This window comes from Larkinella harenae (assembly GCF_054780515.1).
Map to the genome: position 1 here is coordinate 288357 of NZ_BAAGWE010000001.1, position 115343 is coordinate 403699.

Genomic DNA, 115343 nt, shown 5'->3' on the forward strand with positions numbered 1-115343 from the left:
CGCATCAAAAGCTTTCCGTTTCCGCGGCAGTACGCTTTTTTTAGTTATGTGTTCACCTGGTTGTTCATTTTTGTACTGCCTTACGGCTTGCTTTCCGAGATGGCCAAAGTCGGGGGTTGGCACATCTGGCTCACCATTCCGTTTTATACCGTTATTGCCTGGATTTTTAATACCATGGAGATTGTCGGCGATACGAGCGAAAATCCGTTTGAAAACAGCATCAACGACGTGCCGATGACGGCCATTTGCCGCAATATCGAAATCGATCTGCGTGATATGCTGGGCGAAACCGAGCTACCCCAACGGGTTCAGGCTGTCAATAACATTTTGATGTAGCGAGCAGAGGCTGCAACTAAAAAGCCCGCACACGATCGTGTGCGGGCTTTTTAAAACAAACGGTTTTATTATTTCTCCATCGGATGCTCCTTCAGCAACTGATCCGGCGCGTAAAAATCCTTTTTACTGGCCGTTGCCGACCGGACTTTCTTCACCTGCTCTGGGGTAATGGCCGACGCCTGATTACCGAATGAATTCCGAACGTAGGTCAGAACAGCCGCGATTTCGTCGTCTTTCAGCAAACCGCCAAACGGTGTCATCGGAACCTGGCCGGGGTAATTCTTTCCAGCCACTTCGATGGGCCCCAGCAGGCCGTTCAAAGCAATTTTGATCAATCGTTCTTCATTGCCGGTGACCCATTTGGTTCCGTTCAACGGCGGAAAACCGGATGCGGCCAGTCCTTTTCCGTCGGCCTGGTGGCAGGTTACGCAGTAGCCTTCTTTGCCGTAGATTTCTTTCCCGGCGTTAAAGAGTGCCAGTTCGGTCCCTTTCAAACCCGACGAAACTACCTTTTCCTTAACCGGTTTCACATTTTCACCTTTCAGGTGGGCGACGGCGGTCGTATGGGCGTGAATCATCCAGTCATCCAACGGTTTTTTAGCGGCTTCTGCCAGAATGGGCAAGCCTTTTTCCGGACCGATCCAGGACGCAGCCACGATGGCATCCAGCCGCACCCGGCTGTTATCATCTTTCACGGCCTGCATCAGTAAATCAGCCTGGTCTTTCACCTGATGACCGGTGTAGCGCAATACCTGAACGGCAGCCGCCCGGGCGTGGTAATCGTTGGCATTGAGCAGTTGCCGCAGCAGTTTCTGATCGACTTTGTCCATGCCCCAGCTGACCCACAGGGCTTCCAGAACGTGGTGTTCGTAACGCGGATCTTTTTTGTCGAGTTTGTTCACCCAGGTCGTCAGTTTCGACAAGACCTGATTGACATCCCGACCGCGTAGCTCGCGCCGGGTGCGGTAGCGGGTTCGATATTCGGGCAATTTCAGGTTGTCGAGCAGTTCTTCGATGGTGGCACCGTCCACTTTCGCTGGTTTCACCAGTGGGCGCGACGGATACGTAATCCGGTAAACCCGGCCGTGGGAGTGATCGCGCAGCGGGTCGCGGGCGTTGTGCTGCATGTGCCCGATCAGGATGTTGTGCCAGTCGATGACGTACAGCGAGCCGTCTGGGGCAAATTCCATATCGACGGGCCGGAAATTGCGGTCTTCGCTCACCACCAGGTCCATGCGGTGTTTGCTTTTGTAACCGGTTCCGTCGTCCACCAGGGAGTGTTCTTTTGTTCCCAGAAAACCAATGGTGTTGTTGATCAGCAGATCGCCCTGCAACTCGTCGGGGAAATGGCGGCTCGACACAAACTCCAGACCGGAGGTGGGCCGTACACGGTGGGCATCTTCAATCAGTTGAACCGATTTGTGCGTCGCCTGACCGTAGCGTGGCAATACCGAACCGGGCATCATCCAGCGCACGTCGGGGCTGGACGTCTCGGCAAAAAACGGCTGGCCCCAGTCGTCGAAGGCAATCCCCCAGGGGTTCGGAATGGAAAGCTGGGCGGTCCGTTCCAGTTTTTTGAGCTGGGGCGCGTATCGGTAAAAACCGCCGTTGGTGGCCCGCACCGGTCCGTACGAAGTCTCGACGTTCGTGTGCAGAAACACACCTTCGCCCGAGTAAATAGCTCCGGACGGATCGACGGTAAACGCGTGGCTATTGTGGTGGGTATCGTGATCGTCGAAACCGCTCAGCAGAATTTCTACCTTGTCGGCTTTTCCGTCGCCGTTCGTATCCGTAAACAGTTTCAAGTTGGTACCCTGCGAGACATACACGCCTTCTTTGGCAATTTCAAAGCCGAGGGGCAGGTGTAAACCGTCTGCAAAAACCGTTTCCTTATCGGCTTTGTTGTCGCCATCCGTATCTTCCAGAATGATGATTTTATCGTTCGGCTTTGCATCGCCGGGTTTGTAGTGCGGATAGCTCGGCATACAGGCCACCCAGAGCCGCCCTTTGTTGTCGAACGACATCTGCATTGGTTTCGCCAGGTTCGGAAATTCCTGCTCTGAAGCAAACAGTTCGATCTTGTAGCCGGTCGGCGTTTTCAGTTTGGCCAGTGCGTCATTGCCATACAAATAGGTCAGACTGCCGTTTTTCTCCGGGTTAAAGTTGGTTTTGACCGGCGGCAGGGGCGACGTTTTTTTATCGGCTGCGGCCAGGTCCATTTTCTGCCCTTTCGAAGCCGCCAGCCAGACGGCCTGATCGCGGATGTCGGTCATCTCCCGGATTTTCTGAATTTCGGCGGGGTAGTTGTCCGGTCCAAACGGATTGTAGCGCCGACCGTAGACGTGAACGCCGTTCGGAATTTTAAAGTCGTTGTGCCACATCCAGTTTTTCTCCGCAACAGCATCGTGGATCAGTTTCCGATTGGCTTCGGCTTTAGCGGCTGCTTTCCCAAAAACCTGATCGACCAGCAGCAGGCCCAGTTTTTTGTACCCTTCCTCGTTCAGTTGCGAACCGTCGATGGTTAGGTCTTCTTTCGTGCTGGCGTACCACTGCTGCGAAGGCGTGAAGGCATCAACAAAGAGTACCTTATTGCGGTCGGCTACTTCCTTCATGGCTTTGGTATACATCGCCAGGTTTTCGTTCTCTTTTTTGCCGTTGGGCAGATCGAATTTGGCCGACAAATCTTCAAAGGCAATGGGCGAAACGAGGGCCAGTTGCGGAGCCGCCGTGCCGTTGTATTTCTGACTCAGCGTCCACTTGATAAAGGCATCCAGTTCGGCTTTGTAATTTTCCAGCCCGGCTTTGCCCTGAAACGATTCGTTGTAACCGAAGAAGGCCACGATTACGTCGGTTTTCAGGCGGGTCAGCCACTGGTCCGGCGTTTCGAAATGGCCTTCGCTCTGGGACGGATTGGCGTATTCGGTCTGGAATTTTTCGGCGCCCGGAAACGCCCAGGGATCGTTGCGGCTGGCGTGGGGCCGAAAGCCGGGCGTGTCGCCCCCGTCGCACATGTTGCGAATGTAGAGTGAGTTTTCCGGGTAACGGACATGCAGTTCGGTTTCAAAATTATCGTAATTCATCATCCTCGACCCCAGGTTGTTGCCGAGCAGAACGATGCGCGAACCGTTTTGCAGGCGTAGGGTGGGAGGACCGGTTTGGAAGGCGCTGAAGGCAAGCAACACCAAGCCAAACACGACGAGCAATCCAATTAGACTTTTTTTCCGGGGCTTAGACATTTTTATAACGGGTCATGGGTATATCAGGAATTTCAAAGGTGGGTATCCGACCTGGCTCCTTCACGATTTTACGATGCCCCGGTAAGGCACATTAATGGCTATTTTACCTTTCCATCGTTTCGGAACAGGCTTGCCCAGCAACCAATGGATGGCATTGATGGTCAGGCGCTGAAGACTCTCGCCCTGGAAGTCTTCGGGATGGCCCAGTGTAGTAAAGAACACCTTGGCATTGGCCTTATTGGTCCAGGTCCAGGCTACCGGATTATCAATGGCCGGTTTGTCAGGATTGACCGATTTTCCCATCAGCAGCAGCGTCGCATCCTTCGGAGGATACTCGGGCCGGACCCGGTAGAGCCACGAAGCGGCATGGAACGACGGAGCTACCCCCGTCAGAATGGGGTGTTTGGCCGCTTCTGGAATCACTGTGACATCGGTTGTACTCTCGTGCCCGTAGTGGGTATGGCCCGCTTTTCCCCAACCGGGAGGGGTGCCAAAAGCTCGTTCGCCAAAGGCATTCCAGACTTCAGAAGTATCGCCTTTGGGGAAATTAAACGCGTGGGTGGTGGTTCGAAACCCCATCACGGGTTTGCCCGAATTAAGGTATTCGTCAATGTAACGCAGTTGATCGGGGGGCAACTGGCGCCACCGCAGAAAAAAAACCGCCAGATCGGCTTCCCGGAGCGCTTCCAGACCGGGAATGTTTTTTTCGGCGTTCTGGTCTGGTGCCGCTTTGAGCACGCGGGTTCGCATGCCGTAGTTTTTTTCCAACTCGGCGGCAATGAGCGGCAGTGTCAGCTCTCCGCTGTATTCGTGGTCGCCCGTCACAAAAACGATGTACGGTTTATCGGCTTTGGCAGAAATGGATTTCAGGCTGTCGGCAAGGGCTTCGTTTTCGGGCAGACTCAGCAAGCCAGCAAGGCCCAGCAAACCGGAAGTCTGGTGTAAGAAAGCTCTGCGTTTGGTTTTCATGTAATAAATAGTTTGGGGTATCGGAGAAACTCTTTATGATAAGTCGAATCGTTGCCGAATATACCCATAAAAGTGGTGGTAAGTAGTTTTTCAGTTTCTAGTTTTTGGTTTTGAAAGCAACTCCCTCGCGGAACCGTTCCCAAAACCGCCAACCAGAAACTGAAAACTAACACGAACAATCAATACCCCGGATTTTGCACCAGCTTGCTGTTGTTCCGGATTTCGGCTGTCGGAATCGGGAAAAGGAGCTCACGTTCTTTCAGCACTGGCCCATACGAGAATTTATGGCCGACGTAATTGTCGAACGATTTTGTGGTAACGTTGAAAGCTTTCCGCAACCGCGCCATATCAAACCAGGTAATATTTTCGAAGCTCAGTTCGTACCAGCGTTCCTTCCAGACGGCCTCCCGCAGCTGCTCTTTGGTCAGCCCGGAGAGGTTGGGCAGGTTGGCACGCCGACGGATTTTGTTGACGGCTTCGTAAGCTTCCGGTGTGGGACCACTCACTTCGTTCTGCGCTTCGGCATACGTCAGCAACACTTCCGCAAACCGCATCAGGGGCCAGTTCAGGTCGCTGCTGGTGGTGGTGAGGTGGGCGGCTGTGTCGAAATGTTTGTAAATGTAATATCCTCCCAAATCGACGGTGCGGGACCGGTTATCACTCAGGGTGTAGGTGCGGTAATAAAACTGTTTTTCCTCCGCTCGTTTATCCCCTTTGGCGTAGGATTCCACGAATTCCTTATTGGCAAAAACGGCCCCGGTTTCATCCGAATACGCCGAAATACCCTGGTTGTACGGAATGATGGAGGTTTGCCAGCCCGACGGTTGAATGTTGGCGGCAAACTGCACCATAAAGATGTTCTCGCCGGTATTTTTCTTCGATGGGTCGTGTAGATCGTCGTACGACGTAAACAGGCTATATTGATTGGAGGTGATCACCTCGTTAGCTTTGTCGGCGGCTTTTTTGTAATACTCCGCGCCTTTTTGCAGGGGATATCCGGCCATGGTCAGGTATACGCCCGCCAGGAGTGATTTCACTGCGCCGAGCGACACCCGGCCGCTTTTGTCCAGATACGGCAAACCGGCCGCTTCAGCCTCGACCAGATCCGCAACGATTTGGGTGTAAATGGCTTCTACGGTGGCCGCTTCGGGAATCAATTGTTCGGAGGTCAAGCCGATGGGCTCCGTAACCAGGGGCACTTTACCAAAAATTCGCACCAGGTTGTAATAATACCAGGCCCGCAGAAACCGCGCTTCGCCGAGGGCTTTCTTTTTGGCGGTTTCGTCCATCGCAATTTTGGGGATATTGGCAATGGCCAGATTGGCGTTCCCAATGCCTTTGTAACTACTCGCCCAATATATCCGACCATATTCATTGTCGGACGTATTGTTGAGGTTTCGCACAAAAAGGCTGTTGACGGCCTGCCCCAGTTCGGTATTGGCCAGGCCGGTCGCAAATTCCAGCATCATCCACGGAGCGCCGTTGAAACCGCCCCCGGTTGTCGTCTTCAGCGCGTCATAAATGGAGTTGACGGCGCTGGTAGCGTGTTCGGGTTTGGTGAAGTAGTTTTCAACCGTGAAGTTGGAAGGGTCGGTTTCGTCCAGGAAGTCCGAACACCCGGCTCCGCTTAGCAGCAGTACGGAGAAGAGCATCCATTGGCCGACGGTTTTTATGTTGAGTTTCATCGTAAAAAGCGTTTTGAAAGATTAAAGACCAATGTTCAGACCGACCATAAAGACGCGGGGCTTCGGGTAATCGTACAGCGCAACGCCCTGATCGAAGGCGTTTCCGGTCGTCGAAACTTCTGGGTCGTAGCCGGTGTATTTGGTGCTCAGGAAGAAGTTTTGCACCGATGCGTAGGCCCGCAACCGATTCAGTTTCAACTTTTCGACTGTTCTCGACGGGAAGGTGTAGGCCAGCAGCAGGTTGCGGCCCCGCAAGAACGAACCGTCTTTGACGCGGTGGGTATCTTCGTTGGTGTTGTAACCGGCGGATACCGGACGCAGCTGCGCGAGGGGTGTATTCTGGTTTTCGGGCGTCCAGGCATTCAATACGGTTTTGAAACTGTTGGCAATGCCGGTGCGGTCTTCGGCAGAGTGTTCGCTGCGGTACAGCACATCATTGCCGGTCATGAATTGCAGATCAACGGTCAGGTCGAAGTTCTTGTACTTGAACGTGTTCAGGAACGTACCGAAGGCATCAGGAATCCCTTTTCCGATGATCACCCGGTCGTTGTTGTTGATGATACCGTCCTGATTCACGTCCTGGTATTTGACATCACCCGGTTTTTTCAGGTATTTGGCGGCTTCCGATTCCTCGGATGTGCTCCAGGTGCCCTGATGCACGAAGCCGAAAAAGGAGCCTACCGGTTGGCCCTCGCGCACGACCGTCGAGCCGATAAAAATGTCGGAGCCGCCCGTCAGCGCAATCACCTTGTTTTTGTTGAACGACACATTGAAGATCGTATTCCAGGAAAAGTCACCGGCATTGACATTGACGCTGTTCAGGGCAATTTCAATCCCTTTGTTTTCCATGCTGCCGACGTTTTTAGAAACCGTTTCGTAGCCGCTGCTATACGGTACGGGAGCGCTCAGGAGCATGTCGGTGGTCAGTTTTCGGTACAGGTCAACTTCAATGGAAACCCGGTTCTGGAACAGGCCTAGCTCCAGTCCGGCGTCGACCTGGTGGGTTTTTTCCCAGCGTAGATCCGGATTGGCCAACCGGCCCGTTCCGATTCCGGTGGCGCGTGCCCCGCCAAAAATAACCGAGTAATTGCTCATGCCCGCCAGCGCCTGATACGCCGTAATTTCAGAGTTTCCGGTGACGCCGTAGCTGGTCCGGAGTTTTAGGTTGGATATAGCCGGAATGTCTTTCATGAAATCTTCTTCCGTCAGGCGCCAGGCCAGGGCTGCCGACGGGAAGAACGCATAGCGGTTGGATGAGCCGAATTTGGAAGAACCGTCGATCCGGCCCGTCAGCGTCAGCAGGTATTTGTCTTTTAACCCGTAGTTAAACCGGCCAAAATACGAGTTCAGACCGTAGGCGACGGCCGATGATGTAGGCGCCTGGGGGTTGGAGCCGGCTCCGAGGTTGTTGAACAGGAAGTAATCGTCCTGGAAGTTCTGCGTAGAAGCTGCTGCCGTAAACCGGTCGACGTGCTGCCACGCCAACCCGAGCAATCCCGTGAACGAATGAATGTTTTTGAATTGGCGGTTGTACGTCAGGTAGTTTTCAAATTGCCAGGAATTATGACGTTCGTTGGTGACCGTGGCAATTCCGTTCTGGTTGCGGGAAATGTAATTCAACGTCCGGCCGCTGTACAGATCAATGCGTTGGTTGATGATGTTGGCCCCGACGGTGGTGCGCAATTCCAACCCTTTTGCCAAATTGATGTTGGCGTAAACATTGCCCAGCATGGTTTGGGTTTTGATGTAGTTCAGCCGTTCTTTCAGGATGTTGATTGGGTTGCCGCCCCCTTCCATGCCCGGATAATCTTCGTTGCCGCCCCAGCGACCGTCGGGGTATTTTACCGGAATGATGGGCAGCGCTTCCAGCACCTGACGCATGGCAATGATACCGCCCCCGCCCAGCGGATCAATCTGGTTTTCGTTTTGATCATTATAACTCAGGCTACCGCCCACTTTGAGCCAGCTTTTGATCTGGCTGTCGAACACAAACCGGGCGGCATAGCGTTTCAGCCACGATTCTTTCACCAGACCGTTTTCGTTCCGGTAGCCCAGGTACACGCCGTAGCTATCTTTGCCATTGCCACCCGCAAAGGAAAGCTGGTGGTTTTGCGTCAAGGCTTTCTGAAAGGCTTCGTCCTGCCAGTCGGTATCGTACAGCGGATTCCCGCTCGAATCGAACAGCAGCGGATTGGTGCGTTTGGTTTTGGGGTCGCGGTATTTGCCCCCGGCCCAGCCTACCGGGTCGTATTTCTGCGCGTTCTGGTAGGCAATGTCTTCCACCTGCAAAAACTCCCGCGCGTTCAGCAACTCCAGCTTGCGGGGCAACACACCGATACTAAAGTCAGTATCGTACGTAACCCGTCCACCGGTTTGACTGCCGCGTTTGGTCGTCACCAGAATGACACCGTTGGCACCCCGTGCGCCGTAAATGGCCGTAGCCGAGGCATCTTTCAGGACCTCAATACTCGCAATGTCGTTCGGGTTGATGTAATCGATGGGTGTACTGCCGTTGGTCAGACCGCTGGCGTTCAGAATGACGCCGTCGATCACGTACAGCGGGTTGTTGGCTACGCTGACCGAGGTGTTTCCGCGAATACGGATATTGGCCCGCCCACCCGGACGCCCGGAGTTGACCGAAACGTTGACCCCGGTAATCCGGCCCGAAAGCCCCTGGTTCAGGGAGGCTGCGGGGCGTTCCTGGAGGGCTTCGGCCTTGACTGTTCCGACGGCACCCGTGAGGTCGGATTTGCGTTGGACTCCGTAACCGACCACCACCACTTCGTTGAGCGTTTTCTGGTCGGGCTGAAGTTGTACATCCATAGTGGTGCGGTTGCCGATGGCGACTTCCTGATTCAAATAACCGACAAAGGAGAAAACCAGCGTTGTGGCATTGTCCGGCGCGTTGATTCGGAATTTCCCCTCCCCATCCGTTGACGTTCCCCGCGTTGTATTCTTCACCACCACACTGACTCCGGGTAGAGCTTCGCCGGTTTCGCTTCGGACCGTGCCGCTGATGGTTTTGTCTACGGCCACAGGCTCCGTTTGGGCGCTGGCAAAAGCTTCCGGGATTTTATCGGTGGCTAGAGCGGGCGTTTGCAAACCGGTCTCGGGTTCCCGCAAAATGGCATCGATGCCGACCATCTTCTTTGTTTTGCGGTCGCTGATGATGAGGTAGGAGCTGGCATTTACTTTTTTGTAGCGAAACCCCAGCGGACGTAGTAGAGTCGTCAGATTTTTTTCGAGACTCTCACTCGGGTTGACGGTTGTGGTCGCGACCGAAACGCCCTCGACGGCATTCAATTCGAACAGGATATCGACGCGGTAGCGGGATTTCAGGTCGGAGAGCACATCTTTAAGTTGGCGGGTGGCTCCGTTGAAAAGTTTTCGATTTCGTTGCTGCACGTTGCTGGCCAGCAGGCCGGATTGGGCCCAGCCCGGCTCAATGTTCAGCAACAGGAGGGTGAGCAGAAGTCCCGTTCGGGAGACTTTCCGGATAGAGTTGGTCATAGAAGTAAGGAAAAGAATATACGTGTGAGATGGTTAGTTGCTGGTTAATTGCACCCGTTTGCCCTGCCGCACAACGCTGATGTCGAGCAGTTCGGAAATGGATTGCAGCAGTTGATCGACGTTGTCGGCCCGGAATGAACCCATCAGCATCCGGCTTGCGAGCGCCGAATCCTTGATGCTGACCTGCAAACCGTAATTTTCTTCCAGCAGGTAAGCCACTTCCTGAAGCGGGGTTTCTTCGAACACAAACCGCCGTTGGTTCCAGGTTGGATGAAGTTGCTGGGGCCGTACTTTTTTCAGGGCAATCTGGTTTTGCTGGTTGAAGGTTACCAGCTCGCCGGGCTTCATGGTCATCTGTTTTTGCGCGCTGCCCTGCTGGTACTGAAGCCGCACCTGTCCTTTGTTGAGTGCAACGCGGGCGCCCCGTTTACGGGCAAAAACCGTGAACTCCGTACCCAGCACCACCACCTCAAAATTCTTTTGGGTCTTGACCACAAATTTTTGGTGGCCGGGCAGGTGTTTCACCGAAAAGTTGGCTTCCCCGGTCAGTAAGACTTCGCGGGTTCGATTGCCAAACCCCCAGCGGGGAATCTGAAGGCTCGAATTGGCGTTCAACAAAACCGTACTGCCGTCGGATAAGTGCAGGGAACGGGTTTCGCCAAAAGCGGTTTCGTGAGTAGTATACAATAATTGTTTTTGGAAAAGTAATACGCTCAGAGCCAGCAGGAAAAGAATCGAAGCGGCAACTAACCACCGATTGCGGTTCCAGCGATTCGGTTGAAAAGGTGCCTGATCGTACTCGGGTTCTGCCTCCGTATGCGGATGCTGGGTCAGGAAAGCGGAATACTGCTGATAAGCTGCGTCGGTCCGGGCGTGGTATTGCGGATGGTTCGTTTCCCATTCTTCCAGCCATTCGTAGTATTGCTCTTCGTTTTTTTCGTCCCGCAGCCACTGGGCAATCAATTCCCGTTGCAGGGGCGAAGCGGTTCGGGCGAAGTAGCTAAAAATCAAGTTTTTGTTGACTTCAGATTCCATATTTCATCATATCAATTAAGGCAAGGGGACAAATTGAAAAGCGGCACGGCTGACCGGAGGGGCACCGAAGCAACTAGAGCAGCAATACATTTCCGAGAGCGGGCAGGAGCATGAGCCAGTGATCTTTGAGGCCTTTTCGGACAATGCTCAGGGCTTTGACGATGTGGACTTCGACGGTTTTGATGGAAAGGCCCAGCTCGGTAGCAATATCCTGGTACTTCTTGCCCTCGAATCGACTCAATAAGAATACTTTGCGGCATTGCGGGGGCAATGACTCCACCAGGCTTTCCAACTGATGCGCCACTTCCTCAAATTGGAGAATCTGGTCAGGGCGCTGGCTCAGGGCACCTTCCCGAACCTCGGCGGTTTCAAGGTCGTCCAGTTTCTGAAATTCCAGGCGCAGGTAATTGTAGGCTTCGTTACGAACGCTCCGGAAGAGGTAATACCGGTACGATGAGGTGATAGTGGCGTAGGCCCGGTTTTTCCAGAATTTACAGAACACTTCGCTCACCAGATCTTCGGCGGTTTCCCGGGAATAAACATAGCGCACGGCATGGCTACAAAGGGCCTGGTGATACCGACGGAACAGCAGTTCGCAACCCTTCTGCGGGCTTTCCTCGAACGTTCGCCGGATGAACAACTCTGAATCGTTATGCAACGGCTTTTCGTCCGACGGCTCATTTTCCGGGTTGGGTTGACCCGATTGCGAAGACGGTACCGGAAGTGGCTGACTTGGGAAATCGATTCGTGGGCGAGCGTGCATAGTCTTGGCTTAAATCTAAATTATCCCTTTAAAAGTCAATACTCTATTTTGAAAGACAACTTTTAGCCAAAACCACCTTAGTTGTTTTTAAAAAAATCTGAAAAAAGTTAAAAATAATTTTCTGTTGGTAGCGTACTGGAGGACGCCGGTCAGGAAAAAGAGTTGGGAAAAGGAAGGAGTGTATGTAGCTTGGTGGTTTTTCAGCTAAGATTTGTGGAATAGCCCGAGTTTAAAACAAAATAATGAACATCCTTTTCGTTTGCAGCAGAAATCAATGGCGAAGCCCAACGGATGAGAGAATCTACAAAAATTCTCAAAACCATACGGCTAAGTCGGCCGGTACGGCACCATCCGCCAGGATTAAAGTAACCGCGAAATTGATTCTGTGGGCTGATTTGATTTAATGGAAAAACATCACAAACAGCGTTTGCTTGAAAAATTTCCGGATGAGACATTGGGCAAATCAATAGTGGTGCTGAATATCACGGATGACTATGCGTATATGGACGAAGAACTAATCAATGCGATAAAAAATACGGTGTCAATTTATCTTCACGATGAGCCAATGGATTAGTGGGCTTTGGCAAGTCATTGAAAATAGAGCAATAACGATGAAATCATACTTTGTCCCTCTGACTTCTGCCGACTATCCCGCCGTGGTTGACGTTTGGGAAGCTTCCGTCCGACCAACGCATCATTTTCTGACAGAAGAGGATATTCAATATTACAAACCGTTGATCCTGAATCAGTACCTGGACGCTGTCGAGCTGGTGGGTATTCGGGATGAAGCGGGAGCATTGACAGCCTTTCTGGGAACCGCCGACCACAAGATCGAGATGTTATTTATCCATCCGAAGGCGATGGGCCAGGGACTGGGCAAGCAGCTGATCCACTACGCCATTGAGCAGAAGCAGGCCACAAAGGTGGATGTAAACGAAGACAATGGGCAGGCCGTCGGTTTTTACAAACACCTGGGTTTTCAGACTGTTAGCCGCTCGGAGCTGGACCCGGCTGGCAAACCGTTCCCGATACTGCACCTGGAATTAAAGCCGGAAAATCCTTGATCAAGGACGAGTGCGGGAGCTGCCTGCGTGTTCCATGGCAAAGCGTAAAAGCCCATTTTTACCCGTCAGATTCAGCTTTCGGGCGATGTTCATGCGGTGGTTGTTGACGGTTCGCTCGCTGATGAAAAGCTGATCGCCAATTTCCTTGCTGGATTTGAACTCGGCCACCAGTTCGAGAATCTGCCGCTCGGCAGGGGTCAGCTGCGCCAGCGCGTCAGCCGGTTTTCGCTGAACGGTTTTGGCGGTTTTTCGCAGCAGCAGGGCCGACATATCGGGGCTGATGTAGGCCTGGCCTTCGCTGACCTTTCGGATGGCCTGGATCACGTCGATCACGGCGTTTTCCTTTAGCACGTAGCCCAGAATACCCACTTCCAGCGCCCGAAAAAAATGCGCCGAATCCTTGTGCATTGTCAGCAGAATGATGGGCAAATCGGGTTGCTGGGCGAGAATTTGTTCGGCCACTTCCAACCCGCTCAACCCCGGCATATCGAGGTCCAGCACGGCCACATCAACGGCTTGCTGCTGCAACTCGCGCAGCGCTTCCAATCCATCGCGGGCCTGTGCGCAAACCGTCCAGGTTTCGATCGTTTCCAGTACCTCACGAAGCCCTTTAAGAAAAATGGGGTGATCGTCGGCAATCAGGAGCTTAAGCGTGTTCATAACTCGAGTGGAATGGTCATAGTCAGAATGGTTCCGTGCGGATGGGCCGTGCGGATTTCCAGCGAACCTTTCAGTAAATGTAACCGCTCCCGGATGCCGCGCAAACCCAATCCTGCTGATTGAGAGGCCGTGGGGGCCATTCCTCGCCCGTCGTCTTCGATCCAGAGGGTGAGTTGGTTGTCGTGCTGTTTGATCTGAACGATAGCCTGAGTGGCTCCGGCGTGTTTGACGAGATTGTTGACGCCTTCCTGCACAATCCGGTACAGGTTAATTTCTGCTTCTTGCGAAAACAGCCGGTCGATGTTGTCAATGTCTTCGTAAAAGTGAATTTGGCTGGCTTCGGCGGTTTCGTTGATCAGGCTTTTGAGGGCTTCGGTCAGGCCGAGCAGGTTGAGTTGTACGGGGCGCAATCCGTAGGAAATGGTCCGCACTTCCTGAATAGTCTGGGCTACGGTTTGGGTCAGCTCGTCCAGTTTGGCGGGGGTGATTTGGCCGGTGGAATGTTGCAGCAACAGCAGTTTGTTTTTGACTAGTCCCAGGCTTTGCCCCACGCTGTCGTGAAGTTCGGAGGCAATTCGTTTTCGTTCGTGTTCCTGCGTCTGAATCAGTTGCTGCGAAAAAGTGCTGGCCTGTTCGAGCGCCTGTAATTGCAACTGTTCTTTTTCCAGCCTGAACGTGTTCAGCTTATTGACGAGTGCGTACGACAGAATGACGGATTCGATGAATGATCCAACCTGCATACCGCTCCCGGTACTGTCGTTCAGCATAAACACAACCACGCCCGCTACCAGCGAGCCAAAGCCCAGCAAATAGTACAGAGCCGGGCGGAATCCTTTTCGGTAAACCGCTATTCCGAGAATAAACACGTAAACCGTCAGCATGGTACTGGTAAACAGCTGCACCCGAAAGGCAAGCGAATGGCTTCCCAGCATGGACAGCAAGATCGTAACCAGTGCCGGAACAACAATCAGAACATCCAGCCGCCGAAGCCAGGGCACATACTGGCGGGTGTTGAGAAAGGCGTTGGTGAACAAAACCGACGCAATACAGCCAATAGCTGCCAGCAAACCGATGCTGTTCCAGAACGGGGTTTCGGGCCAGAGCAGTTGAAACGCATACCCACGCTGGTAGGCAATGTTCAGGCCGATCAAAAGAAGACAGAATACGTAATAAAGGTAAGTGCGGTCGCGGAGGCTGAGGAAAACAAAACCGTTGTAAAGCAGCAAGGCCAGCAACACTCCAAAATACAAACCGTTGATCAGGTCCTGTTGCTGACGAGCCTCGTACAAAACGGGCAGGGTGGCGATCTGAACCTGAAATCGCAGGGTTGTATCCGTCCAGAAACGCAGGTAATACAGGCTGGTTGTACCGGGCGGAACCCGTAACGGAACGATCAGCTGGCTGGTTTGCAGCGGACGGTTTTGGTACACTTGACGCACACCCAGCCGTTGAACGGCGAATGAACCGTTCGCCTGTTGCTGGTAGACGTCAATCTCCGGAATATAATGCGGGTCAATTTCCAGGTACCACTCCCGTTGCGACTCATTCTGCACCCGAAACGCGCACCAGACAGCCCGGGGATTAAGGCCTTTGGCCGTTTTTTCGGCTGGGTCCATCCGGAACCGGTGACCGAGCTGGCGCACTTCTTCCAGCGTCAGCTGCCCGGTTTCATCGGTAAGAAAAGCCACCGTTGGCGTCGGTAGCACGCCGTTTCCATTGCGCAGGACTAGTTGGGGAATGGGATCCGCAGCCCGCACCAGATTCGCGCTTCCGAATGTCAGAAAAAGCAGCGACAGGCAGAACCAGAAGCGGGTCGTGATAGGCATGGATGCAAGTTCGGCATTTTGGGTGGTTTGTTGCAATAGCATCAAAACTCATTTTCCTAAGCTCTATTACTCAGAAAAATGAGTTTGGGACGCTATTTCGGACCGTTTGCGGTTGCGGTAGTTTTGTGCCGGAGCAGTAACAACAACTACTTTTTTATGAAACGAATCCTGATGGCATCGGTCCCGTTGGATGGCCATTTCAATCCGCTGACGGGACTGGCCGTTCACCTGAAAAACCAGGGCTACCAGGTTCGCTGGTATACGGGTGACAGCTTTGCGGAAAGGCTCCAACGACTGCAGATTCCGCACGAGCGTTTTCGGAAAGCAACGGAGGTAACCCAGGAAAATATGGACGAGGTATTTCCGCAGCGGAGTCGGCACAAAAGCCAGTTGGCAAAGTTGAAATTTGACCTGATCCATTGCTTTATTCAGAAAGCCCCGGACTTTTTTGAAGACATTGAAGCCTTGTACCGAACGTTTCCGTTCGATCTGCTGATTTGCGATGTGTTGTTCATGGCATCGCCGATTGTACAGCAGCGGATGGGCGTACCCGTGGTGTGCATGGGTATCTCTCCGCTGGCCAGCACGTCGGTGAATCTGCCTCCGCCGGGTTTGGGCCTACCACCCGCCAGCGGTTTATGGGCTGAAATGAAGCAGGCGCTTCTGCGGTTTGCAACCAAATACCTCATTTTTAAGAATGTAACCGCAACCTACAACCGGATGTTGGCGAGCTACGGAATTCCGGCCAGTGATGCGGTTTTTATTGATACGCAGATTCAGCGCGCAGACCTGTATCTGCAAAGTGGAACGCCCGGGTTTGAGTATTTCCGGAGCGATCTGCCCGACAATGTTCGTTTTGTAGGGCCGTTGCTGCCGCATCGTTTCGGGCGGCAGCGGGATTCCTGGCCGGAGCCGAAACTGGATTATTATAAAAAGGTCGTTCTGGTGACGCAGGGCACCATCGAGCGCGACGTGGAGAAGATCATTGTACCCACGCTGGAAGCACTTAAGGACGAACCGTACCTGATTATTGCCACCACTGGCGGCAGCCCGCAAACGAACCGGCTACGGGCACGGTTTCGTCAGAAAAACATCATCATTGAGCCCTTTCTGGATTTCAACCATATCATGCCGCAGGTCGACGTATTTATCACCAACGGCGGCTACGGGGGCGTTTTACTGAGCATAACACATCAGGTACCGATGGTCACGGCGGGGCTGCACGAAGCAAAAAACGAGATTACGGCCCGGGTTGGTTATTTTAAGCTGGGAATTGACCTGAAAACCGAAACGCCCACGCCCGCACAAATTCGGGAAAGTGTTACGCGGGTTATTGCCCAGCCGCAGTACAAGCAGCACGTGGTTCGGCTGTCGAACGAATTTCGGCGGTACGATACCCTGGCCCTGTGCAGCCGGTACATAAATGAAGTGTTGAGCAGAAAGGAATAAAATGGCGTAAATTGATGCAGCAAAAAAGCAAAACAAACCTCAGCGGTCGTGCTATTCAAACAGAAACAGCTGGATGGAATTAAATCCGGAGCCATTTCGCTTGCTTTTCGTAAATGGAAAAAACAGTCGGTCAAGCCCGGAAGTCTGATCAAAACCGCCGTTGGCCGGATCGAAGTAGAGCGGGTTTCGGCAATCGATCTATCCGAAATTACCGCCGATGACGCCCGCCGGGCCGGTTTTGACCGGTTCGATGACCTCCTGGAAATACTTAATTCCGTTGCGGAAGGCACAGTTTACAAAATTGCCATTCGTTATCATTCCGCCGATCCCCGGATTCAGCTGCGGGAACAAAAGGAACTGAGCGAGGCTGAATTTGAAATACTGAAAACGAAACTGGCCCGGTTGGATCAACACAGTAAACACGGTTTCTGGACGAACGAAGTTTTGACAATCATTCGAGAAAACCCCGGGCGAAGAGCCGCCGATCTGGCGACTCTGACCGGGAAGGAAAAAGAATGGCTCAAACTCCATATTCGCAAGCTGAAAAATCTGGGATTGACGATCAGTCACGAAACCGGTTATTCAATTGCTCCTCTGGGAGAAGCGTTTCTTTTGCGGTTATAAAACCGTTACTTGCCGGTGCCCGACGATTTAGCGGGCTGCCCGAATTTGGTTCCAAAAAAGTCGCCGGGATTCCAGGTTGGGCGTTGTGGATTCTGAGCCGTCAGGTAACCGATCAAAAATTGGATCTGTGCGTGTTTGGCGGCAGCGTTAAAATCGAACGGCTGGTCGATTTCGTCCTGCGGAGAATGGTAAATGGTGGCCCGCCAGTCCAGATTCAATTTCAGGCCGTCGATCTGCGGATTGCCGGAGTCGGTGCCACTTTTGACGTAAATGGCCGGAATGCCCTGCCGAACAAAGCTGAAATGATCGCTGCGCATGAACACCACCTGCTCCGGAATAGGGTCTTTGGCCACTTTAACGCCCAGGTAGCTGGCTGCCGTATTGACTTCCTTCGCCAGGCTGGAATGTTCGAAACCGTAGGGAACGATGTCGATCAGCGGATGGAAGAAAAACGGCATGTCCAGACACAAATTGGCCACCATGCTTTCCTTCGGAACCGTCGGGTTGCTGGCGAAATAATCGGAGCCCAGCAAGCCCATTTCTTCCGCCGTTACGCCCACAAACAGAATGGAGCGTTTGGGTTTGGTGGGCAGTGAGGCATACATTCGGGCCGCTTCCAGATTGATCGCCACGCCCGAGGCATTATCGTGCGCACCGTTGTAAATGGAATCGCCTTTGACAGGACGACCAATACCGAGGTGATCGAGGTGAGAGACATAAACAACGTACTCGTTTTTCAGCACCGGATCTGTTCCGGGCAGAACGCCCACCACATTATAACCGGTAATGTCGCCCCCGGAGCGGGTTTCGGTTTCCATCCGAACAGACAAGTTGAGCGGAAAGGATTGTGGAATGCTTTTATTGGCAGCTGCGATTACCTGCGCCAGCGCCCGGCCGGATTGCGCAAAAACCGCCCGGGCCGTTGAATCGCCCAGCGCAGCAATGCCTTTGAGTTCGGGAAAAACGCGCTGCGGGTTGCCGTCTTTGCCGAGCCAGCGGTACGTTCCCTGGCGGTTTCGGGGCGACGACGCTTCCATGCGGTTCCGAACGTCGGTGGGCAGGCTGAAGGAAATAACCCCAACCGCGCCGTGGGCCGCTGCGTTTTCCTGTTTGGATGAATTATGGTAAGCCCGCTGGTTGGAGGGAAAAGCCGCCGGGGCACCGTTAAAATACGCCACAATTTTACCTTTCACGTCCACATTCTTGTAGTCGTCGTAATGGAGGTCAGGAGCAGTTATGCCGAAGCCAACAAACACGACCGGGGCCGTCACGGTACTTTTTTCGTTGCCGTACACCGGACTAAGGGTGTAATTTTTTCCGAAGATTAACGGTTTTTCCTGGCCCTTTTTGTCGATCAATGTCAGGGAGCAGCCGTCTTCGTGAACGCGCCACTGCCGAAGGGGTACTTTCTGCAAATAGCTTTTGTCTTCACCCGCGGGTTGCAATCCCAGGGCTTCGAACTGCGAAATTACGTAATTGGCGGCCAGGCGATAACCGCGGGTGCCCGGTTTGCGGCCTTCCATCGCATCGTCGGCCAGGAAACGCATATGGGCTTTAATGGCTTCTGGCCTAACAGACTGGGCCGCAGTTTGCGCGTCGGCCGGAATATCGGTTGGTTTTTGGGAAAACCCAACGAAAAAACGGAGAAGAAGAAAGTTTAGGATGAAGACGGTTTTCATGTCCGGTCAAGCTGATTCAAACCGGCAAGGTAGCGAAAGGTGGGAAGAAAAGCAGCCCAGGGACTTACATAATTAACAAGTTTGCTTTTGTAGTTACAACGTGATTGCCTGGGCCAACAGCTTAAAAGGCTGGATTTTACTTCATGAGTTACTTACTGCCTGTGTGTCGCTTTTTTTCAATACAGGCTCCTAAGCCCGCTTATTTTTGCAGAACGTAAATGAATCAACAACAGCCGCCGGGCAAAAAGGACTGGCAATTGCCGAAATGAAAGCCAGCGCCGATAGACAACAACTACGATGCATGTAAAAACCAGGCCAGAACAACGATATGGCGTGTTTAATCAGATTCGTAAAGGGTTACGGGGTATGTTGTACGAAACGGCGCTGCGCTTGCGGGCCTGAAGCAAGGTGCCTCTGCGGAGGTGTTTCACCATTACCTGCACCTGGTCGACGAGGAGTTGCCGTCTGATCGGCGGGCCCGGGTGCGGGCTGCGCTGGAGCTTGAGTAACCGGTTGCGAAAATGTCGCTTTTTTTCAATACCCACTCCGGTTGTCCTTTTACTTTTACGGCATCATTCGCAACAACACTACGCATCATACCTAATGAACACGAGTTATCAGGAATTTAAACCGTCGGTTGCCCTTCAGCCGTTTGTTGAATGCTACTGGCTGCATTGTTTTGAAACCAGCGGTAGGGAGGAGTCACCGGTTCAGCGTTGCCTCCCTTTCGGAACCCTGGAGCTCATTCTGCACCTCGATGATAATCGTGCGTATGCCTTCTTTAATGATTGCTGGCAGGAGCTGCCACAGGCCTTTTTTGCGGGGCTTTACCAGGATGCCGTCCATTGGAAATCCATCGGCACAACGCGCAAATTCGGAATTCAACTGAAACCGGAGAGTTTGCCACAGCTATTCAATGTGCCGATTGCTTCGCTGTTCAACAACTTTACGGATCTGGAAACCTTCTTCGGCAAAAGTATCAATCGACTGGTGGAAAGCGTCTACGGTTTGACGGATATCAAGGCCGTTGTGAGGGCATCCGAAACGTTTCTGCTGACCCAGCTTCAGCATTTACGGACCGAACGCAATTACGTTTTTGAAGCAACTCGCCTGATTCGGCAGTCCAGAGGCACTCTGTCAATTGAGTCCCTGAGCGAGCATTTATACGTAAGCAAACGCCAGCTGGAACGTAGTTTCAAAGACAATTACGGCACCACGCCCAAGATGTATCAGCGAATCATCCGGTTCCGGAACGCTTATGAATCGTTTCAGCAAACGCCGACCACCCCGAATTGGCTGGATGCGTCTCACACGTTTGGATATTCAGATCAGGCCCATTTTATCCGGGAGTTCAAGGAGTTTACCAGCGATGCTCCAACGACGGTGTTCAACAACCAGGGAAACTATTACCGAACACCCGGTCGGCAACTGATCCGAATGCACGCGTAAGAGTCTATTCTGCAAAAACCTTCGCAATTGGGGTGTACTAGTTACACCATTTTACGGTTCATACGGTTTGCCTGACGCCGACCAGCCTCACCACGAGCCTCTATGTCTATTTAGTCAATTACAAACACAATGGAAAAATTAGTTTATCTGGCGGCTTGGGCCGTCATCGGGCTTTCTTGTGCCTTTACTACGTTAAAAGAAGAACCGAAGGGATCACCCAAGGCGGTTTTGTCAAGACAAAATCCAGCTCAGAATCAGCTCGTTAAACGGGGCGAATACCTGGTTGCTATCATGGGGTGTGCCGATTGCCACGCACCCAAAAAAATGACAGCCCGGGGTCCCGTACCCGACATGGATCGCTTTTTATCGGGTTACAACAGCGCCGAACCGCTGGGCTCGTACGACAAAAACCTGGTCAGAAACGGCCAATGGGTGTTGTTCAACGGACAGAATACCGCTTTTATCGGTCCCTGGGGCGTTTCGTTTGCGGCCAATCTGACACCGGATGCAACCGGAATTGGTACCTGGTCGCCGGAACAGTTCAACAAAGCAATGCGTCAGGGGAAATTCAAAGGACTTGACAATAGCCGCCCGCTGCTGCCTCCAATGCCCTGGCCCAACTACAAAGACATGACCGATGCTGACATGCAGGCCGTCTTTGCGTACCTGAAATCACTCAAACCCGTTGCCAATGCCGTGCCAGCCGCGATTCCGCCAGCGCCCTGATCACGGGCGAATTGGGTGAAAAACTGCTGACTTGTTGCACCATCTTACCAAACATTCACAAAAACAACCTATTGATGAAAAAAGCACTTTTTGGGAGCCTTATTGCCGTGGCCTTTTCGGTCTGGAATTGTACCATGAACGACCATTTACCGCCCAACAGCATTGCGTACCAATTGGATGACACCAAATCGGTAGCGGTTTGGAAAGGCAGCCTGCGCACGGGGTATTTTGAAGAAGGAACCATTGGCGTAACGAGTGACTGGCTGGCTGCCAAAGATGGCCGTATCGTGGGTGGGTCGTTTACCATTCCGGTTTCTTCCATTGTTAGCACCAGTTTGCCCGATTCGCTCAAACCCGTACTGGTTCACCACCTGCAAACGGCGGATTTTTTCGATATGGCAACTCATCCCAACGTTACCTACGCAATTACCAGCCTCGAACCGTACAGCGGAAGCGACGGAATAGCGGGGGCAAATTTCCGCGTGAACGGTTCCCTAACCCTGTTGGGTAAAAGCCATCCGGTAAGTTTTCCGGCCAATATTCAACTGACTGGCAATCAGGTTACGGTAGAAGCCACGCTGCAAATTGACCGAACAAAGTGGGGCATGTTGTACAGTTCCGATCCTGCGCTGCCCGACGAGCGGTATATTAAGCCCGCTATTGATATCCACCTGAAGCTGGCCGGCCATAAAAAGTAAACCTGGATCCACCAGTTGTTTACCGGATGACAACGGCGTTCAGGAAGCACCGTTTAGGGGGTGATTGATCAAAGAAGCTGCGCCAACGTGATTGAGCGCGGCTTTTTGCGGTTGAACATAGTAAGGAAGCATAAGCTACTACCAGGAGTTAGCCGTTGAGGTTGATGAGTTCCTGATCCAGCCGGGCCAGAAAAGCCTGTCCGTACACCGACAGTTCGTGGTGCTGCATCTCCTGATACAGAATACGGATCACCGAAAGTGGTACGGGCAATGAATACCGTTGCCCGTTGTTCCGTTTTTTCCAAACCGGTATTTTATCCATCAGGCTGGCAACCTGCCAGTATTCAATCAGAAGCTGGTCGTAGATGCTGCGCTGCAACCAGTTCAACTGCCGGGCCGCTGCAACCCGAAGCCGTAAGTACTCCAGCATTCCGAAAAACTCATTGGGATAAAGTCGTATTTTCATAAATTCCTGAAAGGGCCGCGCGCTGAGCAGGTTTGTTGCCAGTTTGGGCCAAAACTAGATAAAAATTGCTTCGCTAAGCGCTTTACCCTTCTGGTCATTTCATCTCCACAATGCCTGCATTTTTCGGACTTTCGCGCTGATAAATTATAAACCTATTTAATTATTATAATAATTTCATGGAATTTTATAGTATTGACTTCCTTACTTTTAACACACCTCGTCATGAAAACAGCTAAATTGACTCTATTCCTGATGTTGGCAATCCTTTCGGGCGCAGTGGCCCAAACTGAAAAAGGACGCTGGCTGGTTGGTGCTCAGGTTGGTAACGTTTCCTACCAAAAAATCAAAGATAATAGAGGACATATTGTCAATGTGAATGTGAATCCAACGGGGGGATATTTTCTGATGGATAACTTTTTGGTTGGTGTTACGGTCCCTTTTTCAAGCAACACAATTTCATTCGATAGTCCGGCGAGTTTCTCAGGACCCAATACCCGATCAATCGGTATAGGTCCCTTTGTCCGGTATTATGTGGGGAAATCCGCCGTAAAACCGTACCTCGGGGTTGATTATACCTACAATCGAAAGGTCGGCATCTATAACAATATTAATTCAACCGATTACAGGCTGAAAGGGTCTTCCAACAGCCTGGCACCAACGCTGGGTGTCGCCTATTTTATCAATCGCCACATTCTGTTATCGGCCGGACTGAATTATACGTTTACGCACAGTCGGGACCAGGTGTTGGTTTTAGCCGGAACACCGAGCATCACCGAAATCACGGCCAACGGTCGCAAACTAGCGCTCGATATTGGTTTTGCGTTGCTGTTGGGTCAGTAATTTCAACCGGCAGCAACAGCTATTTTTACACGGTTAGCGGGTTAAATCCAAATCAAAGAAGAATGGCCCGTTAATTGACGCACAGGTAGGATATGCTTTTTTTACTAAATTTGGGTATAACTTGCTGAAAAAGTTATGTTTTCTGGCGGATCAATCAGTGCCTAACGAAAGGCAATGCTGAAGGGGTCGCCATTATTTAAAGATGAGCGAAAAGCAAAGACGGGGCCGCCCGTTTGGTTGGAAGTGGCGTTGGATACAAACCAGCATCCCGTATGTACTTCCTGACCTTTGCCTGGATGCTCCTAACCGAGCGGGCGGCCCCGCCTAAACGATAAATAGTGTAATGGGATGCAAATCATGCACGACTGGCGGCTGCGGAACCAAAAATGCAGCCGGTGCCGTGAAAGGATGTAAAAATAACGGAGCTTGTGGCACCGGTGGTTGCAATAAAATGAACGTGTTCGACTGGCTGAGCAACATGGACACACCCACGGCCCGCCGGTACGATGCCGCCGTCGAAGTTAAATTTAAGGGCGGTCGTAAGGAGTATTTCCGAAATCCGCACCAGATCGAACTGAATACCGGCGATTTCGTGGTTTGCGAAATGCAGACGGGGTATCACATCGGTGCGGTTTCACTCCAGGGCGAGTTGGTTCGGTTACAGATGCTGAAGAAAAACATTCAGTTTTCCGACGACCTGAAGGTGATTCATCGGATTGCCTCGCAGAAAGACATGGAAAAACACGAGCAGGCCATCGCCCGCGACCTGACCACCATGTACCGCACCCGCGAGGTGGTGAAGGAACTGAAACTGAATATGAAGTTGTCGGATGTGGAATACCAGTCGGACAACACGAAAGCGACGTTCTACTATTCGTCTGATGAACGGGTTGATTTTCGGGAGTTGATCAAAATTCTGGCGGCTGAATTTAAAATCCGGGTCGAAATGCGGCAGATCAGCCTGCGGCAGGAAGCCGGGCGGCTGGGTGGCATCGGCTCGTGTGGTCGTGAGCTTTGTTGCTCAACCTGGCTAACGGATTTCAAGAACATCACTACATCGGCGGCCCGCTACCAGAATTTGTCCCTGAATCCCAGCAAGTTGTCGGGCCAGTGCGGACGGTTGAAATGCTGTCTGAACTACGAGCTGGAAACTTACGTGGATGCCCTGCGCGATATTCCACAGGTAGAAAAACCGCTGGAAACCCAGAAAGGCCGGGCGTCGCTTCAAAAAACCGATATTTTCCGGCGGATCATGTGGTTTGGATACAGTACGGAGAGCACCTGGTATCCGTTGTCCGTCGAGCGCGTTGTCGAGATTCAGGAGCTGAACAAAAAAGGCATTATTCCGGAGTCATTTGACCTGCTGGAGCCGGTAGCGGAGAAAAAAGAAGGTGCGAAAGGTCCGACCTCGCTTAACAGCGATCTGGAAAAACTGGACAAAAAATTCAGCGACCGCAGCGATCGGAAGAAAAAACGGAAGAAGAAAAAACCGTCGGGTCCGGGCAATGGCCCTGGGCCAGCGGTCCCCGCCAGCCCGGCTGCCTCAAACGGCCGGCCGGAAAAAGGGAAAGCTTCTTAACAAAAAACCGGCTGCAAGGCCGGTTTTTTGTTTTAAACCACGGTTTTTATTCCACCGCATCATATACCTGGACGCGCTGCCAGTACCGGGCGCAGGTTTCCACAAATTTCTCGTGGATGGGATCTTCCTGGTAGGCGTCGTGGGCGGCTTTGTCGCGGAAAATGTACGTCAGCGACCAATCGTACGAATGATCAATCACCGGACGACGGGTTTCGGCGGGTTTGCCAATGTACAGAGCCTCAAAATGCTGGATGCCTTTGAGCGTTTCGAGACCGTCGCGCAGTGCCTGACGATCTTCGTCGCTGCCGGGATTGTTGAGCCAGAAATAAACGGTATGAACAAACATATTTGTCTTCGTGACCGGTTCGCCGGTACGGTTTTAGTTAACGGGTTTCCGCCTGAAAACTAACTATTTTTCTCCAACTGCTTCACCAATACGTCGAAATCTTTCGGATAGGGCGCTTCAAAAACCGTTCGTTCGCCGTTCAGCAGGTCAAACGTCAGAGAGCGGGCGTGCAGGGCCACACGCTGGATCAGCGATTGTTCTTCGGTGTCTTTCTTGAGGTTGAATTTCCGTTTCAGCTCCGACAGAAAAACCGGTTTGCCGCCGTAGGTTGGGTCGTTGGCGATGGGCGCTTTCAGACACATCAAATGCACCCGAATCTGGTGCATCCGTCCTGTAATTGGAATGCATTCCACCAGTGTATGCATCCGGAAAACGTTCAGCGTATTAAAAATGGTCTCGGCGTCTTTTCCCTTCTGCCGGTCAATTTTCACGGCGGTACCATCTTTGACGGGTGCAATGGGCAAGTACACCGAAATACCGTCGAAATCGTGCACGCCATCCACCACGGCATGATACCGCTTGGTCACTTCGCGGTGTTCAAACTGCATGGCCAGGTGCCGGTAAGCTGCCGGGTTTTTAGCAATAGCCAGGGCACCAGACGTGCCTTTGTCGAGCCGGTGACCGAGCTGAGCATCCGGATGATAGGCTTTCGCCATTCGTAAAATACTCTGGCCTTTATCGGCGCTCCGTTCATCGAGCGAGGCAATGTTGGGCGGCTTATTAATTAGGATATAATCGTCGTCCTCAAAAATGATCAGGTCTTCAAAATTCAGCTTCATACTACAAATGTCCTGAACAACAGAATGCTATCCAAGCCGAAAAAATTCCATTGGTCAAAACCGTTCCGCGAGCTGCCTGATTTTCACCGGATCGTGTCAGAACTTAACGCAAAGATTGAAGGTTTCCAACGAAACGTACTTCCTCTAATTTTCCCATTAACGATGTCCTACTGCCGCGCCATTGAAACCATGTCCGACGAGCGAAAAGCGCTCCACAAAGCCTACCACGACCACCACTACGGTTTTCCGATTCACGACGACAACGAGTTGTTTGCGCGGCTGGTGCTGGAAATCAACCAGGCGGGTTTGAGCTGGGAAACCATTCTGAAAAAGGAAGCCGGTTTTCGGAAGGCGTACGACAATTTCGATCTCCCAACGGTAGCAGCTTACACCGAAGCCGACCGTCAGCGGCTGCTGTCTGACCCGGGCATCATCCGGAACCGGCTGAAAATCAATGCGGCCATTGAGAACGCAAAAACCATCCTTGAGTTACAGAACGCGCACGGTTCGTTCAAGAAATGGCTGGAGCTGCATCACCCCAAAACCAGGGAAGAATGGGTAAAGCTGTTTAAAAAGACGTTCCGTTTTACCGGGGGCGAAATCGTGAATGAGTTTCTGATGAGCATTGGTTTTCTGCCCGGTGCCCATTCCGCTGAGTGCGCAGTTTATGCGAATGTGTTGGAGGCCAAACCGTTGTGGGCCAACTAAGACTAACGATCAATCAGCTTTGTCGAGCTTGAAGCTGAACGTAGTGCCCTTATCCAGTTTGCTCATCACCGTAATTTTTGACTTGTGGGCGTTCAAAATGTGTTTCACGATCGCCAGCCCCAGGCCCGTTCCGCCCCGCTCTTTCGAGCGGCTTTTGTCGACGCGGTAAAACCGCTCGAAGATGCGGTTGAGGTGGTCCGGCGGAATTCCGGGGCCATTATCGCGCACCTGAATGATGTATTGCTTTTTTTCTTCCTCAAAACTGACGTGAACCTTACCGCCCTCGTTGCCGTATTTAATACCGTTTTCGATGAGGTTGGTCATGACCTGAGTGATGCGCTGGGCATCAGCCTTTACGAGTACGGCACCGGGTGGGTCGGCTTTTATTTTGAGGGACGTTCCCCGGGTATTGGCCCTGGTTTCCAGTTGCTCGAAAACTTCCAGCGTCACCTGATAGAGATCGACGGGCTCGAAATTCATCTTGACCTCACCGGTTTCCAGTTGCGATAGCGCAACCAGGTCTTTCACCAGCGCGTCCAGACCGTCCAGGCTTTTAGCGGCTTTAGCCAGAAACTTATCCCGTACTTTTTCGTCGTCGATTGCGCCGTCGATCAGTGTGTGAATAAAGCCCTGGGCGGCAAAAACCGGTGTTTTTAGCTCGTGCGAAACATCGGCCAGAAATTCGCGCCGGAATTGTTCGAGCCGTCGGAGCTCTTCGATTTCCTTCTGCTTACGGGCAACGTAAACAAAAATCTCGTCATTCAGCTTCTTGAACGGATTATTGCTTTTGACGATGGTACTGCGCGACAGCGAAAAATCCCGCATTCGCAGCTTGTGGATAGTTTTGTAGAGCTTGTTAACTTCCCGAAAGACCAGAATCTCAATCGCGAACAGAATCAGGAAAAACGACGTGATCAGCGACGAAATCGCCACCACAAACAACATGCTGGTTGTGACGCCTTCAACAAACGTCAGAAACGCAACCGTAAGGGCCGAAATCAGACCAGCCAGCAAAAACGCAATAACACGGGGACTGAATGCCATGAAGTAAAGGTAAACGCTTATCCTTCATTAGTAAACATGTACCCGACGCCCTTCAGTGTTTTGATGTAGTTCTCGCCGATTTTTTCCCGCAGTTTTCGGATGTGTACGTCCACCGTTCGTTCCAGAACGTAGATATCAACACCCCAAATTTTCTGGAGTAGCTCCTCGCGACCAAAGACTTTGTTGGGCGATAAGGCCAGAAAAAACAGCAGTTCAAATTCTTTCTTGGGTAGTACGACGCTTTTATCACCGATGGTAACGGTATAGTTCTGCCGGTTGATGGTCAGGCCACCGATCTCTATTTTTTCGCCCGGATCGGCTTTCTGGGCTTCGCGCCGGAAGAGAGCGTTAATGCGGCTCATCAACGCCCGCGGTTTGATGGGCTTGGTGATGTAGTCGTCGGCACCAATTTCAAAAGCCGCCACCTCTGAGTATTCCTCCGAGCGGGCGGTCAGGTATAAAATGTACGTTTGCCGCAGATCGGGCATGGTCCGAAGCTGGCGACCGGTTTCGATACCGTCAAGTTGCGGCATCATGATGTCGAGCAGTACCAGCTCGGGGATAAAAGTGCGGGCTGTATCGAGGGCTTTCCGGCCATCGGGCGCGGTGCGAACGTCATACCCTTCTTTTTCCAGATTGTATTGCAGCATCTCCACAATGTCCGGATCGTCGTCGACGACCAGTACCCGGTGAAGTTGTTGCGAAGTTTTGGCGGCACTCATCGTAGGTTTGTTGGTGTAATTCCGACCCGAAGGTACGTGCTGTGTCAGCAATTTTACGAACGTAACTCCATTGTTAACAAAAACTTAATACGTCAGAACGGTATTGAATTTAACCTACAACCTTAGGGTGTCGGGCAAAAATGGAGCCAAGTCATTCTATAGGCCGGAAAAGTTGACGGTTAACTCATTGGCAACGTTATGCATGGCTGAATCCGAATCAATTGTTACGGCGAGGAATCAGGTTGCCTGAGAAAAAAGAAAACCTCCCGGTGCGCGGCTGATCGTACCACGTTCGGAAGGTTTTCCGGTTGAAAACAGCGCCTTCAATTGCTGGAATGACGCCGGCATAGACGCTTATGTGCTGGCCGGATTCAGGATAGCCATCAGGCAAACTCAGATCGGGCTTTGGCCACCAGATCCCGCATGTCCATGCTGCCGCTGGCTCCGTTATTGCTACTGCTTTGCCAGGATTGCACGGCTACCGCACGCGGGCCTACATCACCTTCCCAGAAACCAAAAACCGGTCCGCCCGACTGACCGGGAAAGACATCGGCCTGGTGTAGAATGGATTGCGCATCGGCGTCGGTGCCATCAACCCGAAAACCGCCCTGCCAGGTTGGACGCTGGCCGCTGTTGAGGTCACCAGGATAGCCCATGTGCGACCAAACGGCCAGGCTATCCCAGTCGTCGTTGTACCCCCGGGCCCCCATCCAGCCGGTGGTATCGCCCAACCGCCGGTCCAGCACCACGACGGCATAATCGTAATTGCCTTCATTTCCGGAGATAAAACCGTCGCCATCTTCTTTGACGTACCAGTATATATGGCTACCGTAAGCTTCACCAAACGGTGCCCCACCATCATAATAAGACGGTGTAAACCGTACCCAATCCGCGGCAAATCCCGCCGGGGCATCCCAGTCGATGACGTGGCTAACGGTTAACAAATGGCGCGGGCCAATCATTACGCCCGAACCTGCTCCCCGGTTGGTTTCTACCAGGCCCACCGTCGACCAGGGATAGGTAGTATCGCGAAAAGCCCGGCGGTTGTCGGTGCCAAAAATGGTGGTTGCCACCCGCCGTTCGCCCACTACATCACGAATGCTTTTAATGCTTTTCTGTAAATCCAGCGGTGTTACATTGAACCCAAGGTGATCGGGAACAAAACTGGTGAGTTGTCTGGCGAGTTGTTCCTCACTGACTTTACGACGTTCTACTTTTACGGCTTCCCCTTTCAAGGCGGGCGGCATAGCCCGGTTTTCAATCCGAACGCCGTCAACCTCAACTATTACTTCCCAGTGATTCCCCCGGTCGCCCCGATCCACGCGCTCAAGCCGGGTTGTTACTTTGGGTTCCTTATCGGCTTGGATGTGGAACCGCCGTTCGATCTGAACAGGTGTGTCTTTGAGGGCTTTACGCGTCTTAAAATACCGTTCGAGTTCCTTGAACTGAATGGGTTTTTCATTACCGTTTGGCATGGTTGTTTGTTAGGTTACTGGTTAATTTTACCGATGCAATAATGGGCAAACCGAAGGAACAATTACGAAAAGACGCTATTAAACGGTAGGTGGCTTTTATTCAGCGGTTTAGGGATATATTAATGAAAGCTGTCAATTCTGCCGAAACCGATCACGGCGGCTTACTGCTCGACTTTCGGGGCAAATATTCTTAAATTATCTTCTGCTTTATTTGAAAAAACAGGGTTGTTTGATCGTTTTCTTGGACAAAGCGAATAATGTTTTTGATTTATTGGGTGAATTCCATAACCCGTTTTGTTTTTGTTTTTCAGATCGCATTTCTTTGTTACTCCACTAAGTTGCTGGAATAAGAAGAATTGTTCCGTAGCCATCTGGAGCCTGCACTATGAAAAATTCTACAAGCAGTACGTTTCAACGGGCTTGCCCGCTGGCTGTAACAGCTCCTGTCTTTCCCTCCGCAGCGGTAATCTCAACCTGCTGTTGTTGTTTCATTTAAGTTTTCCTCACACACTGGATTGATGTTCTGTGCCTTCTCACGGCAAGAATAGTCATTCTGTTTTTCTCTTCTTAATCTCTGGATTTAATCAATAAGTAACCTTAAACCATTTTTATGAACTATTTATACGCCTTTGACGCGAGCAAAGTCAGCGTAAGGTGGTGGCCAGTAGCTTTTCTGCTCCTGGTTTCGCTGGCGGGCCACGCGCAACAAACCATCAGAGGGAAAGTAACTTCCGAAGACGATCGAAACGGTATTCCGGGCATCAATGTGTTGATTAAGAACACGACGCAGGGTACCATTACCGATGCGGAAGGTAACTACCAGATTCAGGCGACCCCGAATGCCGTGCTGGTGTTTTCGGGTGTAGGTTTCATCCGCCAGGAAGTGGCGGTCAACAGCAAAAGCCAGCTCGATGTGAAGCTCATCGTCGACACGCGGCAACTGAACGAAGTGGTGGTGGTGGGGTACGGTACCCAGAAGAAAAGTGACCTGACTGGCGCGGTAAGTTCACTGGATTCAAAGGAGTTTAATAAAGGTGTTCAAACGTCGGTGGATCAACTGATTGCTGGCCGGGCCGCCGGGGTTCAGATTACGCAGGCCAGCGCCGAACCCGGCGGGGGAGTGAGCATTCGCATCCGGGGGGCCAACTCCATCAACGCCAACAATGAGCCGCTGTACGTCATCGACGGTTTGCCCATCGACAATTCACCGGTAGTGCCCAACTCGCCAGTCACCACCGACGGCGCGGTTCGTAACCCGCTGAACGCACTGAACCCGGCGGATATTGAATCCATTGAAGTACTCAAAGATGCATCGGCCACGGCCATTTACGGCTCGCGGGGCGCCAACGGGGTTATTCTCGTCACGACTAAAAAAGGGACGAAAGGCAAGCTGAAAGTCAATTACAACGCCTACACGGCCTTTCAGAATGTGACTAAAACCATTCCGATGCTGAATACGCAGCAGTACATCAGCCTGCTGAACGATCTGAAAAAAGATCAGGGACTGGCCCCGGAATTTACCCAGCAGCAGATTCAACAAATCGGAGCCGGAACCAACTGGCAGAAAGAAATTTACCGCTCCGGCTACACGCGGAATCACCAGCTGGCGTTCTCGGGCGGTCAGGATAAATTCAACTATTACGCATCGGCTAATTTTTACGATCAGAAGGGCGTCATCATCAGTTCGGGTATCAAAAAATACATCGGTCGGGCCAACCTGACCTACAACGACGACAGATTCAAGTTTGGCCTGAACCTGAACACGAGTTTAGTCAAAGATGATTTTGTGCCCAACGGCGTCAGCATCAACGAAGGGGCCGGGGTAGTTAATACCGCCATTTTTCAGGACCCGACGCTGCCGATCCGGGATGCCAACGGCAATTATGCCCAGACGCTCATCGTGAACCTTGAAAATCCGTTGGCACTGGCGAACGAAGTGAAAGACGTGGCCGAAACCAACCGAACCTTTGGCAATCTCTTTGCGGAGTACTTCATCTTGCCTGAACTCTCGGTGAAACTCAACGCCGGAACCGACCGCCAGAGCGCCCGGCGCGACAGCTACATTTCACGGCAGACCCGGCGCGGGCAGGCTACCAACGGAATTGCCGACGTGCAGGTCAGCAACGCCAGCAACTACCTGATCGAACTGACGGCCCGTTACAGCAAAATTTTCAACCAGATTCACACCGTGGAAGTGCTGGGCGGTTATACCTATCAGCAGTTCCAGAACGATTACGTCGGGGCGGGGTCGCAGAACTTCTCGTCGGACGCGCTGCTGTCCAACAACCTCGCGGCTGGCGCCCGCACGACGTTTGACGTGGGTTCGGGCCGGAATCAAAACCAGTTGCAGTCGTATCTGGGCCGGGTGAACTACAATTTGCTAGACAAATACCTGCTCACGGCTTCGTTCCGGGCCGACGGTTCGTCGCGGTTTGGGCAGAACAACAAATTCGGGTTTTTTCCGTCGGTGGCGCTCGGCTGGCGGATCAAGGAAGAAGAGTTCCTGAAAAGCGTCACGGTATTGTCGGACCTGAAACTGCGCGGCAGCTACGGGTTGACGGGGAATCAGGACATTGGTAGCTATAAATCGCTGGTGTTGTTGGGGCCGCAAGGCAACGCCATTTTCGACGGCGTGTCGTACGTGGGGGTTTCGACTACGCAGCTCCCCAACCCCGACCTCAAGTGGGAAACCACCGCCCAGCTTGACCTGGGTCTCGACTTCGGTTTGTTTGGCAACCGACTGACGGGCTCGATTGACTATTTCCACAAAAACACGCGGGACCTGCTGCTCCAACTGCCCGTTCCGCGCACAACCGGTTTTTCGACCACCTTCAAAAACGTGGGCGCAATGAAAAACAACGGGCTGGAAATCACCCTGAATACCATCAACATCCAGAAACCGTTCACCTGGCGGTCGTCGGTCAACTTCTCGATTATCCGCAACGAAGTAACTGATCTGGCGGGACTGCCGTACATTCTTCAGGGTGAAGCCGGTTTCTCGAAAGATTTCAGCATCATTCAGAAGGGTTACCCGCTCAACTCGTTTTTTGGGTATGTGATCGACGGCGTGTATCAGTTGGGCGATAACATCAAATCATCCCCGCAGCCGCTGGCTAACCCCGGCGACTACCGGTATCGCGACGTAAACGGCGACGGCCAGATCACCACCGCCGACCGGACCATCCTGGGTTCGCCGTTTCCGGATTACACCTTCGGCTTCAACAACGATTTTTCGTACGGTCCGCTGACGTTGTCGTTCTTTTTGCAGGGCGTACAGGGCAGCAGCGTTTTCAACCTGAACCGCACCGAATCCGAAAATCCGATCTCGTTCCGGCGCAACCGGCTGGCGGAGTCTTACACCGACCGCTGGACTCCCACCAACCCGACAAACGCCAACTCATCCGGTATTCCGCCAAAAGTGGCCTATGCGACCAACATCAACAGCCGGGCCGTGGAAGATGCTTCCTTTATTCGGCTGAGAAACGTTCAACTCGGATACAACATCCCGGTTACGAGGCTGAAAGCCATCCGGAGCGCCCAGCTTTACGTGACGGGTCAGAATCTGTTTACCATCACGAATTATACGGGTTCTGATCCGGAAGTGAGCGCGTTCGGCACCTCGAACGTCCGGGCGGATTACAACGCCTATCCGCTGACGAGAACCTATACGCTGGGCCTAAACCTTAATTTTTAATCACGAATTTCGATGAAAAAGATACTCTACTTAGTCCTGATTGGCCTGTTGACGGGTTGCGCCAACCCGCTGGAAGAGGAAGTGTATTCGGCTTTCGGCCCCAACAATTTTTTCCAGAAAGCCGACGATGCCGAAGGTTTGCTGAACTCGGCGTATGCGGTGGAGCAGCGCCGGGGTTTTCGAAATTACCTGCTGATGGCCGAGGTCAACACTGACCTGCTGATCGACCGGGAAGGCGGTTTGCGGAGTCTGGCCCAGCCGCTGGAAGATTTTACGTGGAATGCCGCCCACGAGTTTTTCGAAACCGCCTGGTCGTTGCATTACCGCACCATTTACCGTACCAATCTGATTCTGGATCAGGTACCCGCCATTGCGATGAATGAAACCCGCAAGGCACAAATCCTGGCCGAAGCGCGGTTTCTGCGAGCCAGCGCTTACCAGACCTTATACGAATTGTTCGGGCCGGTTCCGCTGATTACGAGCAGCACCACCAGCAGCGACGACCGGCCCAGCCGCGCGGCCAAAGAAGAGTTTGTTAGTTTCGTCGAAAAAGAGTTCGAAGCCGTCGCCGACATTTTACCGACCGTCGCTAGCCAGTACGGCCGGGCAACCAAGGGGGCGGCTTTATCGCTTCTCACCCGGTTTCACCTGAACAATAAGAAATGGCAGGCAACCGCCGAAACCGCCAAAAAGGTTATCGATTTGAATGTTTATCAGTTGTTCACCGGCCAGAACCGCACGAACCTGTTCGACATTGCCAACGAGAAAAACAGCGAGTTTATCTACATCCGGCCTAGTCTGGCGCAACCGGGTCTGGGCGACAATTACCTGCCCCACGCGGCCCCGCCGAACTACAAATTCAGGACGGCACCCAAGACCAACTACGCGACGCAGCTCAAAACGCTGTCGGGTTTTTACAATACCTTTGATCCCGCGGACCAACGGCGGCAGGCCATTATTACGGAATATGAGGACGTTAACGGAAAAATTATTAAGCTTGGAACCGATGATGTTCGTAGCTTTAAATTCAAAGAGGACTTGAGCGCGACCGGCGAGGTGATGGGCAACGATTTTCCGGTGTACCGCTACGCCGATATTTTGCTGACCCGGGCCGAAGCGCTCAACGAACTGAACGGCCCCACGCAGGAAGCCCTCGACCTGATCAACCAGGTGCGGACCCGGGCGGGGGTAGCTGCGCTCAATCTCGGCGATTTCACCACGAAAGACGCCTTGCGGGCGCACTTGCTGAAAGAGCGTGGCTGGGAGTTTTTCTCGGAAGAACTTCGTCGGCAGGATCTGATCCGGCACGGTAAGTTTATCGAATACGCCAAAGCGCGTGGTAAAGTCGCGTTTGATCACCAGATTCTGTTCCCGTTGCCGCAAAGCGAAATCGACCGAAATCCGAACCTAAAGCAGAACAACGGCTATAAATAAGAGCAAAGAATGCGTAAACTTTCATTAATAATTCGGCTGTTCATCGGTTTGCTACTCGTTGCCGCAAACGGTCTTTGGGCGCAGAAACCGGCTCGGCCCAACATCGTCGTTTTTCTGGTCGATGACATGGGCTGGCAGGATACATCCGTGCCGTTCTGGAAGCAGGCTACTGACCTGAACCGCCGGTATCGAACGCCGAACATGGAACGGCTGGCGAAAGAGGGGCTGAAATTTACGAATGCCTACGCCCAGCCGGTTTGTACGCCCACCCGCACAAGCTTGCTGAGTGGCGTGAACGCGGCCCACAGCCGGATTACGCACTGGACCTCGCCGAATAAGAATAAAAATACCGACTTTGCCGATCCGACGCTGAATTCGGTGGACTGGAACATCAACGGTCTAAGTCCGGTGGCTGGTATCGAGCATACCTTCCACGCAACCCCATTGCCCGCGCTGCTGGGCCAGAACGGTTATTACACCATTCACACGGGAAAGGCGCACTTCGGCTCGGCAGGAACACCGGGTTCGGACCCAAAAAATCTGGGGTTTCGGGTGAACATTGCCGGGAATGAAATCGGGCATCCGGCCAGCTATCTGGGCACGGACAATTACGACCGTCCGGCCAACGGCAAGCCCAGTCGCAACGCCGTTCCGGGGCTGGAAGCCTACCACGGCAAGGACGTTTTTCTGAGTGAGGCCCTGACGCTGGAAGCTATCAAAGCGCTGGAAAAGCCGATTCAGGACAAGCAGCCGTTCTTTCTGTATTTCGGGCACTACGCCGTCCATACGCCCATCATGGCCGACGACCGGTTTGTCGATAACTATTTAAAAGCGGGCCTGGACAGCATTGAAGCAAAGTATGCCTCGCTGGTGGAAGGGATGGACAAAAGCCTGGGTGACCTGCTAAATTTCCTGGATGAGCGCCAGCTTGCCGACAACACCGTGGTTATTTTTATGTCGGACAACGGCGGACTGAGCACAAAACCCCAGCGGGGTGGCACCGAACACACGCACAACCTGCCGCTGCGGGCGGGCAAAGGATCGGTGTACGAAGGCGGTATTCGGGAGCCGATGCTGGTGCGCTGGCCGGGGGTGGTCAAACCGGGGGGCGTGGCCGAGCAGTACGTGATTGTGGAAGACTTTTTTCCGACGATTCTGGAGATGGCGGGGGTTCAGAAACCGTTAACCGTTCAAACAATTGATGGAAAGTCCTTTTTACCATTATTGAAAAATCCGAAGCGCAAAGACGACACCCGCGCCCTGGTCTGGCACCACCCAAACCGCTGGATTGCGGCCGAAGGGCCCATGCTGCACTGGGCGAGCGCCATTCGGCAGGGTCATTGGAAGCTGGTCTACGACCACCGGACCGCGGGTCTGGAACTGTACAACCTGAATGACGATATTGGCGAACTAAAAAACCGGGCGACGCAGCACCCCGACAAAGTAAAACAACTGGCTTTGCTGCTTACTAAGCAGTTAAAGACCTGGAACGCCCAAATGCCCACATTCAAAAAGACTGGAAAACCGGTGTTGTGGCCGGAAGAGGCAGTAACGCAATTAAACAGTAACCTGAAATGAATCGACGAATTGGCATAAGTGTAATGGGGGCCGCAGCGGTGTTGGCGGCTGTACTCGTAACGGTTTCGGGGTACACCCCGAAGGAGCCTGAAACGCAGCAAGCCACCCGGCCCAATGTGATTTTTATCTTTTCCGATGACCACGCGTATCAGGCCATCAGTGCCTACGGCAGCAAACTGGCCAAAACCCCGAACATCGATCGGATTGCCCGGGAAGGCGCGATTCTGTACAACAATGTAGTAACCAATTCCATCTGCGGACCCAGCCGGGCGACCCTGCTGACTGGGAAATACAGCCACCTGAACGGTTATAAGGTCAATGAACGAAAGTTTGAGATCAACCAGCCGGTGTTTCCCGAAGAGTTGCAGAAAAACGGCTACCAGACCGCCTGGATCGGGAAAATGCACCTGGGGAGCCTGCCGCACGGTTTCGATTACCTGAACGTGCTGCCCGGTCAAGGGCATTATTACAGCCCGGATTTTGTGAACGGCAAGGGCGATACTACCCGGTATCCGGGATATGTCACCAACGTCACGACCAAGCTATCGCTCGACTGGCTGAACGGGCGGGACAAATCAAAACCGTTCTTTCTGGTAGTGGGACACAAAGCTACGCACCGCGAGTGGCTGCCCGACATCCGGGATTTGGGCGCGTACGATAAGGTGAATTTTCCGCTGCCCGCATCGTTCTACGATGAATACGAAAACCGCGATGCCGCCAAAAATCAGGACATGACCATCGACAAAACGATGCGCCTGAAAGAAGACCTGAAAGTACACGCCGACTACCAGAAAGGCGGTACTTACAACCGGTTCTCGCCCGAAGAGAAGAAAGCATTTTACGACTATTACGAGAACAAAATCAGCAAGGAATTTGATGAGAAGAAGCTCAGTGGTAAGGCGCTGGTGGAGTGGAAGTACCAACGGTATCTGAAAGATTACCTGGCAACGGCCAACTCGCTGGACCGCAACATCGGCGAACTGCTCGATTACCTGGATAAATCCGGACTGGCGAAGAATACTGTGATCGTTTACGCGTCGGATCAGGGCTTTTACCTGGGCGAACACGGCTGGTTCGACAAACGGTTTATTTACGAAGAGTCGCTGAAAACACCGTTTGTGATTCGGTATCCGGGTGTCATCAAACCCGGTACGAAGGTGCCTGAACTGGTTTCCAACATTGACTGGGCACCGACGATGCTCGGCCTGACCGGAACGGCCATCCCAAAGGAGATTCAGGGCGAGTCGTTTGTACCGCTGCTGAAAGGCCAGAAAACCAACTGGCGGCAGGAAGCGTATTACCACTATTACGAATACCCGCAGCCCCACCGTGTTTCACCGCACATCGGTCTGCGTTCCAGCCAGTACAAGCTGGTGCGGTTCTACGGTCCGAAAGACTATTGGGAGCTGTATGACCTGAAAAAAGACCCGCAGGAACTCCGGAATGTATACGGTGTTAAAGGATATGAAGCGGTTACTGCCGATTTGAAGAATAAACTGAAAGACCAGATTCGGAAGTACAAAGATGACGAAGCGCTTAAGATTGTGGAAAGCGGGAAATAAGATGGCTTGCAAATACTTGATGAAATTGCTGTTTAGCAGCCTGGTTGTAGCGGGGTTGGTGGCCTGTAATTCAGAAACGAAATCGACCGCTGATCAAACCGCCGAAACCGACAGCGGAGCGCACTGCGTCGCCAAGGGAATGCCATCCCGTTCGTCGGCCATCCGGCAGGCGGCTTCAGTAACGGCTTCTGGTGAAGGTAGCACCGACGGGATGGTCTGGATTCCCGGTGGCACGTTTCAGATGGGTTCCGACGAATTTCCGGATGCGCGCCCGCTGCATACCGTAACGGTCAACGGTTTCTGGATGGACAAACACGAAGTGACCAACGCCGAGTTTGCCCGGTTTGTGGAAGCTACAAATTACATTACCGTAGCCGAACGGCCGCTGAACCCGAAGGACTATCCGGGCGTTCCGGCGGATAAGCTGGTGCCGGGCTCGGCGGTGTTTACACCTCCGGTGCAGAAAGTGTCGCTCGATAATCCGCTGCAATGGTGGGAGTATGTTGGCGGGGCCAGCTGGAAACACCCCGAAGGAGCAAACAGCAGCATCAAAGGCCGGGAAAGTCTGCCGGTGGTGCACGTCAGTTACGAAGATGCGGCCGCTTACGCCAAATGGGCCGGGAAGCGCCTGCCGACCGAAGCCGAATGGGAGTTTGCTGCGCAGGGTGGCAAGGGTAACCACACCTATTATTGGGGAGATGAACTAAAACCCGGCGGCAAGTGGATTGCCAATATCTACCAGGGTGATTTTCCGAGCAAAAACACAACCGAAGATGGCTATGCCGCAGCCGCTCCGGTGCAATCGTTCCCGGCCAACCCCTACGGTTTGTACGACATGGACGGCAACGTCTGGGAATGGTGTCAGGATTTGTACCGGCCTGATTACTATCGCAATAGTCCAAAAGATAATCCATCAGGGCCGAAAGATAGTTACGACCCTGATGAACCCGGCGCGGTAAAATACGTGCAGCGGGGCGGCTCGTTTTTGTGCAGCGACGATTATTGTATTCGTTATAAAGCCGGAAGTCGGGGTAAGGGCGAGGCCAGTAGCGGAAGTAATAACCTGGGCTTTCGCTGTGTGCGTGTGAAATAGCGACAGGGTGGTTTTGGATTATTTCGGTCCAATATTGAAATAATGCAGGCAGTTTTTAAAATACAGCTCTATAGAGTTTGTATTTTAAAAAAATAGTCCCACGTTTGTGTAAGCAAGCCAGAGAATCCTCTGGCTCTGTTTTTAAAATAATTATCTATTTAGTATATAGAATAAATAGTTTATGGTGGATACGCAAACACAAACCCGGCCATTGATTACCAATCCGCGTTTGCTTACAGTTGGTGTGATAGTGCTTGTTCTGATTATTGGCGTTGCTGTCTGGCAGCTTCTGACTATTCCCATTCAGCCGGTCGTTGATGAATTGGCGGAACCCACGTTCTGGTTGTTTGTGCTGGCCGGTTTTGTGGCGCAGACCATCGACGGTGCGCTGGGTATGGCATACGGCATCAGCTCGACATCGCTGCTGTTGAGCCTGGGTGTTAGCCCGGCTGCAGCCAGTGCGAGCGTCCATATTGCCGAAGTATTTACGACGGGTGCGTCGGGGTTATCGCACTGGAAATTCGGGAACGTCAATAAAAAGCTGTTCAAACTACTGGTGTTGCCGGGCGTTGTGGGCGCTATCGTTGGCGCTTATTTTTTGAGTTCATTCGATGGTAACCTGATTAAACCATACATCTCGATATACCTCATTTTGATGGGCGTTGTGATCATCAGCAAGGCACTTCGGAAGAAAAAGGCAAAAGAGAAAACCCGGTTTGTCGGTCCACTGGCGCTGCTCGGCGGTTTTGTTGATGCCGTTGGCGGTGGGGGCTGGGGGCCGGTTGTCACCTCATCTCTTATTGGGCAGGGACGTAATCCGCGTTATACGATTGGCTCGGTTAATCTGGCCGAATTTTTTATTGCGGCCGCGGGTGCCGGAACCTTTATTATCATGATTGGCACCGGCAACTGGCCGGTTACACTGGGCCTGCTGCTGGGCGGGGTGTTGGCGTCTCCGTTCGCGGCTTACGTCTGCGGTAAAGTCAATCCCAAAATTCTGATGGTCATTGTGGGCCTGGTCATCATTGGCTTGAGCCTGCGCAATGTCTGGAGTTTGTTTTAAGTACAACATCATCAACAACCTGAATAAAATGAAAAAGATAACCACCTTCGCAACCCTTGGCTTGCTTTTGGCAGGTGCCACTGCGCAGGCCCAGACCAACCCGCAGGACGGTTTCTGGCGGGGAACCTTTGCTGTGTCGGGCGGACAGGAAGCACCATTTAATTTCGAGTTAAAAGGGTCAACCGCCTGGCTGCTAAACGGGTCCGAGCGCTTCGAAATCAAGGGGGTTAAGAAGCAAGGTGATTCCCTGTTCTTTCCGGTTGATATTTACGATGCGGTATTAGCGGCTAAAATTGAGAATGGTAAAACGCTATCGGGTGTGTTCAAGCGGCTGAACACTAATCCTGCCGACGCTGGCATTCCGTTTCGGGCGGAGCACGGCAAACGGTATCGTTTTATTGAAAAACCGGCGGCTGCTTCGGTCAGTTTGCAGGGGAAATGGGATGTAACCATCGGAAACACCAGAACCGTGGGCGTTTTTAGTCAGACAGGTAGTAAAGTAACCGGTACGTTTCTGTCAACGACCGGCGATTACCGGTATTTGGAAGGCGTGGTGCAGGGCAATGAGTTTGCGTTATCGGCTTTCAGCGGTTCCAGTCCGTCACTGATCAAAGGGAAAATCAGTGGCAACGAACTCACCGCTGAATGGATCAACGCTCGGGGTGCCCAGCCGATCAAAGGCACGCGCAACGACCAGGCCGCTTTACCCGACGCTTATACGTTGACGAAGCCCAAAGATGGGGTTCCGCTCGCGTTTACGTTTCCGGATGCGTTTACCGGCAAACCAGTCTCGCTGAATGATCCGAAATACAAGGGTAAAGTGGTGATTGTAACGCTACTGGGAAGCTGGTGCCCCAACTGTCTGGACGAAGCGGCTTTCCTGTCACCGTGGTATCAGGCCAACCGTCGGCGGGGTGTGGAGGTGATCGGGTTGGCGTTTGAGCGCAAGAATGATCCAGCTTTTGCCAAACCGCGTCTGGAAGCGCTGAAAAACCGCATCGGTATTGAGTATGACATTCTGTTTGCGGGTCAGGCCGACAAAAAATATGCTGCATCGGTGCTGCCTGCGCTGAGTGAAGTTGTTGCTTTTCCGACGACCATCTACATCAATCGTCAGGGTAAAATCGCCAAAATACACACCGGTTACAGCGGCCCGGCTACCGGCGCGTATTATGAAGAATTTGTGAAGGAATTCAATGCTGATATCGACCAGTTACTGAAAGAAGGCCCCGCGAAAGCATCGATTAAAGCGTCTGTAAAGTAAAATTTTAGCGTAAAAGGTCCCGTGGCCGAGTGGTTAGGTACCGGTCTGCAAAACCGAAGACGGCAGTTCGAATCTGCTCGGGACCTCATTACCCTTCAGGCGCCATATTCTGCGCCCGAAGGCTTTATTCCTCTTTGACCACACACCGCTGGCCGCGGTCAATCCATGAAAAGTGAACGAGAAAAAAAGGAACTTACTTATTTCCGGGGATTGTCCTTTCAGGATCAGTTGAATACGGTCTGGCAAACGGGTAAGTTGCTGGACACCAAACGCCTGCCCGGTTTTTGGCTGCACCTTTACGCCGTTAATTCTTTTTTCGTTGAAATGTGGATTTGCCAACGACGGCTGGACGTGACGCTGGTGCGCGGGTTTTCGGATACGGATGAACTAAAACCGTACATCGACCGGATTTCACTGGAATCGCTGATCGGGATTTGAGAATTCCGATTCGCGTGTTTAACGGTTACTGATTTCCTGCGGTTGCTCTTCGTTGGCGGCCTTTAAAATTGTGTGCAAAACGCCGGGAAACCGAGCTTCTATTTCCTCAAAACGCAACGATGTCAGGCTTTGGGTGCCTTCCGTCCGAACCCGTACAATACCCGCTTCGCGCAGCACCCGCAAATGGTGCGACAGGGTTGACTTGGCAACCGGCGTTGGAATGGTGCCGCAGGGACGCTCGCAGAGCTCCCGGGCCAGGCATTGCACAAAGCTAAGCCGAACCGGATCACTGAGGGCGTGTAGAATGCCCGTCAGTGTAATCTGGTCAGGAGTTGGGTGCGGGTATTGTTTCATGAAAACTGTTTGTCACTACAACGATTCGGGGCGGCAAAAAAATTCAGTTGGTGCCTCAGGAACCAGCGCAATTTTAGAACGACAGCCTTAATTGACGGATACCGTGGGGCCGTACACCAGGCGTAAATACTGTTTTTGCAAGTTGGCAAAGTAGGTCCAGAGCAGTACGAATCCAGCCAGGACCAGGCCGACCGTCAAAGGGTCATGGAAATACGGCAGGGCAACCAGCACCAGCGTCGTGATTCGGCTTATTTCCAGATGGAACACCCACTGGCGTTGTTCAAGCAGGGCTCCGCAGTTGACCAGTGTGAGCAGAATAAACAGGGCAATCAATACCTGATGATAAAGCGGGATGTGATTTTCGGCCAGGAGAAAAACAAACAGAATGGCCAGAATACCCGCGAGCTGGCCCAACACGTACCCCCGGAATCGCCGACTGGTTGCGTGGACGGAGGAGCGTGATAAAAACTTTCTTTCGAGGTGATCGCGAACTTCCGGATCAATATCATCCGGGCGACCAAAAAGTACCTTGAATTTGGGTATAACACCGGGGGTTTGGCGGACGGTTTCGGCCAGTTCCATCATAAAATGGAATTGCTGCCACAAAAAACTGTGGCTTTCCAGCGGCTTGGTCAACCCGTAAACCAACTCCTGTGCTTCCTCTTTTTCTTCGATAAACGTACCAAATAATTTATCCCAGATGATCAGCACATCGCCGTAATTTTTATCCAGATATTCCGGGTTGCTGGCGTGGTGAACGCGGTGGTGCGAAGGTGTTACCAAAATGTATTCGAGCCAGCCTAATTTGCCAATGGTTCGGGTATGGATAAAGAAAGGATATAAACCATGTAGCAAAAGCAAGGCGGTAATCATATCGGCCGGAAAACCGATCAGCGGCAGGACCGACCAGAAGCCGGTTCGAATGATGGCCTGAAAAACCGTAATGCGGGCCGAAACCGTGTAGTTAAAATCTTCACTTTGGTGGTGAACCACATGAGCGCTCCAGAACAGATTGACTTCGTGGGCCAGCCGGTGGTACCAATACCAGACGAAATCGGTGGCCAGAAACAGCGCGACCCAGCCCAGCAGGCCGGGTTTGAGATCGAAAATAGCGTAGTGCCGGTGAATATAATCGTATACAAAGTAGAAAGCGCCGACCGTAAATGTGTCGAGCAGCCGTTCAGCAATCCCAACGTTCAGGTTGGCAACGGAGTTGTTGAACCGGAAATAGTCTTTTTTCTGCCATTTAGAGACGAGGTACTCCAGACCCATAAAAAATAGAAAGAAAGGAACGGCCAGCGCCATCCAATTCAGCTTCATCGATTCCATACGCGTGGGTGATTAACATATAAAACAAAATACTTACAAACGACGGAGCCTTTCGCCGGCTCGCAGCAGCGTTTCGTCGTCTTTGGCGAAACAGAACCGCAGCATTTTATAGTCGTTTCGCTGGCGGTAAAAAACCGAAACCGGAATGGAGGCAACGCCGATTTCTTTCGTCAGCCGGATGGCCAGATCGTAGTCCGGTTCATCAGTGATCGTCTGGTACGAAACCGTCTGGAAAAAACTGCCTTCGGTGGGCTGAAACTGAAATCGGGAGCCGTGAATGCTGTCGAGGAACAAATCCCGCTTGCGTTCGTAGAAAGCGGGCAGGATTTCGTACGGGGTTGGGTCCTTCAAATAATCGGCCAGCGCGTGCTGAATCGGTGTAACCGTACTGAAGGTCAGGTACTGGTGAATTTTTCGGAACTCGGCTGTCAACTCCTTCGGAGCCAGGCAATAACCGATTTTCCAACCCGTGATGTGAAACGTTTTGCCAAACGATCCGCAGATAAACGTGCGTTCCTGCAAAACCGGGTGCGTGACTAGCGACCGGTGCGGGCGACCATCGAACCGGATGTGCTCGTACACTTCATCGCTGACGATCCAGATGTCACGGTCTTTGACCAGCGCAGCCAGTTGATCCAAGTCGTTGGCGGTCCAGACGCGGCCGGTTGGGTTGTGGGGCGTGTTGACGAGGATCAGCCGTGTTTTTTCCGTGATCTTGCTCCGAACGGTTTCCCAGTTGATGGCGTAGTCAGGTGGGGTCAGGGTGATGAAAACCGGTACACCGCCGTTCAGTTCGATGGCCGGGACGTAGCTGTCGTAAGCCGGTTCGAACACCAGAGCCTCATCACCGGGGCGGATAACGGCCGTAATGGCAGCAAACAGCGCTTCCGTGGCGCCCGACGTGATTGTAATTTCGGTTTCCGGATGGTAGACGACGTGGTAGAGTTGTTCGGTTTTCTGAGCCAGAGTTTCGCGCAGAGCGGGCACACCCGTCATGGGGGCATACTGGTTAAATCCAGTTTTTAAGTATTTTTCAACCAGGGCCGTCAGTTCTGGCGAACAGTCAAATTCGGGAAAACCCTGAGATAAATTTATGGCGCCCGCGTCGGCGGCTAATTTTGACATAACCGTAAAGATTGTTGTTCCAACCCACGGTAGTTTAGACGGCAAAGCACTCGGTCCGGATACAGTCATACTTCAAACGGATTACTCCGATTTATCTATTGAATCAATAGAGTCTATTCGAAAAGTTGGTTTTAAATAGTCAATCGGCTCCGAAAAGTACAAAATAAATGAATAGGTTGCTTGTAAGAATACTTTTTCTATGAATTTTGTAGGCTACTATGGTTGGCTAATTCGAGAAATGAGTCGAAGATTTTTGGAAGCACGTTCGGGAAAGTCAATATAACACCAAAACGGTTCCCCGGTATTCGGGTAGCTGCGGTTGATGGGTTTTGATCAGGTATTGGTAAATGCCCGCTTGTACCTTCTGGTTTTGGTACGTTCCATCCCACGGTTTTTTGTAATCGTTTGAATAAAAAACAACCTCGCCCCAACGGTTATAAACCAGGATTTCACAACCCGGAAACTGGTCAGTATTGCGAATGTCCCATTGATCATTGATGCCATCGTTATTGGGCGAAAAAACATCCGCCATGAACATTTGCTTCAGCACATCGACTTGTACCGTTTTTTCGGTTTGACACCCAGCCGGTGTGCGAACGGTCAGTGTGTAAAGGGTCGGGACGGGTGGGTTGGCGGTTGGACTAGCACTGGCCGGATCGGACAGATAGGCGGGCGGCTCCCAGGTGTAACGGCTAACCTCACCCTGTACGGTAGGCTTCAGCAAAACCGTATTTCCCATCAAGACACTGACCCGTTCCGGCAGATCGACCCGGGCGGGGGATTCTACCCGGATTTGGCGGCTAATGGCGGTCGGGCAGGGCGAAGTGCCACGGTACGTGTACACAATGGTGTGCAAACCCGCTCCGGCTCTGGCCGGATCAAACCGGTTAGCCGTTATACCTGGACCCGAAAAAACGCCCCCGCTCGGGCTAGCTTCCAGCCACAACGGCTCAGTCTGGGTTACACAGATGGGGGCAACGGTATCAAACCGCAGATCCGGCCGGGGAATGATTGCCAGCGTAAGCAGATCTGAAAGACCTTGGCAGCCGTTTCCGTCCGTAACCCGAACCTGATACGTACCCGCTACCCTGGCGGCTGTTGTCGATGCGTTGCCTGTTTCAAAAACCGTGTTGTTCAAATACCATTCGTACCGATAAGCGGTTCCACCCGTTGTTTCCAGCCGGACTTCGCCATCCTGGCAAATCGCCGAAGCCGAACTGGTCAGCGTTGCCTTCGGAGTTGGGTTGACCATCACCGCTAGGCTGTCGCGGTTCGTACAGGTCGACCCTGAAGTTGCCAGAATGCCATACCGACCGCTTTGCGTAACGCGTAAGGAGGCATTGGTTGCACCCGGTACCAAAGCGCCGTTTACCGTCCATTGGTACGTAATGCCCGTTTCCGGCTTAATTGTTAAAACCAATGACTCGCCTTCGCAAATGCGGGGTTCTTTTTCGGGTGTTATTTTGACGGTGGGCAAAGGCAACGACCGGACCTGGGTGATCCGGGAGGTGGTATCATTGCCGCAGGTCGTTGCAAAGCTTTTGACGACGGCATAATCGCCGGGTTCGGTGACGGTAAGCACGGGGGAGGTGGCATCCGCAATATTAAAACCGTTGCGCTGCCATTGATACGACCAGAGCGGATTCGTCTCGGTTGAAAGTGTAACGGTAGTGCCTTCACAAAAAGACAATTCCTGCGTTTCCACGTTATTATAGCTGATTAGTGGCCGGGGCGGAGTTCGGTTGCCGCAATCGACAACCGGCATTTGAAACTCGCGCCGGACAGCTCCAATTCGGATGCCGTTGCGGTATTCTTCGCACAAAACCGCAAAAATGAATAAGCCAACCTGCGTAGCAGTTACGCTCAACTGGCCAGTTTGCGGGTCGATTCGTAAGGGCGGCCTACCGGGAATCGAATTGGTAGCGCTGAAGCCAGGCAGCCAGGCAACTTCCGGATAGGTTATGTGCGAAGAGCCGTCACCCACGGTATTTTGGCCCGAATTGTCAGTATAACCTGCCAGAGGTGTTACCAGTGAATAGCGGAGCTGATCTCCGTCGCGATCGGTAGCCCCGAAATTTAATACGAATGGTTTATTGACGCAGATGTATTCTCCGTTGGGAAAACTAAACTGCGGGCTGGAGTTGGTAAAAGCAGTACCGTTGCGTTGAACGGGCGGAAATTCCATGTAAAACAGCATTCCTTCTTCGCCAGGATTCTGGATGTTACTGATGTCGGCACTGCGGCAGCAGCGGTCCCAAACGATGTAATAACCAGCGGGATCATTGTAGACTGCCGGATCCAGATAAAGATCGGTGCGGTAATTCATGGCCAGCACACTCAGGTTGCGTAAATCGGCGCAAGCCTGGTTATCGTAGCGTACCGGCTGCGAATTGGTTTGCCGAACGATGGGCGAACCGACAGGGGCATGGTCCCTTTTTCGGAATATGAAAAGTTGAATCTCGCGTTCGTAGGAGTCGGGAGTCGCGTTGGCCTGATCTAAATACAGAGTTAGCGTTAAGGTAAAATAGCCCGGCCGGGTTGCCGCCTGAAGGTTCAAATCTCCGCCGTAGATGTGTTTACCAAAACCGGGGAGTTGGGTGGCCCAAAACGTCAGCATCACACAGGCGGCTAGTCGCAGTCCCTGTCGCACCGGACCGGCTTTCGGACGCCAATTCAACAACACATTCATAGTTCAACATCGTAACGAGTTGGTGCATAAAACAAACCAGGGAATTTTGGAAAGCACGCTATTGACTAGAAAAGATACGGACTTGCCATCGGTAACGGATTTGTAAGTTACTAAAACTGACGGAACGGTATATTTGTGGTGGACAAAAAAGCCCCGCAGCGGTTGCGGGACTGAACAAGGTTTTAGGCAGCGGGTTCTAAAAACCGTCAATTCACTACATTTCGGGGCTTCCCGGCAAAAAAAGCGCGAATGTTTTCGACGGTTTCGAGTAGAAGTCGTTGGCGGGCTTCGCGCGACGCCCAAGCTAAATGCGGTGTAATGAGGCAGTTGCGCGCCGAAAACAACGGGTTATCAGCCGCTGGTGGTTCGGTGGTCAGCACGTCCAGACCCGCACCGGCCAATCGGTCATTGTTCAAGGCTTCGGCCAGATCGGCTTCGTTGATCAGCGCTCCCCGGCTGGTGTTGATCAGGTAGGCGGTTGGTTTCATCTGATCCAGCAGACTCTGGTTGACAAAACCACGGTTTTCGTCGGTGGCCGGGCAGTGCAGCGTCACAACGTCACTTTCGGCAAAAAGGGTGGCCTGGTCCACGTAGCGAATGCCTTCTGGCGGTTCTTCATCCGTATGCCGACGATTGACCAGGATATTCATGCCAAAAGCCTGACCGATGGTGGCGACGCGTTTTCCGATGTCGCCGAACCCGACCACGCCCAGCGTTTTTCCGAATAATTCGACCAGCGGGGTTTTCCAGTAGGCAAAATCCGGATTTTGCGCCCAGTCGCCCGCCCGAACGCTATCGGCGTGTAACCCGGCATGATGCGTCAGTTCAAGCATTAACGCAAACGTTAGCTGGGCCACGGATTCGGTACTATATCCCTTGACATTCGTGACCACAATATCGAGTTCACGGGCGGCTTTTACGTCGATAATGTCGTAGCCGGTTGCCGTTACACCGATATACCGCAGTTTGGGCAACTGTTCCAGCGTCTGCCGGTTTAGCTTTACTTTATTGACCAGAATCATGTCGGCATCCTTTACGCGATCCAGCAACTGGTCGGGGGCGGTGCGGTCGTGCAGGGTAACGCTGCCGAGGGAGGTGAGGGGCGTCCAATCCAGGTCACCGGGATTGAGGGTATAGGCGTCAGCAAAAACAAGGTTCATGGGAAAGGCTTAAATGAGGGCGAAAGATACGGTTAAAATCCGGCATCACCCGGGATTTTGGGCAAACTCCAGTGCCCGGCGCTCGACCCAGGTAAACTCATCTCCGCGAACAGCAAAGCCAACATGCCCGCCGGTCCGGGGCGTTTCCAGGTAGATCATCGGGTGTTTTTCGGCCAGCCACGCGGGCGAACATTCGGGCGACAACAGCGGGTCGTTCTGGGCATTGACGAGCAGGGTCGGAACGGTTATTTCGGGCATGTAATTGACAGCTGAGGCTTGTTCATAGAAATCGTCGGCATCGCGGTACCCGTTTACCGGAGCCGAAAAATGCTGGTCAAAATCGCGCCAGCGCCGAACCTGCTGGAGATTTGTCATATTGAGTTTGCCCGGAAATAGGTCGGCTTTTTGTTGCAATTTGATAATCAGCTTCTTCATGAACCGGTTGCGGTAAAACCGGTTTTTGGGTAGGTCGAGCTGTTTAGCGCTGGCTTCCAGGTCCGTCGGCGACGAAACCGCTACAATCTTCCGGAGAACTTCGGGGACGCTTTTTCCGTGAACACCTGCGTATTTCAGCGCGATGTTTCCGCCCATGCTGTAGCCGATCAGCACCATGTCGCGGTACGGTTTGGTTCGCAAAACGTGTTCGATGACTTCGGCAATATCGCCGATTTCGCCGTGATTGTAAAGCCGGAAAGCCCGGTTCATCTCGCCACTGCACGAACGGCAATTCCAGGCCAGAACGTCCCAGCCGTGTTGGGCAAACAGCTTGGCGGTACCTTTGATGTAATGCCGGTTGGAGTCGCCCTCTAAGCCGTGCGTCATGATGACAATTTTATCGCTTTTCCGGTCAAGCCAGTCGAGATCTACAAAATCACCGTCGGCCAGCGTCAGGCGCTCGCGTTCGTACACTACACCGTTTATCTTTCGAAGCAAGCTGGGAAAAATGGTTTGTAGGTGGCCGTTGATTTGATACCGGGGCGATCCGGGAAAAGAAGAGTGACGGAGAACCGGCATGCTGCAACATTTAGTCGTTAATGCTGTTATTTTTAACGAAATTTAGGCTGGTTGGTTCCCCTATGAACATTGCAAAATATTTATCGGTTTTGGTCGCCAGTATGCTGAAGTTCATTGGCGGACCGGTGACAGGCGTAGCGTTGGGGCTAAGCTGGGTTGAAACCTGGCTGGCCACGGCAGCGGGCATGATGGCGAGTGTGATACTGGTTACGTACGCGGGCGTGGCACTGCGAGCGTTGATCAATCGTTTCCGGCGCTCAAAACCCCGGCTGTTTAGTCCCCGGACGCGCCTGGCGGTTCGGATCTGGAAACGAGCCGGTATCGCGGGCATCGCCTTTCTGACTCCTTTGCTGCTGACGCCCATTGGCGGAACGATTCTTGCGGTCTCGTTCAAAGTAAGCCGCCCACTTATTTTTAGTTACATGCTCATCAGCGCTTTATTCTGGGGCATTATCTTTACGTTGGCCGTCTACCAGATTCCTCAACTGATCAATCGTTTTAGCGGAACGGGAATGCTGAAGGAATAGGCCGTCACGTTTTCCTTGTGGTTATAAAAAACGGGCCCATCGCAGCTGAACCCTTGCTCTTATTTTCCGCCAGCCGTGCTCCATTCGTCCCAAACGGCTTGGGCAATTTCCGCAATCACGCTTTCCCGGTCGCCATCGCTGGCTTTCGAATCAGCCACAAAAACCGCAATGGCCAGGTGTTGCCCCGTGGGTAAAGTGATGATGCCGACATCATTAGTAGCCCGGGTAAAACCGTCGAAGGTGCGAGAGCTTCCCGTTTTATGAGCCACCACGGTTCCGGGCGGCAGCGATCCTTTGAGCCGACGTGGCCCGGTGGGGGTTTCGGTCAACAGGCGACGGAGCAGAGCGCTGCTCGTGGCAGAAAGTTTTTTCTCCTGGTGAAAAACCGTTAACAGGCGTACCATTGACTCCGGGGAGGACCAGTTGCGGTATTGTACGGTTTCGCTCGTGCCCATTTCTTTTTCGGTGGTTGCCACCCGTATACCGTTAATGCTCAGCGAACGCAGGTATTCGGTTACCTTCGCCGGTCCGCCGAGAACATTTAGCAACACGTCGCAGGCTGTTCCGTCACTTTCTGACGCCATAAAACGGAGCAGTTCGGCCAGGGTCAGTTCGACACCTTGCGGATTGGCGTCGCGGATGGGGCTGTGTTGTTTAGAACCAACAAAATCGTTTTTTTCAACCCGGATTTTCTGATTAAGATTCAGGTTTCCTTCGTCGACCTGATGCAGCACTGCCATTGCAATCGGAAATTTATACACGCTCTGCATCGGAAAATGGCCCGATGGGTCCAGACTGACCGATTGGCCGGTTTCTATAACGGTGGCCATCACGCCGACCCGTCCCTGGGCTTTCCCGGCAATTTGCTGGATTTTTGCGGCCAAATCATCCGAAGAATGATATACGGTTTTGCCAAGGGCCATGAACGGGAACCATAGAAAGAAAAACAGGTACTTTGATTTTATCATATCAAGAAAAAGAGGAAGGTACTTGGATGCGGTTTATGAATGATCCATCCGCTGCGTCTAGGGTTGTAACGGGGTATTGTTGAATACCGTATAAACTCGATTGTTTTTCGTACCGAAGGCGAAAAAGTTACAAATGGCAGGGAGCCAGTCAGCGATTTTCAGGCAGTTGGAGTCGGTTGATTGGAAGCAGTAAAGAAAAACTATTGGCAGTCTTTTAGCGCGTTTGCATTCGGCCGTATAACCTGGCTGCCAATTTTCCGAGCGCTGTTGAGTCGGTTAGATGTGTTGCCGGCTAACATGATGGACAACCGCACCCGCTGTAACCTTAATGGCAACGCCACCAATATCACAGCATTCTCCACCTGCAATTGAGCCTTCTTTTCGAAAACTTGCCCAGTCAATGTTGTGGACTAATTCCTGCCATTCGCCCGTCGTAACAGATCTTGTGCAAACAAAATCGGGTTGCTGAAAAACCGATAGCATAGACTCAGTGGGCATCACCGACAGGTTGTGTAGTATGCCTGTAAAGCCAACATACCATAACATAGTCTATGCGATTTACTTTTGCAGGAGCGATGATTTCCTTCTCCTGCTTTGTCATTGTACAAAGCAGGGGAAGAATACTGTAGCAAAAAGTCGGGATAAAATAGTCATGCCCGGTCGATTACCGGCTTACGGGCGCGGCTGGTTTGGTTTTCTTCCGGAAATCTCCGCGTGAGAAGTATTTCTCGATCAGGCAGTACATCAGAATAAAGAAGTAACGGCTGCCCATTTCTTTGATCTTCAGTTTCGATTCGCCGTATTTCCGATTGGTCCAGCTGTTGGGCACAACGGCGAAATTATACCCCCGTACCATCGCTTTCAGCGGTAGTTCGACGGTAAGGTTGAAGTGGGGCGACAGAAATGGCTTGAGCCCTTCCATGGTCTCCCGTTTGTAGAGTTTGAACGCGTTGGTGGTGTCGTTGTAACGAATCCCCATCACGATCCGGACAATGAAGTTGGCCAGTCGGTTGATGTATTTTTTGAGCTGCGGATAATCGATCACTTTGCCGCCTTTGCTCCACCGGCTGCCGAAAACGCAGTCGTAGTCGCCTTCCAGCATTTTAAAATAGAACTTCGCCAGGTCTTCCGGATCGTCGGACATATCGGCCATAAACACGGCCACGCAGTCGCCCGTAAACCGTTCGAGGCCGTACCGGACGGCGTACCCAAAACCGTTTGGGCCGGGGTTGGTGTAGTACACCAGCGTCGGAATTTCGTGCGTCAATTCTTCCAGTACCTCCCGGGTATTGTCCTTCGAGTTGTCGTTGGTAACGCAGATTTCGTGCGGAATGCCGTGTTTTGACAACGTCTGGTACAAAGACCGCAACGTTTCCGGAATGGATTCCTGTTCGTTATAAGCGGGAATAACTACACTTAGCTTCATGATCGATCCATTAAACGGTAAGGCATTAACCGAATGGCACTGTATAATTTGAAAACGGGCTTTGGTAAAACATAATTTTGGATAACCTCTTTGAGAACCGTCCCGTCCGGTTTGCCGAGGTAAAGGTATTTCAGCGCGATGCCGGCCCGTCGGAAATAGCTATTTTGGTACTGGTTCGCGTCCAGCATCATCTTGTAATAGCGGGCGATGTTTTTGCGCAGTACCTTGTCGTACTTGAAATCAAGTTCACGGTTGATGTTTGAATACATCAAAATCCGGTTGTTCAGAAAGGCTCGATCCTTCTTGTTGTCCGCGTAGCTGGCACCCGCCCGGTTTTTTCGGTACACGGACATGATCTCGTCAATATAGCCAATCGGGCCCGCTTTTGCAAGCAGGATGTTCCGGGGAATGTCACCGCTTTGGGACAGGTAGTACCAGGCGGGGTACTCCGGAATTGCATTTTTCCGGAACATGATGCTGGATGTCGCCATGAAAAAAATTTCATCCTCCCCGATCAAATCATCGACTGTATACGCGGCTTTTTTTTCACCTACCAACGAAAATGGCTCGTACTGCTCATCTTCGAACACCGTCATGGCGTTGGTGAAGCAGGCCGAATACTCGGGGTGTTCGTCGAGCATGTCTACCTGCTTTTGCAGTTTATGAGGATTGACCCAATAATCATCCCCGTCCATTTGGGCAATGTACTCACCACGCGCGGCTTTGAACGTGGCGAGTGCATTGTGCATCCCGTTGTTACCCAGATTCGTTGGATGCAGCAGCAGCCGGATTTTATCTGGGTAGCGAGCCTGGTATTCGGCCAGAATCTCGCGGGTGTTATCTTTGGACAGATCGTCACCTACAATAATTTCGAAATCAAAATTGGTCTGCTGACATAAGACGCTGTCTAACGTTTGCCGAACAAATTTCGCATGATTGTAAGTAACAATGGAAACGGTTACTTTCATTTTAATTGAAAATTTCATCCATCTGACTAAGCACCGGGAAGTTGGGCGTAATCAGTTCGGCCTGAGGCTTATAGATGTAAGCTAATGGGTAGCCTCGCTCGATGAATGTGTTTTCTAGTAAGTTGTTATACCGAAGTTGCACCGACCAGCGGACCGATTCTGTCGAGTTGATGCCGGAGCGGTGAACCAGGAACGCGGAGAAGAACAACACATCGCCTACTTCAAATTCAAGCTGTTGCCACTCATCCTTTAATAATTCGTCGGGAATAGTGCCAATATAGTCAACGGATGTTGACTCGTAGAGGCCTTGCCGGTGACTGCCGGGAATAACCTGAAGGGCACCCAGGTCGGCCCCAGCTGGTACCAGCGGAAACCATACCACGATGCTATCGAGCGATCCCTGGCCCGTCCGCCAATCCTGGTGGGCTCCTAACCGCCAGTAATCATCCCGTTTGGCGAGGTGACGGCTGTTGAACAGCATAGCGGGCCGAACGCCGATGGACGGATAGTCGAGGCCCAGCTCTTTCAAAGTGTCTGTAATGCGCGAATCCGTACCCAAGCGGTGCAGCGAAACCATGTGCTGCACTTGTTTGCCGGTGTTGGCAAATGCCGTGAAGTCAGCGGCAAAAAACCGGTACATGGCTTGTTCGAACGAAGGCAGATCGTCGATATCGACCGATTCGCCCAACGTCCGCTGAATCTGATAGGCAAAAATCTGGCGACCTTCGCGATGAATAGCCGCTACCAAATCTTTATCCAGAAAATTTTTCAGCAAAACGAAACCGTTTTGCTTATATGAATCGCGCAGTGATGACATAATGGTATGAATTTGTTTAAAATAGTACTAAACTAATTCGGTGAGGTGTGAACATCCCTGGCAAAGGTATCGTACCTCATCGGTAATGTCAATCAAATCAGCGGCATTTTAACGAACGGGTTCAATCGAAAAGCCCGTTTATCAATAAGCCATTATGGAATAAAATTGTTATTGATTTTTTTCCTGAACGGCATAGCCAAAACCGGATGCCCCAAAACCGTTGCCATTATAGAGCATGGTCCATTGACCGTTGTGCTGGAAAAGATGGCAATAATCCATCATGGCCGAATCCCAGCCCTCGGTCGATCGCTCAATGCCCGCCAGTTCGTCTTTCCGATCCCAGGTGATGCCATCTTTTGACTCGGCATACCCGATTCGGTAACTTTTTTCTACGCTGGTCCGGAAATCGGTTGCACTGCGGTACGAATAGTACATTTTGTACAAATCTCCGTCTTTGTACACTGCCGGCCGACCAATGGCATCTGTAAAGTTGTTGTAACCAACGCAGGTGATGCCTGTCCGTTCCCAGGTAATGCCGTCCTTCGATTCGGCGTATTTTACGTCGTAAAACGGTTCCGGGTGGTCATTGATGATCTCAATTTTGGTACACGACAGGTACCACATCCGCCAGCGCTCAACACCATCGGCATCGGTCTCAACCATTACGCAGGGCTGTGCTACCCAAACCTGATCGTAAATCGAGCGGTCGAGGAGCGGTCCGTTGTAAGCGCGCTCAAACGTTAACCCACCGTCGCGACTAATAGCCAGGCCAATACCGAGCCGGTACCAGGCGGTTTCGCTTTTGTTCCAGCCCGTGTAATACAGCCAGATTTCGTCGCCCCGCTTGAGAAACCATGAAGGCATGGCGCCAGTTTCGTCAAACATCCCGACGGCACCTTTGGAGAGGCACGGTTTGTCGTGAACATACAATACGTTCGAGAGATCGTTGGCATCCACTTCTACAAACGATGTAGAAGACGAACGGTTTTCGTCGCGGGTGGCAAAATAAACCCGAAGCCGCCCATTGTCGAGCGGGAAGGCGAAAGGAACCTGAGCGTGGGTGCGGCTGAACGGACGCTGTCCGTCGGTTTTGTAAATGAGTCCTTTTTTAGTCCACATGATTTGGGTGGTTATAGTCGCTGCTGGAAACGATCCGCGCGAACGTAAATCCGGGTGTTATCAACTTCACCGGCAAACCGGTAGTTTGTGGTAATCAAATTGTGTAAGGCTCCGAACGATTCATTCCCGTATTGAGCCCGATCATTCAGCCAGAGGGAGTTGCCCACGGCATCAACGAAAACCGGTGGCATCGACCGCTGAAGGTCTTCTACGTACCTTTTCCGATAGACGTCACGCATCGGGTGATCAAAAACCGATCGGATGGTGTGATTTTCATTGACTCCCTGGGGCATTTTAGCTTCAACGTAGTATTTGCACTGCCACCCCCATACGGCTAGCGTTTCGCCGGGTTTGGCATAGTGCAGAATGCGCTCTGTAACGGCTGAGCGTGGCATTTGCCGGTTACTTTGTACGTAGGCATTCAGGGGCATTCGGTGCACCGCCCAATTGGCGTAGCGAACACCGTATGGAACAAGCGCACCCGCCAGTACAACCGCAGCCAGAAGGGAGGCTTGGCGTCGGTTGTTGTGCGTATAGTTGCGGATCTCGCTCAGAAACCAGCCATTTAGCAGCCCAATCGGGCTGATCAGAAATAGCAGGTAGTGGGTGTACTCGGAACCCGTGCGGGTAATTGCCAGAAACGTAAACCCAATGAGGCTGACCAAAAAGGCCCAGATTTTCCAGGCGGTGTGTAACCGAAACCGGTTACGGGTGGCAAAAAACAAGAAGACAATACCCAGAAGGCCCGAAAGCCACATAAACCAGTTGAACTCCTCAATTCGCTGAAAAAAAGCGGGCAGACGCAGCAGGTGCGCCAGGGCTTGCCCATCGCCACCGTAGTTGAAGTTTGCGACGATATAGAATGTGACCATATCATCGAAAACGCCTGTCGACAACGTCAGAATAACCACAAGCAGCGGAAACGTCAGCCCACCAATTAGTAACCACAGGAGTTTCTTCGTTTTGAGAAGAAACGTCATTTCTGACCGGGTGAGCAGGTCAATGACCACAAAAAGCCCCGCACAGAACATCATGGGAACGGCCTGCAATTTGCCGAAAGGAACCATTCCGGCAACCAGTCCGAAGAGAAAAATGCGGATTCGGGAGGGAACGGATTCCTGGAGGAGTTTGGCGTACCAATAATACAGCAGGCCTAGTAAAAAAATGGGCAGATGTTCGCTGCTGTAATGAACCAGGTCGGCATTTTGGGTGATGGCCAGCAGAATGAGCGAAGGCAATAACGCCCAGCGGGCTGCTTCGTTGCCAAACCAGCGTTCCTGCGTCCGGAATAGCAGCCATAGTGTGGCTAAAACCAGTGCCAGGCCGGTAAGGCGTGCGGTTGTATAGTCGAATGGCAGACCCAGCCACCCCGGAAGTAAAAGCAGGTAGCTGTCCAGCGGCCCCCCGGTGGTGCCGTCGACCGAGCGCCAGAAAACGGGGTCGTAACTGAGGGTGAGCCCCTGAGCAATGATTTGACTTTCGTCGGGATTGAGTTCCTGATTGAAAAGCAGAACAGGCAACCGCATGTAGACCACGGCACCCAGGGCAAGGACCAAAAAGAAAGTCCGGCTTTGCCAGACTGGTTTCGAGTTGAGCCAAGCCGGACTCACTGCCAGGGCGCTGACCAACCAGAGCAGGCCGTAGCCAATTCCGAAAAATACGACAGGATTCGAGTCAAAACTAAGCATACCTTGCCAACTACCTCAGTTGGCGACGGGACCCCGTCGCCAACTGAGGTATGCACTTACGGGGCGAATTATATCTGTACTTGCAAACGCTTCACCATGCTGTCGTGCATTTGCACCAGGGTTTGCTGCAGATCGTATTCCCAGTTCCAGCCGGGGTAATGGTTTTTGAATTTCGACAAGTCAGAAACGTACCAGATGTGGTCACCGATGCGGTTGGTTTCCGAGTAGCTGTAGCTCATTTTGTTGCCCGAAATCTGTTCGCAGATCGTAATGGCTTCCAGCATCGAGCAATTGGCGTGACGGCCACCCCCAGCGTTGTACACTTCGCCCGGGCGTGGGTTCTGATAGAAATGCCAGAACATGTTTACCAAGTCGTGGCTGTGAATGTTATCGCGGACCTGTTTGCCTTTGTAACCAAAGATGGTGTAATGGTTGCCCGTAATGGCGCATTTCATCAGGTACGACAAAAAGCCGTGCAGCTGCGCACCCGAGTGGTTGGGCCCCGTTAGACAACCTCCCCGGAAAATACCGGTTTTCATGCCAAAATACCGACCATATTCCTGAACCAGTACGTCGGCGGCTACTTTAGAAGCACCAAACAGCGAGTGTTTGGTGTGGTCAATCGACATGTGTTCGTCGATACCGTTGGCGAAATAAGGGTGGTTTTCGTCAATTTCCCAGCGGGTTTCGGTTTCAACCAGGGGCAGGTAATTGGGGTTATCACCGTATACCTTGTTGGTTGAGGTAAAAATAAACACGGCTTCGGGGCAATGCAGGCGGTTCATCTCCAACATATTCAGCGTGCCATTGGCGTTAACGCTGAAATCCGTGAAGGGTTCGCGAGCGGCCCAGTCGTGGCTGGGTTGTGCGGCCGTATGAACAATCAGTTTGATATCGGTGCCGTACTCCTTGAAGATGGGTTCGAGTTCTTCTACTTTCCGAATATCGGCGGTATAGTGGCGGTAGTTGGAGAAGGAATCCTTGAGCCGATCCCGGTTCCAGTCGGTTGACCCGTCGGTACCGAAGAAATACTGCCGCAGGTTGTTATCAACGCCGATTACTAAATCAAATTTTTCTGAGAAAAAGGCAACTGACTCGCTTCCGATGAGACCGGCAGAACCTGTAACTAGTGCAATGTTCATATCGCTGCTTGACGAAATAAGGTTGGATATATTGAAAAAATGCTATTCAATAGAACAGAATAAGATGTAAAGTAAATCAAAAAAAGTCTAATTGTCTATACCGCAGGATAAAAGCAATGGATAAGCAAAAAGCGATGCAATGACTTCAAAAAGCCTTTACATCGCTGGTATATCAATGCTATTTTCTTTGATTCTCCGGTTCTGCCACTTACTTAGCAAATAGCTTCTGACGGATCTTGTTGGTCCGATCGGCCAATTCGGGCCGGGAAGCATACTTGTAAGTCGTCTGAACGGCCGGCGAATCCAGGCCGGGACCGTACACATATTTGTCGCCTTGCCGGTAATCCTTCTGGCGAATCGTATTATATTTCTGATAGTCGCAGGAGATCAACGAACCAACCGCCAGCAAAAATACTCCTTTAATCAAAAGCCCTTTCATACAAACGATTTACAAATTCACCACAAAACTATAGAGTACGGGGCAATTCCCCAACTGTCCTTCCATTTTTTATCCGGATGATAAGCATCAGTTTTTAAGTCGCTCAATTTCGTCCCAGACAAAGTTGATGAGTCGACCGATATGTTGCTCCGAAAAATCAAAGGGCACGTTGGCCGCTCGGTAAATCTCACTAATCGGTGCAGTATATCCCAGCCTTAGTGCATCCATGTATCCTTGAAGGCCTTTTTGGTTGTCCTGCCGAAAATTCATCCAGACGCCAATGGCACCCAGCTGCGCAATACCGTACTCAATATAATAGAACGGTACTTCGTACAAATGCAGTTGCTTTTGCCACTGAATAGCTTCAAACTGTTCCAGGCCCTGCCAGTTGGTGACGGTATCGGAAAACTGTTCAAAAATGCGCACCCAGGCATCCTGGCGGTTGGCGGGCGACGGTTTGGGTGCCGGACCGGCGGCCGATTCGTACACCCAATGCTGGAATTTATCAATGGTGGCCACCCACGGCAGGGTTTCAATAATCGACTCCAGGTGCTGAATTTTAGCCCGTTTCAGCTCATCGGGGTTTTCAAAAAAGACATCCCAGTAATCCATCGTCAGCAGCTCCATCGCCATCGACGCCAGTTCGGCCACTTCCATCGGCGGATTGCGGAACGGTTTTAATGGGAGCGTTCGGGTCAGGAACGAATGAACAGCGTGTCCGCCTTCGTGAACCATCGTGACCAGATCGCGCAAACTGGAGGTAGCATTCATAAAAATGAACGGAACTCCAATTTCTTCCAGTGGATAATTGTAACCGCCCGGTGCCTTGCCCTTCCGCGACTCCAGATCGAGGTGACCCATGGCTTTCATGATGCGCAGGCAGTCACTTAAATACGTACCACCAACGGTTGCGTCGAGCTGGTTAAAACAGGAAATGGTCTTATTCAGTAGTTCCTCGCCCGTCTTAAATGGCGTGAGGGCTGGCAAGCCGTCGGGGTCAACCTTGGAATCCCACGGACGCAGGGTATCAAACGACGGATCGACGCTGGCCAGCTTTTGCTGGCGTTCCTCGGCCAGCTTGTTGAGCATGGGAACAACGGCTTTGGCAACCGATTCATGGAAGGCGAAACAGTCCTGCGGGGTGTAATCAAAGCGCCCCATCGCGGCAAACATATAATCCCGGAAGTTTTCAAAACCGGCATTGACAGCCACTTGATGACGCAGTGCAATCAGCCGGTCGTAAAGCTCGTCCAACGAGTCTTTGTCTTCGTACCGACGTTCCTGAATTTTTCGCCAGACGTCCTCACGGACCGCGCGGTCAGGCGATTGCAGCAGGGTGCTGGCTTGGGGCAGCGTAATTTCTTCCAGTTCACCGGCAGTATTTTTTACCTGGATGGTCATGGCACCAATCAGAGCACCGTACTTGCGTTGTTCGGATTGAATGTCAGTCTGGAGCGGAATGTTTTCGTCCCGGAAAATTTCAATTGCTTTCTTCATGCCGCGAACGGTAATGTCGAAGCCCTTCTCCCTGAGTTCGGACAGAAAGGGACTCTCAACCGCCATTTGATCCAGACGGTTTTCGTAAGCCGATAGTTGCGGCTGGATTTCGGTGATGAAGAAATTAAACTGGTTGACAAATTCGGCGTCGGAGGTATCGCAGGTCATCCGGATATACCGCCAGGCAAAGTTTTCGGACAGGTACGACTCCAGCTCGCTGCGGTCGGCAAACCACTGGCGCAGATCGTCGGCATTCTGGATCGGCCGTTCTACCAAATTGTCATACAACGGTTTTACCTCGCCCCAGGATTTCAAGGCAAATTCTTCGCCAATAAATGGCCGGGCTGGACGGCCTGGAATTTCTACGGTCTTTTCCATTTATTCAATTTCAATTACAACATCAGGCGTTAAGGGGTGGGCAACGCAGGTCAGAATGTAACCGGCTTGCAGTTCGGATTCGGCCAACCCGTCTTCTTCGTCAAGCTGTACTTTGCCTGACAAACAACGGCCCATGCAGGCTGTACACATCCCGGCCTGGCATGAATACGGCAAATCGATATCCAGTTCCAGGGCCGCTTCCAGAATCGTCTGGTGCGGTTCGACCGAAAACTTGTATTCGCTGCCTTCGTATAAGATGGTGACTTCCGGTGTCGAAGACTGGGTTGATTCTTCTTCCACTACTTCGCCGTGAGTGTCGCGCGAGCTGGTGGCAAAACTTTCTTTGTGTACCTGTTCCGTGGGCACATCTAGAATCCGGAGTGCTCCGCGGGCTTCGTCCATTAGTCCGTCAGGGCCGCAGATGTAAAAATCGGACCGCCGGACCTCGTCGAGGGGCAATTCTTCCAGCAGTTTCAGCATGTTCGACTGGTTGAGCCGACCCATCAGACCGGTCCAGTTTGCCTCGGGTTGACTTAATATATAGGTAACTCGAAACCGCCCACCCGATGATTGAGCCAGTTCGTTCAGTTCTTTTTCAAAAATGATGGATGAGCGGGTCCGGTTGCCATAGAGCAGCCAGATGCTTGTTCGTGGCTCCACGTGTAAAATGGATTTTGCCATCGAGATCAGGGGGGTAATGCCGCTTCCGGCTCCGATCAGAACGACCCGGCGCTGGTTTTGCGGGTTGAGCTTCGGAACAAACGTTCCCAGGGGTTCGAGGGTTTCGAACACATCACCGGGTTTGGCCGTATCACAGAGGTAATTGGAAACCACACCCCCCGGTAATCGCTTGATCGTTACGGCCAGCGCCACATCGGTATGTGGTGAGCTGGACATGGAATACGACCGGCGAATTTTCTGACCGTCGACGGGTAAAATAAAGGTCAGATACTGACCGGGTTGGTACCGTATAACTTCGTTGAGTGGGTGCCAGAAATGAATGGTAACAGCATCCGGAGTTTGCCGGACTACTTCTTTTACTTTCAGAAAATAACGATTTGCCATAATACTAACGATCGCCGGAGCGATTCCTATTCTTTACCGATCGGCGGTGTGTTGTCCTGCGAAAGCCTGCTTCAAAAGCGGAGCGGCCAATCAGGCCGCAATATACTATTGAATTACCAATCCGTCCGGTTAACAAAATGTTGAGGATTCCGGTTTGGACGTCTTTGGGCAAATTTCGGGTCGGGTTGCCGTTTTGTAGTTATTTCAACGGATATTCGCGGCTGAAGCACTTATTGGATACATGAAAAAAATCCTGTTTTTTACGCCTTACGGATCGTTCACCGGCTCAGAAGTAGTTTTGTGGACCTATCTGCAAAATTTCGATCGGCAACAAATTCAGGCTGCTTTATACAGCGAACACCGTGGGCCGTTGATGCAGCAGCTGCCCGCCGATATTCCCGCGTTTGCGTCGCCCTTCAACCGGGGGCTGGTCCGGAAAATTTACTCCAAGGTGACGCACGCGATGGGCGTGAAAGTGTATGAAAACTTCATAAAGAGTCTTCAACAGGAAGTAAAAGCCGATTATTGGTACTTGAACACCGTGCTGATGTTTCCGCTTTCTAAGATGGCCGAGCAGCTGGGGGTGAAAGTGATTTCGCAGATTCACGAGCTACATTCGCAGTTCGAATCCATTTCGTACGATGAAATGGCCCACGCCATGACGTATTCGGATCTGGTAATCGGGGTGACGCAGCAAATCTGTGATCTGGCAACCGTGATGGGCGCAAAACGAACGGCTTTGCTGTATCCAGTGGTCGATTTAAGCCGAAAGACGGTTTCGGAACAGCGGGTAGCCGAGCTTCGGAAAGAGCTGAACATTGCTCCGGGAGCTTTCGTCTGGACGATGGTAGGAACGCGTATTTACCGGAAAGGAGTTGACCTTTTTCCATTTATTGCCCAGGCGATGGCCGATCAGTCGTGTCACTTCATCTGGATGGGTAATTCCAAACCAACGGGGCTGAATTACCTGGTCGATAGCCAGGTCAGGGCGCTGAACCTGCCCAATGTGAGCTTCGTGGATGTGCAAACCGACGATTATTACAATTATCTGCAACTCTCCGACGGGCTCATCATGACGTCCCGGGAAGAACCATTCGGCAAGATCATGACCGAAGCGGCTTCACTGGGCAAACCGCTGGTAGCTCCCAACGCGGGGGGAGCCAGAGAGTTTATCATTCCGGGCATGGGTGAACTGGTCAGTTATCCAACTCCGGAAGAATTTAGAAGAGCGATGCTGCTGGTGATGAACAATCCCTCTGCGTACAACAAAGCGCTGTTAGTGCAGCAAAGCGGGCAGTTTGATGCGGCCATCCAGGTTAAAAAGTGGGAAAAGGCCATTTTAGCGCTTTAAGCCGCTTACCATTAGGTTATAATTAGTTACCGCTAACTAACATTTGTAAACTTGATATTACCGGTATCTAATACCGTTTAATAAATTCCATTTTCTCCCTTAGGACTTCCTCGGCTGTTCTGGCTAGACAATTTACTATTTTTAGTTAAGTGTATGTAATACAGGGTTTTAATGTTGTAATTTTCATTATTTTACTACGTTTAAATTCTACAATCATTCGTTTCTTTCGACCTTTTACGGTGAAAGAAAGGCAATCTTTATGTCTGTTAATTAAGCTAGAGGTTGGAATGATTTTTGTCTCCACAGTTTCGAATCAAGCAAGAGCAGCCAATTCATGGACCAACTGCAACCCAATCTCGTCATTCGGACCATTCGTGTAGAGAGAGCTCTTCCGCGAAGCCAGTAAACCGAAGTCTGCCTTAGTAGAGTATCGCGCTTAAACGATACGTGGATGGCTATCGCCATTCTCGTAAAGGGGACTTTTTGTGATTAATTTTTTCAAAGAAAATCAACCTGTAATTAGATAAACCCACTGATGATTAGATGTTTAACAAAAGGCTTGATTAGGCTTTTACTGATTTTTGGATTAATTATACCCCATACTGCGGTTATCGCTGCCGAAACGCCATCGGTGGGTTTGGCGACTGCTCCTAAAATTCCGGAGCGGCAGCGCTATCTGACCATTGTTATCTTCGGTTACGAAACTGACCCAAGAATTGACGATGAACGGATTGAGAACGCAGGTCGCATGGGGTGTAACTCGGCCGAAATATCCGTTCACTGGGATCAGGTATACAATACCCGGAACAGCGCCCCCAACTGGCACGTGGTCGATTCGCACGTCAATACGGCCCTACGCATGGGAATGAAAGTAGCGCTTCGTATCCACACGGCCCGTGAACCCCGGTTTGTCAACGGTTTCTGGGGAACGGAAGAATCCATGCAAGCGGGCGATGGAACCCGGATGAATTTTGGCGGGGCCATTCAGTTCAGTTTTGCGCACCAGCCAACGCTTGAACTGGTAAAAGGATTTGTCCGCGAGGTAACTCAGCGTTACCAATACCTCCAGCAACAGGATAATCTGCTGTTTATGTCAACGGTGGCTTCGCCGATTCAGGAAGCCGAATATTCGCCCCGCAACGGCCGGGGCGACACCACCTACCCCATTCCATTCGATTACAGCGAGCCTATGCGGCAGGGATTCCGGCAGTGGTTGCAGGGCCGGTTTTCGCTTGATGCCCTGAACCGGCGCTGGGGCAGTGACTTCAGCCGCTGGGAAGCGGTTTCTCCTCCGCCACACAACCAGCAGGATCCTTATATCTCCTTTAACCGGGGACGCTGGGGGGAAGACTGGTACGTGTTTCGGCACTTGATGCTGAAGCGGTTTATCGATGAAACCAACCGGACCATTAAAGAAGTGAACGGTTCGATTCAGGTGGTGAACCAGCACGGTTGCGTTTGGGATCGCCAGAGCGGTTTGCGTGGTACGTTTGCGTTCCGGAATCTGGCCCAGAACGCAGACGGCGTTAAAATCAATGATGGTCCGGATTACAACCACCGCTTTTCGATGGATATTGTGCGGAGCAACGTCCGGCCCGGTGCCTGGATTTGCAATGAAGTCGATGGAATGTACTACCGAACCGTGTCAGTAGATCGCTTTTACCAGCAGGTTGCGGAAAGTTTTGAGCACGGCGCCCGCATGGTTACGCTGGCCAACTTCGGTGCCTGGGAAGCGCGCGAACCGCTGAATCAGGTGATTCAGAAAGTGGTGAATCAGGGTTTGCTCAACCAGCCGGTTACGCAGGTACAACCCGCCAGTCATACGGATTACAAGCTGTCGTCGATGGTGCGGGATGATGTAACGGATTCGCAGGGGCGCGCCGGAGACCAGTGGTCGCGGTCGTACAACCAGAATGGCCGCCGACCTGTTAATATTGTCATCAACGAAGACTGGCTGGAAGATAATGCAAACCAGGAGCCACGGGTGCGGGAACCCATTCCGAACCAGACTGCCTATGTAGAAAGACCGTTCGAATTCAACATTCCTCCCGCTACATTTGAAGATCCGGATGGCTCGATTACTAAAATTGAAATTACGTCGGGGTTGCCCGCGTTGGGACTTTCGGCGGATGGAATCCGAATTTTCGGAACTCCCAACGCGACGGGTTCAATCACCGTAACGGTTCGGGCGATTGATAACAAAAACTCGCCGGTTACCACACAGTTCCAGATCAACGTACAGGGGCAGAATGCAAATCAGCCGCCCGTTGTTGCAAAACCGATTGAGGATCGTACGGCCCTGGTTGGCCAGGATTATTCGTTTCGTATTCCGGGTGAAACCTTCAAGGATCCGGATGGCCGGATTGTCAGCATCCAGGCGCTCGATTTGCCCGCCGGGTTGGGGTATGATCCCAATACCTATACCATCAGTGGCAAACCCACGGCGGAAGGGGTGGCGGTTATCACGCTCAAGGCAACAGATGATAAGGGAACCAGCGTGACCACTACCTTCAGGCTAACGATGGTCAAGCAGGACGAAGTCAACAAGCCGCCGGTTGTCAACCGGGCTATTCCTGCGCAGACAGCTACGGTTGGCCAGGGTTTTAGCTACACCATTCCGAACGAAACTTTCAGGGACCCGGATGGTGAAATCGTTTCACTGGAAGTATTTGGATTAACGAGGGGGCTATATTACGAAGCCGAAAGCCGGACCATCAAAGGAACTCCCGAAGTTGCCGGAATCATAACGATCAAGGTAAAGGCCACAGATAATAAAGGAGCAAGTATTTCGACCGACGTTCAGTTTACCATCAATGGCCCTTCGTCGGGCGAGCGATTAATCATGCTCGAACCCATCGTTGACTGTACAACCGGAGAGATCACGTTCCGCACGAGTGGGGGCGATGGTACCAAAATTGAATTCCGCTCGATTGGGATCACGGATTGGACTACCAATCCGAACTCTACAATTCAGCCCTGGCTCCGCAATGGTGTTACGTTCGAGCTTCAGGCGCGGCAAAATGGTAAAGAAATTCGCTTTACCTACACAACACCCTGCAGACCCTATGCCGCTCCGGTGGTGGCTCAACCGATGAACGATCAGACGTATGCGGTCGGCCAGTCACTTACGCTCACCATCCCGTTGGAAACGTTCCTGGCTTCAACGGCTTTGGAAATCTCCGTCAGTACCTTGCCAGAGGGGTTGCGCTATGACAAGGGAAACCGTACCATTGCCGGAACACCAACCAAGGCCGGAACCACAACCGTGACGGTAACGGCCACCGATGAACGCGGTGCGAAAGCGGAAGACTCATTCGTTATTACGGTTCAGAAGCCCGCAGAAGCACCGCTGGCCATGCTGTCACCAACATTAAACTGCCAGAACGGACAACTCACCATCCGGACCGAAGGTGGAAATGGGGGCGCGCTGTCCTATTCTATCCGGGGTGTTGCCGACTGGAAAAGCGACCCGACCTTTACCCTGGCTCAGGATAAACTGAAAGGCGCTAATCTTACCCTGCTGGCTCGCCAGGGAGATCGGGAAGTTAGCCTGGCCTATACCACTAATTGCACAACGCCGGGTTCGTCGACCCTGGCTGATCAGACCATCATGGTGGGACAGAGTTACTCGTATCAATTGCCGGATGCCGGTACCGGTGTGTCTTACACGGTCAGCGGTTTGCCGGATGGGTTGCAGTATACGGCGGCAAACCGTACCATTGCGGGAGTTCCTCTTAAGGCGGGTACCACGGTTTTGGCAATCAAAGCCGTTGATGATAAAGGAAATGAAATTGGGCAACTTACGTTTAAGTTAATCGTTGTAGCAGATCCGACCACGCCACCGGTAAAAGGTAATTTTGAAGGATTTCTGGATGTGGTGAGTTGCCATGCTGTTGCGGGCTGGGTGTGGGATCAGGACCGGCCCAATGTTCCGCTGACGGTGGAGTTTCTGGTGGGCACCAGCCTGGCTACTGCTCGGGTGGTGGGGAGTATAGAAGCCAATATTTTCCGGCAGGATCTGAAAAATGCAGGCAAAGGTAACGGGAGCCACGGTTATAACTGGACCACCGCTACGGAGTTGCGAACGGGGCAGACTTACGCTTTCTGGGCCCGTGTTCAAGGATCGACCTTCGCTTTGAGTGGCTCACCCAAAACGCTGACCTGTGAAGGGATCTCCCAGCCGACAACACCCACCACCCCGACGGAGCCCACCACGCCGACCACGCCGACAAATCCGGGCACTACGCCTGTGGCCAATCAGGCCCCGGTAGCTCCGGTGGTGGCTGACCTGACGACAACGGTGAACACCAGGTTTCAGACGGTTTTGCCCGTCTTCACCGACCCGGAAGGGGGCCGGTTGACCTACAGCCTGAGCGGTTTGCCGACAGGCCTAGTGTTTGACGCCCTGACACGGGGAGTGAGCGGCACAGTCACCACGGCGGGTAGTTACAGCCTGACTTACACTGCCACGGATAATCAGGGGGCCAAAACCAGTCTGGAGCTTGCCTTGGTTGTTTCGTCAGGTACGGCAGTAAAACCGCCAGTAACCAATGATCCGACTACGCCACCGGTCAAAGGTAATTTTGAGGGCTTCCTGGATGTGGTGAGTTGCCATGCTGTTGCGGGCTGGGTGTGGGATCAGGACCGGCCCAATGTTCCGCTGACGGTGGAGTTTCTGGTGGGCACCAGCCTGGCTACTGCTCGGGTGGTGGGGAGTATAGAAGCCAATATTTTCCGGCAGGATCTGAAAAATGCAGGCAAAGGTAACGGGAGCCACGGTTATAACTGGACCACCGCTACGGAGTTGCGAACGGGGCAGACTTATGCTTTCTGGGCCCGTGTTCAAGGATCGACCTTCGCTTTGAGTGGCTCACCCAAAACGCTGACCTGTGAAGGGATCTCCCAGCCGACAACACCCACCACCCCGACGGAGCCCACTACGCCGACCACGCCGACAAATCCGGGCACTACGCCTGTGGCCAATCAGGCCCCGGTAGCTCCGGTGGTGGCTGACCTGACGACAACGGTGAACACCAGGTTTCTGACGATTTTGCCGGTATTCACCGACCCGGAAGGGGGCCGATTGACCTACAGCCTGAGCGGTTTGCCCGCCGGACTGACGTTTGATGTGCTCACGCGGGGGGTAAGCGGTACGGCCACTACGGCGGGTAGCTACAGCCTGACTTACACTGCCACGGATAGCCAGGGGGCCAAAACCAGTCTGGAGCTTGCCCTGACAGTCAATTCCGGCTCAACAACAACCCCGAATACGCCTACCGATTCGCCGTTGGTAGTGCTGGCTCCCGAATACGACTGCCAGACCGGGCGAATTACATTCCGGACCAGCGGTGGCGATAATACGCGGATTGAATACAAAGCGGTTGGCATTACTGACTGGACGACGACCTCAACGCATACGTTATACATCACCATGCGGCAAGGCATTACGTTTGATATCGAAGTACGGCAGAGCCAGAAAATCGTAAAATACAGCTACACCACCACTTGCGGAACCGGTAAAAATCCGATCAGCGATCAGGTAATTACCAAAGGCTTGTTTTATACGTTCACCTTACCCGAAACCGCTGCGGGGGTTCAGCTCGACGTGAGCGGTTTGCCGGAAGGAATTGTATACAATCCGTCGAGCCGAACCTCGAGCGGCAAGCCGCAGAACGCGGGGGACTATACCGTTGTCGTGAAAAGTACGACAACGGATCAGAAAGTGTCCAGCACGTCGTTTAAATTGACAGTTCGGGAGCCTCAGCTCACCGTTCAGTTGATGAAAGCCGGTAATGCCGCAGCGCGTCAAAGTATTCAGGAATTGACAAATAACAACACCATTGGGCTGGGTAATTTGCCGGACCGTGTCAATTTCTTCTGTACCTCGAACGTGCCGGTAGGAAGTATCGCTTTTGAGCTGACGGGACCCGCTTCCAACAACTTCGTGGATAATCAGGCTCCTTTTGGTGCCTTTGGCGACGACGAGGGGTTCAAGCCGCTGGCGGGTTCATACGTACTGCGGATATCGGCCTATACCGGTGCCAACGGCAGTGGCGAAACCATCATTACCCAGCGTATTGCCTTCTCATTTGTGCAAAATGGCGGACGGATCGGCGCAGTTGCTGGAAATGCTGAAACCGCTGGCGATGCGTGGGTGGTGTATCCGAATCCGGTAGAAAATGAAATTAACCTGACACTACCGCACAGCGTTTTGGCTGAAACGGAAAGAGTGCCATTCAAGTTTTCGTTGTCGTCGGTAAATGGCGGTCAGTGGGAATTGCGGGAAAAAGCCGTGGAGGCCAATCCGCAAAAAGTAACGCTTGATGTGCAGACGCTACACCTACCAACGGGTATGTATTTTCTTCAAATTCAGAACAGTACCGGTATTTTAAAAGTTATTAAGGTATTGAAACAGTAGGGTTAAGCTATTAACTAAAAAGCACCTGGTCACCAGGTGCTTTTTTTATGCCCAATCAAGGTGTTGGTTTAGGGTTCTGTAGAAGCCGAGGCACGGGCATCCTGGTGGTAAAGGGTCAGGCCGGCAATGGGATTTTCCAGAATTCGCCGGACGGTCAACCCCTTGTCGTTGGCCACCTGCCGCAAAATGTCGCTGTAATAGAATGCCACCGAACCCACAAAATGGATGGGTAGCTGCTCCGCATTCGGAAATTTGCGGATATAGGTGTCAAAAAACAGACTAAAAGCGTCGTAAACGAGTTGGTAAGCGGCCGGATGGCTGCGATTGTCGAACAGGAATTTCGAAAACGAAGCAAAATACCGGTTTGGGAAAGGTTGTTTGTAGGCGTGATCCAACACCGTCAACCGGTCCAGCTTGGGGTGGCGCTTCCGAAATTTTTCCGCCAGTTCTGCCGGTAACTGCCCGTGCAGATACCGCACCACCAAGGTTTTTCCCAAATAGCCGCCACTGCCCTCGTCGCCCAGCCAGAAGCCCAGCGTGCCGCTGAGTTGCGCAATATCCCGCCCATCGTACAGACAGGCATTGGAGCCGGTTCCCAGAATGCAGGCAATGCCCACATCGTGGTGACACAGCGCCCGGGCGGCCCCCAACAAGTCGCTGCTCACCGCAACGGTTTCTGCGGTTGGAAAAACCGTTCGAATGGCCTGTTCCACCACACCACATGATTGGTCACTGTTGCAGCCGGTACCGTAATAAAATACGCTCGTTACCGTTTCCTTAATGGCTGGTAAGAGGCTGGTTTGCAATTCGGCAGCGATGGCGGCACTGTCCTGATAATACGGGTTAAATCCGATAGTTCGGGCCTGGTCGATCTGTCCGTCGGAGGAGAGCATTCGCCAGTCGGTTTTGGTGGAGCCGCTGTCGGCAATAAGAATCATTTCTGAGCTGTAAATTGCGGATTAAGTAATTAGTTTTCCGATGGCTTTGAAGCGGCCAAAAACCCATTCGCCGTGGGGGGCATCCGGGAGTTCGTTGGTCAGGTCCTGCCCGGCCCAGTGTTCGTAATGTTTGCCATTACGCCAGAGCCGACTCGACGACACGTCGTAAATAATGCCTTGGTAGGCGCACCATATTTCGTCGCGGTCAGAACCGTTGCGAAGCGCCAGCTGCGAACGGGTGTATTCTTTCAGGAAAGAATCATTGCGGTCACTGTTCATCCATTTGAAAACCGTTGAGGGGGTAAAAATGCAACGTTTACGAATAAGATTGAATACAGATTTCGTAAAAAAACGTAACTTTAACCGCTTACTAATGAACAAAGTCGAGCTATTAATTATACATTTTATGAAACGAACAACTATTATCGCTTTTATGGCTGTGTTAGGAATTGTTACTATTCTGACCGGTTGTAAGCAAAACAAAGTAAAGCCGATGTCGGAGCGGATTGCCAAAGCTTGGACAGCGCAAAAAGTTGAAGAGAATAATGTTGTTGTGTATACCAAAGGCGGTACAAGTAACGTCAGACCGGGTTATTCACAGTATTCGCTGGATCTGAGCAATCCGCCCGCCGTGGTCATTAAACAGGTAGATGGTTTTACGTCGACGGGCCAGTATGAAGTACAGGGCGATACCAAACTCATTTTGAAAAACCTAAGTCCGGCTCCTACTGACGGAGCAACCATCGAATTCAACATTGGTTCGGCAACGGACAATTCATTGGAAATAACGCGTACAACAGCCGATCGCAAAACCGGCGGTACGACGAATAAGTATACGTTGTCAAATCCGTAAGCAAGGGTATGTTGGTGGGAAGCCACCGAGAACCGTTTCAGTCATTTCGCCGTTTTCGAACCGAAAGCGGCTTTTTCTTTAGTATACGTATGAACACACGAACGGAACTGGAATCGCTGGGCGAAATGGGCCTGATTGAGCGAATTAACCGGACTTTTGGAGCGCCTTCCCGGCCGGAAACCGTCTACGGCATCGGTGATGACGCGGCCGTTATTGACACAGGAGGGCCCGATTATCTGCTCATTTCGACTGATATGTTGCTGGAGGGAGTGCATTTCGATCTGGCGTATTCGCCGTTAAAACACCTCGGCTTTAAATCAGTGGCGGTCAATGTCTCGGATATTGCGGCCATGAATGGCACCCCGTTGCAGGTTACCGTTAGCATAGCACTCAGCAATCGGTTTTCGGTCGAAGCCGTGGAGGAATTGTACGACGGCATCAAAGCAGCCTGCGAAGCGTACAATGTTGATCTGATTGGGGGAGATACCACGTCGTCGCGTTCAGGCTTAGTGGTTTCTGTCACCGTAACGGGCCGGGTCGCCAAAGATAAAATCACGTACCGGCGGACGGCCCAACCCAATGATGTAATTTGTGTAACGGGCGATCTGGGGGCTGCTTTCTGCGGGTTGCAACTGCTGGAACGGGAGAAACAGGTTTTTTTGGCCGACCCCACGATGCAACCCGAAATCGGTGAAGACAAAGCTTACGCACTGGAACGGCAGCTTCGCCCCTCGGCCCGCACCGACATTGTTTATGAACTCCGGGATCTGGGCGTGGTGCCGACGGCTATGATCGACGTGTCGGACGGTTTGGCATCCGAATTGTTACATATTTGTTCCCAATCCAAAACCGGGGCCGTGATTTTCGACGAAAATATTCCCATCGATGATGTTACGTACCTGGTTGCCACGGAGTTGAATCTGAGCCCCATTACGGTTGCACTGAACGGCGGAGAAGATTATGAACTGCTGTTTACGGTTCGTCCGCAGGAGTTTGAGAAGCTGAAAAATCACGCACGTATTACCCCAATTGGTTATTTGACCGATCAACCGGATTCGGTTTTACTGGCGACCAAAGCTGGCCAATACACGCCAATCAAAGCGCAGGGTTGGAAGCACTTTTAATGAGGTATGAATTATGAGTTATGAATGAGCTGACGCGAAACAATTCATAACTCATAATTCATACATAGTTTATCACTACACAAAGTGAGTACCGTGGTTTTTGGCGTCGGCCACGAACTCCTTCACTTTTTGCTCTTCGTCTTTGGGGCAAATGAGCAGAACACCGTCGAATTCGGCTACGATATAACCTTCCAGGCCACTGATAACAACCAGTTTATCTTTCGGAGTTTTGATGATGTTATGGTTGGCGTTATAAAGCAGGTGGGTACCGTCCGTAACATTTTCGTTCTCATCCTTACCCGAAACTTCATACAACGATTTCCACGTTCCCAAATCCGACCAGCCAAAATCACTCAGAACCACATAGACGTTGTCGGCCTTCTCCATGATCCCGTTGTCAATGGATATATTCTTGCAGAGTGAGTAGGCTTTATTGATAAAAGGAGTTTCTTTTTCATTGAAATACAGTGAGTTGCCCTCCGCAAAGGTTTCGGCTAGCTCAGGCATGTAACTCTCAAACGCTTTGCGGATGGCCCGGGCGTTCCAGACAAAAATGCCGGCATTCCAGACAAATTCGCCACTTTCCAGAAACTGCTTTGCCAGCTCCAGGTGCGGTTTTTCGGTAAAGGTTTTCACCTTCTTTGTCCCCATATTATCCGAATCCGGAATGTACTGGATATACCCATAACCCGTATCCGGGCGGCTGGGTTTGATACCAAGCGTCACCAGAATATCCTGGCTGGCAGTAGCTTCCAGGGCTGTCTGGATGGTTTTCCGGAACTCATCTTCTTTTAAAATAATGTGATCGGCCGGAGCAACCACCATGTTGGCTTCCGGATCCTGCTGGGCAATTTTATAGGCAGCGTAGGCAATGCACGGGGCGGTGTTCCGTCGAACGGGTTCGCACAGAATCTGATCGTTGCTCAGGTAAGGAAGCTGTTCTTTTACCAGTTGCTGGTACTCGGCGCTGGTCACAATGTAAATATGTTCTTTGGGGCAAATTCCGTCGAAGCGTTCTGCGGTTTGCTGCAGCAGTGATTTGCCGGTTCCGAGAACATCATGAAATTGTTTGGGATTGTTGGTGCGGCTAAACGGCCAGAAACGGGTTCCTACTCCACCCGCCATAATAATTACATAAGTATGGTTCATAAAAAAATAATTTTCTACTTACTACTATCAACTGATAAAGTCAAAATGAGATTTCTAAACTACAACGAATGCAATGAAAAATTAGCGAAGGCCAATCATTCTTATTAAAAACGCCTGCTTTGAATGGATTCATCCCATTTGTAAGATAACAGAGAAATACTAGCTACGAATGCCAGCATTATCATGATTCTGTTAATTAATCGGGAAGGACAGAGTAAATGATGGATTGATGAAATTTGAGAAGGACAGTATTTTATTGATAATCAGGTTATTGTGCAATATTTTCTTGAATGGTTTAAATTTATTATTAAATTCTGGTATTTGTCGTAATTTGCCGCTACGCGTAACCTTTTAATTATTCTTTCTATTGACAAACAGATACCTGATTATGGGCAAAAGTACAAAATGGATCGCGTTATTCCTTAGCTTCTGTCTGGTTAGTGCAGGGAGTTTTGGGCAAGTAACCCTTTCCGGGACAATTACCGAAAGCACTAGTAAGAACCCATTGATTGGTGTTAGCGTAACGGTGAAGGGGACCGTGGCAGGCACCATCACTGATTCGAAAGGACGGTTTTCACTAACTACAACCACCCCTCCGCCCCTGACACTGGTGGTTTCATCCGTTGGTTTCCGGACCCGGGAAATTGCCGTTGATAACCAGACAGAGTTAAAAATTGAGCTGGAAGAGCAGGTAATGCTCGGGCAGGAAGTGGTCGTTTCGGCATCGCGGGTGGAAGAAAGCGTGATGAAATCGCCAGTTACAGTCGAAAAAATGGATATACGGGCCATTCAATCGACTCCTGCGGCTACGTTCTATGACGGTTTGCTGAATCTGAAAGGGGTTGATATGAACACCCAAAGTTTGATCTTTCGCTCGGTGAATGTGCGCGGATTTGGAGCCAACGGGAATACCCGGGTGGTGCAGTTGGTCGATGGAATGGACAACCAGGCGCCAGGACTCAACTTTTCGGTGGGTAACATTGCCGGCATGTCGGAGCTGGATGTCGAAAGTGTCGAATTGCTGCCCGGTGCGGCTTCGGCCTTATACGGTCCCAATGCAATCAACGGTTTGTTGCTGATGACGAGTAAAAACCCGTTTCAGTATCAGGGATTGAGCGCGTACGCCAAAACTGGCATTATGTCGGCCAGCAATCGGAGCACCGCCACGACACCTTTTTATGACGCCGGTTTTCGGTACGCCAAAGCGTTTAATAATCGCCTGGCCTTCAAGGTGAGCGTCTCGTACATAAATGCAACGGACTGGCAGGCAAGCGATTTTCGCGATCAGGGTTTCGCGAATGGTTTTAACATGGCCAACGGAAACCGTCAGAATAATCCCGGTTATGACGGCGTTAACATTTACGGCGATGCCAGTGCCAATTTAAATGCCTTTCAAAGCACCATTGCGCAACTATTGCCGCTCCCTCCGGCGCAGATCGCCCTGATTTCGCCCGATCTGGCCCGGATCATTGGTGGGGTAAATCAGCTTTCAGCAGCCACCAGAATTCCAGCTACGCAAATTATTAATGATGTTCTGCTTCCTAACGTAACCGTATCGCGGACCGGCTATCAGGAGAATGAACTGGTCAACTACAAAGTCAGTAGCCTGAAACTGAATGGTGCGCTGCATTACCGGCTCAATGATAACCTGGAAGCTATTCTGCAAGCCAACTGGGGGACGGGCACCACGGCGTATACCGGCCAGGATCGTTACTATATCAAAGGATTCAGCATCGGCCAGTATAAAGCCGAACTGCGCGGGACCAACTTCTTTGTCCGGGCTTACACCACGCAGGAGCGTTCCGGCGATTCGTTTGCGATCGGTCTTTTGGGACAAGGGATCAATGAAGCCTGGAAACCGAGCCTTGACCAGAATAATTTGGTGGGCTCCTGGTTTCCGCAATATGCTTTCACGTACGCTGGTGGCGCTTTACAAACCTTTGGAACAGCTTTGCAGCAGGCCCTGGCTACCAACCCGGCAACGGCTTATCAGACCGCCCTGGCTGCCGTCAATGCGGTATCCGGCAATTTGCATACCGCTGCCCGGACCGCTGCTGATCAGGGACGGTTTTTGCCGGGTACTCCGCAGTTTGAACAGGCTTTGGCTACCGTTGCTGGTCGGCCTTTGCCCGGAACGTTACCGAATCTGGGCGCTAAATTTCTGGATCGGACGAACCTGTACCACGGGGAGTTTATGTACAATTTTGGGAAGCTGATCGACCCGTCTACGGTTGAGCTGATTGTCGGAGGAAATGTTCGGCAATATGCGTTGAATTCGGGAGGGACCATTTTTGCACTCGACGAAAATAATAATGAGTTCAGAATCAACGAATTTGGCGGTTACGCCCAGGCTTCCAAAACCGTCGCTAATATTTTGAAGCTGACGGGGTCGGTGCGGTACGATAAAAATAACAATTTCAAGGGGCAATTTAGCCCCCGTTTGTCGGCGGTGTTGACGGTGGCTAAAGTGCACAATATTCGGGCGTCGTTTCAGCGCGGTTTTCGGATTCCGACCACGCAGGCACAATACATTGATCTCAATACACCAAACTCCCGGCTGATTGGCGGGTTACCGCTGTTCCGCGAACGCTATAATTTCGCCGGAAATCCGGTTTACACATTGGCATCGGTGCGGCAATTCGGTGCTGCTTTGCAGGCAGGAACGGCGCTGCCCCAGGCGGCTCAGGCGCTGCAACAATACCAGCCGCAGCAGTGGGATCCGGAGCGGGTTCAAACGTACGAAATTGGTTACAAGGGGTTAATCAAGAATCGCTTGTTCATCGACGCTTATTATTACTACAATCATTTCCTGAATTTTGAGGGTTCCCAAGTCGTTGTACAGGGAGTACAACCCGCTACGGCTGCCAACCCGGCTTCATTGCTGCAATTAATCAGCGGTACAACGCGTTCGATTTACAGCCTGTACGTCAACGCACCGGCACAGGTAAAAAACCACGGCTGGGCGGTTAGCGCCGATTACCTTCTGCCAGGTAACTTTATCATTGGGGGGAACGTATCCTTCAACGATCTGGCCAATCGCGGTTCGTTGCCGGAAGGTTTTGTGACGTTCTTCAATTCGCCTAAATACCGGTATAATCTCTCCTTGGCGAATCGGAATATCCGCAACAGTGGGTTGGGGTTCAGCTTGGTTTTCCGGCATCAGGACGGTTTCCTGTGGGAGTCGGCTTTAGCCAATACAGAAGCCACATTGCGTAAGGAAACCACAATTCCGGCCTTTAACACCCTGGATGCGCAGGTGAGCAAACGGATTCCGGGCATGAAATCCATCCTGAAAGTTGGCGGAACGAATGTGCTGGGCACGTTATATAGGCAGGCCTGGGGCAATCCGAGCGTAGGCGGCATGTACTACGTTTCGCTGACGTTCGATGAATTGATGAATCGCTAAAAACTCCTGTTGGCTGCAACCGGTGGGCCCATATGGGCCCACCGGTTTTTTTAGGTGCTGGCGATCCGGATTAGATCGTCGGTGTTGTTGATGATGGTAACACTATCAGGCGTCTCAATGTCTTGCCCAACCACTTGATACCCCGTCAGCAAAAGTTGCGTGTCTGGAAAACGGGTGGCCAGGTGATTCACGTAGGGCTGAACTTCGTGGTTACTCGGGGACGATGTAATGGTTGTAAACAGGTAATCCGGCTTATGAACCTCACAGGCAAACTCTAGCTCGCTCAGTGGCAGGTTCTGGCCCAGATAAATCACTTTGTTTTGTCGCGCCCGAATGACATAATTGGCAAACAGCAGCCCGATTTCGTGGAGCTCGCCTTCCGGCAAAAACAACAGGTATTTTTTGGCCGTAGAACGCTGTTTACTAACCTGCCCATCAATGGCAACAATGATTTTCTGGCGGATCAGACTCGACATAAAATGCTCCTGAGCGGGCCCGATCGAACCCGTTACCCAGAGCGTACCAATCCGCCCCAGAAAGGGGTAGATGATATGAATCATCGTACTTTCAAAACCGAATTGCAGAATGTTCGTGCTAATTACTTTGTCGAAACGTTCTTCGTCCAGATCAACCATCGCCAGCGTCAGGGCGTGAATCTGATCGGGATAATTGAGCTGGCGGTCGGAAATGGTAATCACTTCCTGAGACATTTCGCCCAGCGACATTTTCGAAATCTCTGAGATTTTAAAACCGTGTTCTTTTAGCAGCGAAATATTCAGAACCAGTTTCAAATCCACGTCATCGTACGTACGAATGTTGGTGTCCGTTCGCTTGGGGGAAATGATGTTATAACGTTGCTCCCAGATTCGAAGCGTGTGCGCTTTGATGCCGGAAAGCTGCTCCAGATCTCTAATCGAGTAATTACTCATGGGAATCGTAAACTACAGGTGTCCCAAGTCAGGTGTATTCAAAAATGAGCGACGTATAAGGTTGCGTGTACAATTTTAGAAAATTAATGCAAAGGGAACAAATGACCCGGTCATGCGGCAGGCAGCAGTGCGCGCGGTATCAGCTTCTAAAATTGTAATAATCAGATGACAGCCTTATTCGTTTTGTAGAATACAACTACGGTCAGCCGGTAATGTTTTAGGATGCGGCAAAAAGGAAAACCAGGTTACTGGCGATAAAAAACAAAAACTGGAGTAGAAGGAGTGGTAATGCCAGACGGTTTTGTTTGCGAAATGGTAAGCCATACCAAATAGCGAGAATAATGAGCGAGACAACCCACCAGCCCAAGTAATTCCGGATTGGAATGGCGGGTTCGAGCCAGGACCAGAAATCCAATCGAATGGCAACCGGCTCGATTAGCAGATCCAGCAGCACCATCAGCGAGGCAGCCGAAATGGTTTTAAGGTAAACTGGTACAGGAAATTGGTCGCAAATAACTCCGCAGCAGTAGGTCAGCATCAACCAGTTGACGCCGATGACTAGCGGAACTTGCCAGAGGGCCCAACCCAGCGTTGGGCCATAAGCGTAATTTCCGAAAACAAAACCGGTGTGTACACCCAGCACTTCGATCAGAAAGCCGAACACGGCTGCCAAAAGGCAGTAGAAAAGAAAAGACGGTTTCCAGTCGGTATGAAACAGTAGCAATAAAGCCAGTGAGGCCAACAGATTAAAGGGAACCAGGCTGCGAAAGAGGGGAGCCACCGCGGGTACCTGCAAGCCAATCACACCGGCAATGTAGGCCAGAATCAAAACCGTTAGCGCGGGGCGGTAAAGTCGATCGAGCATGACAAGCGGTTTTGTGGACTGGGATGACGAACCGTAAAGGCGTAAAAAAGGCCCTGTTTTTTGACAGGGCCACTTGAGAGGGAGAAAGACGGGTCTCGAACCCGCGACCTCCAGAACCACAATCTGGCGCTCTAACCAACTGAGCTACATCCTCCGTTTATAGACTGCAAAAGTAGTAAAAGAATGATGAATTATGAACGATAAACAATGTTTTTTTATTCATCGCTCACAATTCATCGGTTGTGGCTGCTTAAACTGCTTTCTGGTACCGCTCATCGGCGCCTTTCCAGTCGACGAGGTTCCACCAGGCAGCAATATAATCCGGACGTTTATTCTGGTATTTCAGGTAGTAAGCGTGTTCCCACACGTCCAGACCCAGGATTGGCGTACCTTTTTGTTCGGCTACATCCATCAGCGGGTTATCCTGGTTCGGCGTTGAGGTAACCGCCAGTTCGCCATTCGACGTAACAATCAGCCACGCCCAGCCGGAACCGAAACGCGTGGTAGCTGCTTTGGCAAACTCTTCTTTGAAAGCGTCAAATGAACCGAACTTCTGGGTAATGGCTTCAGCCAGTTTGCCGGTTGGTTCGCCACCACCATTGGGTGACAGAATGCCCCAGAAAAAGGTGTGATTCCAGTGCCCACCGCCATTATTCCGAACTGCTACAGGATGTTTGCTGACTTCGGCTACCAATTCTTCCAGCGATTTGCCTTCCAATTCGGTACCGTTTACCGCATTGTTCAGATTAGTCACATACGTGTTGTGGTGTTTGCCGTGGTGAATTTCCATCGTCTGCTGATCGATGTGGGGTTCCAGCGCGTTGCTCGGATAAGGAAGGGGAGCTAATTCGAAAGCCATATTGTGATGTGTTAAGGTTAGACATACAGTAAAGTTGTCAAACGCGATAACAGTGACTTTTGAATTTATGTTCGTAAACGCCGAAAAAAGTTGCTGAGCAGATGAAGACTTTCTGGGGCCAGAACGCCCGTTGTGAGCTGAGTCTTAGGGTGTAAAATGGAAGGTTGAACGGATGAAAAACCGCGTTTGGGATCAGGAGCGCCAATCACAATTCGGCCAATTTGTGCCCAGAACAACGCCCCAGCGCACATGACACAGGGCTCCAGCGTGACATACAGGGTACAGTCGGGCAGGTACTTGGAGCCAAGGTATTGTTCGGCGGCTGTCAGAGCCAGTAATTCGGCATGGGCCGTTACGTCGGTCAGCCGCTCGGTTTGGTTGTACCCCTTGGCAATGATTCGGTTGCGGCACACAATAACCGCACCCACCGGAATTTCTCCCTCTTCGAAGGCGTTCTCGGCCTGGTCAAGGGCAATGCCCATAAAATAGTCGTCGTTCAACATGGAGGAAAGATTTTCCCTTCGCCCAATTGTTGCGGGACGAGGGGAAAACCGTTACTGTTTCATCAGCTTCCGAATGGTTTTTCGATCGCCAATCTGAATTTGCAGGAAATAATAACCGGCCGCTTGCTGGCTCAAATCCAGCTTGGTCTGCCGTTCGCGGGTGGTTAATTTTTTGGCAACGCGGCCACTCTGGTCTGTCAGTTGAAGAAGTGCTGGTTCTTTTTGTAGCGGCAGATCAATATCAACCGTCAATATGCTTTCGGTCGGAACCGGGAACACCTTCACTACCGTCAGCAGCGGATCGGGCTCCATTCCCAGTACCGGAAGTACCCGAATAATGGCTGTTCCCGTTGCCGTTCCGACGCCACAGGTATTGCTGATCGAACTGGCGGTGTACGTGATGGACCGGACCGGGGTTACCGTAACAATATGCGGATTGGTACTGGTTGTTACTTTGGTCGTTTTCAGATCATCCTTATACTCAAACGTCCAGGGGCCATCGCCTGTGAATGCAAACGAAAGCGGAGTGCTTTCATTGTCGTAAATATCTTTCGTGCCCGTCAGCGCTACCGTCGGTAAAGCCCGGATGTTCAGGATCGTCGGACTGTTACTGCCCGGCACCGGTACCTGCGGATTGGTCGCCGTCACCCGAACGCGGTACAATCCCTGGGCCAGCGTGGTTGGAACGGGGGCTGTAATGGGGCTTTGCATCGCTCCGGTTCCAAATTCAGTCTTGTTCACAAACGCTGTGTCCGTCATGGCCGCGAGTTCAATTTTAAACGTGTTTCCCGGCATAAACTCACCCGAGGTCGTAAAAGGAACTTGAAGGGAGGTTCCAACACAAACCGTTGTCATCGACAAGGCATTGGTAGTAACTGTCGGAATTACGGTGTTAACCGTAAATGTGCCGATTGGTGTGCCGGAGCCGCAGGAGTTCGAAACATTCGTGATGGTGTAAATGGTGCTCTTTTTCGTCGGCAGCAGGTTGATTTCTTTCTGCATCGTTTCCGACGTGCCCCGGGTACCGTCTGACAGCGTATAACTGAACGGCGGAACGCTGGTGAAGGCGATGGTAACCGGAACGGTTTTTCCCAGATTAACCGTTGTGGTTCCCTCAATTTTGGCCGTCGGTGGCGCATTCACGATCAACCGAATTTCGGCCCGGCGGCTTTCACAGCCGTTGTTTCCGCGCTGCGTCACGTAATAAGAATCGCCTTCTGGTTTGGTCGAAACATTGGCGGTTGGTGGAACGGGCGCAGTAGACGACTCCTGGCCGTAAGGGTTGATCCACTTCAGATTCTGGCCCGAAGCTTCCAGTGCTTTGGCCGTTGCGTTCTGGCAGTACGTCACCGGACTCACCACGGAGGGTCTGACGGTTACATTAACTTTGTAGCTAAACGTCTGCTTTTCACTTTCGCAACCGTCAACGGTTTGGGTCGTTTTGTAAGTGTATGAGGTTTCCTGATCGACGTTGGTGGCCGGTTTGGGCGCTTCACCGAGCAGTTGGTCGTTTTGCGTAAACCATTTGATTCCCTGACCAGTGGCCGCCAACGCTTCAACCGGAGCGTCCTGACATACTTCCGCTTTGCTGGTTACCTGCGGGGCTGCTGGCAGTGGTTTTACCCGAATTTGGGTTCGGGCCTTCGGGCCTTCGCACGACTTGATTGTCTGACTGACGAAAAACACAAAAGTCCCGGCGTTGTCGGTATTTTGAGTGGTATTGGTTACAACCGCTGTCGAATCACTTCCGTACCACTTCAGATTTTCGCCGTTTGCCGTCAGCGTTACCGGATTCTCCTTCTGGCATACCTCCGGTCGGTTGATGGTGACCGTAGGGGCCGATGGTGTTGGGTTGACGGTTACCTTGATTTCCGTCTTGTCGCTCGTGCAGCCACTAACGGTTTGCGTAACGGCGTAGGTGTAAGTCTGGGCCGTTGCGTTTGGAATGGCCGGAGCCGAAGTAGATGTTGCGCTGGTCGGGCCGGTCCAGAGTTGTGTTGCACCGGTTTCAAACGTGGCCGTTAGCAACGGTGCCTTGGTGTTCTGGCAAAATTCAAGGGCAGGATCTGTTACTCCCGGTTTGCCCGGTTTTCTTTTAACGGTAATCACGATAGAATCTTTGAGACCTTCGCAGCCGTTAACGGTTTGCGTCGCCAGGTAGTACTGCGTTCCGGCTTGATCGGTGGGTGGCGTTGGGGCCGCGCTAACTTTTCCTTTGGAATCGTACCATTGAATGTTTCTACCAGTAGCATCCAAAGCTGTAGCTTTATCACCCTGGCAATAAGGGCCGGCTGATGCAATGGTCGGCTTGGCTGGCAAAGGATTGACAACGACTTTCAAGGCAGCTCGCTCACTTGTACAGCCATTAACCGTTTGCGCAACGTAAAAAGTGGTTGTCGCGGTGGTACTGGTTGATGGCGTTGGGACTCCCGCTAACGGTGATCCACCCGTTGAAGCTGAATACCAGGTTAATGTTGCACTTGAAGCTTTCGTTACGTTTTGTTCCAGATTTGCAACCGGGCCATTGAGGCAGGCTGCAATATCTGTTGTGGCTGGCGCTTGCGGTTTTTCTTTAATCGTAACCGTAATTTTTACTTCATCGCTGACACAGCCATCTACGCGTTGACGGACGGTATAGGTGAACGTGCCCGGAATAGAAGTGCTGGGCCGTGGAGCCGTGCTAGTGTTCGTAACTCCAGGACCACTCCATTCCAAGATACCGCCGGTGCTTGCCGTAGCCTTTAAGGGAGAAATTGTATCGTTCAAGCAGCGAGAGAAGTCATTTTGGGGAACCGTTGGAGCGGCTGGCAGCGGTTTCACCGTGACGACAACGGCGGTTTTAGGACCTTCACAACCGTTGACGGTTTGGCTGACGTAATATGTTTTGCTACCAGCGGTTTTCGTGTCGGGGGTAATGGCGTCTACACTCGTGTTGCTGGTAGCGGTTTCATACCATTTCAAATTCTGGCCCGTTGCGGTCAGTACCTTGGCAGTTTCGTTTTGGCAGTAGGCTACGGCGCTGGTGGCAACAGGAGCCGATGGGATGGCATTGACCGTTACAGCGATAGATGCTTTCGGGCTTTCGCAACTCCCACCAACGGTTTGACTGACTGAGTACGTCGTGACGCCCGTGTTACCCGTAGACGGCGTGGGGGGAGCGGCCAAAACTTTCCCCTGAGGATCATACCAGGTTAGCGTGCCTCCGCTGGCGGCAACCGCCGAAAGGGGCGATGCTGCAGCACCGGCACAATAATTAACGGCAGAAACCGTCGGTGCGGGGGGAGTGGCTTTTACTTCAACGGCAATTTCGGTTCGATCACTTTCGCAGCCATTCACGGTTTGGCTGACATAAAATTTGAAGGTGCCTGCCGTGTTGGTAGTCGGCACGTTGGAAATCTGGTTTCCGGCCGTCGCGGCATCATACCACTTCAGATTTTGGCCGGTGGCGGTTAATGCCGTAGCTGTCTGACCCTGGCAGTAGGCTGAAGTCGTTCCGGATACGGGGGATGAGGGTTTTGCTCTAACGGTTACGGCGAGCGAAGCCCGGGGACTTTCACAACCGTTTAGGGCTTGACTAACGTAGTACGTCGTGGTACCGGTTGCGCTGGTTGGTGGGGTAGGCGCGGTAGCGGAAGCCGTACCGCCGGTTGCATCGGTTCCGTACCAGGTCAGTGTCGCACCGTTAACTGCTGTGGCGATCAATGGCGTTGCCGGAGCGCCCTGGCATACTGTCACGGAACTGGTACCGGGGGCGGGAGTGGAAGTGACGATTACTTTTATTTCGGCCCGTGGGCTTTCACAACCGCCAACAACCTGACTGACGAAGTAGGTGGTTGTTCCCGAAGCATTGGTCGGTGGAGTAGGTGGGCCCGAGAGGGGATTATCGTTCGACGCGAACCATTTTAGCGTAGCTCCACTGGCCGCAGTAGCTGTAAGCGGTGATGATGAGACGCCCTGACAGTACGAAACATCCGATGCACCCGGAGCACTGGGCGAATTGATGGTCAATGGCGTTGTGCTAACGGTTCCGTTTACGGCCGGACTGGAGGAAACAACGCGAATGCGATAGCCTGTTCCGTTCAATCCAGCCGGGATGATTCCACTGAGAGGAGTGGTAGTTCCCGTTCCGATTTCGGTGAAACTGCTCCCGGTTGCCGGAGCAATTTCCACTTTAAAAGTATTGCCAGTTCCAAAAGTCCCTGAGGTGGAGAAAGGAACGGAAATGGATGCGCCCGCACAGAGAGAAGACACAGACAGAGGACCTGTGGTTATTGTCTGGGCCTGAGCTCTCGCCATTCCAATGCATCCTAAAAGCACAACCAGCAAAAGAAAACTCAGACGTATAGATTTATTCATACCCAACCAGTTAAGAAGGAGCGGATTCGTTTAACTTCGTATTAGTCAGAAAGATTACCCAAAAGTACAAATTACATCGACTGATAAATAATCTCGTGGATTTGCCGACGGATTTTTTGGGTGTTGATGAGCGTATTTCCGGCGCTCGGGTGAACCCGGTTGGACAGAAAAATGAAGACAAGATCATAATCAGGATCTACCCAAATGACATTACCGGTAAAACCGGTATGGCCAAATGAACGGGGAGATACCTGCGTCGCGTGGTAAACACTGTTGCCATCCACTTCAGGTTTATCCCAACCCAGAACGCGGTGGCTGCGGTCACTTTGCGTGCGAACAAAAAGTGGCACCGTGCCCGGCATCAGAAACCGTTGCCCTCCATAATTACCCCGTTGCAGGTTCATCTGGAGGATTTTGGCAATATCCGTTGCGTCGCCAAACAGCCCGGCGTGCCCCGATATTCCTCCCTGCAAAGCCGCCAATTGGTCATGAACTGTTCCCTGTAACAGCGAATGGCGGAAATAGGTGTCCTGTTCGGTTGGCGCTATACGATTGCCGGGATGGCCCTGGAGTGGGTTAAAGCAAAGCGTTGAAATACCCAGCGGTTTGAAGAGGTTTTCGGCAATGAAAACATCCAGCGGTTGTTTTGCTACCCGCTCCACGAGTTTCTGGAGAATGACAAAACTCAGGTCGCTATACACGTAATTGTAACGACCTGCTTCATCGACCCGGTTGGTCAACGGAGTACGAACGATCCATTGCCAAATCGAGTCGCGCAGGGCTGGTGCGGCAAACAACGTTGGCCCAACTTGTAACGAATGCAAACTATCCCGAACGGAGCGGAACTCGGCTGTGCTGAGCGCTTTCGACCGCTCGATGGCCCGCGACAGACCGGCCGGTAATCCCGTTTGATGCAACAGTACATCGCTCACGGTCATGTTTCGTTTGCTGCCGTTCTGAAACTCGGGTAAATAATAGGCAACCTTTTGGTTCAGGTCAATCGCTCCACGCTCCTGCAACAACATAATGCCCTGCAACGTGGCCAGGACTTTCGTAAGTGAAGCAAGGTCGTATAAGGTCTCGTCTGTTACACGCTCAAAGCTGTTGTACGACAGGGTGCCAAAACTTTTGTCGAAAACAACTTTACCTTTCCGGGCAACCAGCACCTGGCAGCCAGGGAATGCCCGATCCCGGATGGCTTTTTGAATAACGGTTTCGATGTGTCGTAACTGGCCGGAACGCATACCGACACTTTCGGGAAGGCTGTAGGCCAGGCGTTGATTGGGAGCCGTCAAGATGCCATTGCCAATTTTCCAGTCGCCGACGGTAACGGGCATCACCCCTTTCGCCGGAACGGCACCGAACAGGACTTGAGGCACTACACGCTGCATCTCCTCGCCATCTTCGTAAGCGCACAAAACCGCATCGGCTTCCGTGCCAGCAAACGGGCGCAGGGCGTAAGCCGAACCGAAAGCGCATACCACCACGCGAACGCCCTTCTGCTTCAATCGGCTGATCAGGTTCAGGGATGCATTCGTTACCCCGTAGTTCCAGCGGGAGGAAGGGCTCAGGCGGTGATAGCTAATAACAACCAGATTGGCATCCCCAATTTGATTTACAATTTCATCGACGTTGCGGTCGCTCGACGGTTTTTCGCTGTAAGTAAGCTGTTTGATGGGCGCATACCGTCCCAGCATTTTTTGAAATGGGTTGCCGTAGTCGGTTCCAATCGAAACCGATGCCAGACGCAGTGTGTCCAGCGTACCGATTGGCAAGACATTATTGGTGTTTTTTGCCAGGGTAACGGCTTGTTCACAAAGCTCCTGTTTTAGCAGTTGTGCTTCGGAAGAATTCAGGTCGCGGTTGAGGTTTTCAAGAGCAATGGGCTGGTACTTGTCCAACCCTGTCCAGTACTTGGCCCGCAGGATTTTCTTTACTTTTTCGTCAATTAACGTCTGAGAAATCTTGCCCTGTTCAACCGCGTCAGCAATTTTGTGGACGGCATCCGGAACGTTTTCCGGGTACAGCAGCACGTCGTTGCCGGCCATCAGGGCCCGCAAATTGATTTCTTCCGCCGGAAGTTTTCCCACGCCGTTCATATTCAACGCGTCGGTGAAAACCAGCCCACGGAAACCCAGCTCCTTCTTCAGCAGATCCGTTACGATTTTCTCGGACAAGGTTGCTGCCAGTCGGGGAGTGTTGTCAACCACCGGAACGTGCAGATGCCCGGTTACAACGCCCATTAGACTATCTGCAATGAGTTTGCGGAACGGATACAGTTCAATATCATTGAGCTGAGTAGCGGATCGGCTGATGGTTGGGAGCGTCAGGTGGGAATCGCTACTGGCGTCGCCATGACCGGGAAAATGCTTGGCTGTGGCAATAACGCGCGTGTGCTGCAAGCCCTTCATGTACGCAATGGCTTTCAACGCTACGTTTTCCTTCGATTCGCCGAACGAGCGGTTGCCTATCACCGGATTCGCCGGATTGCTGTTGATGTCGGAAACTGGAGCAAAATTGATGTGAATGCCTAGTCGCTGGCATTGACGGCCGATTTCAGCGCCCATGCGGTAAACAACGGCGGTGTCACGAATGGCACCCAGCGTCATTTGCTTGGGAAAGTCCATGGTGCTGTCGAGCCGCATGCCTAAGCCCCACTCACCGTCGATCCCGATCAGCAGCGGAACATTCGCAGCTGCCTGATAGCGGTTGGTTAAAACTGCCTGGCGGAAGGGGCCGCCCTGAAAGAAAATCAGCCCGCCAATGTTGTAGTGACGAACCAGGGTTTCGATGTATTGATAATGGGCTTCGTCGCGGTTAGAGAACGTGGCCACCATAAAAAACTGCCCGATCTTCTGCTCCTGAGTCATCGTCCGGAAAACGCTGTCTACCCAGCGTTGTTGCTGCGGAGTGGAGCGCAAAACCTCGACCGGATGGGCCAGAACTTTAGGCCGCCAGGCAGTTGGTTGGGCTGCGGATATAACCGGCTTTTCTTTAGAGAAGGACGCTAAGAAATTCGATGAGAAGACGTGACGCCACGTAGGCCGGGTTAGGCCAGAGCGATCCCATCCAAAAGCTGTCAAAAAACCGGCCACCAACAGAGCCACCACCACCCGAGAGACAACTTTAATTCGCATTTTGGTTAAGAAGTACAGTTACGTCTGCGTGTACAGATTAATCCATTTCAACGATAAAATTAATTAAATAAGGAAAATTTGCCTAATAAAAACGCAGGATGTTCCCCAATGTTGTATATAAAATTGGGTTGGTAACCCGATGTTGGCTTTGCAAAACAAAGGGATTTAGACGCTCCCGGCTAGTTTTCGGTCCCCAGAAGCTTGCGGAAAGAAGGGCAATTCTTGTGCCACAAAAAAAGCGATGCTACACATTTAGTTGTAGCATCGCTGATTGAAAACGGGAACGATCCGGCTTTACAAAAACTTTTTGCGCAGCATAACCCACGTCTGGATGAACGACGGAGCTGCCACTTTAACACAGGTTGTGAAGGCAGACTTGTCAGTAACCGTCGTTGTTTTGCAGACCATCGGCTTGTATTGCTTTGCTTTGCGGTGAGCCGAAAATAGATTGTGCGGATGGCCCATAGCCGAAGCGTTCAGGCTGGCACTAAGCAACAAAAAAATGACTACTAACTTCTTCATACTCTTCACGGGTTGACCCCTTGTTAAGTTCTTTACAAAGATATAGGTTTTATATCGTACCTTGCAATACATAGTACCTTGTTTTTGCTCAAAAGTTTTTAAGCGGTACTATAGATTGATGAACGGTATTGACTTCCCTATTTTATATTCTGATAACTCCGTTGTTGAGACGCAGGAAAGAGAAAAAGGTAACGTAAAAATATCCGACCTAATCCTTAAGCGCCTACTAAAAATAGGCGAACTGTCTGAAACCTGCGACCAACCAACGGATAGACGGGATGAAATTCAGGGGCCAGATGCTAACTAGCCGTTTTCACCGGACGAAATTAAGGGATGACGATTCGTTTGACAGCACCATCGTCGTTCTGAGTGACATTTATGAAATAAACGCCCTTCGCTTTCTTATCAATGTCAATCTGACCAGCGTAATTGCCAGAAAAATCCTTCACCGATTTTTTGGCGACTTCTTTTCCATCGGGGGTCGTTACCCGGATCTGGACATCCCCTTTGACCGGGGCGCTGAAACGGACGTTCAACTGACTGGTTTCCGGATTATTGGGGTAAACCTGGAGGTTTCGGATGGTCGAAGCTTTTGATCCTTCTTCCAGTGACCAGCTCCAGTTGCGGAATGAATCTTCCATCCGTTGGCCGAAATTTTCGGGCCAGCTGAATTCGAGCCGTTTAATTCGGTCGGCCAGTGAGTCGGTATCAAACCGGTAGCGGTTTTGCAGCTTGCCATCCTTGTAGTACCGGAATTCATTCGGACCGGACGGACGGTTTGGGCGACGGGCCGTGATATCACCGTTTTTGCGTTTGATAATCCGCTCGGAACTATGGCTGCGGTTCATGGTATGTTCGCTTTCATTATCGTCAATTACAATGGTAATCTGGCCTTTGTCGTGGCCGCGTTTGGTTCGGATTGAATCCACCAGCCGGTTGACCAGCGCGTCCCGCTCGTCGTCCCGCATACCATCCAGCCGATAACTCCGTTCTAATTCACGGACTTCACCACCATTTGTACGTTCGATAATTTTCACGTTGATGCTGTTTTTGTCAGCATCCGTCTTCTTGTCGGATTGGGCCAGCGTGGGGGCCGACCAGCCGCTTGCCAGCGCAACGGCCAGCATCAGGCGATAGCGAATTCCAGATAAGGTGATCATGTTATTTGTCGTTTTTGCAGTTAGAAAACACTGCAAACCTAGGGCAATTCGGATTGTTTCGTTGTTAAAGTATGTTAAATGGGTGTGACGCCTTTAGCCCTTGGGCTGCGCGTTTCGTAATTTTATGAGAGCAACAGTTAATAGATGCAAACGCGAACCCAAAAGTTGCATCAGGAGAAATAAAAAATGACAAAACAACGCATACGCTGGATTGCCGTGCTGATGACAGTAGGGTTGTTGGGGCTGATTTCCCTGCAGCTTTATTGGATCGATAATGCGCTGTCTTTGCAAAAACAGCAGTTTGATTCGCGGGTGACCGACGGTTTGCAGGAGGTTGTCCGGACGTTGGAACGGCAGGAAATTCTGTACCTGGCCCGCCAGCGCATGAATCAGCAGCAACAGCAGAAGCAGTTGATGGCTATCTCCCGGCCTACCAGTACGAAAGCCGCCGAAAAAACCGTCAAAAAAACTCCAGTAGAACCTTCGGGGCCGCTCATTGCCCAGCAGGTTCAGGAAACAAAACCGTTGATTTCAGAACCAGAAAACGCCAACGGCGCAGTTCCAATCCGGATTTGGCAACAAACGCAGGTGTCGCCCTCCGATGCCTTGCATTCGGATTTTCAGAAGCTGTCCGACGTGCAGCAGAAGCATTTCGAAGATCTGGTTCGGCAGCAGGATGCGCTGGGGCCCGACGCGCTCTGGGACTTGCAAATGCAGCAGCAACGACATTTTAACCGCCTGGTTGATCAGGTATTCGAGCGTCAGCTGAGGCTCATGTATGGCCCTCCCGTGGTGGATAGTATACGGATTATCCAAAAACCGATTAAGCGCGAACAACTGGCGCTGAAAATCCGCCCGAAGCGGAAAACAACGACGCCGATGTCCGTATCCGCAGCCACCTCGAAAGCGGGGCGGCAAAAGGTGGAACAACAATCCGAAATGGTGAAGGGCGTTGTTCGGGATTTATTATTTGCCAACCGCCCGATCGAAAGCCGCGTCAACCGAACCGTGCTGGATTCGTTGCTCAAGGAGACCATGGCCGACCGCGGTATCACGATTCCGTTTGAATACGGCGTTCGGACGAGTGCCGCCAGTGGACTGACCAAACCGCAGTTGTTGTTTGCGTCGCATTCGCAGAATCAGCTCTCGGATAAAAAGAAGGTGTACAAAGCCGTGCTGTTTCCCAATAATTTTCTGGAGAAAGGCAATTATGTGTACGTTTATTTCCCGGATCAGCAGCAGTTCATCTGGCGAAAAATGACCGCTATCCTGGCCGGATCGGCGGTATTGGTGCTGGTGATTATGGCGTGTTTCTACGTCGCCATCAACACCATTTTACGGCAGAAAAAACTGGCTGACATTAAGAACGATTTTATCAACAACATGACCCACGAGTTCAAAACGCCTATTTCTACCATCTCGCTGGCGGTTGAAATGGCGCAGGAGCAACTGAGTAACGGGATTGAAAAATCGGAAGAACCTGCCACACGATTGACTCGCTACATGGGAATCATCCGCGACGAAACCCGCCGGTTGGGAACACACGTCGAGAAGGTGCTGCAAATGGCACTGCTCGACCGGGCAACGGCAGGGAAAGGGGCGGTTAAACTTAAACTTTCATCGGTCAATATTCACGACACAATTGGTAATGTATTGAACACCATCGGGTTACAGATTGAGCAGAAACATGGCGAAGTACACCTGGATTTTGAAGCCGCCGACGAAATTGTGGAGGCTGACGAAGTGCATCTGAGCAATATTTTATACAATTTGCTGGACAATGCCATTAAATATTCGCCTGAGCAACCCGACATTACCATCCGGACGCGGAATGTTGATAATGGTCTTAGTGTTACCGTGGCGGATCAGGGAATCGGGATGACCAAAGAGCAGCTTAACCGAATTTTTGAGAAATTTTACCGGGTTCCAACGGGCAATTTACACGATGTTAAGGGGTTCGGCCTGGGGCTGAGTTACGTGAAAAAGATGGTGGAAGAACACCACGGTACGATTCAGGTGACGAGCCAACTGGGAAAAGGTAGTTCGTTTGAGTTAATTTTGCCATACCATCAATCATAACCCTTCTGATTACCCCTGCCATGCGCTGAACAGCTCTGATTTATTTATACAGGGTTGATCAGAGAACAGTAGAGGTGATCGGAGAAAACAGCAATATGCCTAAGCTCTTACTGGTTGAAGATGACCCGAACCTGGGTCTGTTGTTGCAGGAGTACCTGAGTTCGAAAGGATATGATACAGACCTGGCTACCGACGGGAATCAGGGCTGGCAGCGGTTTGTCGACCACGCCTACGATTTATGTCTGTTCGACGTGATGTTGCCAAAGAAAGACGGTTTTTCGCTGGCCAAGGAAGTCCGGATGTCGGGTCGGGATATTCCAATTATTTTCCTGACGGCCAAGTCAATGAAAGAAGATACCATTCAGGGATTCCGGATTGGGGCCGATGATTACATGACCAAACCGTTCAGCATGGAAGAGTTGTTGCTGCGGATTCAGGCCATTCTCCGCCGGTATCACAAAGTGGATGAAGTGCAGCAGCCAACTACGTACCAGATCGGTTCGTTTTCGTTTGACTTTGCCCACCAACTTCTGACCCGCAACGGCACAGACGTGAAGCTGACCAGCAAGGAAGCCGCGCTGCTGAAGTTATTTGCCCAAAACAAAAACCAGCCGCTCAGCCGGAGTTTTGCGCTGAAACTCATCTGGGGCGATGATTCGTATTTCAACGCCCGCAGCATGGATGTTTATATTACCAAGCTCCGCAAATACCTGAAAGAAGACGAATCCGTACAGATCGTTAACCTGCACGGCGAAGGATTTAAACTGATGGCTTGATTTTCTTGCCCATTACCGAACGTAGCGGGGAATCTTTGACGTTCTCAAAAAGAGACGCCGGGTTCTCCGCTGCGTTTTTCTATCAATAAAAGTACGACCTTTGTCATCGAATTTATTCGTATTGCCATGTTAAGACGACCCCGCAGAAATAGAAAATCGCCCGTCATTCGGGACTTAGTGCAGGAAAACTCCCTATCGCTCCATGATCTGATTTACCCCATGTTTGTAATGGAAGGAGAGGGTGTGCGCTCCGAAATTGCGTCCATGCCGGGTGTGGCCCGTTTTTCACTGGATTTGTTGCTGGAAGAAATTCAGGAGTGCGTTGATCTGGGATTGCGGACCTTCGCCCTGTTTCCGAATCTGTCTGAAAGTAAAAAAGATAAATATGCGACGGAAAGCTACAATCCCGAGGGGCTGTACCTGCAAGCCATCAAAGCGATTAAAAGCCGTTTTCCGGACGTTGCCCTAATGACCGATGTGGCCATGGATCCCTACAGCTCCGATGGCCACGACGGTATCGTAAAAGAAGGGCCAAATGGAGTGGAAATCGTGAACGATGACACATTGGTAGTGTTGGGCAAAATGGCCTTGGCGCAGGCCCGCGCGGGAGCGGATATTATCGGCCCGTCGGATATGATGGACGGACGAATCGGTTACATCCGCGAAGTACTGGACGCCGAAGGCTTCACAAATGTTTCGATCATGGCCTACACGGCGAAATACGCGGGTGCTTTTTATGGTCCTTTCCGGGATGCGCTTGATTCGGCTCCGCGGTTTGGTGATAAGAAAACCTATCAGATGAACCCCGCCAACAGCCGTGAAGCCCTCATCGAAGCCGAGCTGGACTACGCCGAAGGGGCCGATTTCCTGATGGTCAAACCGGCGATGGCTTACCTGGACATCATTAAATTGCTGAACGATAATTTTGATTTGCCCATTGCTGCTTACAACGTTAGCGGAGAATATGCGATGGTAAAAGCCGCAGCCGCCAATGGCTGGATCGACGGCGAGCGGGCTATGCTCGAAATCCTGACGGCCATGAAACGGGCCGGTGCCAAAATAATCCTGACGTATTTTGCGAAAGAAGTAGCCCAGCTTCGAAAATCATAAGACTTTAAAAACGGTAGCGGGCGGTTACGGTTTCCCGGTCTACCTTTGTAGCATGAGCAGTATTTTGATCCGCAACGCCCGTCTGGTGAACGAAGGCCGTGTCCGCGAGACCGACGTATTTTGTAAAGACGGTTTTATCGAACAAATCAGTTCCGGACTGAACCAACCGGCTGATACCGTCATCGACGCGAATGGTAATTATTTGTTGCCGGGCGTGATTGATGATCAGGTCCATTTTCGCGAACCCGGTTTGACCCACAAAGCCACTATTCAGTCGGAAGCCCGGGCGGCCGTGGCCGGGGGCGTCACGAGCTTCATGGAAATGCCCAATACCGTTCCGAACGTATTGACGCAGGAATTGCTGGCTCAGAAATACGAGATTGCCGCCCGAACGTCGCTCGCCAACCATTCGTTTTTCATGGGCGGCTCGAACGACAACCTGGACGAAGTGTTGAAAACCGATCCGACAGCGGTTTGTGGCATCAAGATTTTCATGGGTTCGTCGACGGGGAATATGCTCGTCGATAATGTAAAAGTACTGGAAGATGTGTTTCGGGAAAGTCCGATGCTGATTGCCACCCATTGCGAAGATGAAGCCACCATCCGGGCCAACTCGGCGCATTATCGGGAATTGTACGGCGATTCGGCAACGGCGGCCATCCATCCGCTCGTGCGTAATGAAGAAGCCTGTCTGAAATCCTCATCGCTGGCGGTCGAGCTGGCTCGGAAGTATAATACCCGGCTGCACATTCTGCACATTTCGACCGCCGATGAATTACCACTGTTTGACAATACCGTTTCGCTAAAAGAAAAACGGATTACTGCCGAAGTGTGCGTACACCACCTGTGGTTTGATGCTGACGATTACGAACGGCTGGGAAACCTGATCAAGTGCAATCCGGCCATCAAAGCTCCGCATCACAAACCGCAACTGTGGCAGGCGTTGCTCGACAATCGGCTGGACATTATTGCTACTGACCACGCTCCGCATACGTGGGATGAAAAGCAACAGGCTTACTGGCAGGCTCCGTCGGGACTGCCGCTGGTGCAACACCCGCTGCTGCTCATGCTGGAAGCCGTTAATCAGGGAAAATTGCCGATCGAGAAAGTAGTTGAGAAAATGTGCCATGCGCCCGCCGATTGTTTCCAGATCGACCGACGAGGGTATGTTAGGGAGGGATACTGGGCCGATCTGGTACTGGTTGAACCCGGTCAGCAAACGACGGTAGCCAAAGAAAATATTCACTACCAATGCGGTTGGTCGCCGTTGGAAGGAACGGTTTTCAACCATACCGTGACCCACACGATTGTGTCCGGGCATTTGGCGTATGCCAACGGACGATTCAATGATTCGGTACCGGGAAAACGGTTGCTGTTTGTCCGGTAATCAAAAAGGCCGACTTGTAAGTCGGCCTTTCAACTAAAAATGTATGATTAGTTAAGCGATCTTTCGCCTGTAAAAACATCGATTAAGAACAGAAAGATAGAGGGCGCTGAATTTTTCGTAACACCAGGATTTTAATTGTTTTACTTCTTCCGGTACTAGAAGGTCGATGGCTTTTTTTAATTCCTTCTCAAACAATTTCTTGTCAAAGCTAACTTTTTGAAGGATTGTCTTGATGTACTCTAGCATTGTTGCCATACCACATACTACGTTTTTTTTGGTTAGAGTTTTGAGGGTCTACTCCGATTGCAAAAGATAACCAGCGAAAGAACCATTCAGTCGCGAGCCTCTATAAATTGTAACGCGGTGTACCTATTTTTGTTGCTCAAATTTAGAGATGAAATTTTTAAAATTCCAATTATTATTTGTATTATTTTTTTATGGCCCATTGAGCCTGAAACTGTTAGCTCAAGAGCCCTCAGTTACTATTGATTTGGGTGAAACGATAATTTCGATTGAACGGCCATTTACGATTTCGGTTACCATCCAAAACAGCGATTCAAGGCCCGTTATTAATTTCCCCGTCATCAAGGGCTTCATTAAAAAAGGAACAACGACTAGTGTTACTCCGGTTGAAATCGATGGGAAAACCGTTGTTTCACAGGTTATTACCCAATCTTATTCTGCCACACGACCGGGGCAGTACCGCCTGCCGCCGTTTGAACTGGTGGTGGGCGAAACAACCATTCAGTCCGAAGAGGTCATCATCACAGTCAACTCATCCTCCCGCCTGGCTGATACCCTAATGACCCTGAACGCCCCGCCGGAGACCATTGCCAAAAACGACGTTTTTCTCTCGGTTAGTACGTCAAAAGCCGCGGTTTATACGGGCGAAGGATTTTCGTTAAAATTATCTTTTTTCGTGGCCGAATCCTATCCGTTTGAATTAACATTTTATGAACTCGATCAACAGTTGCAACAACTTCTGAAAACACTGCGCCCGGCCAATTGTTGGGAAGAAAACGAAGGCATCACAGATTTGTCGCAACGTCCGGTTTTCTTTAAGGGCAAACGGTACACGGAGTACCGCATTTATCAGGCCACTTTTTTTCCGCTCAACAAACAACCTATCGAAATTCCGTCGGTTAGTTTAAAATTGTTGCAATACCGCCCGGCACTCAAACCGGGTGGGGAACGCAAGAAAGAAATTGTTAGCTACACAACCCGCCCTTTGTCGGTCCGGGTCAATCCGCTGCCGGATCATCCCCTGCGCGATCAGGTGCCTGTCGGACAATACCGTCTGGTTGAAACGGTTTTGCGGAAAAATCCGGCGGTCGGGCAGAGTGTCCAATACAATTTTCGAATAACGGGCGAAGGAAATATTGCTTCACTGCCAGCGCCACTGGTTACTGACTCAACGACGTTCGATATCTTTCCACCCAGTTCCAAAGAAGTCATTAACCGGGCCGGAGGAAGCGTTTCGGGGTATAAAACCTTTTCTTACGCCTTGATTCCCCGGCAGAACGGTCATTTTCCGCTGGCGTCGTATTTTCAGTGGATTTACTTCAACCTGAAGCAGCAACGCTATGACACGCTGCGGTCAGCGATTGCCCTACGGGTGGGCGGAACGGCTTTACCCGAAGGCGATACGGTGCGGGTTAGCCTGCCGGGTTCCATTTATACCGGTATTGAGCAAACCGACAGCTCACTACAGCCCATCAATTTTCAGGAAATGATCCGGTTGGGCGTAAATATCCTGCTGGTAAGCATGATTCTGGGAATGATGTATTTATTTTGGAAAAAATAAGAGAGTAGTTTACAATTTAAAGTTCGACGTGAGTCGTTGGAATGCATAGTTGAACTTTAAGTCATAAACATTAAACCGTAAACGGACAGAATGAGCAGTACATACGGAACGATATTTAAGATATCTACCTTTGGAGAGTCGCACGGGGCCGCTATCGGCGTTGTCATCGATGGTTGTCCGGCGGGTTTGGAAGTGGATACCCAATTTATTCAAGCGGAACTGGATCGCCGGAAGCCCGGGCAGTCGCGTATCACGACGCAACGGCGTGAAAAGGACGAATTTCAGGTGTTGTCCGGAATTTTTGAGGGCAAAACCGAAGGGACGCCCATTAGTCTCCTGATCTGGAACGAAGATCAGCGGAGCAAGGATTACTCCCATATCTCTCAGCAATTTCGGCCATCACACGCAGACTATACGTACCAGGAAAAGTACGGTGTCCGCGATTACCGGGGTGGAGGACGAAGTTCGGCCCGTGAAACAGCCGCCCGGGTGGCTGCCGGAGCGCTGGCCAAGTTGTTGCTGAAACAACGGGGCGTTACGATTCAGGCCTATGTATCGCAGGTCGGGAAGTTAAAACTCGAAAAACCGTACCAGGAACTGGATCTGGCTAAGACCGAAGACAATGCCGTGCGTTGCCCTGACCCGGAGCTGGCCCAACAGATGTTTGATTACATCGATGAAACCCGCAAGCAGGGTGATTCGGTTGGGGGCGTGGTATCGTGTGTCATCACAGGAGCGCCCGCTGGCTGGGGGGAGCCGGTGTTTGATAAGCTTCATGCCGAACTGGGAAAATCCATGCTGAGTATCAACGCGGTAAAAGGCTTTGAGTACGGCAGCGGTTTTGCCGGTACCGAACTCCACGGTTCGGAGCATAATGACAAATTCTACATTGATCCGTCCGACGAAACGGGCCGGGTCCGGACCACAACCAATCATTCGGGCGGCATTCAGGGGGGGATTTCTAACGGCGAAGACATTTACTTTCGGGTTGCGTTTAAACCCGTTGCTACGATCATGCAGGATCAGGATAGCGTGGATGTAAATGGCAATCCGGTGGTCGTGTCAGGCAAGGGACGCCATGACCCCTGCGTAGTTCCGCGGGCCGTTCCCATTGTCGAAGCGATGGCCGCATTGGTACTGGCCGATTTTTACCTGCGAAATCAGGTGGCAAGTTTGCAGCGGATTGGTGGGTAATCCCTGGAAGATGTTATGGGTTTTGCGCCCCGATCACTCTTTCTGGAAGGGGAGAAGGGTGCTTTTGGCACTTTGTTGTGTTCTCACTGGCTGGGCGGCTCAAGCGCAGCCACTTCAACGATACACGTTTGACCGCGGGCTGTTCGGGACTGAATACCGTAAAGTTTTTTATGCTCCCAACGACAGTAGTGCCCGGGCTGTGCAAATAGCCATTGACCGCCGGATGGATTCGCTCAACGTTATCATGAGTGATTACCTGGACGGTAGTGAAATCAATCGACTTTCGGCTACGGCCGGCTCCGGTCACTGGATTCGTGTCTCTCCGGACTTATACAACGTACTCTGGCAGGCTGTTGAACTGGCCCGAAAATCTGGCGGGTTATACGACCCGACGGTTGGTCCGTTGTCACAGCTTTGGCGACGGTCCGTTCGGCGTAAGGTATTTCCTTCCCGGTCCGATCTCCGAAAAGCACATCGGCTGGTAGATTACCGCTACATTGCTTTTGATCCAATAGGGCAGAAAATACGATTGAAAAAAGCGGGCATGCGGCTGGATGTAGGCGGCATTGGTCAGGGGTTTGCTAACGATGAAGGCATGAAAGTGCTTCAGAAAATGGGTATTCATTCAGCGCTGCTGGATATTGGGGGCGATATTCGGATCAGTGAGCCGCCACCGGGCGAACCAGGCTGGCGGATTTTGACGGGCTTTGGGGCTGATACCACAACGCTATTGCTGAAACACGCGGGCATAACGGCTTCGGGGGCTACGTATCGCTACCTCGAACACCAGGGCAAACGGTATTCACACCTAATGAATCCGCGTACGGGGTTGGGGCTGCTCCATCACGTGCAGACCACAGTGCTGGCCCCTACGGGCGCACAGGCGGATGCCTTGACCAAGGTATTCAGTGTGGCCGGAATTCGGAAAAGGAAACGGTTGATCAAACGGTTTCCGGGTGTAACGGTCTGGGTGATCGAAAACCGGAACGGGAGATTACGAAGCTGGTCTTTAAGCAAAGACCCGTAAGGTTTCGATAACCTTACGGGTCTGAAATACTTTGGAGAAAATCGCCGTTTTATTTCGATGTCGCCATGACCATTCTGATATTCAGTTTGGCCCCCGTCTGCAAAACATCGACCAAGTCCTGAACGGCCAGTGTTTTGTCAACCCGTACCACAATGGTGGGTTCGGCCACGTCTTTCATCACGGTTTGCAGGGCCATCTCCAGATTATCGGGCGAAACCGGATTCTTGTCGATAAAATACCGTTTCTCAGCGTCAACCGAGAGCGTCACCTGCTTCTTGCTCAATTGCTGGGAAGAAGAAGCCTTGGGAAGCATCAACTTGATAACGTTCGGGTTGGCTACTGTTGAGATGATCAGAAAGAACAACAGCAGGAAAAACATGATGTCGTTCAGAGACGATGTTGCAACCTCGGCGGCAAACTTATGTTTTCTTCTGAATTTCATTTTTTGACGTTTAACGTCTCCGGTTTCTCTAAGGTTGAAAACCGTCAAACCTTAAAGGAGAAACCTTAAACGAATTTTATCTGACCCGCGCGGCTTCAGTCGGTTTTTGCAACACTTCCATAAACTCGAACGAGTTAATTTCCAGCTTCAGCGTGAACTTCTCAATGAACATGTTCAGCAGGTGATAGCCCGTGTAGGCAATAACCCCGACGATCAGACCGGCTCCGGACGTGATCATTTTTTCGTAGAGACCACCGGCGATGATCCCCACGCTGATGTTATCCGATAGCGAAATGTCGTAGAAAATCCGGATGATCCCCGAGATCGTCCCGATAAAACCCAGCATGGGGGCAATACCGGCGATAATTCCGAGATAGCCCAAGTTACGCTCCAGGCGTGATAACTCGATCTGGCCGACGGTTTCGAGGGTGCCTTCAATGTCTTTAATCGGAGAACCGATGCGCCCAACGGCTTTTTCAAAAATCCGACCGATGGAGTTACGCTGGTTTTTGCAAAATGATTCGGCTGACTTGATATTGCCCTGCAAGACCATGTCTTTGACGTTGTCAATGAAATTATCGTCAACCCGGGTGTTGCTTCGAATGAACAGCCAGCGTTCGATAATCATGTACAAAGCCAGAAAAAACAGGATGGAGATGGGAATCATGACCCAGCCCCCCTTGGCGACCAGATCAAATAGTTGCATGCTTTGGGCCGGAGCTGCGGCTGCCGTAGAGTCAACGGCGGGAGCTTGTAACAGAATCATGTGCGATGTAAATCAGATAATCGGTTTTGTGCTTGCAATGGTACCGGTGTAAAAGGCTTCGTTTTTCAACGCCGTCTTGCCCGGGTTTATTGTAAGTAATGAGTTTTCAAATATAACGAAACAATAAGCAGAAAAGTCGTAAAAGTTACTGATTAGACTTTCACCAGAATTTTTCCCCGACGACCGGCTTGTTCGCTGTGTTCCACGGCTTTTTGAATTTCAGAAAGTGGATACGTGGTTTCGACGGGAAGCTGAATTTTTCCACTAATGAGCAGGGTCATCACATTACGGGCCACGTTCTGCCGCGTCTGACTATCGACCCGGCGCATCCAGTCTGTAAGCCAGAAACCTTTAAGCGTTAATTCACGGAAAATAATCAGACCAACATTGAACGAAGGATTTTGAAGGCTCAGGGCTCCGTACAGAAGCATCGTACCGCCTTTGGCGAGGCATTTCAGGGCATCAGAAGCTGTATTGCCGCCAACCGCTTCCAGTACACACGTAACCCCTTTTCCTTCCGTAAGGGCTTTAACGCGGGTCGTGAGCTTTTCCTTTTCCGTATTAACGATCGCGGTCAGGCCGAGTGCTTCCAGTTCATCATCGAGGTCGTTGTGCCGTACTGTTCCAATGGTGTGAATGCCTTTTAGCTTACAAAGCTGAATCACCAGTTTACTAAACGACGAACCCGCTGCCGTCAGCAATACCCATTGACCCGCCTGAAGCCCTGATTCTTCCAGCATCGCATAGGCCGAAAAAGGATTGACAAACAACTGAGCCGCCACCTCGTCGGACAACGAATCGGGCACCGGAATCAAACTGCGCTGGTTGGCAATTACATACTCCGACCAGGCTCCAAGGGCCGTAAAGCTCACCCGGATTCCGGTGCGCATCATTACGCCTTCGCCCAATTGATCGACCAGGCCAACGCCTTCAAAACCTACGCCAGATGGCAATTCGGGGCGCGTACCGTACAAATCCTGGACATACATCAGGTCCGATGGATTGATCGGACTGGCGATCACCTTAATCCGTACTTCGCCCGGACCCGGTTCGGGCAAAGGCAGGTCGATAACCTGAAGAACATCGGTTGGTTTTCCAATGGATGAGAAATTGACGGCTTGCATAGGAGAGGGAAGGCTGATGAAATGTAAACACTGAATACGTCACAAAAATACAAGGCAATCGGTACTTACCGGCTATAAACTAGCTCTGAATGAACAAACTTTCTATTTTTGCGCCAGAACACATGACATTTTTTACAGATAAGTAATCCCTTACCCTCTACCGCATGAGTGAATTCTGGGCCTACCTTCAATTGGGTTTTTCGCATATTACTGATCCCGGTGGTTATGATCATATCCTGTTTGTTATCGCCCTGTGCGCCATTTACAGCCTCAACCAGTGGAAAGAAGTGCTGATTCTGGTAACGGCTTTTACCGTTGGGCACTCACTGACGCTGGCGCTGGCGACCCTGCAACTCATCAATTACAGTACGGATGTAATCGAGCTGCTGATTCCGGTTACTATTCTAATTACGGCCATCACTAACTTCTTCTTTAAAGTGCCCAAAAGCCGTTTCTACGAGCAACCCAAACAATCGCCGGGCCGGTACGTATTGGCCTTGGTGTTTGGCCTGATTCACGGAATGGGCTTTTCAAATTACCTCCGAAGTTTGCTGGGGCAGCAGTCCAGTATTGTTAAACCGTTGTTTGCGTTTAATCTGGGACTGGAGTTTGGGCAAATTTTTATTGTCCTTATCATACTCACGATTGCCTTCGTGCTGATTGAAATGCTTCGCGTACGTCGGCACGACTGGAATCTGATTGTCTCCGGTATTGTGTCGGGTATGGCCCTTTCCCTGATCATCAATAATGAGTACCTGGCCGAGCTTTGGTAAAATCGGTTTGAGAGTTCGTGGTCAGCTGTTCCGAAATAGCTTGGCATTTTTCTCTTCCAGAAAAGTCAGGATAATATAAAGTATAAATAGAAACTTTGTTAGCTATGACCCTTCCGGCAATACTGTATAGAGAGAGTGTTGCGGCTTTTTAGTAATTTCATCACACATTCATCTACAAATTATATTTTGACACCCAACTATGAAATTGAGATTTTCTCTACTGATGGCGGGGTTGGCCGCAATAGTATTTGGTGCCGATGCGCAAACGCCATCGTCGCCCAACTACAAGGCTAACGATCGTTTTGAGCAACTGGGGCCGATGTTGCCCACTCCAAATACGTTTCGTACGGCTTCCGGATCGCCAGGCCGTGATTTTTTTCAGAACCGGGCCGATTATGACATCAAGGTTGAACTCGATGATATCAACCAGAAGATTACGGGTTCTGAAACGGTAACGTATTTCAACAATTCGCCCGACGAGCTGAAATACATCTGGCTGCAACTGGATCAGAATTTATTCGAAAAAGGCTCGACCGGGGGCATTACCCAGACGGGAGGAGTAAATGCCAATGGCATGTCGGCGGCTTCGCTGGGTAACCTGACGGCTACCGGCGGACGGGCGGGGCGTTCCAGCGGTCCGGATCGTGAATACGGATACAAAATTACGGCAGTGAAAGACAAAGCCGGAAAACCGTTGAAATACATCATTAACCAGACGATGATGCGGATTGATTTGCCCGCTCCCCTGAAGACGGGGCAGACCTTCTCGTTTGGCGTTACCTGGAATTACCTGATTACGGAATATTACGGACGGAGCGGGTACGAGTATTTCGCAAAAGACGGCAACTATAATTACTTTATTGCGCACTGGTTTCCGCGGCTGGCAGCTTATGACGACGTCAACGGCTGGCAGCATAAACAGTTTCTGGGTCAGGGCGAATTCACGCTGATCTTCGGAAATTACAAGGTGGCCATTACAGTTCCGAACGACCATGTTGTGGTGGCAACCGGTGAGTGTCAGAACTATAAACAGGTGCTGACGCCCACCCAGGCGCAACGAATGCAGAAAGCGGCCAACTCCAAAACGCCGGTTATGATTGTGACGCAGGCCGAAGCCGAAGCCGCTGAGAAAGCCAAGCCGACCGGCAAAAAAACCTGGATTTACAAAGCCGATAACGTGCGGGATTTTGCTTTTGCTTCCTCCCGAAAATTCATCTGGGATGCCATGCAAACTGACGTTTACGGCGATGGTCGCAAAATCTGGAGCATGTCGGTTTATCCCAAAGAAGGCAATCCGCTGTGGGAACAGTATTCGACCCGGGCCGTCGAACACACGCTGAAATCGTACGGAAATCGCACCTTCAAATACCCGTATCCGGTGGCTATTTCGTGTCACGGCGTACCCGGCGGTGGGATGGAATACCCCATGATCAGCTTCAACGGTGGTCGGCCTGAACCCGACGGCACGTACACAGAAGCTGTGAAAGCCGGGATGATTGGGGTGATTATTCACGAAGTGGGGCACAATTTCTTTCCGATGATCGTCAACTCCGATGAGCGGCAGTGGACCTGGATGGACGAAGGCTTGAACACGTTCTGTCAATACCTGGCCGAAAAAGAATGGGATTACAAGTTTCCGACTCGGCGCGGGGAGCCCAATCAGATTGTGGATTACATGAAATCCGATAAATCGGTGTTGTCGCCCATCATGACCTCGTCCGACAACGTCATTGGCCTCGGTCCGAATGCCTACGCCAAACCGGCTACGGCGCTGAACATCCTGCGGGAAACCGTCATGGGACGCGAGTTGTTCGACTATGCTTTTAAAGAATACGCCAATCGGTGGATGTTCAAGAACCCCACGCCCGCTGATTTCTTCCGAACGATGGAAGATGCTTCAGGCGTCGATCTGGACTGGTTCTGGAAAGGCTGGTTCTACGGCGTCGAACCCGTCGATCAGGATTTGGTGGAAGTAGACTGGTACACGCTCAATACCCAAAATCCGGAAGTGGAAAAAGCACTGGCCCGTACAGCTGCCGAAGGACGCGCAAAAACCATCAGCAAAATGCGGGATGCGGCCACCAAAGAACAAACCGTCGTTGCCCAGGACTCGACCATGCGGGATTTTTACAACAGTTATGATCCGTACGCCGTGACCGATACCGACCGGAAGAAATACCAGGATTACCTGGCGACGCTGACGGAAGATGAACGGAAAACCCTGGAGTCAAAAAACAACTTCTATACGCTGACGCTGAAAAACAAAGGCGGGTTGCCGATGCCGGTGATTATCCGGATGGAGTTTGAAGACGGTACGGATTCGGTGGCGCGTTTTCCCGCAGAAATCTGGCGGTTCAATGACGTACAGATTCAGAAGGTGATTGCTACCAGCAAAAAAGTAACCCAGTGGACGCTTGACCCCTTCCAGGAAATTGCCGATATCGATACCGAAAATAATTCGTTCCCGCGGGTCTCAAAGCCAACGCGTTTCCAGTTGTTCAAGCAACAGGGGGCGGGCCGTGGTGCGAACCCAATGCAACAACAACGCTCGACTACGCAGCCACCGGCTCGTCAGGGTGGAGCGAATAAAAATGAATAAAGCGTAAATGAACAATGAAAAGTGAATAGTTGGGGATGAATTGATATTCTTTCGGTCTCATTCATTGTTCATTGTTCATTATTCATTAAGTTTGCACCCGATTCGGGATGTAGCACAGCCAGGTAGTGTACTTGCATGGGGTGCAAGGGGTCGTGGGTTCGAATCCCGCCATCCCGACTGGCCTAAGGCGAAACAGAAACTATTCTGTTTCGCCTTTTTTTGTGTGGGTTCAAAACCCGGCCGGGTTTAAAACCCTTACGAGATGGGTAACTGGTGGAGCTGAATCAGGTTGCCGCAAGTATCGTCGAACGTGGCCATAAAGCCCCACTCGGTCATGACAGGCGGTTTGGTGAAAACGACGCCAGCCTGTGTCAATCGCTCGTATTCCTGCTGAATGTCGTGGGTGCTGAAGACAATGGCTGGTAAACCGGCCTGGAAAAGCGCTTGCTGATGGCTTTTGCCAATGGGGTTGTTGCTGGGTTCGAGCAACAGGCCCGTGCCTGCCGGATCTTCGGGCGAAACCACAATGGCTAGCTGGGCTTCGGGAACGTACATCCGTTCGAGGAACCCCAGGGTTTGGGTGTAAAAGGTAAAGGCAGCGTGTGGATCATGAACGAACACACTGGTTAGACCGATTTTCATAAAAAAGGAAGTTATGTAAGCAGGAATGGGCAATTCAGGCGGATTGCACCTGGGGTTTCTTCTTCAACAGAAGAGCGCAAAGCATCGAAATAACCAGTCCGATCGGCACTACTTCGGCATAAGTTAGTAAAATCACCATCAACGGATTTTGATAAAGCTCTTTGTAGCCCTTCATTTCCTGGGCTTTAGCGGTTAACTCGGCTGGCGAAGCACCTTCGCTTTGGGTTTCTCTCAAAACGTGGGCGGTGTATTTATCCATGAAGTCCGGTATAAACAGATAATAATCGACCAGCCAGACCAGTACGTACATCGAAGACGCAATGAGTGTAATGTACAAGCCGATTTGGAACGCCTTGCCGAACGATAATGTGCCGTTACTGAATTTATCCCGGTAATTTTTGACACCCACAAAAATGATCGAAAACGCCAGCACCATCGACGCGTAACCCAGCGCCATGTTGCTTTCAAACTTGTCGTTCGCATAGCATAAGGCTGTCGAGACAACCATCACCGCGGTCAGGATAAAACCGGAAATGAGGCCGCAGATCAAAATGATTTTTTTCATCGGTAGTAGACGGGTTTGGTTCGGGCCAAAATTGGGAATGAGTGTTCGTTTGCCACTCATCCTTTCGGGTGATTTACGATCAGCGAGCCGAAATTCATGCTTTGGTGGGAGCGCTCAGGGAATCAGCAGGAGTCGTCTGGCTTTTTCAACGGCCTGTGTCCGGCGTTTGACATCCATTTTCTCCAGCACATTCGACGAATGTGTTTTGACGGTATTGAGCGAGACAAACAAACGGGATGCGATTTCCTGATTGCTGAGTCCTTCGGCCATCAGTTGCAACACCTCCAGTTCACGTTTGCTTAAGCCGGTTTTCGCCAACGCGTCTTCGTTCAGAATAAAACCGGTAGGTCCGGTTCGGTAAATGGCTTTTTCAACAACAACGGTTTTGATGGTAGGGCTTGTCAATTTTTGAGCGAGCCAGATGCCCAAACCCGTAAAGACAAGCGCAATGGCTCCGATGTATACTTCGAAGGTGTGGTTAATAATCAAAAACCGTAACTCCAGCCATTTTAGCAAAGATAAGAGTAGTGCCAGCGAAATACCGTAGAGGATGGTCGGCTTATTTCGGATCAGGAATTTGACGAACACATGCATTTCTATTGGCAGGGCATCAACTGGAAATAGAAGATTAACGGGTTGAAACCGCTTTTTACAACTTATTTATCCGCAAAAAGTGACTCATAATGGGCCGACGGTTCCAGAATACCGCCACTTTGATCGTAGAACGATTGGTCCGTCAGGTAAACACCTTTCTGCGTTTGGGTCCACGAAGCGCCGGCTTTGGGATGATACGACATCAGCTTAGCCCAATTTTTGTAATACTGATGGCCGTTGGTTTCCTGCAAACCAACCGTCATTCCGGGGAAAGGCGGCAGCCGGGCGGCAACAGCCTTGTTCCAATCAACCAGAATCGGGTTGACGGTCAGGTCGGCGCAAAAACACGGAATCTTCTTTTCGTAGGCCAGCTGCGTGATTTTCATCGTCATGCTGAGTGTTTTCGCAATCGCTTTCACGGCAATAGCCGAGTAGCCCTGCTCAATCCGGCGGGCCGCATCCTCAACGGTATGGGCGCTTTCGTCGGCGGCTACCCGTACGCCCAGATCGCCCACGAATACATCGTTGTTTTCCTCAAACGGTTCTTCGATGACCGCAATCTGGTCGAATGCGCCAATTTTTTTGGCGTGGTCTAAAAACCGCAGCAGGGTTTCCTTTTTCTCGTAGCGGCCGTTGGCGTCGAAGTAATACGGAATTTTTCCGCTTTTCGTGTAAGGCGTTTCGTAATGCCCGATGGCTTTGTGCACTGCCGTCAGAAACGCAATGTCTTTCTCAATCATTTCCGCCTGCGTTCCCGCCGAACCGGTTTTCAGCTTCATGATGAAATAGCCTTCATCAGCTGCGGTTTTGATGCGCTCGGCAGTGGTACCCACGCTAAACGACGGAATGCTGGCTACCTTGTTGTGACGATGTGAGAGGCCTGGTTTGTAAGTTGCCGGAATCATCTCGTCGAAGCGGGTCATTTTATTTTCCTGCGCGTAAAGCAGCCAAGCTGCATTATCGACGCAAACCAGTGCGTTCAGGGCGAAGGTTTTCCGCAAATCGGGATTACCGGTAATTTTTTTGCCATACGCCAGTACGTCTGGTAAAACCGTATCCAGCAGCTCAACGGGTGTAGTAAACGACGTGCCTTTGATAAGTTGCAACGCCCGTTCACTCATGGCGTACATGAGCGCATTGCCGGCACTTTCGGAGTGGGCGGCAAACACGCTGGAGTCTGACCAGAGTACGCCCTGGGTTCCCAATCCGATTTTGCGAAGGCCCGATTCCGATTCCAGCCAGGCGATTGCCTGCCAGCTGTCGGTGATGGCACTCCCCTTGAACCGGTACGGATTCAACGGTTCGCGCTCGAAGTTGGAGCTGACGTTCTTGATCCGGATCTTCGCCAACGGCTTTTCGGGTTGGTTCATCGCCTGCGCTTTCAGCGAAAAACCGTTGAGTCCAGCGGCTGTCAATACGCCTGTGTAACCAATAAATTCCCGGCGGTTCATGGAGGAGCGGTTTACGGTTTTCAATTTACAGTGGCCTAACGTATCCAATTGAGCTGCGTCACCCAACCGAAAACCGTAAACCGGGGACTATTTTGAAATCATTTTCTCAAAAATCTGGCGTTGTTCGATCAGAGCAGCCACCTTGTCGGTTGGGTTGGTACGGCACTCGAGCAAAATCCAGCCTTTGTAATTGTTCTTGACGAACAAATCCATCAACTGCTGGTACGGGTAGCTGGTATCGTTCAGCTCGCGAACATGGCAGATGTCACCAAACCGTTTTTTGACCAGATTGAAATTGTACTCCAGCCCTTTTCCGTGCAGGTCTTCCGGGTTACAGTTCCAGCAAACCGTTGCGTTCTTGTTCGGCGCGTGGTCCATGATGGTTTTGATATTCGGCAGTTCCTGCGTTTCGTTACCGTGTACCTCCAGCCGGATTTGCTGCCCGAAATCAGCCGCGTACTTCGCCAGTTCGTCGAGGGCCTGCCCAATTTGCGCCAGCGTTTTTTCGGTGGGCACTTCTTTGTGAAGCTGATTCGGTTTTACTTTCACCCCCGAACCACCCACGTCGGCGCTCAGCCGAATGAATTCTTTGGTGCGCTCGATGGATTTGCGCAACCGCTCCGGGTCTGGCGAGTCGTATTGCTCGTTCGTTCCCATGCCGACCACCTTAATCGGGCTATCGGCAAATTTCTTTTTAACCTCAGCCCGTTCAGCGGCCGACAAATTTGGCATCACGCCGTGGGCGTGTTCAACCCGCAATTCGACGCCACCAATTCCGGCGGTAGTGCAATTTTTTATCAGCGTCGGAACGTCCCAATCTTTACCCCACAGATAGGTAACCAGACCCAGTTTCATCTGGGGCTTTTTAAAAGTAGGAACCGAAGCGATGGCCGGGCCGGCCAGCAGGGACGCGCCGGTTAGCAGTGATAGTTCTTCAAGGAAGTTTTTTCGGGTTATTTTAGTCATGGAACGGAGCGGTTTTGCTTTGATTTAAAATCCGATAGAGTTGCCCCCATCGACGGGTAGCGATGCGCCGGTGATATAGCGGGCCCCCTCCGACGATAGAAAAACGGCGGCATTTCCAATATCTTCCGGTTTGCCAAAGTGGCCCATCGGGGTTCGGCGCATGGCCCGGTCGCGCCGGTCGGGATCGCTCCCCATGGCAATTTTGCTCATGGCGGTTTCGATGAAGCCCGGGGCAATGGCATTCACCCGAACGTTATGGGGCGAAAATTCTGACGCCAGTACCTTCACCATACCCTCCACCGCCGATTTGGAAGCAGCATAGGCCACCACCCGGTCAATGCCGTAGTAGGCTGCCATCGATGAAATCATCAGAATGGAGCCGCTACGTCGGGGAACCATCCGTCGGGCACAGGCCCGGGTCAGGGCAAAAACGGCGTTCAGGTTCGTCTGAATGATGCGGCTAAATTCTTCGTCGGTGACTTCCAGGGCCGGTTTTTTGAGGTTGATTCCTGCATTGTTCACCAGAATATCAATTGGGCCAAGGGTGTTTTCGATTTGACCTACCAACGCTTCCAGCGCTGTCAAATCAGTAACATCGTTGGTAAAATAATGGGCCGTTTGACCGAGTTGCGCAACGGCCTCGCGGAGCGGTTCTTCCCGGCGGCCAGTAATAACAACGCGGGCACCGGCCTGCACCATGCAGCGGGCAATATCGAGACCGATACCGGTTCCTCCACCTGTAATCAGGGCTATTTTGCCCGTTAATGAGAATACACTGAGTTGGTTTTCGTTGGATTGCACGTCTTTTCGTTTTATGGTTTCGGCGGCTTTACCGCATCTTGTAAATTTCTACCAATTGTTTCACCTCATCGAGACTGCGCTCCGGTTTTTTAAACGGTTTTGGAATGGGTTGCCGGGCAAACTCCTGGAGGTACAGAACCCAGGCATCGCGCCACCAGATGGCTTCTTTCTGTTGCGTCGCTAGCCGTCCGGTTACGTTGGCGAACGTTTCGGGATCAACGTCTTTTTGAACCTGCGCCCACTGCTTTTGCAGCCATCCAACGGAGTCAGCACCCGTGTAAAAGCGGGTGCATAGTTCATCCCAGAGTGTTCGGCCCGAACTCAGTTTTTTCGTCCACGGAACATGGTGGAACCAGAGCAAATAAGGAAGCGGGCAGGTTTCGGGATTACTCCATTGCTTTTGCACATCAGGATGGTACTGAGCGAGTGCGTTGCTCCCTTTGGCGGTTCGGTCGAAGCCCAGACCGATGGAGTCAGCGCGGTGGTAGTAAACGGCCGTCCAGTCGGGGCGGGGACTGCGGTTTTGCCAGGGTTCGGGCGAAAAATGCACCCCTGTCCATGGACGTGAGAGGCCCAGCGGAGTGTTGTAATTGACGTAAATCTCCCGCGACTTCAGCAGCATGTCCGTAATGGTTTTGACGGAAGTGGGTTCGCTAGTCAATGTCATCTTCACCCATTCATTGGCAATGGCGTCCGACGACAAGGAATGATCCCAGGCCAGCCGACCGAATGCATACCAGTTGGCCTGGGCCAACGGATGACCCGTCCAGTTGCGATCCGAGCCGGTGTTGGCCACACCCGCGATGGCCGTCAGTTTGTAATCGTGGAGACTGCCGTCAATAACCCGGGCTACTGTCGAATTTTTGCCTTTGACGTGCGTATCCGAATCCAGGCATTCCTTGAAAATAGGCGCTTCATAAACGAGGTGCGTGGCAAAGCCGAGGTACTCCTGCGTCAGTTGAAATTCCATGCCCAACGGTGTTTTGGGCATCATGCCAAAGATGGGCGAAAACGGCTCCCGCGGCTGAAAGTCAATCGGGCCATTCTTTACTTGTACAATAACGTTCTTTTCAAACTGGCCGTCCAGCGGCTGAAATTCTTCATGAGCAGCCTTGAAACGATCGCCGTTTGGATCGGCTTTGTAAACAAACGCCCGCCAGATGACCAAGCCTTTGTGCGGAGCCAGCGCCTTGGCGAGCATATTGGCTCCGTCGGCATGGGTGCGGTTATAATCCTGCGGTCCGGGTTGGCCTTCCGAATTAGCTTTGACCAGAAAACCACCAAAATCCGGAATGAGTTTATAAATCTCATTGGCTTTATTGGCCCACCATTTATTGACTTCGGGGTCAAGGGGATCGGCGGTTTTTAAGCCACCGATGGTTTTCGGAGCTGGAAAATAGACGGACAGATAGATCTTGATTCCGTAGGGACGAAATACATTCGCCAGCGCAGCCACTTTTTCCAGGTACTCAGCGGTCAGAAACCGGGCACTGGCGTTGACATTATTAACGACCGTACCGTTGATACCGATGGACGCGTTGGCGCGGGCGTAATCCTGGTAGCGCGGGTCGATGCGTTCGGGCAGTTCGTACCATTTCCAGAGCGACGTACCGGCGTACCCCCGTTCAATACTGCCGTCGGTGTTGTCCCAGTGGTTGAGCATCCGAACCTGAATTTTGGGATTGCTGGCCAGCGAAAGGTTGTCAATAGATTGCCCGGTTTGTAGTTGGCGCAGCAACGCAAACACGCCGTATAGCACACCCGCATCGGTTTTGCCGGAAACCGTAATGTTTTGCTTTCCGGCAATTTGATAGCCGTCGTTGTTGAGTTGTGATAAACTGGCGCTGGTTGTAAGCACAATACCGCCGGTTTTGCCGTCTGCGTTCGCAACAATTGGCACGGTTTTACCAAGTAAGCCTTGTAAGCCGCTTTGTAGCTCTGCGGCAGCGGTTTTCAAAACCGGTGTGTTCTTGCTCAAAACAATGAATTGCGTTGAACGGGCGTAGGCAGCTCGTTTAGGGGCTTCTCTGATCAAGTCATACTTCAGCCATAAGCGGTAACCGTCGTCGCGGTCTGGCGCTCCGGCTCGGCAAAGCGTTGCAAGCAGTAGGAAAAATGCTATTTTGTAATTCATAGGTTAAAGCTTGTTTCGTAGACGGGGCGGCCCCATCTACGAAATAATTCAAATTTTACTCTGCCAGTGAACGCGTAATTCCCAACTCCAATCCCCGCAGTTCGGCCAGGCCGCGCAGCCGACCGACGGCCGAATAGCCCGGATACGTTTTCTTGTGCAGGTCGTCGAGCATCTGATGGCCGTGGTCGGGGCGCATGGGAATCGTGGTGACACCCATACCGGTTTTTTCCCGCCGTTGCTGTTCCAGCACAATCTCTTTAATGACCGCGTACATATCTACGTCGCCCGCCAGGTGGTCGGCTTCGTGGAAATTACGTGGATCAGCCTCCCGCTTGGTCGTTCGCAAATGGATAAAATGAATCCGGTTACCAAACCGCCGAACCATGCCCGGCAGGTTGTTGTCTGGGCGGATGCCCAGCGAACCGGTACAGAAGGTGATTCCATTGGCGGTGATGTCGCAGGCAGTCATCAACTCGGCCAGATCAGCTTCGGTGCTGACGATGCGCGGCAGACCCAGCAGCGGCCTCGGCGGATCGTCGGGATGAATGCACAAGTTGATGCCAACTGACTCCGCCACCGGAGCCACTTCCCGGATGAAATAATAAAGATGTTCCCGCAATGCCCGGTCATCAATGGTGGAATAGTCGTCTAGCAACCCCTGAAACGTCGATAGCGTAAAGGCTTCTTCGGAGCCGGGCAACCCGAGTAAAACGATGTTGCTCAGTTCGGTGATCCGCTCCGTGGTCATCTGGGCAAATTTGGTACGGGCCGACTCGATCACTTCTGGTTCGTAGTCAGTTTCGGCCCCCGGACGCTTCAGGATACAAAGGTCAAAAACTGCGAAATCTTCCCAGACAAACCGCAGGGCCAATGAACCGTCCGGCATTTCATAACTCAGGTTGGTCCGCGACCAGTCGAGCACCGGCATGAAGTTGTAACAAACCGTGGTGATGCCGCAAGCGGCCAGATTCCGCAGTGATTCTTTGTAATTTTTAATGTACTGATCACGGGCCGGTCGCCCTTTTTTGATGTCTTCGTGAACCGGCAGGCTTTCGACCACCGCCCAATGCAACGGCGAATACCGTTCATTATCGGCTTCGATCAGTTGTTTTCGTTGTTCAATTTCCGCACTTGTCCAGACCTCACCGACCGGAATCTGGTGCAAAGCCGTCACAATTCCGGTGCAACCCGCCTGGCGTATATCCATCAGCGAAACCGGATCATGCGGCCCGAACCAGCGCATGGTTTGTAGCATTCCCATTAAAAAAACTTTATTTCGTGTTGTTAAAATATTTTTTGGCAAACTCCAGAAAAACCGGCCAGTCGGGCAAATCCGTATGACCGCCCTCGTGATTCCGAAATGCCAGATCACCGTGGATCAGCGACACATCCGGCGCGGGCATCTGCTTCGTTCCGACGCCTTTTTTGCCCAACAATTCGTACACCGGACTCGCAGCCACGCAGGCCAAAAACTCACCGTGCGGGTCGGCCCACTGATCCTGAGTACCGCCGGTAATGAAAATAGGGCGAGGTGATACGAGTGCAATCAGATCGTGGGCATCGACGGGCATGGCTTGCCAATTGCCGCCATACTTCAGAAAGTTCCCGGCCATCCAATGATACTCACCTGAGCCGGCTACATTATCGATTGTTTCGCCAAAATTCCGTTTTTCGAGCGAAGCGCCCAGTGAACCGGAGCAGCTCGAAAAGACAATTGCCCAACGGGAATCCAGTGCTCCGGCCAGCAGCGCGGTTTTGCCCCAGCGCGAATGCCCCTGAATTCCGATTTTTTTCGAATCAATGGCTTTATCGGTTTCAAAATAATCGAGGGCGCGGCTCAGGCCCCAGCACCAGGCCGAGAGCACACCCCATTCATTCGGCTGGCGGTCTTTGCCTTCGTTGACTAACCCGATGATGCCTTCGTGCAAACCGGCTCCACTGTCCATCTGAATGTCGCCGGTATTGACGCGGGCATATGCCCAGCCAGTCGACAAAACCATATCCAGTGCCGTGGGGCCAGCCGGGGTCGGGAAATTAAAATTAGTCGTAGCAACCACCATCAAGGGTACCGGGCCGGATGCGTTGGCTGGCAGGTACAACGTAATGGTAATGCCCGGTTTTGCGGCCGGAAACCTTGAATTGTCGATATGCCCAATAATCGTTTTTTTGATTGCTTTGCCGTTCAATGCGCCGGGGTCGGTCGCCGTGACTTCAAACGTGACTTTGGGCGTGTTCGTAGGAGTTTTGCCGAAAACTTCGGTTTCATATTCCTGCAGAATTTCCGGGCGACGCTGTTTCCACCAGGTGGCGGCATTTTTGACGGTTTTGCCGTTTTTTAGCACCAGCGGATCGGGTAGTTTGTCGTTGTTGGCAACGGTTTCATCGTAGTTGGTCCAGTTGCCCCAACCCGACCGGACGTGCGTATTTCCTTTTTCGTCGTACCAGTTGGTCGAATTAGGGCGCTGTTTCAGGTGCTGCGGCCGTTTCGGATCATCGGCGGGCGCGGGCAGGTTGACGGGCAGTTTCAAGCCAAGCTTGTCCATCATTTTCTGCCAGTCTTCCTGCGCAGCCGCGCGCATCTTGTTCATGTATGCCGTTCGCTCTTCCGGCGTCATTTTCTGAAAATCCGGACTTTGTGCTGATACCGTTTGGGCGGCCAACAGAGCAACCAGCAAAACCGTACCGACACCACGGCAAAAGGTTTCTTTCATCATTTAGACAAAAAACGGTACATCTTTCGGCGCATATTTTTTCATGCCTGCTTCGTTGATTTCAACGCCAATACCCGGTTTCTCGGACAGCGGAATGAAACCGTCTTTTACCATCGGTCCATCAAAGGTGACAATTTCCTTGAACATCGGATCTTCGTGGAAATAAATCTGCCATTCCAGAATCATGAAGTTTGGCACCGACGCACAAACGTGGCTGGAGGCCATCGCACCCAGGTACGAGGCTACCATGTGCGGAGCAAACGGCACATAATAAAGATTAGCGAGATTGGCGATCCGCTGTCCTTCGCCCAGGCCACCCGCTTTCTGCAGGTCTGGCATGATGATGTCAACAGCGCCGATTTCCAGCATCCGGCGGAAACCGTAGGCCAGGTAATGGTTTTCTCCCGCGCAAATGGGTGTGCTGGTCGATTCGGAAATGATCTTGTACGCTTCGACGTTCTCGGCGGGAATCGGTTCTTCCAGAAACATCAGGTTCAGCGGTTCCATCATTTTGGCGACGCGTTTTCCGGTGGTCACATCATACCGCCCGTGCATATCGACGCAAATGTCAATTTTAGGACCAACGGCTTTCCGAACGGCGGCAATCTGGTTGTACATCCGTTCCAGTTCGCCGGGGCTGGCAGTCCAGTTGTAGCGGTCGTATTTATTGGGATCATTCCACTCATCAATGTCGTATTTCACCGCTGTAAAACCCATATTGACGGCTTCTGTAGCGCTTTGCGCAAAATTATTCGTGCTTTTGTCGGTATCTCGATAGGTGCCGGTATCGCAATATACCCGGATTTTGTCGCGGTATTTTCCGCCCAGCAACTGATAAACCGGTAAGCCAAGGGCTTTTCCGACCAGATCCCACAAACCCGTTTCGACGGCGGAAAGAACGGCAATGAACATACCAGCTTGCGCGCCTTCAAAAAAACCGGATTTGCGAATGTCTTCAAACAGTCGGTTGACGTTCAGGGGGCTTTTGCCTTTGATGCGTTGGGCCATCATCTTCACCAGGTGGTACGTTCCGGGTGTGGCATCGACGGCTTCTCCGCAACCCCAGATGCCTTGGTTGGTGTGAATTTTGACGAACAAACTGTGTCCGTTGCGGATGTAACCGCATTTGATATCCGTAATTTTTAGGTCGGATGGCGCAGACGACAGGGGGGCTCGTTCGACGGCGGTTTCTAGTTCGGCTCCGAAGCTGGAAGTGGCAGCAAAAACGCTGGCAATGGCACTTTTGGTAAGAAAAGATCTTCTGGAAGTCATGAGTTTGATAGAGATTGTGAAGAAGTGTTTCGCGGAGTTGATAAGCAGGAGTTCAGC

The 115343-nt window shown here is 51.6% G+C and carries 91 protein-coding genes and 3 tRNA genes (1 of these 94 only partly in view); 35 read left to right on the forward strand and 59 right to left on the reverse strand.

From position 1 onward, the window contains the following. On the forward strand, positions 1 to 336 hold the 3' portion of the coding sequence (locus tag ACYVH9_RS01190; RefSeq protein ID WP_460634458.1) for a bestrophin family protein. The gene continues 678 nt to the left of window position 1, outside the view; only the last 336 of its 1014 coding nucleotides appear in the window; its start codon lies off the left edge, out of view; it ends in the stop codon at positions 334 to 336. Between the two features lie 68 nt (positions 337 to 404). On the opposite strand, the gene ACYVH9_RS01195 is transcribed toward ACYVH9_RS01190, so the two are convergent. The 7 genes from ACYVH9_RS01195 to ACYVH9_RS01225 form a co-directional block, all read right to left on the reverse strand. After that, on the reverse strand, positions 405 to 3572 hold the full coding sequence (locus ACYVH9_RS01195) for a PVC-type heme-binding CxxCH protein (protein ID WP_460634459.1): 3168 nt from the start codon (positions 3570 to 3572) through the stop codon (positions 405 to 407). Positions 3573 to 3632: 60 nt separating this feature from the next. After that, positions 3633 to 4541: a ThuA domain-containing protein gene (locus ACYVH9_RS01200; RefSeq protein WP_460634460.1), complete on the reverse strand. Its 909-nt coding sequence runs from the start codon at positions 4539 to 4541 to the stop codon at positions 3633 to 3635. 179 nt (positions 4542 to 4720) lie between these two features. Continuing rightward, on the reverse strand, positions 4721 to 6226 hold the full coding sequence (locus ACYVH9_RS01205) for a RagB/SusD family nutrient uptake outer membrane protein (protein WP_460634461.1): 1506 nt from the start codon (positions 6224 to 6226) through the stop codon (positions 4721 to 4723). Between the two features lie 21 nt (positions 6227 to 6247). Next, a complete protein-coding gene (locus tag ACYVH9_RS01210) occupies positions 6248 to 9736 on the reverse strand; it encodes a SusC/RagA family TonB-linked outer membrane protein (RefSeq protein WP_460634462.1) in 3489 nt (1162 codons plus the stop codon). Positions 9737 to 9769: 33 nt separating this feature from the next. Further along, entirely contained in the window at positions 9770 to 10771 is a 1002-nt protein-coding gene (locus tag ACYVH9_RS01215) for a FecR family protein (protein WP_460634463.1), read from the reverse strand. 73 nt (positions 10772 to 10844) lie between these two features. Then, complete coding sequence (locus tag ACYVH9_RS01220) at positions 10845 to 11534, reverse strand: RNA polymerase sigma-70 factor (protein ID WP_460634464.1); 690 nt, start codon at positions 11532 to 11534, stop codon at positions 10845 to 10847. Positions 11535 to 11734: 200 nt separating this feature from the next. Continuing rightward, entirely contained in the window at positions 11735 to 11989 is a 255-nt protein-coding gene (locus tag ACYVH9_RS01225; protein WP_460634465.1) for a hypothetical protein, read from the reverse strand. Positions 11990 to 12145: 156 nt separating this feature from the next. Here ACYVH9_RS01225 and ACYVH9_RS01230 point away from each other — a divergent pair, with 156 nt between their 5' ends. Next, positions 12146 to 12598, forward strand: coding sequence for a GNAT family N-acetyltransferase (locus tag ACYVH9_RS01230; protein ID WP_460634466.1), 453 nt, complete (start codon positions 12146 to 12148; stop codon positions 12596 to 12598). Here the strand turns inward: ACYVH9_RS01230 and ACYVH9_RS01235 are convergent, their stop codons facing one another. Continuing rightward, positions 12599 to 13258: a response regulator gene (locus ACYVH9_RS01235; RefSeq protein ID WP_460634467.1), complete on the reverse strand. Its 660-nt coding sequence runs from the start codon at positions 13256 to 13258 to the stop codon at positions 12599 to 12601. Further along, entirely contained in the window at positions 13255 to 15126 is a 1872-nt protein-coding gene (locus tag ACYVH9_RS01240; protein WP_460634468.1) for a sensor histidine kinase, read from the reverse strand. Before ACYVH9_RS01240 ends, ACYVH9_RS01235 begins: the two co-directional genes overlap by 4 nt. A 114-nt stretch (positions 15127 to 15240) precedes the next feature. On the opposite strand from ACYVH9_RS01240, the gene ACYVH9_RS01245 reads away from it, so the two are divergent. Further along, positions 15241 to 16533, forward strand: a complete 1293-nt coding sequence (locus ACYVH9_RS01245; RefSeq protein ID WP_460634469.1) for a glycosyltransferase — start codon at positions 15241 to 15243, stop codon at positions 16531 to 16533. A 48-nt stretch (positions 16534 to 16581) separates the two neighbouring features. Further along, positions 16582 to 17157, forward strand: a complete 576-nt coding sequence (locus tag ACYVH9_RS01250; protein WP_460634470.1) for an ASCH domain-containing protein — start codon at positions 16582 to 16584, stop codon at positions 17155 to 17157. A 5-nt stretch (positions 17158 to 17162) separates the two neighbouring features. Here the strand turns inward: ACYVH9_RS01250 and ACYVH9_RS01255 are convergent, their stop codons facing one another. Continuing rightward, a complete protein-coding gene (locus ACYVH9_RS01255) occupies positions 17163 to 18836 on the reverse strand; it encodes a M28 family metallopeptidase (RefSeq protein ID WP_460634471.1) in 1674 nt (557 codons plus the stop codon). A gap of 603 nt (positions 18837 to 19439) precedes the next feature. On the opposite strand from ACYVH9_RS01255, the gene ACYVH9_RS01260 reads away from it, so the two are divergent. The 3 genes from ACYVH9_RS01260 (at position 19440) to ACYVH9_RS01270 (ending at position 21709) form a co-directional block, all read left to right on the forward strand. Then, a complete protein-coding gene (locus tag ACYVH9_RS01260; RefSeq protein WP_460634472.1) occupies positions 19440 to 20285 on the forward strand; it encodes a DUF6597 domain-containing transcriptional factor in 846 nt (281 codons plus the stop codon). A 129-nt stretch (positions 20286 to 20414) separates the two neighbouring features. Then, positions 20415 to 21011 carry a c-type cytochrome gene (locus tag ACYVH9_RS01265; RefSeq protein WP_460634473.1) on the forward strand — a complete coding sequence of 199 codons (597 nt, stop codon included), beginning with the start codon at positions 20415 to 20417 and terminating at the stop codon, positions 21009 to 21011. Positions 21012 to 21085: 74 nt separating this feature from the next. Next, positions 21086 to 21709, forward strand: coding sequence for a YceI family protein (locus tag ACYVH9_RS01270; RefSeq protein ID WP_460634474.1), 624 nt, complete (start codon positions 21086 to 21088; stop codon positions 21707 to 21709). 148 nt (positions 21710 to 21857) lie between these two features. Here the strand turns inward: ACYVH9_RS01270 and ACYVH9_RS01275 are convergent, their stop codons facing one another. Then, entirely contained in the window at positions 21858 to 22175 is a 318-nt protein-coding gene (locus tag ACYVH9_RS01275; protein WP_460634475.1) for a hypothetical protein, read from the reverse strand. A gap of 222 nt (positions 22176 to 22397) precedes the next feature. On the opposite strand from ACYVH9_RS01275, the gene ACYVH9_RS01280 reads away from it, so the two are divergent. Then, positions 22398 to 23015 (forward strand): outer membrane beta-barrel protein, encoded by a 618-nt coding sequence (locus ACYVH9_RS01280; protein WP_460634476.1) that lies wholly within the window; start codon positions 22398 to 22400, stop codon positions 23013 to 23015. Positions 23016 to 23358: 343 nt separating this feature from the next. After that, positions 23359 to 24594, forward strand: a complete 1236-nt coding sequence (locus ACYVH9_RS01285; protein ID WP_460634477.1) for a PSP1 domain-containing protein — start codon at positions 23359 to 23361, stop codon at positions 24592 to 24594. A gap of 46 nt (positions 24595 to 24640) precedes the next feature. On the opposite strand, the gene ACYVH9_RS01290 is transcribed toward ACYVH9_RS01285, so the two are convergent. Together ACYVH9_RS01290 and ACYVH9_RS01295 are read right to left on the reverse strand one after the other, a co-directional pair. Then, positions 24641 to 24940, reverse strand: a complete 300-nt coding sequence (locus ACYVH9_RS01290; RefSeq protein WP_460634478.1) for a Dabb family protein — start codon at positions 24938 to 24940, stop codon at positions 24641 to 24643. A gap of 59 nt (positions 24941 to 24999) precedes the next feature. Then, a complete protein-coding gene (locus tag ACYVH9_RS01295; protein ID WP_460634479.1) occupies positions 25000 to 25719 on the reverse strand; it encodes an RluA family pseudouridine synthase in 720 nt (239 codons plus the stop codon). A gap of 162 nt (positions 25720 to 25881) precedes the next feature. On the opposite strand from ACYVH9_RS01295, the gene ACYVH9_RS01300 reads away from it, so the two are divergent. Continuing rightward, the gene (locus ACYVH9_RS01300) at positions 25882 to 26427 is read left to right on the forward strand and encodes a DNA-3-methyladenine glycosylase I (protein ID WP_460634480.1); all 546 of its coding nucleotides are present in this window, start codon (positions 25882 to 25884) and stop codon (positions 26425 to 26427) included. A gap of 9 nt (positions 26428 to 26436) precedes the next feature. On the opposite strand, the gene ACYVH9_RS01305 is transcribed toward ACYVH9_RS01300, so the two are convergent. The 3 genes from ACYVH9_RS01305 to ACYVH9_RS01315 all read right to left on the reverse strand — a co-directional run bounded on the left by ACYVH9_RS01305 (position 26437) and on the right by ACYVH9_RS01315 (position 29668). Next, positions 26437 to 27471, reverse strand: coding sequence for a sensor histidine kinase (locus ACYVH9_RS01305; RefSeq protein WP_460634481.1), 1035 nt, complete (start codon positions 27469 to 27471; stop codon positions 26437 to 26439). A 17-nt stretch (positions 27472 to 27488) separates the two neighbouring features. Further along, positions 27489 to 28193, reverse strand: coding sequence for a response regulator transcription factor (locus tag ACYVH9_RS01310; protein WP_460634482.1), 705 nt, complete (start codon positions 28191 to 28193; stop codon positions 27489 to 27491). Positions 28194 to 28576: 383 nt separating this feature from the next. Further along, positions 28577 to 29668, reverse strand: a complete 1092-nt coding sequence (locus tag ACYVH9_RS01315; protein WP_460634483.1) for a trypsin-like serine peptidase — start codon at positions 29666 to 29668, stop codon at positions 28577 to 28579. A 610-nt stretch (positions 29669 to 30278) separates the two neighbouring features. On the opposite strand from ACYVH9_RS01315, the gene ACYVH9_RS01320 reads away from it, so the two are divergent. The 9 genes from ACYVH9_RS01320 (at position 30279) to ACYVH9_RS01360 (ending at position 41794) form a co-directional block, all read left to right on the forward strand. Beyond that, positions 30279 to 33362, forward strand: a complete 3084-nt coding sequence (locus tag ACYVH9_RS01320) for a SusC/RagA family TonB-linked outer membrane protein (protein ID WP_460634484.1) — start codon at positions 30279 to 30281, stop codon at positions 33360 to 33362. A gap of 12 nt (positions 33363 to 33374) precedes the next feature. Continuing rightward, the gene (locus ACYVH9_RS01325; RefSeq protein WP_460634485.1) at positions 33375 to 34796 is read left to right on the forward strand and encodes a RagB/SusD family nutrient uptake outer membrane protein; all 1422 of its coding nucleotides are present in this window, start codon (positions 33375 to 33377) and stop codon (positions 34794 to 34796) included. Positions 34797 to 34805: 9 nt separating this feature from the next. Next, the gene (locus tag ACYVH9_RS01330) at positions 34806 to 36374 is read left to right on the forward strand and encodes a sulfatase (RefSeq protein ID WP_460634486.1); all 1569 of its coding nucleotides are present in this window, start codon (positions 34806 to 34808) and stop codon (positions 36372 to 36374) included. Continuing rightward, a complete protein-coding gene (locus tag ACYVH9_RS01335; protein WP_460634487.1) occupies positions 36371 to 37936 on the forward strand; it encodes a sulfatase family protein in 1566 nt (521 codons plus the stop codon). The genes ACYVH9_RS01330 and ACYVH9_RS01335 overlap by 4 nt, the downstream gene beginning before the upstream one ends. A 19-nt stretch (positions 37937 to 37955) precedes the next feature. Next, positions 37956 to 39029, forward strand: a complete 1074-nt coding sequence (locus tag ACYVH9_RS01340; RefSeq protein ID WP_460634488.1) for a formylglycine-generating enzyme family protein — start codon at positions 37956 to 37958, stop codon at positions 39027 to 39029. Positions 39030 to 39210: 181 nt separating this feature from the next. Then, positions 39211 to 40092 (forward strand): sulfite exporter TauE/SafE family protein, encoded by an 882-nt coding sequence (locus tag ACYVH9_RS01345; protein ID WP_460634489.1) that lies wholly within the window; start codon positions 39211 to 39213, stop codon positions 40090 to 40092. A gap of 28 nt (positions 40093 to 40120) precedes the next feature. Next, on the forward strand, positions 40121 to 41356 hold the full coding sequence (locus tag ACYVH9_RS01350) for a TlpA disulfide reductase family protein (RefSeq protein WP_460634490.1): 1236 nt from the start codon (positions 40121 to 40123) through the stop codon (positions 41354 to 41356). A gap of 15 nt (positions 41357 to 41371) precedes the next feature. Further along, positions 41372 to 41442, forward strand: a tRNA-Cys gene (locus ACYVH9_RS01355). Positions 41443 to 41521: 79 nt separating this feature from the next. Further along, positions 41522 to 41794, forward strand: coding sequence for a hypothetical protein (locus ACYVH9_RS01360; RefSeq protein WP_460634491.1), 273 nt, complete (start codon positions 41522 to 41524; stop codon positions 41792 to 41794). An 18-nt stretch (positions 41795 to 41812) separates the two neighbouring features. Here ACYVH9_RS01360 and ACYVH9_RS01365 read toward each other — a convergent pair whose 3' ends face one another. The 6 genes from ACYVH9_RS01365 to ACYVH9_RS01390 all read right to left on the reverse strand — a co-directional run bounded on the left by ACYVH9_RS01365 (position 41813) and on the right by ACYVH9_RS01390 (position 49465). Beyond that, positions 41813 to 42148, reverse strand: coding sequence for an ArsR/SmtB family transcription factor (locus ACYVH9_RS01365; protein WP_460634492.1), 336 nt, complete (start codon positions 42146 to 42148; stop codon positions 41813 to 41815). 87 nt (positions 42149 to 42235) lie between these two features. Further along, a complete protein-coding gene (locus ACYVH9_RS01370; RefSeq protein ID WP_460634493.1) occupies positions 42236 to 43477 on the reverse strand; it encodes a sterol desaturase family protein in 1242 nt (413 codons plus the stop codon). 33 nt (positions 43478 to 43510) lie between these two features. Further along, entirely contained in the window at positions 43511 to 44671 is a 1161-nt protein-coding gene (locus ACYVH9_RS01375) for a methionine aminotransferase (RefSeq protein WP_460634494.1), read from the reverse strand. A gap of 205 nt (positions 44672 to 44876) precedes the next feature. After that, positions 44877 to 47291, reverse strand: coding sequence for a gliding motility-associated C-terminal domain-containing protein (locus ACYVH9_RS01380; protein WP_460634495.1), 2415 nt, complete (start codon positions 47289 to 47291; stop codon positions 44877 to 44879). A 206-nt stretch (positions 47292 to 47497) separates the two neighbouring features. Beyond that, the gene (locus ACYVH9_RS01385; RefSeq protein ID WP_460634496.1) at positions 47498 to 48451 is read right to left on the reverse strand and encodes a D-2-hydroxyacid dehydrogenase; all 954 of its coding nucleotides are present in this window, start codon (positions 48449 to 48451) and stop codon (positions 47498 to 47500) included. A gap of 45 nt (positions 48452 to 48496) precedes the next feature. Then, positions 48497 to 49465, reverse strand: a complete 969-nt coding sequence (locus ACYVH9_RS01390) for a YheT family hydrolase (RefSeq protein WP_460634497.1) — start codon at positions 49463 to 49465, stop codon at positions 48497 to 48499. Between the two features lie 62 nt (positions 49466 to 49527). On the opposite strand from ACYVH9_RS01390, the gene ACYVH9_RS01395 reads away from it, so the two are divergent. Further along, positions 49528 to 49992, forward strand: coding sequence for a hypothetical protein (locus tag ACYVH9_RS01395; RefSeq protein WP_460634498.1), 465 nt, complete (start codon positions 49528 to 49530; stop codon positions 49990 to 49992). A gap of 59 nt (positions 49993 to 50051) precedes the next feature. Here the strand turns inward: ACYVH9_RS01395 and bla are convergent, their stop codons facing one another. From bla to ACYVH9_RS01450, 11 genes are all read right to left on the reverse strand, one after another. Continuing rightward, positions 50052 to 50960, reverse strand: a complete 909-nt coding sequence (bla, locus tag ACYVH9_RS01400; RefSeq protein ID WP_460634499.1) for a class A beta-lactamase — start codon at positions 50958 to 50960, stop codon at positions 50052 to 50054. Between the two features lie 276 nt (positions 50961 to 51236). Continuing rightward, positions 51237 to 51506 carry a hypothetical protein gene (locus tag ACYVH9_RS01405; protein ID WP_460634500.1) on the reverse strand — a complete coding sequence of 90 codons (270 nt, stop codon included), beginning with the start codon at positions 51504 to 51506 and terminating at the stop codon, positions 51237 to 51239. Positions 51507 to 51624: 118 nt separating this feature from the next. Further along, complete coding sequence (locus ACYVH9_RS01410; protein WP_460634501.1) at positions 51625 to 52386, reverse strand: glycosyltransferase family 2 protein; 762 nt, start codon at positions 52384 to 52386, stop codon at positions 51625 to 51627. Next, on the reverse strand, positions 52383 to 53354 hold the full coding sequence (locus ACYVH9_RS01415; RefSeq protein WP_460634502.1) for a glycosyltransferase family 2 protein: 972 nt from the start codon (positions 53352 to 53354) through the stop codon (positions 52383 to 52385). Before ACYVH9_RS01415 ends, ACYVH9_RS01410 begins: the two co-directional genes overlap by 4 nt. A gap of 1 nt (position 53355) precedes the next feature. Then, complete coding sequence (locus ACYVH9_RS01420) at positions 53356 to 54171, reverse strand: phytanoyl-CoA dioxygenase family protein (protein WP_460634503.1); 816 nt, start codon at positions 54169 to 54171, stop codon at positions 53356 to 53358. A gap of 168 nt (positions 54172 to 54339) precedes the next feature. Next, a complete protein-coding gene (locus ACYVH9_RS01425; RefSeq protein WP_460634504.1) occupies positions 54340 to 55290 on the reverse strand; it encodes a glycoside hydrolase family protein in 951 nt (316 codons plus the stop codon). 11 nt (positions 55291 to 55301) lie between these two features. After that, the gene (locus tag ACYVH9_RS01430; protein ID WP_460634505.1) at positions 55302 to 56978 is read right to left on the reverse strand and encodes a hypothetical protein; all 1677 of its coding nucleotides are present in this window, start codon (positions 56976 to 56978) and stop codon (positions 55302 to 55304) included. Between the two features lie 68 nt (positions 56979 to 57046). Further along, positions 57047 to 58120 carry an NAD-dependent epimerase/dehydratase family protein gene (locus ACYVH9_RS01435; RefSeq protein WP_460634506.1) on the reverse strand — a complete coding sequence of 358 codons (1074 nt, stop codon included), beginning with the start codon at positions 58118 to 58120 and terminating at the stop codon, positions 57047 to 57049. Between the two features lie 208 nt (positions 58121 to 58328). Continuing rightward, positions 58329 to 58559 (reverse strand): hypothetical protein, encoded by a 231-nt coding sequence (locus tag ACYVH9_RS01440; protein WP_460634507.1) that lies wholly within the window; start codon positions 58557 to 58559, stop codon positions 58329 to 58331. Positions 58560 to 58646: 87 nt separating this feature from the next. Then, positions 58647 to 60434 carry a M3 family oligoendopeptidase gene (locus ACYVH9_RS01445; RefSeq protein ID WP_460634508.1) on the reverse strand — a complete coding sequence of 596 codons (1788 nt, stop codon included), beginning with the start codon at positions 60432 to 60434 and terminating at the stop codon, positions 58647 to 58649. After that, positions 60435 to 61499 (reverse strand): 2Fe-2S iron-sulfur cluster-binding protein, encoded by a 1065-nt coding sequence (locus ACYVH9_RS01450; protein ID WP_460634509.1) that lies wholly within the window; start codon positions 61497 to 61499, stop codon positions 60435 to 60437. Positions 61500 to 61740: 241 nt separating this feature from the next. On the opposite strand from ACYVH9_RS01450, the gene ACYVH9_RS01455 reads away from it, so the two are divergent. Beyond that, positions 61741 to 62850 carry a glycosyltransferase family 4 protein gene (locus ACYVH9_RS01455; RefSeq protein WP_460634510.1) on the forward strand — a complete coding sequence of 370 codons (1110 nt, stop codon included), beginning with the start codon at positions 61741 to 61743 and terminating at the stop codon, positions 62848 to 62850. A 559-nt stretch (positions 62851 to 63409) separates the two neighbouring features. Further along, positions 63410 to 69268: a putative Ig domain-containing protein gene (locus tag ACYVH9_RS01460; protein WP_460634511.1), complete on the forward strand. Its 5859-nt coding sequence runs from the start codon at positions 63410 to 63412 to the stop codon at positions 69266 to 69268. A gap of 68 nt (positions 69269 to 69336) precedes the next feature. Here the strand turns inward: ACYVH9_RS01460 and ACYVH9_RS01465 are convergent, their stop codons facing one another. Then, the gene (locus tag ACYVH9_RS01465; protein WP_460634512.1) at positions 69337 to 70206 is read right to left on the reverse strand and encodes an N-acetylglucosamine kinase; all 870 of its coding nucleotides are present in this window, start codon (positions 70204 to 70206) and stop codon (positions 69337 to 69339) included. 21 nt (positions 70207 to 70227) lie between these two features. After that, positions 70228 to 70485, reverse strand: a complete 258-nt coding sequence (locus tag ACYVH9_RS01470; protein WP_460634513.1) for a cytochrome b5 domain-containing protein — start codon at positions 70483 to 70485, stop codon at positions 70228 to 70230. A 127-nt stretch (positions 70486 to 70612) separates the two neighbouring features. Here ACYVH9_RS01470 and ACYVH9_RS01475 point away from each other — a divergent pair, with 127 nt between their 5' ends. Continuing rightward, positions 70613 to 71059, forward strand: a complete 447-nt coding sequence (locus ACYVH9_RS01475; RefSeq protein ID WP_460634514.1) for a hypothetical protein — start codon at positions 70613 to 70615, stop codon at positions 71057 to 71059. 89 nt (positions 71060 to 71148) lie between these two features. Next, positions 71149 to 72183 (forward strand): thiamine-phosphate kinase, encoded by a 1035-nt coding sequence (gene thiL, locus ACYVH9_RS01480; protein ID WP_460634515.1) that lies wholly within the window; start codon positions 71149 to 71151, stop codon positions 72181 to 72183. Between the two features lie 75 nt (positions 72184 to 72258). Here the strand turns inward: thiL and ACYVH9_RS01485 are convergent, their stop codons facing one another. Then, positions 72259 to 73332 carry a mannose-1-phosphate guanylyltransferase gene (locus ACYVH9_RS01485; protein WP_460634516.1) on the reverse strand — a complete coding sequence of 358 codons (1074 nt, stop codon included), beginning with the start codon at positions 73330 to 73332 and terminating at the stop codon, positions 72259 to 72261. 388 nt (positions 73333 to 73720) lie between these two features. On the opposite strand from ACYVH9_RS01485, the gene ACYVH9_RS01490 reads away from it, so the two are divergent. Then, on the forward strand, positions 73721 to 76738 hold the full coding sequence (locus ACYVH9_RS01490; protein ID WP_460634517.1) for a TonB-dependent receptor: 3018 nt from the start codon (positions 73721 to 73723) through the stop codon (positions 76736 to 76738). Positions 76739 to 76788: 50 nt separating this feature from the next. Here the strand turns inward: ACYVH9_RS01490 and ACYVH9_RS01495 are convergent, their stop codons facing one another. From ACYVH9_RS01495 to ACYVH9_RS01535, 9 genes are all read right to left on the reverse strand, one after another. Then, the gene (locus tag ACYVH9_RS01495) at positions 76789 to 77667 is read right to left on the reverse strand and encodes a MerR family transcriptional regulator (RefSeq protein ID WP_460634518.1); all 879 of its coding nucleotides are present in this window, start codon (positions 77665 to 77667) and stop codon (positions 76789 to 76791) included. Positions 77668 to 77884: 217 nt separating this feature from the next. Beyond that, positions 77885 to 78532 (reverse strand): carotenoid biosynthesis protein, encoded by a 648-nt coding sequence (locus ACYVH9_RS01500; protein ID WP_460634519.1) that lies wholly within the window; start codon positions 78530 to 78532, stop codon positions 77885 to 77887. A 79-nt stretch (positions 78533 to 78611) separates the two neighbouring features. Then, positions 78612 to 78687: transfer RNA gene (locus ACYVH9_RS01505), tRNA-His, on the reverse strand. Positions 78688 to 78782: 95 nt separating this feature from the next. Next, the gene (locus tag ACYVH9_RS01510; protein WP_460634520.1) at positions 78783 to 79391 is read right to left on the reverse strand and encodes a superoxide dismutase; all 609 of its coding nucleotides are present in this window, start codon (positions 79389 to 79391) and stop codon (positions 78783 to 78785) included. 65 nt (positions 79392 to 79456) lie between these two features. Then, complete coding sequence (locus tag ACYVH9_RS01515) at positions 79457 to 79894, reverse strand: nucleoside deaminase (protein WP_460634521.1); 438 nt, start codon at positions 79892 to 79894, stop codon at positions 79457 to 79459. Between the two features lie 51 nt (positions 79895 to 79945). Beyond that, on the reverse strand, positions 79946 to 84145 hold the full coding sequence (locus tag ACYVH9_RS01520) for an Ig-like domain-containing protein (RefSeq protein ID WP_460634522.1): 4200 nt from the start codon (positions 84143 to 84145) through the stop codon (positions 79946 to 79948). Positions 84146 to 84321: 176 nt separating this feature from the next. Further along, entirely contained in the window at positions 84322 to 87387 is a 3066-nt protein-coding gene (locus ACYVH9_RS01525) for a glycoside hydrolase family 3 N-terminal domain-containing protein (protein ID WP_460634523.1), read from the reverse strand. Positions 87388 to 87681: 294 nt separating this feature from the next. Next, complete coding sequence (locus ACYVH9_RS01530) at positions 87682 to 87909, reverse strand: hypothetical protein (RefSeq protein ID WP_460634524.1); 228 nt, start codon at positions 87907 to 87909, stop codon at positions 87682 to 87684. A 326-nt stretch (positions 87910 to 88235) separates the two neighbouring features. Further along, positions 88236 to 89069: a T9SS type A sorting domain-containing protein gene (locus ACYVH9_RS01535; protein WP_460634525.1), complete on the reverse strand. Its 834-nt coding sequence runs from the start codon at positions 89067 to 89069 to the stop codon at positions 88236 to 88238. Between the two features lie 186 nt (positions 89070 to 89255). Here ACYVH9_RS01535 and ACYVH9_RS01540 point away from each other — a divergent pair, with 186 nt between their 5' ends. The 4 genes from ACYVH9_RS01540 to ACYVH9_RS01555 all read left to right on the forward strand — a co-directional run bounded on the left by ACYVH9_RS01540 (position 89256) and on the right by ACYVH9_RS01555 (position 94421). Continuing rightward, entirely contained in the window at positions 89256 to 91148 is a 1893-nt protein-coding gene (locus tag ACYVH9_RS01540; protein WP_460634526.1) for a sensor histidine kinase, read from the forward strand. 95 nt (positions 91149 to 91243) lie between these two features. Continuing rightward, positions 91244 to 91924 carry a response regulator transcription factor gene (locus ACYVH9_RS01545; protein WP_460634527.1) on the forward strand — a complete coding sequence of 227 codons (681 nt, stop codon included), beginning with the start codon at positions 91244 to 91246 and terminating at the stop codon, positions 91922 to 91924. Between the two features lie 120 nt (positions 91925 to 92044). Continuing rightward, positions 92045 to 93034, forward strand: a complete 990-nt coding sequence (hemB, locus tag ACYVH9_RS01550; RefSeq protein WP_460636433.1) for a porphobilinogen synthase — start codon at positions 92045 to 92047, stop codon at positions 93032 to 93034. 52 nt (positions 93035 to 93086) lie between these two features. Continuing rightward, positions 93087 to 94421, forward strand: a complete 1335-nt coding sequence (locus ACYVH9_RS01555; protein ID WP_460634528.1) for a dihydroorotase — start codon at positions 93087 to 93089, stop codon at positions 94419 to 94421. 51 nt (positions 94422 to 94472) lie between these two features. Here ACYVH9_RS01555 and ACYVH9_RS01560 read toward each other — a convergent pair whose 3' ends face one another. Further along, positions 94473 to 94676: a hypothetical protein gene (locus ACYVH9_RS01560; protein ID WP_460634529.1), complete on the reverse strand. Its 204-nt coding sequence runs from the start codon at positions 94674 to 94676 to the stop codon at positions 94473 to 94475. Between the two features lie 235 nt (positions 94677 to 94911). On the opposite strand from ACYVH9_RS01560, the gene ACYVH9_RS01565 reads away from it, so the two are divergent. The 3 genes from ACYVH9_RS01565 (at position 94912) to ACYVH9_RS01575 (ending at position 98446) form a co-directional block, all read left to right on the forward strand. After that, the gene (locus tag ACYVH9_RS01565) at positions 94912 to 96225 is read left to right on the forward strand and encodes a BatD family protein (protein WP_460634530.1); all 1314 of its coding nucleotides are present in this window, start codon (positions 94912 to 94914) and stop codon (positions 96223 to 96225) included. 90 nt (positions 96226 to 96315) lie between these two features. Further along, entirely contained in the window at positions 96316 to 97419 is a 1104-nt protein-coding gene (gene aroC, locus ACYVH9_RS01570) for a chorismate synthase (RefSeq protein WP_460634531.1), read from the forward strand. 10 nt (positions 97420 to 97429) lie between these two features. After that, the gene (locus ACYVH9_RS01575) at positions 97430 to 98446 is read left to right on the forward strand and encodes an FAD:protein FMN transferase (RefSeq protein ID WP_460634532.1); all 1017 of its coding nucleotides are present in this window, start codon (positions 97430 to 97432) and stop codon (positions 98444 to 98446) included. 49 nt (positions 98447 to 98495) lie between these two features. On the opposite strand, the gene ACYVH9_RS01580 is transcribed toward ACYVH9_RS01575, so the two are convergent. The 3 genes from ACYVH9_RS01580 to ACYVH9_RS01590 all read right to left on the reverse strand — a co-directional run bounded on the left by ACYVH9_RS01580 (position 98496) and on the right by ACYVH9_RS01590 (position 100778). Next, the gene (locus ACYVH9_RS01580; RefSeq protein ID WP_460634533.1) at positions 98496 to 98888 is read right to left on the reverse strand and encodes an ExbD/TolR family protein; all 393 of its coding nucleotides are present in this window, start codon (positions 98886 to 98888) and stop codon (positions 98496 to 98498) included. Between the two features lie 76 nt (positions 98889 to 98964). Next, positions 98965 to 99654: a MotA/TolQ/ExbB proton channel family protein gene (locus ACYVH9_RS01585; protein ID WP_460634534.1), complete on the reverse strand. Its 690-nt coding sequence runs from the start codon at positions 99652 to 99654 to the stop codon at positions 98965 to 98967. A 152-nt stretch (positions 99655 to 99806) separates the two neighbouring features. Further along, a complete protein-coding gene (locus tag ACYVH9_RS01590; RefSeq protein WP_460634535.1) occupies positions 99807 to 100778 on the reverse strand; it encodes a zinc-dependent alcohol dehydrogenase family protein in 972 nt (323 codons plus the stop codon). A gap of 164 nt (positions 100779 to 100942) precedes the next feature. Here ACYVH9_RS01590 and ACYVH9_RS01595 point away from each other — a divergent pair, with 164 nt between their 5' ends. From ACYVH9_RS01595 to ACYVH9_RS01605, 3 genes are all read left to right on the forward strand, one after another. Further along, complete coding sequence (locus ACYVH9_RS01595; RefSeq protein WP_460634536.1) at positions 100943 to 101551, forward strand: HupE/UreJ family protein; 609 nt, start codon at positions 100943 to 100945, stop codon at positions 101549 to 101551. 223 nt (positions 101552 to 101774) lie between these two features. Then, the gene (locus ACYVH9_RS01600) at positions 101775 to 104150 is read left to right on the forward strand and encodes a M1 family metallopeptidase (RefSeq protein ID WP_460636434.1); all 2376 of its coding nucleotides are present in this window, start codon (positions 101775 to 101777) and stop codon (positions 104148 to 104150) included. A gap of 103 nt (positions 104151 to 104253) precedes the next feature. Next, positions 104254 to 104327: transfer RNA gene (locus tag ACYVH9_RS01605), tRNA-Pro, on the forward strand. 78 nt (positions 104328 to 104405) lie between these two features. Here ACYVH9_RS01605 and ACYVH9_RS01610 read toward each other — a convergent pair. The 10 genes from ACYVH9_RS01610 to ACYVH9_RS01655 all read right to left on the reverse strand — a co-directional run bounded on the left by ACYVH9_RS01610 (position 104406) and on the right by ACYVH9_RS01655 (position 115286). Further along, positions 104406 to 104792 (reverse strand): VOC family protein, encoded by a 387-nt coding sequence (locus ACYVH9_RS01610; RefSeq protein WP_460634537.1) that lies wholly within the window; start codon positions 104790 to 104792, stop codon positions 104406 to 104408. Positions 104793 to 104826: 34 nt separating this feature from the next. Continuing rightward, positions 104827 to 105357 carry a DUF4199 domain-containing protein gene (locus ACYVH9_RS01615; protein ID WP_460634538.1) on the reverse strand — a complete coding sequence of 177 codons (531 nt, stop codon included), beginning with the start codon at positions 105355 to 105357 and terminating at the stop codon, positions 104827 to 104829. A gap of 114 nt (positions 105358 to 105471) precedes the next feature. Then, a complete protein-coding gene (locus ACYVH9_RS01620; RefSeq protein WP_460634539.1) occupies positions 105472 to 105951 on the reverse strand; it encodes a response regulator transcription factor in 480 nt (159 codons plus the stop codon). A 62-nt stretch (positions 105952 to 106013) separates the two neighbouring features. After that, positions 106014 to 107402, reverse strand: a complete 1389-nt coding sequence (locus tag ACYVH9_RS01625; protein ID WP_460634540.1) for an enolase C-terminal domain-like protein — start codon at positions 107400 to 107402, stop codon at positions 106014 to 106016. Between the two features lie 87 nt (positions 107403 to 107489). Further along, positions 107490 to 108368 carry a sugar phosphate isomerase/epimerase family protein gene (locus ACYVH9_RS01630; RefSeq protein ID WP_460634541.1) on the reverse strand — a complete coding sequence of 293 codons (879 nt, stop codon included), beginning with the start codon at positions 108366 to 108368 and terminating at the stop codon, positions 107490 to 107492. A 24-nt stretch (positions 108369 to 108392) separates the two neighbouring features. Then, on the reverse strand, positions 108393 to 109169 hold the full coding sequence (locus ACYVH9_RS01635; protein WP_460634542.1) for an SDR family NAD(P)-dependent oxidoreductase: 777 nt from the start codon (positions 109167 to 109169) through the stop codon (positions 108393 to 108395). A gap of 28 nt (positions 109170 to 109197) precedes the next feature. After that, entirely contained in the window at positions 109198 to 111303 is a 2106-nt protein-coding gene (locus tag ACYVH9_RS01640; protein WP_460634543.1) for an alpha-glucuronidase family glycosyl hydrolase, read from the reverse strand. A gap of 55 nt (positions 111304 to 111358) precedes the next feature. Further along, a complete protein-coding gene (gene uxuA, locus ACYVH9_RS01645) occupies positions 111359 to 112564 on the reverse strand; it encodes a mannonate dehydratase (protein ID WP_460634544.1) in 1206 nt (401 codons plus the stop codon). A gap of 10 nt (positions 112565 to 112574) precedes the next feature. Further along, positions 112575 to 114014 carry an alpha/beta hydrolase family protein gene (locus tag ACYVH9_RS01650; protein ID WP_460634545.1) on the reverse strand — a complete coding sequence of 480 codons (1440 nt, stop codon included), beginning with the start codon at positions 114012 to 114014 and terminating at the stop codon, positions 112575 to 112577. 3 nt (positions 114015 to 114017) lie between these two features. Beyond that, a complete protein-coding gene (locus ACYVH9_RS01655) occupies positions 114018 to 115286 on the reverse strand; it encodes a mandelate racemase/muconate lactonizing enzyme family protein (protein WP_460634546.1) in 1269 nt (422 codons plus the stop codon). Positions 115287 to 115343: the final 57 nt, after the last annotated feature.

Coding starts and splice junctions, on each gene's coding strand:
- ACYVH9_RS01445 (WP_460634508.1), bottom strand. CDS start 60,434: ATGGAAAAGACCGTAGAAATTCCAGGCCGTCCAGCCCGGCCATTTATT.
- ACYVH9_RS01475 (WP_460634514.1), top strand. CDS start 70,613: ATGAAACGAACAACTATTATCGCTTTTATGGCTGTGTTAGGAATTGTT.
- ACYVH9_RS01335 (WP_460634487.1), top strand. CDS start 36,371: ATGAATCGACGAATTGGCATAAGTGTAATGGGGGCCGCAGCGGTGTTG.
- ACYVH9_RS01300 (WP_460634480.1), top strand. CDS start 25,882: ATGTCCTACTGCCGCGCCATTGAAACCATGTCCGACGAGCGAAAAGCG.
- ACYVH9_RS01320 (WP_460634484.1), top strand. CDS start 30,279: ATGAACTATTTATACGCCTTTGACGCGAGCAAAGTCAGCGTAAGGTGG.
- ACYVH9_RS01380 (WP_460634495.1), bottom strand. CDS start 47,291: ATGAATGTGTTGTTGAATTGGCGTCCGAAAGCCGGTCCGGTGCGACAG.
- ACYVH9_RS01615 (WP_460634538.1), bottom strand. CDS start 105,357: ATGAAAAAAATCATTTTGATCTGCGGCCTCATTTCCGGTTTTATCCTG.
- ACYVH9_RS01350 (WP_460634490.1), top strand. CDS start 40,121: ATGAAAAAGATAACCACCTTCGCAACCCTTGGCTTGCTTTTGGCAGGT.
- ACYVH9_RS01370 (WP_460634493.1), bottom strand. CDS start 43,477: ATGGAATCGATGAAGCTGAATTGGATGGCGCTGGCCGTTCCTTTCTTT.
- ACYVH9_RS01490 (WP_460634517.1), top strand. CDS start 73,721: ATGGGCAAAAGTACAAAATGGATCGCGTTATTCCTTAGCTTCTGTCTG.
- ACYVH9_RS01285 (WP_460634477.1), top strand. CDS start 23,359: ATGGGATGCAAATCATGCACGACTGGCGGCTGCGGAACCAAAAATGCA.
- ACYVH9_RS01610 (WP_460634537.1), bottom strand. CDS start 104,792: ATGAAAATCGGTCTAACCAGTGTGTTCGTTCATGATCCACACGCTGCC.
- ACYVH9_RS01195 (WP_460634459.1), bottom strand. CDS start 3,572: ATGTCTAAGCCCCGGAAAAAAAGTCTAATTGGATTGCTCGTCGTGTTT.
- ACYVH9_RS01290 (WP_460634478.1), bottom strand. CDS start 24,940: ATGTTTGTTCATACCGTTTATTTCTGGCTCAACAATCCCGGCAGCGAC.
- ACYVH9_RS01585 (WP_460634534.1), bottom strand. CDS start 99,654: ATGATTCTGTTACAAGCTCCCGCCGTTGACTCTACGGCAGCCGCAGCT.
- ACYVH9_RS01390 (WP_460634497.1), bottom strand. CDS start 49,465: ATGCCGGTTCTCCGTCACTCTTCTTTTCCCGGATCGCCCCGGTATCAA.
- ACYVH9_RS01235 (WP_460634467.1), bottom strand. CDS start 13,258: ATGAACACGCTTAAGCTCCTGATTGCCGACGATCACCCCATTTTTCTT.
- ACYVH9_RS01555 (WP_460634528.1), top strand. CDS start 93,087: ATGAGCAGTATTTTGATCCGCAACGCCCGTCTGGTGAACGAAGGCCGT.
- ACYVH9_RS01215 (WP_460634463.1), bottom strand. CDS start 10,771: ATGGAATCTGAAGTCAACAAAAACTTGATTTTTAGCTACTTCGCCCGA.
- ACYVH9_RS01470 (WP_460634513.1), bottom strand. CDS start 70,485: ATGAACAGTGACCGCAATGATTCTTTCCTGAAAGAATACACCCGTTCG.
- ACYVH9_RS01315 (WP_460634483.1), bottom strand. CDS start 29,668: ATGCCAAACGGTAATGAAAAACCCATTCAGTTCAAGGAACTCGAACGG.
- ACYVH9_RS01515 (WP_460634521.1), bottom strand. CDS start 79,894: ATGTTGAACGACGACTATTTTATGGGCATTGCCCTTGACCAGGCCGAG.
- ACYVH9_RS01345 (WP_460634489.1), top strand. CDS start 39,211: ATGGTGGATACGCAAACACAAACCCGGCCATTGATTACCAATCCGCGT.
- ACYVH9_RS01590 (WP_460634535.1), bottom strand. CDS start 100,778: ATGCAAGCCGTCAATTTCTCATCCATTGGAAAACCAACCGATGTTCTT.
- ACYVH9_RS01245 (WP_460634469.1), top strand. CDS start 15,241: ATGAAACGAATCCTGATGGCATCGGTCCCGTTGGATGGCCATTTCAAT.
- ACYVH9_RS01560 (WP_460634529.1), bottom strand. CDS start 94,676: ATGGCAACAATGCTAGAGTACATCAAGACAATCCTTCAAAAAGTTAGC.
- ACYVH9_RS01450 (WP_460634509.1), bottom strand. CDS start 61,499: ATGGCAAATCGTTATTTTCTGAAAGTAAAAGAAGTAGTCCGGCAAACT.
- ACYVH9_RS01430 (WP_460634505.1), bottom strand. CDS start 56,978: ATGCTTAGTTTTGACTCGAATCCTGTCGTATTTTTCGGAATTGGCTAC.
- ACYVH9_RS01575 (WP_460634532.1), top strand. CDS start 97,430: ATGTTATGGGTTTTGCGCCCCGATCACTCTTTCTGGAAGGGGAGAAGG.
- ACYVH9_RS01525 (WP_460634523.1), bottom strand. CDS start 87,387: ATGCGAATTAAAGTTGTCTCTCGGGTGGTGGTGGCTCTGTTGGTGGCC.
- ACYVH9_RS01230 (WP_460634466.1), top strand. CDS start 12,146: ATGAAATCATACTTTGTCCCTCTGACTTCTGCCGACTATCCCGCCGTG.
- ACYVH9_RS01310 (WP_460634482.1), bottom strand. CDS start 28,193: ATGAGTGCCGCCAAAACTTCGCAACAACTTCACCGGGTACTGGTCGTC.
- ACYVH9_RS01220 (WP_460634464.1), bottom strand. CDS start 11,534: ATGCACGCTCGCCCACGAATCGATTTCCCAAGTCAGCCACTTCCGGTA.
- ACYVH9_RS01295 (WP_460634479.1), bottom strand. CDS start 25,719: ATGAAGCTGAATTTTGAAGACCTGATCATTTTTGAGGACGACGATTAT.
- aroC (WP_460634531.1), top strand. CDS start 96,316: ATGAGCAGTACATACGGAACGATATTTAAGATATCTACCTTTGGAGAG.
- ACYVH9_RS01580 (WP_460634533.1), bottom strand. CDS start 98,888: ATGAAATTCAGAAGAAAACATAAGTTTGCCGCCGAGGTTGCAACATCG.
- ACYVH9_RS01625 (WP_460634540.1), bottom strand. CDS start 107,402: ATGAACCGCCGGGAATTTATTGGTTACACAGGCGTATTGACAGCCGCT.
- ACYVH9_RS01240 (WP_460634468.1), bottom strand. CDS start 15,126: ATGCTATTGCAACAAACCACCCAAAATGCCGAACTTGCATCCATGCCT.
- ACYVH9_RS01435 (WP_460634506.1), bottom strand. CDS start 58,120: ATGAACATTGCACTAGTTACAGGTTCTGCCGGTCTCATCGGAAGCGAG.
- ACYVH9_RS01265 (WP_460634473.1), top strand. CDS start 20,415: ATGGAAAAATTAGTTTATCTGGCGGCTTGGGCCGTCATCGGGCTTTCT.
- thiL (WP_460634515.1), top strand. CDS start 71,149: ATGAACACACGAACGGAACTGGAATCGCTGGGCGAAATGGGCCTGATT.
- ACYVH9_RS01275 (WP_460634475.1), bottom strand. CDS start 22,175: ATGAAAATACGACTTTATCCCAATGAGTTTTTCGGAATGCTGGAGTAC.
- ACYVH9_RS01500 (WP_460634519.1), bottom strand. CDS start 78,532: ATGCTCGATCGACTTTACCGCCCCGCGCTAACGGTTTTGATTCTGGCC.
- ACYVH9_RS01365 (WP_460634492.1), bottom strand. CDS start 42,148: ATGAAACAATACCCGCACCCAACTCCTGACCAGATTACACTGACGGGC.
- ACYVH9_RS01415 (WP_460634502.1), bottom strand. CDS start 53,354: ATGAAAGTAACCGTTTCCATTGTTACTTACAATCATGCGAAATTTGTT.
- ACYVH9_RS01280 (WP_460634476.1), top strand. CDS start 22,398: ATGAAAACAGCTAAATTGACTCTATTCCTGATGTTGGCAATCCTTTCG.
- ACYVH9_RS01325 (WP_460634485.1), top strand. CDS start 33,375: ATGAAAAAGATACTCTACTTAGTCCTGATTGGCCTGTTGACGGGTTGC.
- ACYVH9_RS01465 (WP_460634512.1), bottom strand. CDS start 70,206: ATGATTCTTATTGCCGACAGCGGCTCCACCAAAACCGACTGGCGAATG.
- ACYVH9_RS01375 (WP_460634494.1), bottom strand. CDS start 44,671: ATGACTGTATCCGGACCGAGTGCTTTGCCGTCTAAACTACCGTGGGTT.
- ACYVH9_RS01535 (WP_460634525.1), bottom strand. CDS start 89,069: ATGATCACCTTATCTGGAATTCGCTATCGCCTGATGCTGGCCGTTGCG.
- ACYVH9_RS01540 (WP_460634526.1), top strand. CDS start 89,256: ATGACAAAACAACGCATACGCTGGATTGCCGTGCTGATGACAGTAGGG.
- ACYVH9_RS01200 (WP_460634460.1), bottom strand. CDS start 4,541: ATGAAAACCAAACGCAGAGCTTTCTTACACCAGACTTCCGGTTTGCTG.
- ACYVH9_RS01600 (WP_460636434.1), top strand. CDS start 101,775: ATGGCGGGGTTGGCCGCAATAGTATTTGGTGCCGATGCGCAAACGCCA.
- ACYVH9_RS01655 (WP_460634546.1), bottom strand. CDS start 115,286: ATGACTTCCAGAAGATCTTTTCTTACCAAAAGTGCCATTGCCAGCGTT.
- ACYVH9_RS01395 (WP_460634498.1), top strand. CDS start 49,528: ATGAACATTGCAAAATATTTATCGGTTTTGGTCGCCAGTATGCTGAAG.
- ACYVH9_RS01270 (WP_460634474.1), top strand. CDS start 21,086: ATGAAAAAAGCACTTTTTGGGAGCCTTATTGCCGTGGCCTTTTCGGTC.
- ACYVH9_RS01360 (WP_460634491.1), top strand. CDS start 41,522: ATGAAAAGTGAACGAGAAAAAAAGGAACTTACTTATTTCCGGGGATTG.
- ACYVH9_RS01530 (WP_460634524.1), bottom strand. CDS start 87,909: ATGAAGAAGTTAGTAGTCATTTTTTTGTTGCTTAGTGCCAGCCTGAAC.
- ACYVH9_RS01630 (WP_460634541.1), bottom strand. CDS start 108,368: ATGACTAAAATAACCCGAAAAAACTTCCTTGAAGAACTATCACTGCTA.
- ACYVH9_RS01640 (WP_460634543.1), bottom strand. CDS start 111,303: ATGAATTACAAAATAGCATTTTTCCTACTGCTTGCAACGCTTTGCCGA.
- ACYVH9_RS01225 (WP_460634465.1), bottom strand. CDS start 11,989: ATGTCTCATCCGGAAATTTTTCAAGCAAACGCTGTTTGTGATGTTTTT.
- ACYVH9_RS01455 (WP_460634510.1), top strand. CDS start 61,741: ATGAAAAAAATCCTGTTTTTTACGCCTTACGGATCGTTCACCGGCTCA.
- ACYVH9_RS01420 (WP_460634503.1), bottom strand. CDS start 54,171: ATGTCATCACTGCGCGATTCATATAAGCAAAACGGTTTCGTTTTGCTG.
- ACYVH9_RS01650 (WP_460634545.1), bottom strand. CDS start 114,014: ATGAAAGAAACCTTTTGCCGTGGTGTCGGTACGGTTTTGCTGGTTGCT.
- ACYVH9_RS01210 (WP_460634462.1), bottom strand. CDS start 9,736: ATGACCAACTCTATCCGGAAAGTCTCCCGAACGGGACTTCTGCTCACC.
- ACYVH9_RS01545 (WP_460634527.1), top strand. CDS start 91,244: ATGCCTAAGCTCTTACTGGTTGAAGATGACCCGAACCTGGGTCTGTTG.
- ACYVH9_RS01510 (WP_460634520.1), bottom strand. CDS start 79,391: ATGGCTTTCGAATTAGCTCCCCTTCCTTATCCGAGCAACGCGCTGGAA.
- bla (WP_460634499.1), bottom strand. CDS start 50,960: ATGATAAAATCAAAGTACCTGTTTTTCTTTCTATGGTTCCCGTTCATG.
- ACYVH9_RS01255 (WP_460634471.1), bottom strand. CDS start 18,836: ATGAAAACCGTCTTCATCCTAAACTTTCTTCTTCTCCGTTTTTTCGTT.
- ACYVH9_RS01485 (WP_460634516.1), bottom strand. CDS start 73,332: ATGAACCATACTTATGTAATTATTATGGCGGGTGGAGTAGGAACCCGT.
- ACYVH9_RS01595 (WP_460634536.1), top strand. CDS start 100,943: ATGAGTGAATTCTGGGCCTACCTTCAATTGGGTTTTTCGCATATTACT.
- ACYVH9_RS01330 (WP_460634486.1), top strand. CDS start 34,806: ATGCGTAAACTTTCATTAATAATTCGGCTGTTCATCGGTTTGCTACTC.
- uxuA (WP_460634544.1), bottom strand. CDS start 112,564: ATGGGAATGCTACAAACCATGCGCTGGTTCGGGCCGCATGATCCGGTT.
- ACYVH9_RS01410 (WP_460634501.1), bottom strand. CDS start 52,386: ATGAAGCTAAGTGTAGTTATTCCCGCTTATAACGAACAGGAATCCATT.
- ACYVH9_RS01385 (WP_460634496.1), bottom strand. CDS start 48,451: ATGAACCTTGTTTTTGCTGACGCCTATACCCTCAATCCCGGTGACCTG.
- ACYVH9_RS01405 (WP_460634500.1), bottom strand. CDS start 51,506: ATGTTATGGTATGTTGGCTTTACAGGCATACTACACAACCTGTCGGTG.
- ACYVH9_RS01205 (WP_460634461.1), bottom strand. CDS start 6,226: ATGAAACTCAACATAAAAACCGTCGGCCAATGGATGCTCTTCTCCGTA.
- ACYVH9_RS01495 (WP_460634518.1), bottom strand. CDS start 77,667: ATGAGTAATTACTCGATTAGAGATCTGGAGCAGCTTTCCGGCATCAAA.
- ACYVH9_RS01440 (WP_460634507.1), bottom strand. CDS start 58,559: ATGAAAGGGCTTTTGATTAAAGGAGTATTTTTGCTGGCGGTTGGTTCG.
- ACYVH9_RS01305 (WP_460634481.1), bottom strand. CDS start 27,471: ATGGCATTCAGTCCCCGTGTTATTGCGTTTTTGCTGGCTGGTCTGATT.
- ACYVH9_RS01340 (WP_460634488.1), top strand. CDS start 37,956: ATGAAATTGCTGTTTAGCAGCCTGGTTGTAGCGGGGTTGGTGGCCTGT.
- ACYVH9_RS01425 (WP_460634504.1), bottom strand. CDS start 55,290: ATGTGGACTAAAAAAGGACTCATTTACAAAACCGACGGACAGCGTCCG.
- ACYVH9_RS01620 (WP_460634539.1), bottom strand. CDS start 105,951: ATGCATGTGTTCGTCAAATTCCTGATCCGAAATAAGCCGACCATCCTC.
- ACYVH9_RS01260 (WP_460634472.1), top strand. CDS start 19,440: ATGAACACGAGTTATCAGGAATTTAAACCGTCGGTTGCCCTTCAGCCG.